This window comes from Mesorhizobium sp. L103C105A0 (genome assembly GCF_000502215.1).
GTDB lineage: Bacteria > Pseudomonadota > Alphaproteobacteria > Rhizobiales > Rhizobiaceae > Mesorhizobium.
This window is the reverse complement of record NZ_AYXF01000003.1, coordinates 115,344-228,103: the sequence shown is the minus strand read 5'-3', so window position 1 is coordinate 228,103 and position 112,760 is coordinate 115,344. Positions and strand designations below refer to the sequence as shown.

The window sequence follows — 112,760 nt, the reverse complement described above, 5'->3', positions numbered from 1 at the left end:
GGACAGCTTGCCGGCGGCATCGCCCACGACTTCAACAATGTGCTGACCGCCATCATCATGGCGTCGGATCTTTTGCTGACCAATCACCGTCCGTCGGACCCATCCTTCCCCGACATCATGAACATCAAGCAGAATGCCAACCGGGCGGCCTCGCTGGTGCGGCAGTTGCTCGCCTTCTCGCGCAAGCAGACTTTGCGGCCGGAAGTGCTGAACCTGACCGACGTGCTTGCCGATCTCCGGATGCTGCTTGCCCGCCTGGTCGGCAACGAGATCAAGCTGAAGGTCGACCACGGCCGCGATTTGTGGCCGGTCAAGGTCGATATCGGCCAGTTCGAGCAGGTGGTGGTCAACCTCGCCGTCAACGCGCGCGACGCCATGCCGGCCGGCGGCGACCTCACCGTGCGCACCCGCAACGTCACCGCCGAACAATGCAAGAGCTTCTCCTACCGCGAGCTCACGCCTGCCGACTATGTCGTGGTCGAGGTCGAGGATAGCGGCTCGGGCATTGCCCCGGACGTGCTGAAGAAGATTTTTGAGCCGTTCTTCACCACCAAGGAAGTCGGCAAAGGCACCGGCCTTGGCCTGTCGATGGTCTATGGCATCATCAAGCAGACCGGCGGTTTCATCTTCTGCGATTCCGAAGTCGGCAAGGGCTCGACCTTCCGCATCTTCTTGCCGCGCCATATCGTGGAGGCGAAGAAGCCCGGCGACGTCAGCGAGGCGCCGGCTGCGCCGGTGAAAGCCGCCGACAGCGCCAAGGACCTGTCGGGCTCGGCCACTGTGCTCCTCGTCGAGGACGAAGACGCCGTGCGCATGGGCGGCTCGCGGGCGCTGACCTCGCGCGGCTATACCGTCCATGAGGCCTCCTCGGGCGTCGAGGCGCTGGAAGTCTTCGAAGCGCTCGGCGGCAAGGTCGATATCGTCGTGTCCGACGTGGTGATGCCGGAAATGGACGGACCGACGCTGCTCGGCGAACTGCGCAAGCGCCAGCCCGACATCAAGTTCGTCTTCGTGTCCGGCTATGCCGAAGACGCTTTCGCCAGAAACCTGCCGCCGGACGCGCAATTCGGCTTCCTGCCGAAGCCGTTCTCCCTCAAGCAGCTGGCCACCGTGGTCAAGGATGTGTTGGAGTCTTAGGGCGCCCTAATTCAAAGCTTGCGCAATGACGTGACGCTGCCATGATTGCAGGCGAAACGGGCGGCGGGTATTGGGGAGCATGTCGTGACGCCGCACAACGAGGCTGCCAGGGGCGACTATGCCGCAACGGTGCTGTTACCGGGCGATCCGCAACGCGCCGAGTGGATGGCAAAGACATTTCTTGAGGCACCGCGCTGCGTCAACCGCCGCCGGGGCGCACTCGGCTTCACTGGTCTCTATCGCGGCCGTCCCATCAGCATCCAGGCCACCGGCATCGGTGTCCCGTCCTTCCTGGTCTATGTGCATGAACTCCTGGATGTTCACGGCGTCAAAACGCTGATCCGCACAGGTACCTGCGGCGGCCTGACACCCCGCGTGCCGCTGCGCTCCTTGGTGATCTCGCAGTCGGTGCGCGCCGAAAGCGACCAAAGCGGCCAGGTCTTCGGCCTCTACGATGCTGCCGCCGGGCCCGATCCCGGCCTGTTCGCCCACGCTTTGGCCTGCGCCGCCCAGCTCGGCATCGACCACCAGGCCGGGCTGACCATCTGCAGCGACGTCTTCTACCACCCTGTAGGGCGCGACCGCTTTGCCGAAGCGCAGGCGCTTGGCGCTCTCGCTGTCGATATGGAAACCAGCGCACTCTACCGAATCGCGGCGCATTTCGGCGCCCGCGCGCTGTCGCTGCTGACCGTCGTCGACAACATCGTGACCGGCGAACAGACTGCCTATTCCGAACGTCAGGCGCTGTTCACCGATATGGCGCGGCTCGGGCTCGACGTTGCGGCGGAAGGCTAGCTTCCTCAGGCCGCTTCGCGCTTCGGCGTCAGCTCATCCATGTCTGGCCGGTGACCGCGCAGATAGAGCGCGCAGGTGGTACGCAGCATCGACGCGAAGTTGGGAATGGCGCCGTTGATCTCGATCGCCTCGTCATAGAGTTTTGAGATGAACTTCGGCGTCGTCAGGCCCTGGCTGTCGGCAATTTCGTCAAGCAGCGCCCAGAACGTTCCTTCAAGCTGGATACTCGTAGAGTAACCATCGATGCGGATCGACCGGTTGATCTGTCGATAGCCTTCCGGATCCTGCCCGGCAAAAACCCTGCACATCCTTACCTCCCGATATTGTTGGTTTTGGGCGCAGCGTGTCGCGCCTTCAAGTTGTGGTTGTCCCTGCATGTTCGGCCTTGTGGGCCGAATCGGCAATCGGACTTTCGTCTTTAGGCGCAGGCATAGCAGCGATTGCAAATTTAGCCGTGGTAACCGGCTGCCACCACCTTTCGCGCGTGCCGCCCATAATCGCCTCCAACATGCAGCGGCGGAGACTGATTTGGCGAAGGCAATCCATTCCATGATCCGGGTTCTCCAAGAGGCCAGATCCGTCGATTTCTACAGAAACGCTTTCGGGCTCGACGTCGCCGACAGGCTGGATTTCGAGACATTCACGCTGATTTACCTTGCCAACGCCGAAACGGGGTTCGAGCTCGAACTCACCGTGAACAAGGGCCGCACCGAGCCTTATGGGCTTGGCGACGGTTACGGCCATCTGGCGGTCTCGGTGTCCGATCTCGACAGCGAACACGACCGGATCGGCGCGCTCGGCCTCAACCCCAAGAAGATCGTCGAATTCAACCGCGACGGATCGCTGATCGCCCGCTTTTTCTTCATCGAGGACCCCGACGGCTACAAGATCGAGGTTCTGCAGCGTGGAGGGCGCTTCCAGTAGGGGATTATCGGCCGCATTCAGCCGCGCGACGCCAGCAACGGCGCTGTTCAAGGGCGCAAACAGCAAGCAGGGAGGAACAAAATGGTCACGATCTATGACGCGAGGCTCTCACGTCGTGAACTTCTCAAACGCGGCGGCATCGGCGCGTTGCTCGTCATTTCCGGCAGCGCCGTCATCAGCCCTGAAAATGCCTGGGGGCTCGAGACATCGGCGCTCAAGCCCGAAACCATGGCGACGCTGATCCAGATGGCGCGCGACATCTATCCGCACGATCAGGTGCCCGACAAATACTACGCCATCGCGGTAAAAGGCCATGACGAGCAGGCCGGCAAGGACGCTGCCTACAAGATGATGATCGAAGACGGCATCGCCGACCTCGACAAGAAGTCGGGCGAGGGCGGCTATCGCGGCCTCGGCTGGGAGGAGCAGCGCGTCGCCGTGCTGCAGCAGATCGAGGCGACGCCGTTCTTCCAGTCCATCCGCGGCGGCCTCGTAGTCAGCCTCTACAACCAGCAGGAGGTGTGGCCGATCTTCGGCTACGAGGGCGAATCCTACTCCAAGGGCGGCTACATCGCGCGCGGTTTCGACGACATAGAGTGGCTCTGAGCCCTTCCGTCGTTCTGAAACCCGGCAAACAGGAATTCATGGGAGGAAACCATGGCAGCTTCATTTGATCTCAACAACGATGGCGTGGTCGTGATCATCGGCTCCGGCGCCGGCGGCGGCACGCTCGGCAACGAACTCGCCCAGAAAGGCGTCGATGTCGTCATCCTCGAGGCCGGCGCGCGCCACGAATACGAGGATTTCATCAATGATGAGTGGGGTTCCTTCAGCCAACTCGCCTGGACGGACAAGCGCACGACGTCCGGCGACTGGCGGGTGTCGAAGGATTTCCCCAATTTGCCGGCCTGGATAGTCAAATCGGTCGGCGGCTCGACCACGCACTGGGCCGGCGCCTCGCTGCGCTTCCAGGAGCATGAGTTCAAGACGCTCTCGACCTACGGCAAGCTGGAAGGCGCCAACCTGCTGGACTGGCCGGTCACATTGGCCGAGATGGAGCCGTACTACGCCAAGGCGGAAGCCAAGATGGGCGTCACCGGCACCAATGGCTGGCCGCGGCTGCCCGGCAACAACAACTTCAAGGTGCTCAAGGCCGGCGCCGACAAGCTCGGCTACAAGGAATGTCATACCGGCAACATGGCAATCAATTCGGTCGAGCGCGACGACCGCAACTCCTGCCAACAGACCGGCTTCTGCTTCCAGGGCTGCAAATGGGGCGCCAAATGGTCGACGCTCTATACCGAGATCCCCAAGGGCGAGGCCTCCGGCCATCTCGAAGTCCGGCCGAATGCCATGGCGATCAAGATCAACCACGACGCCTCAGGCAAGGTGACCGGCGTCGTCTATGCCGACAAGGACGGCAAGCTGCAGGAACAGAAGGCCCGCATTGTCGCCGTCGCCGGCAACTCGATCGAAAGCCCGCGCCTGCTGCTAAACTCCGAGTCAGCGAAGTTTCCGCAAGGGCTTGCCAATTCGTCGGGGCAGGTCGGCAAGAACTACATGCGCCACACCACCGGTTCGGTCTACGCCATCTTCGACCAACCGGTGCACATGTATCGCGGCACCACCATGGCCGGCATTATCCGCGACGAGGCGCGGCACGATCCCTCACGCGGCTTTGTCGGCGGCTATGAATTCGAGACGCTGTCGCTCGGCTTGCCCTTCATGGCCGCCTTCCTCAACCCTGGCGGCTGGGGCCGTTCATTCACCACCGCGCTCGACCACTATGATCACATGGCTGGCCTGTGGATCGTCGGCGAGGACATGCCGCGCGCGGAAAACCGCATCACGCTGCACAAGGACGAGAAGGACGCGCACGGTATGCCGATCGCCGACGTGCATTTCGATGATCATCCCAACGACACGGCGATGCGCAACCATGCCTACAAGCAGGCCACAGCGCTTTACGATGCGGTCGGCGCGACGCGCTCCTTCCCGACGCCGCCCTATCCCTCAACCCACAATCTCGGCACAAACCGGATGAGCGAAAAGGCGGAAGACGGCGTCGTCAACAAGCACGGCCAGGCGCACGACATCAAAAACCTGTTCGTGTCGGACGGCAGCCAGTTCACCACCGGTGCGGCTGAAAATCCGACGCTGACGATCGTGTCGCTGGCTATCCGCCAGGCCGAATACATCGCTTCGCAAATGTCGGCCAAGACGATCTGAGCCGTCCTCCCGGATCGCTACGCGGAACGCGCATGGCGCGTTCCGCCCTTTTCCCTAGGACACTATGCGCCGACCGGCTGTCCGTCCTTGCGGCGGATGGCGACGACGGACGGCCGCGGCAATTGGCCATCCCTGAAGTCGGGCCACAGCGTCTGCGCCTTGTCGAGCGTCTCTGCATCTTCCGCAGGGTGCTGCACCGACAGGAACAAAGTCGAGCCGTCCGGCGTGAAGCACGGGCCGGTCGCTTCGGCGCCGTGCGGGCAGGTGAACAGCAGCTTCGGCAGGCCGCGCGCCGCACCTTCGGTGTCGACGCCATAGACGCCGTCCGGCAGGTCGAAATCATTGGCGCCGTCCGTCGCCACCCACAGCCGCCCGGCCGGATCGAAGGTGATGTTGTCGGGGCAGACGAACCAGCCATTGTCCGACGTATCCGGATGGAAGGTGGCGCCGACCTTGGCATCCCTGGGATTGCCGCAGAGCACGAACAGGTCCCAGGCATAGTTTTCGGCCGTGTGGTCGGCGTCCGCGCCGCGGCCGCCGGGCGGGATCAGTTCGACAATATGGCCCCAGAGATTTTCCGGCCGCGTGTTGGCCGGATTGACCTTTGACTGGTCGCGCTTCTTGTTCTTGGTCATCACCGCATAGACGCGGCCGGTCACCGGATTGGTCTCGATGTCCTCGGGCCGGTCCATCGGCGTGGCGCCGAGCGCATCTGCCGCAAACCGCGTCTTCAACAGCACCTCGGCCTGGTCGGCAAAACCGTTCTCGACGGTAAGCTTGCCCTGGCCGTGCACCAACGGCAGCCACGTCATCGAGCCATCGGCATCGAAGCGGGCGACCGACAGCACGCCATCGTCGAGCAGATCGGCGCCGGAGGCCGGGTTGGCCTTGTCATAGGCCTTGGCCGAGACGAAGCGGTACATATATTCGAAATAGTCGTCGTCACCCATATAGACGACAACGCGGCCGTCCTTGTTGAGGACCACGGTCGAGGCCTCATGCGACATGCGGCCAAGTGCCGTGCGCTTCACCGGCCTGGACTGAGGATCGTAAGGGTCGATCTCGACCACCCAGTCGAAGCGGTTGGCCTCGTTCGGTTCCTTGTCGAGGTTGAAGCGGTCATGGAAGCGGCCGCGGCCATAGATGTCGGAGCCGTCGAAGCCGTAACGGTCGAGCAGGTCGGCAGTCGGCGCCTTTTTCGGGTCGCCGCCGAAAATGTCGGACACGCCTTCCTCGCAGGTCAGCACCGTACCCCAGGGGGTGAAACCGCCGCTGCAGTTGTAGCTGGTGCCGAGCACTTTGGTGCCAGTCGCGTCGGCCGAGGTCTTCATCAGCGCATGGCCGGCAACCGGTCCGGAAACGGTCATTTCGGTGTTGGCGGTGATGCGGCGGTTCAGCGGACTGTCGGCTACGGTTTCCCACTTGCCGTCCTTCAATTGCACCTCGACGATCGAATGGCCCATCGCGGCCATGCCGAGATCGACCTGTTCCTTGGTCATCGTCTTGCCGGCATCGCCCTCGGTCATCCCCGGAAACATCACATTGGGCGAGATGTATTCGTTGTTGACGCAGAGCAGGCCATGATCAGAATTCACCGTGCCCTTCGGCAGCGGCATGAAGGCGATGTAGTCGCAATTGTAGCCGAAGCGCTTTTCCTGTTCCTCCGCCGCGACCTTGTTGCCGTCGAATTCGGCGAGGCCAGCTGCAAGCGGATCGCCCCAGCGCGCGACGATGGTCGTCTCATAGCCTTCGGCGGCGGCATGGGTCTTGTCGTAGACCCGCTTCAGCTCGGGAAAGCCGAGCGTCGACTGCGCTGCGGCGGCATGCGTTTCGCCGGCAAACAAGGAGCCGACAAAGCTGCCGCCGGCAATCAGCGCGCCGGAGGCGAGGCTGCCTTTCAAAAGAGACCGGCGCGAGACGCGCTCGGCAATGATTTCGCGGATGACGGGGGAGGATGAAGACGGTGTATTGGCCATGGTGTCTGCCTCTCAGGGTGGATGTTACGGCGCACCGTTGCCCTAGTCTGCTTAGGCAACATTCACATGACATAGGAGGAAGGTTTTGCCGCAACTGGGCGCGGCACTACGCATCGCTCAGCCCTTGGTGCAGGTCGAGGCGGTGAAGGCGCCGTCGGGCTGCTTCAGAATGATGTCGAATGACGGGGCGGTCTCGCCGTCCAGTGTTGCCTGTGTCATGGAGACGGAGTTGCCACCGGTGGTATAGCCGCCCAGCGGCCCGAGCCAGGTTATCTCGCCATTGGCATTCATCTGATAGTTGTAGCCTTGCGTCCCGGTGCCGAATGTCACCGGGCCGGTATAGACATTGCCCTTGATGGTGATGTCGCCGAGGTTGAGGAAGGCGCCGAGCAGGTAGACCTCGCAATGATAGGTGCCGTCCGGAAGCTTGCCCTCGCTGAAATCGGCGCGCGCGGCGCCGCTCGTTGCCATCAGCAGCAGGATGCAGGAAATGCGTGAGATGCGAGATGTCATGACGTCTCTCTTTTGAAGGGCGAGCTTGCCCTATTTTTGCGCGGTGCCGCAACATTGTTCGCCCGGAAACCACGGCCGGAGATCAAAAACTAGGCATTTGTCTCAATTGGGCGAAAATTAGGCAAAAGTCGTGTGCGCTGCGCAAATTTGCCTCAATCAATTTTTACCGGCTGCCTTTGTTGTTTCTCCAGGCTAATATACCAACCGGCTGATAACGCTCGGCTATTCCATCTTTATGAGCGGCGCCTTCGCGTTTGGCACGGCAGTTGCTTTGCATTGTCGCGGTGCAATCAAACAGCTTGGGAGTCTTCGGTATGAGGGGTAATTTCTCCACAATAACAAAAATGTTTTCGGCGGGCGTGATCGCCGCCGGCCTGTCGATGTCGTCTCCGGCCAAGGCCGCCGAAGACACGATCAAGGTCGGCATTCTGCATTCGCTGTCGGGGACCATGGCGATTTCGGAGACGACGCTGAAAGACGCCATGCTGATGCTCATCGAAGAGCAGAATGCCAAGGGCGGTCTGCTCGGCAAGAAGCTCGAGGCGGTCGTTGTCGATCCGGCCTCCAACTGGCCGCTCTTCGCCGAAAAGGCGCGCGAGCTGATCTCGAAGGACAAGGTCGCCGCCGTGTTCGGCTGCTGGACCTCGGTGTCGCGCAAATCGGTGTTGCCGGTGTTCTCGGAACTCGACAACATCCTGTTCTACCCCGTCCAGTATGAGGGCGAGGAAAGCGAGCGCAACGTGTTCTACACCGGCGCCGCCCCGAACCAGCAGGCGATTCCTGCCGTCGATTATCTCATGAGCGAGGACGGTGGCTCGGTGAAGCGCTGGGTGCTGGAAGGCACCGACTACGTCTATCCCCGAACCACCAACAAAATCCTCGAGGCCTATCTGAAGGCCAAGGGCGTCGCCGCCGAAGACATCATGGTCAACTACACGCCGTTCGGCTTCTCCGACTGGCAGACCGAAGTCTCCGCAATCAAGAAATTCGGCTCGGCCGGCAAGAAGACCGCCGTCGTCTCGACCGTCAATGGCGACGCCAACGTTCCGTTCTACAAGGAACTCGGCAACCAGGGCATCAAGGCCGAGGACATCCCGGTCATGGCCTTTTCGGTCGGTGAGGAAGAACTGGCCGGTCTCGATACCGCGCCGCTGGTCGGCCATCTCGCTGCCTGGAACTATTTCGAGAGCGTCGACACACCCGAAAACAAGAAGTTCATCGCCGACTGGCACAAGTTCATCAAGAATGACAAGCGCACCACCAACGACCCGATGGAAGCTCACTATATCGGCTTCAACATGTGGGTGAAGGCGGTCGAAAAGGCTGGCACTACCGATCCCGACAAGGTCATCGACGCCATGGTCGGCGTGTCCGTGCCGAACCTCACCGGCGGCTATTCGACCATGATGCCGAACCATCACATCACCAAGCCGGTGCTGATCGGCGAGATCCAGGCCGACGGCCAGTTCGAGACCGTGTCGCAGACGCCCGGCCTCGTGATGGGCGACGAATGGTCCGACTATCTGCCCGATTCCAAGGACCTGATTTCGGATTGGCGCGCGCCTCTGTCCTGCGGCAACTTCAACGTTGCCACCGGCAAATGCGGCGGCAAGGGCACGAACTGATCCCTCCCGGGACTGACCGATCGTGGACGCGTCCACGATCGGTACCGCCAAGCGTCCGGGCGCTTCAGCCCGCCCGGACGCCAAATTCCACCCTCTCGGAAAGTATCTGAACGGATGATCCTGTCGCGCACTCTCGGCCTCATGCTGGTGTTCCTGGTGGCAAGTCTTTTGCCGTCGAACGCAGCCGAAGCCGATCTGCGCGCCATCGTCGCCAAATTCGCCACCGGCACCGGCTTTTCCGCCACGGAGGCCGTGGTGCGCGAGCTTGCCGCCACCGGCGATCCGCTGGTCGAACGACCGCTTGCCGCGCTTGCCGAGGGCAACCTCTACATCCGCAAAGCCGATTCCATGGTTTTCGTCGGCGCTGAGGCCGGCGACAGCGTCACCCTGCTCGACCCGCTGAGCGGCGAGAAAGCCGGCGATGCCGCCAAGGCCGACATCACGAAGATCAAGGTCAACAACACGCTGCGCCGCGTCATCCGCGATGCGCTGGGAACGCTGACGTTGCGCGCGAAAGATCCTTCTGTTCGCATCGCCGCCGCCGACACCATGTTCAAGACCCCCGATGCCGCCAATATCGAGCCGCTCGATGCAGCCATTGCCGCCGAGACCGACGCCAAGGTCAAGGCATTGTTCGAACAGGCGCGCGCGGCATCGGTGCTGGTCTCCGACAAGCCGGAGGCCGACAAGCTTGCCGCCATTGCCCTGATCGGCGCGCGCGGCGACCGCGACGCGGTCTCGCTGCTCACCGCGGTCGAGGCCAATGCGCAAGGCGCGGTCAAGGATGCCGCGACGGCGGCAATCGCCAGCATCAATTCGAGCCTGGCGCTGTGGGATGCCGGCCAGAACATATGGTACGGCATCTCGCTTGGCTCGGTGCTGCTGCTGGCCGCCATCGGCCTCGCCATCACCTTCGGCGTCATGGGCGTCATCAACATGGCGCATGGCGAGATGGTGATGCTCGGCGCCTACACCACCTTCGTCGTCCAGCAGGTGATCCGAACCTCATTCCCCGGCCTGTTCGACTGGTCGCTGGTGATCGCGCTGCCGCTCGCCTTCCTGGTTGCCGCTTCCGTCGGCCTGATCATCGAGCGCGGCGTCATCCGTTTCCTCTACGGCCGGCCGCTGGAAACGCTGCTCGCAACCTGGGGCGTCTCGCTTGTCATGCAGCAGGCGGTGCGCTCGATCTTCGGACCGACCAACCAGGAGGTCGGCAACCCCTCCTGGATGTCGGGATCGTTCGATGTCGGCCAACTCGCCGTCACCTGGAACCGCCTCTGGATCCTGGTCTTCGCGCTCACCGTCTTCGGCGTGCTGCTCTTTGTTATGAAGCGCACGCCCTGGGGCCTGCAGATGCGCGCCGTCACCGCCAACCGCCGCATGGCCGCCTCGATGGGCATCAGGACGCCTTGGGTCGATGCGCTGACCTTTGCGCTCGGCTCCGGCATTGCCGGCATTGCCGGCGTCGCGCTCAGCCAGATCGACAATGTCTCGCCCAATCTCGGCCGCGGCTACATCATCGACAGCTTCATGGTCGTGGTCTTCGGCGGCGTCGGCAATCTCTGGGGCACGCTGGTCGGCGCCTTCTCGCTCGGCATCGTCAACAAGGTTCTCGAACCCTATGCTGGCGCGGTGCTCGGCAAGATCGTCGTACTGGTGCTGATCATCCTGTTCATCCAGAAGCGCCCGCGCGGCCTGTTCGCGCTCAAGGGCAGGGCGGTGGAAACATGATCACGGGACGCTTCTTCGCCGCGGGTGCCGACCGTCGCATCGCCATCACTATTTTCATCCTGCTGACGGCCGCCATTATCGTGCCGCTGCTCAACCTCGCAGTGTCGCCGCAAAGCGCGTTCTATATTCCGTCCTACATCGTCGCGTTGACGGGCAAGTACCTCTGCTATGCATTGCTTGCCTTGGCGCTCGATCTCGTCTGGGGCTATTGCGGCATCCTCTCGCTCGGCCATGGCGCCTTCTTCGCCCTCGGCGGCTATGCGATGGGCATGTACCTCATGCGCCAGATCGGCTCGCGCGGCGTTTACGGCAATCCGATCCTGCCCGATTTCATGGTGTTCCTGAACTACAAGGAATTGCCCTGGTTCTGGACCGGTTTCGACCACTTCTGGTTCGCCGCCATCATGGTGCTGGCGGTGCCCGGCCTGCTCGCCTTCGTCTTCGGCTGGTTCGCCTTCCGCAGCCGCGTCACCGGCGTCTATCTCTCCATCATCACCCAGGCGATGACCTACGCGCTGCTGCTCGCCTTCTTCCGCAACGACATGGGTTTCGGCGGCAACAACGGCTTGACCGATTTCAAGGATATTCTGGGCTTCAACGTGCAGGCCGACGCCACCCGCTCGGCCCTGTTTGCCGCCAGCGCCATCATACTCGCGCTCGCCGTCTTCATCACCTGGGCGATCGTCGGCTCCAAATACGGCAAGCTGCTGATGGCGGTGCGCGACGCCGAGAGCCGCACCCGCTTCCTCGGCTGGCGGGCGGAGAACGTGAAGCTGTTTGCCTTCAGCGTCTCGGCTGTCATGGCCGGCATCGCCGGCGCGCTCTATGTGCCGCAGGTCGGTATCATCAATCCCGGCGAATTCGAGCCGTCCAATTCCATCGAAGTCGTGATCTGGGCAGCCGTCGGTGGGCGCGGCACCATTGTCGGCCCGATCGTCGGCGCGCTGCTGGTCAACGCCGGCAAATCCTGGTTCACCGGCCTGCTGCCGGAGTTCTGGCTGTTTGCGCTCGGCGGCCTGTTCGTCGCCGTAACCCTGTTCCTGCCCAAGGGCATCGTCGGCATGTGGGATTCCTGGCGCGGTAACGCTCGGGCGATGCGGGCTGCAGCGATTGCAGAGGAAGCGGGCACAGACCCTGATGCCCCGCCGCCATCGAAGATCGTGCGCAGCGCAGCAACAACGCCCGGTGCCTGGTCCGCGTCCGGGCCCGAACCGCAGCCGGCGGAATAGAGCGATGTCGAAGTCCAACACCATCCTCTATCTCGACGGCGTCTCGGTCTCCTTCGACGGTTTCCGCGCCATCAACAATCTGTCGCTGGTGCTCGACAAGGGCGAGATGCGCGCCGTCATCGGTCCCAACGGCGCCGGCAAGACGACGATGATGGACATCGTCACCGGCAAGACCCGGCCCGACGAGGGCGAAGTGTTCTTCGACGGCCAGGTCGATCTGACCCGGCACGACGAGGCGGAGATCGCCATGATGGGCATCGGCCGCAAATTCCAGAAGCCGACCGTCTTCGAAAGCCACAGCGTCGAAGACAATCTGATGCTGGCGCTGAAGGGCCCGCGCTCGATCTTTCCGGCGCTGTTCCATCGCCGCTCGGCCGGCGAAGCCAGACAGATCGACGACATCCTCGGCATCATCCGGCTGGGCGACAAGCGCCACGATCTGGCAGCCAATCTCAGCCATGGCCAGAAACAGTGGCTGGAGATCGGCATGCTGCTGGCGCAGGACCCGAAGCTGCTTTTGGTTGACGAGCCGGTCGCAGGGATGACCGATGCCGAGACCGAGGAAACCGCGCGGCTGCTCAAGGACATAGCGCGCGAGCATTCGGTCATCGTCGTCGAGCACGACATGCATTTCGTGCGCGAACTCGGCGTCAAGGTCACCTGCCTGCATGAGGGCTCGGTGCTGTCGGAAGGCTCGCTCGATTTCGTCTCGGCCGACGAGCGGGTCGTCGAAGTTTATCTCGGGAGATGAGCATGGTCTGGCGGGTGCAATTCCATCGCTTCGACTTTTCGTTCCTCCGCTTCTGGAGAAGGCGCTGACATGCTCGAAGTTTCCAACGCCACGCTCCATTACGGCGCTGCTCAGGCGTTGCGCGGTGTGTCGCTGACGGCGGGTGCCGGCAAGATCACCTGCGTGCTCGGCCGCAACGGCGTCGGCAAGACCAGTTTGATGAGATCGATCGTCGGCCACCACCGGCTGACGAGCGGAAGCGTTGCCTTCGAGGGGAAGGCGCTCGACCGGAGCGCGGCGTATGATCGCGCCCGGTCGGGCATCGCATTCGTACCGCAGGGCAGGGAGATCTTTCCGCTGCTGACGGTGCGCGAAAACCTGGAGTCCGGCTTTGCGCCCTTGAAGCGCGCCGACCGCAACGTGCCGGCGCATGTCTTCGAACTGTTTCCGGTGCTGAAGCAGATGGTGGGGCGCCGCGGCGGCGATCTCTCAGGCGGCCAGCAGCAGCAGCTCGCCATCGGCCGGGCGCTCGTCATGCGGCCGAAACTGCTGGTGCTCGACGAGCCGACCGAAGGCATCCAGCCCTCGATCATCAAGGACATCGGCCGCGCCATCCGCTATCTGCGCGACCAGGCCGGTATCGCCGTTCTGCTGGTCGAGCAATATCTGGATTTCTGCCGCGAGCTCGCTGACGAGGTCAACATCATGGACCGCGGCCAGATCGTCCACACCGGCCCGGCCGAAGATCTCGACCGGGCGGACGTCAGGAAGTTTCTGACGGTTTAACGCAGGTCGACGGCTGCACGGATCGTACACGTCGAAGATTGGCTGAAATGCCCACAATCACTTCGTCATTCTAGGGCGGAGCCAAGGAGCGGAGCGACGCGCGCAGACCCCAGAATCCATGCCGCGACATCAGCCAAAGAGTGCCGCGATGCAGAACAAGATCGCTTCTGCGGCACATTGGCCATTCCACATTCTGCACCGTTAATGACGCTTCTTCGTCCCGGCATGGATCCCTGGGTCTTCGCTCCGCTTCGCGTCGCTACGCCCAAGGATGATGAAGTCGCGAAGGTCCGCGCCCGTTGCGTCGGACTTTCGTCCGAGGTCGCCACCTCTGGCACGCCGAATACTGCATGCTAGTCTTTCCTAGGCCTCGGTGAGTCGGCCGCTTCCGTATCAGTCTGGTTCTGTAGCAGATCGAGGGAATATGCTGGCTCAGCCTGCAAGTTCCACGCAAGCAAGCCACCCTAGCTTCCCTCGCAGTTCTGATTGTCGGTCAATGCGTTCAGATAATCTTGCCAGGAGAATAGGGCTATGGAACGGTTCGTCGAGGACCACCAGAAACGACGGCTGACAGAGCGTGTCGACATCATCACCGCCATCAACATTCTGCGCTCGCAAGGCTACCAGCAGGATGAGCTGATCGGCGAAATCACCAAGGTTTTCTACGTCGACCTCGACACTTACAACGAGATCGTCATAGCGGCCTAAAAGCGCGTCGCGCCTGAACGGCCTCATGCGACGCGCTTTGGAGTGTTGTTTTACGTGTGGTGAGGTTCAGGCCGGCTGAATATCAGCCCAGCCTACCCGGCGCGCCGGAAGGCGAGCACACGGTTGCGGCCGCCGCGCTTGGCGCCGTAAAGCGCCTTGTCGGCGGCGCTGAGCACCTTGTCGAATTTGGTGCCGCCCTCGCTGCCGAAGGCGTAGCCGGCGCTGACCGTGCAGGAGAGCAGGCGGGTCTCGGTATCGATCCGGCGCATGGCAAAACTGGCCCGGATGCGCTCGGCTATGAATTCCACCTTTTCAGGCAAGGTGCGATCGAGCACCAATGCAAATTCCTCTCCGCCCATGCGCGCGGCGACATCGCCTGGCTGGAGATTGGCGGTCAAATCCTTGGCGAATAGTTTCAGCACCTCGTCGCCGGTGGCATGGCCGAACTCGTCATTTATGGCCTTGAAGCCGTCGAGATCGAACACGATCACGGCGGTGAAGGACCGGACCGGTGTTTTGCCGTGCAGGTCGAACAAAGCGCGCCGGTTGAGCAGTCCGGTCAGCGGATCGGTCAGCGCTTCGCGGCGATGATGCTGCGCCAGGCGTCCCTGGTTGAGCGCCAGCGAGAGCGCGCCGATGCCGGTCATGCAGGCGATGACGACGATGAGGCTGAAATCCTCGGCCCAGTTGCTCGGCGCATGGCCAAGCACCAGCCTGCCATCCCAGACAAGTGCACCGGAGCACAGCACGAAGGAAATTGCGGTGGCGGTGTAGAGCCCTGCAATGCCGAGGATCGGGGCCGGGAATTCCGTACGACCCTTCCAGTATTCATAGGCCGTCGCAAACAAAAGCAGCGCGGCGAAGGCATTCTCCAGCATGAAGCCCAGCCCGTCATAGCCAAGCGCCATCGGCGGCAAGGCGACTGCCAGCGAGACGCCGGCGCCGACAGCGATGCGCGGCAATGGCGAGCGGCCGGTCGTGAACTGATGGGCCGCGCCCAGCATGGTCGCGAAGCCGAGCAGCAGGAACGTGAAGCTGGCGAGGCCGAGCAGGCGTCCGGGCGCGTCGATATAGGCCTGGTAGGCGAAGACGTCGGCGACGATCAGAAGCACGCTGACCGCCCAGGTCAGCAGGAATTTTTCCGAGCGCGCGGTAAGCCAAATGCCGAACAGCGTCAGGCCGAGGCAAGCGGCGGAAAACCCGACAGCCAACAGAAGGGAACTGTAGTCGAGCGACATGCCCTCGTCCTTGCGCGCGGCGGCCGGCCTCTAGAAAGGACCCGCACCGGATTTATGCAGGATGGAGGTATCGATAAGGTTACGATGCGCATAAGCTATCACGCTTCGGTTCATCGTAGCAATTCTGGGTTGAAACCCTTTTCAAGGGAAAGCGCTGACCGCTTTCCCGGGAAAACCGTTCCACACTTTTCCTGGAATTGCTCCTAATGCATGTCGCCCAGAAGTGTGCCGCGGTTCTGGGACAACGGCATGCATCAAGACAAAGACTTAAATCGCGTCGTATGAATCCGTTTCAGCGCGACGCGCTTTAACCGATCAGCTCACCCGCTTCATCAGCGCCATGGCGCCGAACGGCGCGCGCACCTTGCCCTCGGTGATGAAGTAGACGAACACATCGCGCGGTTTCACCGGCGCGTCGAAAGTCGGATCGGCGCGCCGCAGATCGGCCGGCTGCTTGCCTTGCGCCCAGGTCTTCACCCGCGCTGCCCATTCGTCCAGGCCATTCGGCGTATAGCAATCCGGATTGTCGTCGCTGCCGGTCTGCAGCCGCGCATAGATAAAATCGCCGGTGATGTCGGCGATACCAGGATATTTGGCATGGTCGGCATAGACGATTGCCGCCTTGTATTTGCGCGCCAGGCCCACAAATTCCGGCACGCTGAAACTGTCGTTGCGCACTTCCAGCGCATGGCGCAGCGCCACGCCATCCTGCTTTTCCGGCAGCAGCTTCAGGAAGGCCTCGAAATCGTCGGCGTCGAACTTTTTCGTCGGCGCGAACTGCCACAGGATCGGGCCCAGCTTGTCGCCCAGCGCGGCAACGCCGGAGCCGAGGAAGCGCGTCATGGACTCGCCGGCTTCGCCAAGCACGCGGCGGTTGGTGACGAAGCGATTGCCCTTCAGCGAATAGACGAAACCGTCCGGCGCCTCGCTCGCCCATTTGACGAAGGTCGGCTCCTTGAAGCTGGAATAGTAGGTGCCGTTGACCTCGATGCTCGGTACCTGGCGGGTGGCGTAACTCAGCTGTTTGGCCTTGGAAAGCTTGTCCGGGTAGAAGGACGTATCCCAGGGTTCGAAAGTCCAGCCGCCCATCCCGGCGCGGATTGTTCCTTGGCTGATCATCGTCTTCCTCCCAGTTCTAAAAATGCGGTCAGGCTATTTTTCCAACCGGTTTGATCATGTCGACCACGATCCATCCGGGACGGTGGGGATTGGCTCGGCGGCCCGTTTCGTGGAAGCCATAGGCCGTATAGATCTCGATGTTCCGCTCCATGCGCGAATTGGTGTAGAGCCGCACCTCCGGCACACCCCATAGCCCCGCCTGTTCCTGGGCGAAGTCGAGCAGCGCGGTACCGAGTTTCCTCCCCTGAAAAGGGGGGGAGACCGCGACGCTGAAGATCATCGCATGATCGGGGTGGCGCTCAATAACGATCAGCCCGGCGAGTTCCGCGCCGCTCTCCAAGAGCCAGACCTCGCCACGCTCGATGCGTGGCGCATAGTCCTCGGTGACTGGGATCGGCGGCGCGCCGAACAAGGGCGTGTAGTGCTCATAGGCGGTCTGCGTCAGCGAGACGACTGCGTCGAGATCACCGGCAAGCGCCTGTCGGACTGTCATTCAAAGCTCTCCAGGCGCCCGACCGGTCTGTCAGTTACTCCGCCGCTTCGCGCTTGCCTCCGGGCCGCCGCTCCAAAAGCTCCTTCAGGAACTGGCCGGTGTAGCTGCGCTTTTCGCGCACGATGGCTTCCGGTGTGCCCTGTGCCACCAGTTCGCCACCGCCATCGCCGCCTTCGGGGCCGAGGTCGAGCACCCAGTCGGCGGTCTTGATGACTTCGAGATTGTGCTCGATGACCACCACCGTGTTGCCCTGGTCGACCAGTTCGTGAAGCACTTCCAGCAACTTGGCGACGTCGTGAAAGTGCAGGCCGGTGGTCGGCTCGTCGAGGATGTAGAGCGTCTTGCCGGTCGCCTTGCGCGACAATTCCTTGGCGAGCTTGATGCGCTGCGCCTCGCCGCCCGACAGCGTCGTCGCCTGCTGGCCGATATGGATGTAGCCGAGGCCGACCTGCTTCAGCGTCTCCAGCTTGTCGCGCACCCCGGGCACGGCGGCAAAGAAATCGACGCCTTCCTCGACCGTCATGTCCAGGACGTCGGCGATCGACTTGCCCTTGAACAGGACGTCGAGCGTCTCGCGGTTGTAGCGCTTGCCGTGGCAGACGTCGCACGTGACGTAGACGTCGGGCAGGAAGTGCATCTCGATCTTGATGACGCCGTCGCCCTGGCAGGCCTCGCAGCGGCCGCCCTTCACGTTGAAGGAGAAGCGGCCCGGCTGATAGCCGCGGGCCTTGGCCTCGGGCAACCCGGCAAACCAGTCGCGGATCGGTGTGAAGGCGCCGGTGTAGGTGGCCGGGTTCGAACGCGGTGTGCGGCCGATCGGCGACTGGTCGATGTCGATGACCTTGTCGAGGAATTCGAGGCCCTCGATGCGGTCGTGATCGGCCGGATGCTCGCGCGAGCCCATGATGCGGCGCGACGCCGCCTTGAACAGCGTCTCGATCAGGAAGGTCGATTTGCCGCCGCCAGACACGCCGGTGACGGCGGTGAAGGTGCCGAGCGGGATTTCGGCAGTGACGTTCTTGAGATTGTTGCCGCGCGCGCCGACGATCTTCAGCCGGCGGTTTTTCTTGGCCTCGCGCCTGACACCGGGCGTGGCGACTTCGAGCGCGCCCGACAGATATTTACCGGTGATCGAGTTGGGATTGGCCATCACCTGCTGCGGCGTGCCCTGGGCGATGATCTCGCCGCCATGAATGCCGGCGGCCGGACCCATGTCGACGACATAATCGGCATGCAGGATGGCGTCCTCGTCATGCTCGACGACGATCACCGTGTTGCCGATGTCGCGCAGATGCTTGAGCGTGTCGAGCAGGCGGGCATTGTCGCGCTGGTGCAGGCCGATCGACGGCTCGTCCAGCACATAGAGCACGCCGGTGAGGCCGGAGCCGATCTGCGACGCCAGCCTTATGCGCTGGCTCTCGCCGCCCGACAGCGTGCCGGAATTGCGCGACAGCGTCAGATAGTCGAGGCCGACATCGTTGAGGAAGCGCAGGCGGTCACGGATTTCCTTGAGAACGCGCACCGCGATCTCGTTCTGCTGGTCGTTGAGATGTGGCGGCAGTTCGGTGAACCACTGGTCGGCCTTGCGGATCGACAGCTCTGTGACTTCGCCGATATGCTTGCCGGCGATCTTCACCGCCAGCGCTTCCGGCTTCAGCCGGTAACCCTTGCAGACCGGGCAGGGCGTCGCCGACATGAAGCGCTCGATCTCCTCGCGCATCCAGGCGGATTCGGTTTCCTTCCAGCGCCGTTCGAGATTGGGAATGACGCCCTCGAACGTCTTGGTCGTCTTGTAGGAGCGCAGGCCGTCATCATACTGGAAGGTGACCTCGCGCTCGCCGGTGCCACGCAGGACGGCATCCTTTGCCTCTTCGGTCAGGTCTTTGAACTTGTCGCCGAGCTTGAAGCCATAGGCTTTGCCCAGCGCTTCCAGCGTCTGGGCGTAATAGGGTGAGGTCGACTTCGCCCACGGGCTGACGGCGCCGTCGCGCAGCGAGACGTTTTCGTCCGGCACGATCAGGCTGGCGTCGATGGCGCGCTGGTTGCCGAGGCCGTCGCAGGTCGGGCAGGCGCCGAACGGGTTGTTGAACGAGAACAGCCGGGGCTCGATCTCCGGAATGGTGAAGCCGGAAACCGGGCAGGCGAATTTTTCCGAGAACAGGATGCGCTCATGCGTCTCGTTCTTCGATTTGTTGACCGAGTCCTCGCCGGTCTGGCTGGCGTCGAGCGGCCGGTCGGCGAACTCGGCCACCGCCAGCCCTTCCGCCAGCTTGAGCGCCGTTTCGATGGAATCGGCAAGCCGTGTCGCCAGGTCGCCGCGCACGACGATGCGGTCGACGACGACATCGATGTCGTGCTTGTACTTCTTGTCCAACGCCGGCACATCGGCGATCTCATAGAAGACGCCGTCGACCTTGACGCGCTGAAAGCCCTTCTTCTGCAGCTCCAGCAGTTCCTTGCGATACTCACCCTTGCGGCCGCGCACGATCGGCGCCAGCAGGAAAAGGCGCGTGCCTTCCTCGACCGCCAGCACCCGGTCGACCATCTGTGAAACCGTCTGGCTCTCGATCGGCAGGCCGGTCGCCGGCGAATAGGGGATGCCGACGCGCGCGAACAGCAAGCGCATGTAGTCGTAGATCTCGGTGACGGTGCCGACCGTCGAACGCGGGTTCTTCGACGTGGTCTTCTGCTCGATCGAGATGGCCGGCGACAGGCCGTCGATCTGGTCGACATCCGGCTTCTGCATCATTTCGAGGAACTGGCGCGCATAAGCCGACAGGCTCTCGACGTAACGGCGCTGGCCCTCGGCATAGATGGTGTCGAAAGCAAGCGACGATTTGCCGGAGCCCGACAGGCCGGTCATGACGATCAGGCTGTCACGCGGCAGGTCGAGATCGACATTCTTTAGGTTGTGTTCGCGTGCCCCGCGAATGGAAAGGTATTTATGGTCGGCCATCGCCGGTCGCCGCCTCAGGTCTGGTGTCAGTGGGATCGGCGGGTTTTCCCGGCCATTCCCTATGTAGGTATTTTTGCCGCCACGTCGAGAGACGCCACACTTCTCGACCAAAGCCGTTTAACCGTCTTTCGCGCGAACGGGCAAGCGGAAAGAACAAAGACCGAACACGCTCCTGACAAAGCTGTGCAGAAACTGACAAGGGTGTTTCAGAAACTGACCCTGACGTAAGCTCCTGACGATCACATTTTCCGTAACCGGCTATTCAAGGTTGACGCCGTCGAATCAGGGGCGCACTCTGCCGGAGTCAACGGAGCCGGCCGTCTTTGATGGCCTCGCCGCCCATAGCGGCCTGCGAGACGCCGCAGGTTTCTGCGATTTGTGCTTCGGATTGACACCAGTCGCAACGGACATAGGAGCGGAGCATGACGCCACCGGATAGTCCCTTGAGGCTCCACCTGCTAGTGGAGCCGCGGCGGGCATAAGTGCCAGGTAGTTTCAAGGCATTGGAGTGTATGCGTCCAAACGAACGCATCGCGTCAGTCCAACAAACCACCAGACAAACCGTGACCTGCCGAATCCCACAAAAATCAGAGACGGCTAGTCGGATCGTCGGCTGAATGCCGCGAAGCATCCGAAATCAAAGTCGGTATAACACTACCGGCAGTTTGGATTTGGAATCCAAAAAAAGCCCCGACCGTTAGCGGAAGCAACGGCGGGGCTGTTCTTTTGCGAGGAAGTCGTCGGCGCAGGCTTTCTCTCCCGTATAGTAGCTGGGAGAAGGGGCTACCGGCGCGGCGGCTTGATCCCACCCGTGCCGACATCGACAGTGATGCTGCCGGAAATCCTGACATCGGTGTCGCCGATCTTGAACGTGCCGTTCTCGACGGCAGGCAGCGCGTCGTCCGGCTCCGGCTGCGGCGCGGGCTTGGCGATGCGGTAGTCGCCGGCCACGCCGGGCAGGGCGCCTTTCCGCGACGTGCTGGTGCTGCCCCCGGCAAAGGCCATGCTCGATGTCGCCGCCGTGATGGCAATGGCTATGGTCAGTCTGTTCAGGTGGTAGCGCATGGCAAGACTATAGTGCCGCGCTCAAGGCGAGGCCAGACCAGCGGCGTTGAAATTGAGGGAACACCGGCCTGCATTCAATCCGCCGATCAGGCCGCTGCCTGCTTGCGGGTGTCGAAGACGTGGTCGACGAGGCCCCAGTCCTTGGCCTCCTTCGCGGTCATGAAGAAATCGCGGTCGAGCGTGCGTTCGACCTCTTCGTGGGTGCGGCCGCAATGGTGAGCGTAGAGGTCGGCCATGTGCCGCTTGGTGCGCAAAATGCCTTCGGCATGGCGCTGGATGTCGGAGGCCTGGCCCTGGAAGCCGCCCAGAGGCTGGTGCAGCACGATGCTGGCATTGGGCAGCGCGATGCGCCGCCCCGGCGTTCCCGCCATCAGCAGGAAGGAGGCCATCGACGCGGCAAAGCCCATGCACACGGTCGACACCGGGCAGCTGACATATTGCATCGTGTCGTAGATGGCGAAGCCGCTGGTCACCACGCCGCCCGGCGAGTTGATGTAGAGCGAGATCTCCTTGTCGGGATTGTCCGATTCCAGCGACAGGAGCTGGGCGCAGACCAGCGCCGACATGCCGTCATTGATCTCGCCATTGACGAAGATGATGCGCTCGCGCAGCAGCCGCGAGAAAATGTCGAAGGCACGTTCGCCGCGGCTCGATTGCTCGATCACCATCGGCACCAGATTGGCAAAGCCGCTCATCTCATTGTCTCCGTTTTGATTTTTCCGGGTCAGGCAGCGCGCAGCAACAGGCGTGGCGCGTTGGCGGCGACAGGCGGTTTGGGCTTGTATGCGCGCAGCCAGAGCCGGCAGCCGGCGCCGGCCATCGCGACCGCAGGCGTCAGGACAAACCCGTCATGGACGATGCGCAGATGCGTGCCGCCGGAAACGGTGCGGGCGAGTGTGAAGGTGACGATGCTCTCCAGCTCCTCGCGGTTGGCGTCGCCGGAACGCTCGCGCCAGGAATAGCGCAGCAGGCGCCCCGGCTCGGCATCGAGCACTTCGCACTCGATCGGCTTCTCAGGCCCGGCAAAGGCAAAGCGGCTGCCGGTTTCCGGATTGATGTCGTTCGGCATCATCCATTCCGCCAAGAGGTCCGGCACGGTCAGTGCCCGCCACACTTTTTCCGGTGCGTCCGGCAGATCGCATTCGAAGGCGAGGGCATCCTTGGCGGTCTGCGTCTGCTTTTCGTCGGTCATTGGTCCATGTCCTTCAAAACGGCCTTCAGTCTTTCGATGCGCTCCGGCCAGAATGCGCGGTAGCGTTCGATCCAGCCGAGCAGCGGCTCGAGCCCTTGCGGATCGGCGCGGTAGTAGGCGTTGCGGCCGGCACGTCTTTCGCTGACCAGGCCTGCGCCGCGCAGCACGGCAAGGTGCTGCGACACCGCCGGCTGCGACACGCTCATGCCGGTGCGCAACTCCGAAACGCTCATCTCGCCGGAAGTCAGCCGCTCATAGACGGCGCGTCGCGTCGGGTCGGCCAGGGCGCGAAAAATCTCTGCTTCGATCATGGCAAAAGCATAAGTCGATACTTATCGATTTGGCAAGGGGTGTTTTGAATGCCCCGTATTGATTGGATCCTGCCGGGCCTCTAATCCATGGGGAACAAGATGGGCCGCTCATGGCGAGGCAGGAGTAGTATTTATGAATTCCAACGTCGATCTTTCGTCCGCCGAGAACCTCAACGAGGCTCTGAGGCTCTATCGCCGCCTCGTCCTCGGTATAGGCGCCATCGCCGTCATCGGTTTCGTGGCCGTGATCTTGTTGGCCAAGCTGGGTACGGCGCTATCGCCGCCATACGGGATTTACATCTTCGGCGAAGGATTGGGGACCTGGGGCCTGATCGCGGTGGTAGCGGCGCTCGTCGCTCAGGTGTGGTGGCACGGGCGCGCGATCGGGAAATTGCTGAATGACCCGGCTCTGAAATCTGAACCTGCAGTCGGGCTGATGTCGGCGCCAACCGTGATCGCACAGCGCGCCCATGCCATGGGCATGGAGTGGAGCGGCTTTTTCGGTCCGTTGCGACCAGCGAAAAATCGGCGCTGACGACACCGCTTCTCGCCGCTACGTGTCAGCTAAATCCACGCGCCCGCGTCGGCGATTGCTGCCATTCCTTGACAATCCGTGGTTAACAGTATAGGAACGAAAAGGGAACAAAAACCTTGTGGGAAAAGCCAGCCGCGGCAAGCCAGGATTGTGCGCGGCCTGTAAGGTGAACGACTTGAAATTTGTTTCGGATGAGCACGGAGAAGTGTCATGGCGGGTAGCGTCAACAAGGTCATTCTGGTCGGTAACCTCGGCGCGGACCCTGAAATCCGCCGCCTGAATTCCGGTGATCCGGTCGTCAACATCCGCATCGCCACGTCGGAAAGCTGGCGCGACAAGAACTCCGGCGAGCGCAAGGAAAAGACCGAATGGCACAACGTGGTCATTTTCAATGACCAGATCGCCAAGGTCGCCGAGCAGTACCTGAAGAAGGGCATGAAGGTTTACGTCGAAGGCCAGCTACAGACACGCAAATGGCAAGACCAGACCGGCGCCGACAAGTACACGACCGAAGTCGTGCTGCAGAAATTCCGCGGCGAGCTGCAGATGCTCGATTCTCGCGGCGAGGGCGGCGGTCAGGTCGGCAACTATGCCGGCGGCGGCGGCGCGAGCCGTGGCTCGGATTTCGGCCAGTCTGGCCCCAATGAGAGCTTCAACCGCGGCGGCAACAGCGGTGGCGGCGGTTCCAAGGGCGGCGGTGGCGGCGGCTCGTCGCGCGAACTGGACGACGAAATCCCGTTCTGAGCTGACGATAGTCGGCGATATCTGAGGAGAGGGTGCGGTGTCGCTCGGACCGCTTCTATCGGCGCGCCCTCCCATTCCATGGCACGCCTTCGCGGCCCTTGCCGCGCTGGCCGTTGGCGCTACGCAACTGGCGCTGCCGAAAGGCACGACGCGTCATCGTGTCGTCGGCTATGCCTGGGCGGCGCTGATGCTGGTCGTCGCCGTCTCCAGTTTCTGGATCCAGCAGATACGCCTCGTCGGTCCGTTCAGCCCGATCCATCTCTTGTCGATTTTAGTGTTGATCGCCGTGCCGCTTGCGGTCTGGCACGCGCATATGCATCGGGTCGCCAAACATCGCAGGGTCATGATATCGCTGTATGTTTTCGCCCTGATCGGCGCCGGCGTGTTCACGCTGCTGCCGGGGCGGATCATGCACACGGTCGTCTTCGGCCAGTGACGCTTTCTGAAAGGAAGATTGCCGTGAAAGCCCGGATCAAATGGGTCGAGGAGCGCACCTTCGTCGGCGAGTCCGGCAGCGGCCACAAGGTTGTGCTGGGAACCGCCTCCGGGCCGGAAGGCAAGACGCCGGGTCCGAGCCCGATGGAACTGGTGCTGATCGGCACCGGCGGCTGCTCGGCCTATGATGTCGTTCACATCCTCGAAAAAGGCCGCGAGGCGATCGAGGACTGTGTTGTCGAACTCGACGCCGACCGGGCCGAAACCGACCCGAAAGTCTTCACCCGCATCCACATGCATTTCATCGTCACGGGCCACGCGCTGTCGCACGACAAGGTCCAGCGCGCCATCAACCTGTCGATCGAGAAATACTGCTCGGCCTCGGCCATGCTGGCCAAGACGGCTGTCATCACCCACGATTTCGAGGTCGTCGATACGGCGGTGGAGTAGGGAGCAGGGAGCAGGGAGCAGGGAGCAGGGGCTGCCGTTTACCCCGCCATCAGCGCCTTGATGCCATCCGCGACGAACTGAACCGCAAGCGCGGCCAGGATGACGCCGAGCAGGCGGGTCAGGATCGAGCGGCCGGTCTGGCCGAGGATGCGGTCGATGCGCTCCGACAGCACGAACACCAGATAGGTGATGGCAAGGCAGACGAAGATGATGCCGACCAGCGCCGCTTGTGCTGCAAAACCCTGAAACGAGCCCGACAGTAGCACGGTCGCCGAAATCGCACCGGGGCCGGCGATCAGCGGGATCGCCAGCGGGAAGGCCGCGATGTTGTGGATCATGTCCTTGGTGATGGCGACGTCGCCGATCTTCTCCTTGCGGTCCTGGCGGCGCTCGAACACCATTTCGAACGCGATGAAGAACAGCAAAAACCCGCCGGCGACGCGGAAAGCCGGCAGCGTGATGCCGAACACCGACAGGATGGACGCCCCGGCCACCGCAAACAGCGCCATCACCAGGAAGCCGATGATCGAGGCGCGCACCGAAACCTGCTGACGTTCCTCGCGGTTCATGCCGCGTGTCACCGCGAGGAAGAGCGGCGCGAGACCTGGCGGGTCGATGGTCACCAGAATGGTGACGAAGGCGTTGAACAGGCTGTCGAAACTCGGCATCGCTGACCCCTCCCGCCGGGCCGGACCCCTGCGCCACGATAGTGGTAGAGCAAAGCCTGCCCGGTGGGAACCGTCTGAGATGCCGATACCGGAGACGCCGGCTATGTTAGGCGGCAGCGTTGCAATAGGCCTCCAGGCGATAGCCGTCGGGATCGACGATGAAGGCAGCGTAATAGTCCTCGCCATAGTCGGCGCGCAGGCCCGGCGCGCCATTGTCGCTGCCGCCTGCACGCAAGGCGGCGGCATGGAAGGCGACGACACTCTGCCTCGTCGGCGCGCTAAAGCAGAAATGCAGACCGAACTTCTCGTCCGATGGCACTGGCCGCTCCGCGTCGTTCACCCACAGCGCGACGGCTTGCGCACCATAACCCAGTGAGCCTGGCGACTGGCCGAGGCAGGAATAACCGAGCGGCTTTAGCGCGGCATCGTAGAAGGGCTTCGAAAAATTGGTGTCGCGGACGCCGATCGAGACATGGTCAAGCATGTTTTTTCACCTTTTTTGCAATATGTTGCGTCATCAGTCCTGGGCGACGCGGCGCGCCAGGAACTCGACTTCGAGACGCCATGTCTTGCCATCGTCGTGCGAACGCTCGCCGAGCCAGCGGAAGCTGTCCTTGGTGATGCGCGAAAAGCTCCAGCGGACCGAGGAACCAGTGCCGTCGGCGCCGACCTGCACAATCGTGTCGCCTTCGGCGCGACCAAGCTGGCGGCTGTAGTATTGGTTGCGCGGGTCGCTCCAGAAGATGTGCCAGGCATCCGAGCCGGGATCATAGGCCCGCAGCGTTGTGCCATAGAAAGTCCATTTGCCGAGCGAGGGCGAGGGGCCGGCATCCCGCGCGGGCAGGATCCATACGTCCTGGATCGCCCTGCCTTCCAGGACCCAGCCGAAATGCACCTCGCCGCGTCCGGTGAGAACCGTGCCGTCCTCGAGATGGCGCGTGGCATCGAACGTCCAGGCGCCGACGAAGCGGCCGTAGAGATCCAGCTTTTCAGCCAGGCCGGGGTTGGGGCCGTCGCTGTGGAGCGCTTCGGCAAAGGAGGATGTACCGATCATACTTGCTGCCTTCGTTGTGTCAGGAGGCTGCAAGCGATAGGCCCCGGCAGGGTGTCGCGCTTGGGAAAAATTGCTATCTTTCAAGCCATGACGACGAGCGAACAAAACCTGGCATCGGGGCAGGGTTGGTATGTCTGTGACGTGCTTTGCACGGCCGGCGCCGGCGACCGCCCGTTCGAGGAGGCGCACGACACCTTCTGCGTTGCCGCTGTCACCAGCGGCACCTTCCGCTACCGCACCAGGCAAGGCGCCGCCATGCTGGCGCCGGGCGCGATCCTGCTCGGCAATGTCGGCGCCTGCTATGAATGCGGGCATGAGCATGGCGCCGGCGACCGTTGCCTGTCCTTCCACTTCGCTCCGGCCTATCTCGACCGCATCGCCAGCGACGTGCCCGGCGCGAGCAAGCTCGCCTTCGGCGTGCCGCATATGCCGCCCTTGCCGGCCCTGGCATCGCTGCTGGCCGAGGCGGAAGCGGCGCGCGAGATGGTCGACATCGACGCCTTTGAAGAGCTTGGCCTGCGAATTGCGGGCGCAGCACTGGCAGTTGCCGGCGCAGCACTGCCTGTGGCCAGCGATGCGGTGCCTGGCGTTCGACCGCCGAGCCGCCGCGACCAGAAACGGGTTGCCGAGGCGGTGCGGCAGATCGAGCTCAATGCCGACAGGCCGGTCTCGCTTTCCGAGCTTGCCTGCGCGACGGCGACCAGCCCGTATCATTTCCTGCGCACCTTCCGGCAGGTCGCCGGCATGACGCCCTATCAGTTTCTGCTGAGAACCCGGCTGCACCGCGCGGCGGTGCGGCTGCGCATGTCAGGCGATGCCATCTCGGCAATCGCCTTCGAGGCCGGTTTCAACGATTTGTCGACGTTCAACCGCCGTTTCCGGCGCGTCATGGGCGAAACGCCTGGCGACTATCGCGCCCGGCGGGTGGCTACCCGCTGATGCGTCCGCCTGCCTCCTGATACGCTCTTTGCTTGGAAAACGGTCCATCGCAGGCTTTTGCCCTTGCGGCGGCGAAATGCGTTATGGCCAAATCGTCGCAATCAACGGTATCCATTTGAAATTACCGCCAAAATTGTCGTTGGAAAACCACCACGAATATTGGAGTTTCGGCCGTGCTTCCTATATAAGCGGTCAGTGATTCCTGATTAGATTGTGATCCGATTTGACCGACCAAAAACCCCCGCGCGGCGCCGACGGCGGCCCTACCGGCATCGAGCCCATCTCCATCATCGAGGAGATGCAGAGCTCCTACCTCTCTTATGCCATGAGCGTGATCGTCAGCCGTGCGCTGCCCGATGTGCGCGACGGCCTGAAGCCGGTGCACCGCCGCATTCTCTATGCGGCGCATGAGAGCGGCTATCACTGGAACCGCAAATATGTGAAGTCGGCCCGCCCGGTCGCCGACGTGATGGGTAAATACCATCCGCATGGCGACGCCTCGATCTACGACGCCTTGGTGCGCATGGCGCAGGACTGGTCGCTGCGCGTGCCGCTGATCGACGGGCAGGGTAATTTCGGCTCCATCGACGGCGATCCGCCGGCGGCGATGCGCTACACCGAATCCCGGCTGACCAAGGTCGCGCATGAACTCTTGGAGGACATCGACAAGGAAACCGTCGATTTCCAGGAGACTTATGACGCCTCCGACACCGAACCGAAGGTGCTGCCGGCCCGCTTCCCCAATCTTCTGGTCAACGGTTCCGGCGGCATCGCCGTCGGCATGGCCACCAACATCCCGCCGCACAATCTGGCCGAGATCTGCAACGGCGCCATCGCCATCATCGACAATCCGGCGATCGATTTGCCGGCGCTGATGGAGATCATTCCGGGTCCCGATTTCCCGACCGGCGGCATCGTGCTCGGCCGTTCCGGCATCTACAGCGCCTATGCGACTGGCCGTGGCTCGATCGTCATGCGCGGCAAGGTCAATGTCGAACAGCGCGGAAACGACCGTGAATCGATCATCATCACCGAGGTTCCCTACCAGGTGAACAAGGCCTCGATGATCGAGAAAATGGCCGAGCTGGTGCGCGACAAGCGCATCGAAGGCATTTCCGACATTCGCGACGAAAGCGACCGCCAGGGCTACCGCGTCGTCATCGAGCTGAAGCGCGACGCTGTCGCCGACGTCATTCTCAACCAGCTTTACCGCTTCACGCCGCTGCAGACCTCCTTCGGCGCCAATATGGTGGCGCTGAACGGCGGCAAGCCGGAAGTGATGAACCTGACCGACATGCTGAAGGCGTTTGTCGGCTTCCGCGAAGAGGTGATTAGCCGGCGCACGAAATTCCTGCTGCGCAAGGCGCGCGACCGCGCCCACGTGCTGGTCGGCCTTGCCATCGCCGTCGCCAACATCGACGAAGTGATCAAGCTGATCCGCACCGCGCCCGATCCGCAGACGGCGCGCGAGCAGTTGATGGAGCGGCGCTGGCCCTCCGGCGACGTGGAGTCATTGATTCTGCTTATCGACGATCCGCGCCATCGCATCAACGAGGATGGCACCTACAACCTCTCCGAGGAACAGGCGCGCGCAATCCTCGAACTGCGCCTGCAGCGCCTGACCGCGCTCGGCCGTGACGAAATCGCCGACGAGCTGAACACCATCGGCGACGAGATCAAGGATTACCTCGACATTCTGTCGTCCCGCGCCCGCATCCAACAGATCGTCAAGGACGAGCTTGCCGCCGTGCGCGACGAGTTCGGCACGCCGCGCCGCACCGAGCTCACCGACGGCGGCGCCGACATGGAAGACGAGGACCTGATCCAGCGCGAGGACATGGTCGTCACCGTCAGCCATTCCGGCTACATCAAGCGCGTGCCGCTGTCGCTCTACCGGGCGCAACGCCGCGGCGGCAAGGGCCGCTCCGGCATGTCGACCAAGGAAGAGGATTTCGTCACCCGGCTGTTTGTGGCCAACACGCATACGCCGGTGCTGTTCTTCTCCTCGCGCGGCATCGTCTACAAGGAAAAGGTCTGGCGGCTGCCAATCGGCAATCCGCAGTCGCGCGGCAAGGCGCTGATCAACATGCTGCCGCTGGAGCAGGGCGAGCGCATCACCACCATCATGCCGCTGCCCGAGGACGAGACCAGCTGGGGCGAACTCGACGTCATGTTCGCCACCACGCGCGGCACCGTGCGCCGCAACAAGCTGTCCGAATTCGTCCAGGTCAACCGCAACGGCAAGATCGCCATGAAGCTGGAGGAGGAGGGCGACGAGATCCTCGGCGTCGAGACCTGCACAGACAATGACGATGTGCTTTTGACCGCCAGCTCCGGCCAGTGCATCCGCTTCCGCGTTGGCGATGTGCGCGTCTTCCAGAGCCGCAATTCGGTCGGCGTGCGCGGCATAAGCATGGCCGAGACCGACCGCATCATCTCCATGTCGGTGATCGAGCATGTCGATGCTTCGCCGGCGGAACGCTCCGCCTACCTCAAGCGGGCAGCACTGGAGCGGCGGCTTGCCGCCGAGGTGACCGGCGAGGAAGAAGAGATTGCACTCACCAATGAGGAGATTGGCGAGGAGACCGAGCTTTCCGACAGCCGTTACGAAGAGCTCAAGGCGCATGAGCAATTTGTGCTGACGGTGACCGAATATGGCTACGGCAAGCGCTCGTCATCCTACGATTTCCGCCTGACCGGACGCGGCGGCAAGGGCATCCGCGCCACCGACGTGTCGAAGGTGGCCGAGATCGGCCAGCTGGTGGCGACTTTCCCGGTCGGCAATGACGACCAGATCATGCTGGTTTCGGACGGCGGCACGGTCATCCGGGTGCCGGTCAACGGTATCCGTTTCGCCAGCCGCGCCACCAAGGGCGTGACCATCTTCAACACCGCCGAAGGCGAAAAGGTGGTTTCGGTCGAACGGATCTCGGAGCCGCAGGCCGACGAGGATGTCGAAGAGAGTGTCATTGAGGCCGGCGCCGGAGATGCCGTACCGGACAGCGCCGAATAGGTTTTGACCAACAACGCCGGCCCGATGGGCCGGCGCAAACAAGAAACTAGCAATAAATCAGGGGCGACGGTGGGGCCAGCGAGCGCCGAAACCTTCGAACCGCTTTGTGCGGACACGGACGCGCTCTGCCTCGCTATGCAATCCGAATGCGGTGGCGATCAGCATGGCGACGGTCATTGAGGTGGCGAGCATGTAGATCAGCATGTGCGTGTTCTCCTGCGCCTATCCAACGGTTAGATCGGGTTTTGGTTTCATCTTCCGAAGTGCAAACTAGCGAACGCGGCGTGAAGTCTTCGTGATCAAGGCATTCATCTGTCGTTCATGTCTGCGAAAAGGTTCACGCAGATGTTCCCAATCGCATTTGCCTTCCGCCCAATGCCCCGCTAGAAGCACCTCCCATGACCGATCGCATCGCCCTTTATGCCGGCTCCTTCGACCCGCTGACCAACGGCCATCTCGATGTCCTGAAGGCATCGCTGGCTGTCGCCGACACGGTTTATGCGGCGATCGGCACCCACCCCGGCAAGACGCCGCTGTTTTCCTTCGACGAACGGGTGAAGCTGATCGAGGCCGCGACCAAGGCCGACTTTGGCCGCGACGGCGACCGGATCAAGGTCGTCGCCTTTGACGGGCTGGTCATCGACGCGGCCCGCAAGCATGGCGCCTCGATCATGATCCGCGGCCTGCGCGACGGCACCGATCTCGATTACGAGATGCAGATGGCCGGCATGAACGAGACCATGGCGCCGGAACTGCAGACGGTTTTTCTGCCCGCCAGCCCATCGGTACGCACCATTACCGCCACACTTGTGCGCCAGATAGCCTCGATGGGCGGAGACATCCGTCCCTTCGTACCGGCCGCCGTTGCCGGCGCGCTCACCGCCAAATTCGCGAAATAGTGCATGTCGCCCAAAAGTGGATGCCGGTTTTGGGGCAACGACATGCACCCTAACAAAGACCTTCGGAGATCCCTTATGCAGCTGAAAAAGCTCGCCTCGTTCCTCGTCGTGCTTGCCGGTCTCGTGACCGCATCCGTTTCGGCCTTCGCCGCCGAACCGGAAAACACCATGGTCATCACCTTGAAGAACGGCGACGTCACCATCGCGCTACGCCCCGACCTGGCACCCAAGCATGTCGCGCAGATCAAGAAGCTGGTGCGTGAAGGCGCTTATAACGATGTCGCATTCCACCGGGTCATCAACGGCTTTATGGCGCAGACCGGCGACGTCAAGTTCGGCAACATGAAGAAGGGGTTCAGCCCCGAGGCCGTCGGCACCGGCGGTTCAGACCTGCCCGATCTGCCGGCCGAATTCTCGCAGAGCGAACATTTCAAGCGCGGCACGCTCGGCATGGCCCGCTCGCAGGACCCGAACTCCGCCAATTCGCAGTTCTTCATCATGTTCGCGCCGGCGCCGAACCTCGATGGCCAGTACACCATCGTTGGCAGTGTCGTCAGCGGCATGGAGCTGGTGGACAAGATCAAGAAGGGCAACGAGGCCGACAACGGCACGGTCAGCGAGCCCGACCGCATGATCAAGGTACGCATCGCCGCCGACAAGTAAACCAATCAAATCAATCTGTTTTCTGAGATAAAGGATATACGACATGGCTGAGATCAAGGACCGCGAGAACGCGCTCATCCTGGAAACGACCAAGGGCAAGGTCGTCATCGAACTGTTCCCCGATTTGGCTCCCGGCCACGTTGCCCGCATCAAGGAACTGGCCCGCGAAGGCGCCTATGACGGCGTGGTCTTCCACCGCGTCATCGAAGGCTTCATGGCGCAGACCGGCGACGTGAAGTTCGGCAATTCGTCGAAGCCGACCTTCGCGCCGTCGCGTGCGGGCATGGGCGGCTCGGAAAAGCCGGACCTGAAGGCTGAGTTCTCCAACGCCAACCATGGCCGCGGCACCTGCTCGATGGCCCGTTCGCAGAACCCGAACTCGGCCAATTCGCAGTTCTTCATCTGCTTCGACGATGCCGCTTTCCTCAACCGCCAGTACACGGTCTGGGGCCAGGTCATCGAAGGCATGGACAATGTCGACAAGATCAAGCGCGGCGAGCCGGTGGTCGATCCCGACAAGATCGTGTCGCTGAAGGTCGCGGCCGACGTCAGGTAAGGACAAACGAAGATGATGGGCTTGGTCTGGTCGCTGCTCGGCATCCTGTCAGGCGCCTTCATCGCCGTCCAGGCGCCGATCAACTCGCAGCTGGCGCGCGGCCTGGGACTCCCGGTCGCGGCTGCTGCGTTTTCGTTCCTGTCGGGCGCGATCGTGCTTGGTATCATCTCCATTGCCGTTGTGCGGCTGCAGGACATCTCGCTCGACTGGAAGGCGCCGGCGCCTTGGCTGTTCATCGCCGGCGGCATGCTCGGCGGTTTCTATGTTACCCTGTCAACCATTCTTACGCCGCGCATTGGTGCAGCCGCGTTGATGGCGTTCCTGGTTGCCGGCCAGTTGCTGGCCGGCATGCTGATCGATCGCGTCGGCTTTCTCGGCGTGGCGGTGCGCGAGATTTCGCTCGGCCGCATCGCCGGCGCGGTGCTGCTGTTGGCCGGAGCGCTGCTCGTCCGGCTCTACTGATGCGCGTCGATCTCTTCGACTTCGACCTGCCGGAGGAGCGCATCGCGCTGCGCCCGGCCGAGCCGCGCGACAGCGCCAGAATGCTGGTGGTCAGGCCAGGCGAAGACTTTGCGGACCGCGCGGTGCGCGACCTTCCGTCCTTGCTCAGAACGGGCGACGTGCTGGTCTTCAACGACACCAAGGTCATTCCTGCCCAGTTGAGAGGCATCAGGCGGCGCGGCGAAGCGCAGGCGCAGGTCGACGCCACGCTGCATATGCGCATGGCGCCGGACCGCTGGCTGGCCTTCATGCGGCCGGGCAAGCGCATCGCCGCCGGCGACCGCATCCATTTCGGCCATGACGGCAATTCCTGTTTTCTCGGCCAACTCGACGCCACGGTGATCGAGAAGGGCGACGCCGGCGAGGCGTTGCTCGGCTTCGACCTCTCCGGCCCATTTCTCGACGAAGCGCTGCGCGCCGTCGGCCACATCCCGCTGCCCCCCTATATCGCCTCCAAGCGCGACGACGACGCACGCGACCTGACGGATTACCAGACAATCTATGCCAAGGAGGAGGGCGCAGTCGCTGCCCCCACCGCAGGCCTGCATTTTACGCCGGAGCTGTTTGCCGCGCTGGATGCAAAAGGCATCGAACGCCGCTTCGTCACCTTGCATGTCGGCGCCGGCACCTTCCTGCCGGTCAAGGCGGACGACACCGCTGACCACAAGATGCATGCCGAGACCGGCTCGGTCAGCGAAGCAACAGCCGACGCTCTGAATGGCGCCAAGGCGCGGGGCGGGCGCATCATCGCTGTCGGCACGACCTCGCTGCGCCTGCTGGAGAGCGCGGCACGGCCTGATGGCTCGCTGACCGCCTGGTCCGGCCCGACCGACATCTTCATCACGCCGGGCTATCGGTTCAAGACCGCCGACCTGCTGATGACCAATTTCCATCTGCCGCGTTCGACGCTGTTCATGCTGGTTTCGGCCTTCAGCGGCCTAGATACGATGCGTGCGGCCTATGCTCATGCCATCGGGAACGATTACAGGTTCTATTCCTACGGAGATGCAAGCCTGCTTTATCGAGCGGAGATGAGCGATGGACGATGACCTGCAGGCCTTTGATCGCGAAAGCCTGATCGCCGAAGTGAAGAAATTGCGTGCCGGCATTCGCCAGCACCGAGATTCTACCGGCCATGATTTATGCTGGCATCATCCCAACCTGTGGGACCTGCTGCCGGAAAAGACCGATCCATCGATTGCCGTGCCGCCATGGCCGAAATTCATGCGCGGCTGCATCCAATACCGCCAGTCGCTCGACAGGCAGGCGCCAGGCGCGCCTGTCCATGACAAGGAATTCAATGGCTGAGACATTCACCTTCAAGATCCTCGCCACCGACGGCAAGGCGCGGCGCGGTTCCATCACCATGCCGCGCGGCGAAATCCGCACGCCGGCCTTCATGCCGGTCGGCACCGGCGGCACGGTCAAGGCCATGTATATGGACCAGGTGCGCGGCGTCGGCGCCGACGTCATTCTGGGCAATACCTATCATCTTATGCTGCGGCCAGGCGCCGAGCGCGTGGCGCGGCTTGGCGGCCTGCATGAGTTCGCCCGCTGGCCACAGCCGATCCTGACCGACAGTGGGGGTTTTCAGGTCATGTCGCTGTCGAAGCTCAGAAAATTGACCGAGAAGGGCGTCACCTTTCGCTCGCACATTGACGGCGCTGCCTACGAGATGTCGCCGGAGCGCTCGATCGAGATCCAGGGCCTGCTCGATTCCGACATCCAGATGCAGCTCGACGAATGCACAGCGCTGCCGGCCGACCTCAAGCAGATCGAGCGCGCGATGGAGCTGTCGCTGCGCTGGGCCGAGCGCTGCAAGACAGCGTTCGGCGACCAGCCCGGCAAGGCCATGTTCGGCATCGTCCAGGGTGGCGACAACGCAGCTCTCAGGGTGCGTTCGGCGCAGGCGCTGAGCGCGATGGAGCTGAAGGGCTATGCGGTCGGCGGCCTGGCCGTCGGCGAACCGCAAGCGGTGATGCTGGATATGCTGGAGATCACCTGTCCGGAATTGCCTGACAACAAGCCTCGATATCTCATGGGCGTCGGCACGCCGGACGACATCGTGAAATCGGTGGCGCGCGGCATCGACATGTTCGACTGCGTGATGCCGACCCGCGCCGGCCGCCATGGCCTGGCCTATACCAGGCGCGGCAAGGTCAATCTAAGGAATGCCCGCCATGCGGACGATCCGCGGCCGCTGGACGAGGAGAGTGACTGCCCGGCGGCACGCGACTATTCACGCGCCTATCTGCATCATCTCGTGCGCTCGCAGGAGGCGCTGGGCGCGATGCTTCTGACCTGGAACAACCTGTCTTACTATCAGAAGCTGATGCAGGACGTTCGCGCCGCGATCGAGGCAAAGGCCTTCGAGGCGCGCACATCAGACATTTCAGAGGGATGGGCGAGGGGCGATATTCCGGTGCTATAAGCACATCTAGGTGCTGAGCGAATTCGCTGCGCGCAAGCTGCAGCCGGTGATTTGAAAGCTGCCGTCGGGCTGCTGTTCCAGCGTGTAGACCGCCTCATAGTCCTTGCCGTCGGGTCCGACGATCAGCACTTGCTGGATTAGCGAAGTTGGCCCCATCTGCTCGACCTTGCCGAAGGAATAGCTCTGCGGCTGGCGCACCGGCGGATAGCCGTTGGTCACCATGTTCATGAAGGTGTCGACGGTCGGAAAGATGCGCTTCACATTTGGAGCGGCGAAACTGTACGCCTTGGCGCCATCATTGGCGATGAGCGCCTTCAACTGACCATCGATGACGGCCTGGCCGGCCTTGACTTCGGCGTCGCCGGCAAGGGCTGCCGAGACGAACAACGCGAACAGCAATGAAACGACTGCGAATGCGATGCGGCGCATGGCCTGTCTCCATTGTCCTCAACAAAACCTGTCCCGGGACGCATCATACCATACGCTTGGCGGAGCCTCACGGTTTCAGCAACCGCAATATTTGCCACGCAAGTGCCACAAGATCATGCTTAAGCCTCCTTTAACGCGGGGCGCGCATCGTAGGGACGGGTGGGGACCCGTTCGCGCAACCAGGGGACGACCATGTTCAAGCAGCCGATCGACCGGCGCGTTTTGCTGAAGGGCGCGGCAAGCCTCGCAGTTTTGGCTCCCTTGCCCGCCTGGGCAAGCACTGGGCCGACCGTCACGGAAGTCGCCTTCGATCCCGCCATTCCAGCGCTCGGCAACCCCGATGGCGACGTCACCATCGCCGAATTCGTCGACTATCAGTGCCCGATCTGCAAGCTCGTCTTCGTCGAACTGAAGAAGTTGATGGAAGAGGACAGCGGCGTTCGGCTTGTGATGAAGGACTGGCCGATCTTCGGCGACGTGTCGCGCGACGCGGCGCGGGTGGCGCTGTTGAGCGGCGAACACTATGCCGCGGCGGTCGATGCGCTGATGACCAACCAGCGCGGCCTTTCGGAACGCCGCACCAACGACATCCTTTCTTCCGTCGGTGTCGATGTGGCCATGGTGCGTGCCGACCTCGCCATCCGTGAACCCGACATCGACGCTGCCCTTGTCCGCACTGAAACCCAGGCGACAGCGTTCAAGCTGCGCGGCACGCCAGCCCTGGTCATCGGCGGCAACTTGTATCGGCGCGGCATGCCGGTGTCCGAACTGAGACAAGCCGTCGCCAAGGCGCGCTCGGCCTGATGCTTGAAAGCCGGGCGGCAGTCTGCCACAAGGGCCGCTTGAGTGCTGAAGCTTGATCGGGACCGGCAATGAAGACGTTTTTCATGCAGATAAAGTGCGATCTGGGCAAGTCCTATGAGGTCGCCAGCGCGCTCGCCGATGCCGAAATCGCCTCGGAAATCTACTCGACCGCCGGCAATTACGACCTGCTTGCCAAATTCTACGTCGACGACGAGGAAGATGTCGGCCACTTCGTCAACGAGAAGGTGCAGATTATTCCCGGAATCAAGGACACCTTCACGGTCGTCACTTTCCGCGCTTTCTAAAGCAATTCCAGGAAAAATGTGAAGCGGTTTTCCGTCCGGAATTGCGTCAAAGCAAAAAGCCATGGCAGGTCGCCGTTTCCATGAAACGGTGAACTGCTATGGCCGCATCAGGCACTTGCCCGGCGACAAGGCAGAGCCTGATTAAGGTCCCGTTCCGACTGCCCGAATTTTGGGCAGTCGAAACATACTGATCGCCGATATCCTCCAAATCACCGATTGCGCTTGATTTTCTCCCGCGACGCCAGTGAAATGGCGTCACAGGGGAGTATGCGATTGGCAGCGTTCGATGAAATGCTTCCGGAAGTTTCCGGGCTTAGACAACCGTATACGGCTTACGACCGCTGGCTGAAGGAGCAGGACCCGGCCAGGCTTACCGAAAAGATGCAGGACGCCGAGCGCGTCTTCCGCAAGACCGGCATTACCTTCGCCGTCTATGGCGAGCAGGAAGCCTCCGAGCGGCTGATCCCCTTCGACATCGTGCCGCGCATCATCTCCGGCAATGAATGGCGAAGGCTGACGCAAGGCATCGAGCAGCGCGTGCAGGCGCTGAACGCTTTCCTCGACGACATTTACCACCGCCAGGAAATCCTGCGCGCCGGCCGCGTGCCGAGGGAGCTGATCGCCAGGAACGAGGCGTTCCTGCCGGAAATGATCGGAGTGCGGCCACCGGCCGGCGTCTACACCCACATTATCGGCGTCGATATCGTCCGGATCTCGGAGAACGAGTTCTACGTGCTGGAGGACAATGCGCGCACGCCGTCGGGGGTCTCCTACATGCTGGAGAACCGCGAGACGATGATGCAGCTCTTTCCCGAGCTGTTCCAGCAGATCAAGGTGCGGCCGGTGGAGAATTATCCGCAATTGCTGCGCCAGTCGCTGGCGGCAGTGCGGCCGCAAAGCACCAAGGGCGCACCGACCATTGCCGTGCTGACGCCGGGCAGCTTCAACTCCGCCTATTTCGAACATGCCTTCCTCGCCGACCAGATGGGCGTGCAACTGGTCGAAGGCCAGGATCTGCGCGTTGTAGACGGCCACGTCGCTATGCGCACGACCGAAGGCTACAAGCAGATCGACGTGCTTTACCGGCGCGTCGACGATTCCTTCCTCGATCCGCTGACCTTCCGGCCGGAATCGGCCCTTGGCGTGCCCGGCATCATGGACGTCTACCGCGCCGGCAACATCACCATCGCCAACGCGCCGGGAACCGGCATCGCCGACGACAAGGCGATTTATTCCTACATGCCCGACATCGTCGAGTTCTACACCGGCCGCAAAGCCATCCTCGGCAACATCCCGACCTGGCGCTGCTCGGAGCCCGACAGCCTGAAATACGTGCTCGAACACATCCATGAGCTGGTCATCAAGGAAGTGCACGGCTCCGGCGGCTACGGCATGCTGGTGGGGCCGGCTGCGACCAAGAAGGAATGCCAGGATTTCGCCAAGAAGCTGCAGGCGAAGCCTTCCAACTACATCGCCCAGCCGACGCTGGCGCTGTCGACCTGCCCGATCCTGACAGAAAAAGGCCTGTCGCCGCGCCATGTCGACTTGCGACCCTATGTTCTGGTCTCCGACCGAATCCAGATCGTTCCCGGCGGCTTGACGCGGGTGGCGCTGAAGGAGGGTTCTTTGGTCGTGAATTCCTCGCAAGGCGGCGGCACGAAGGATACGTGGGTGCTGGACGATTAGGTAGGGAATAGGGCAGTAGGCAGTAGGCAGTAGGCAGTAGGCAGTAGAGGGACAAGAAATGCCATATTCCACAGAGATTCAAATGCTTACTAATCCCTACTCACTATTCCCTACTCACTAGCCCGAAGGCCACTTCACATGCTTCTCGGCCGCACCGCCAACGGGCTCTACTGGATGAACCGCTATATCGAGCGGGCGGAAAACATGGCGCGTCTGGTCGATGCCGGCCTTCGCATGGCTCTGACCCGCACCCAGAGCGCGTCGGAAGAGTGGAATTCGGTGCTGCTCAGCGCCGGCTCCGACGTCACCTTCACGCAGAAATACAAGGACTATACCGCCGCCAACGTCGCCGACTTCCTGCTGCGCGACACCTCGAACCCGTCGAGCACGATGTCGGCGATCGAGACCGCTCGCAACAATGCCCGCATGGTGCGCACCGCGCTGACGCGCGAGACCTGGGAGAGCATCAACGAAGCCTGGATGGCCCTGAAGCGCATGCTGGCAAAGCCGATCGACGAGCGCGACCTGCCGAGTGTGCTCGACGCCATCAAACGCGAGACGGCGCTGATCCGCGGCTCGTTCTACGGCACGATGCTGCGCAACGAGATCTTCGACTTCTCGCAGCTCGGCACCTATGTCGAGCGGGCCGACAACACGGCACGCATCCTCGACGTGAAATACTACGTGCTGCTGCCGTCGATCTCCTGGGTCGGCTCGAGCCTCGACAACTACCAATGGGAATCGATCCTGCGCTCGGTGTCGGCGCACCGTTCCTATCGCTGGGTCTATGAGGCCGACTACAAACCGACCAACATTGCCGACTATCTGATCCTCAATGTGCGCATGCCGCGCTCGCTGACCTTCTGTTATCGTTTTCTCGCCGAGCATCTGAAGTTCCTCGGCGACGATTATGGCGACCGTCATGCCTGCCACGCCACCGTCGACAGGACACAGGCGATGCTGCAGGCAGGGTCGATCAAGGACATATTCGACGCCGGCCTGCACGAATTCCTGGCCAGGTTCATTCAAGACAACACCAAGCTTGGCGAAGAGATCGCACAAGATTACCGGTTCAATTGAGCATGATCGCGAACCGGAGGGCCGCGCTAGCGACAAGTGGGACCCGGTTTTCGGACAAGATCATGCTTACAAACGGAAAATAGGCATGCGGCTCAAGATCACCCACCGTACCGAATACCGCTACGACGCGCCGGTGCACTATCTGTTGCAGCGGCTGCGCCTGTTACCGGTCAGTGGCCCGACGCAGACCGTGCTGTCCTGGGCGCTGAAGATCGAGGGCGCGCGCGAGGAAGTCCGCTTTAACGACCATTTCGGCAACGATAACAGGCTGTTGAGCGTCGAGGGCGAGCGCGACTTCATCACCGTCGAGGCCTCCGGCGAGGTTGTCACCCGCGACACAGCGGGCGTCTCGGGTCCGCATCACGGCTTTGCGCCACTGTGGCTGTTCAGCCAGGAGACAGCTTTGACCATCCCCGGCGAGGGCATAAGCGAGCTTGCCGCGGCGGTCGGCAAAGGTACCGACACCGAAAGGCTGCATCGGCTGATGGCCCTGATCGTCGAGCGCGTCGCCTACACGCCGGGCACCACCAGCGTGACGACCCCGGCGGAAGAGGCATTGGCGCTGAAGACCGGCGTTTGCCAGGATCACAGCCACATCTTTGTCACCGCAGCCCGCGTCATGGGTTTTCCGGCCCGCTATGTCAGTGGCTATCTGATGATGGATGCGGCCATCGAGCAGGCGGCAAGCCATGCCTGGGCCGAAGCCCATGTTCAGGGTCTCGGCTGGGTCGCCTTCGACGCCGCCAACGGCATTTCCCCCGATGAACGCTATGTCAGGGTAGCCACCGGCCGTGATTATCGCGACGCCTCGCCGGTGTCGGGAATTCGACTGGGACAGGCGGAGGAACAGCTTGCAGTCACCGTCACGGTAGAGCAGTAGTCTCCGGCAAGATTGCTGCCTGAAGAGATTCCATGACTTATTGCGTCGGCCTCAAGATCGATCGTGGGCTTGTGTTCATGTCGGACACGCGCACCAATGCAGGGATGGATTCGATCTCCACTTTCAAGAAGATGCATGTCTGGGAAGAGCCAGGCGAGCGCGTCATCGTACTGATGTCGGCCGGCAATCTGGCTACGACGCAGGCCGTGGTCAGCCTGCTCGACGAGCGCACCAAGGCGGTGGCGGAACGCCACGCGACGCTGCTCGAGACCCCATCCATGTACCAGACGGTGCGGCTGGTCGGCGACACCGTCAAGGAAGTCATCGCCAGCTCGTCGCCTGCCGGCGAAAAGGCGGATTCCTATTTCAACGCCTCCTTCATCCTCGGCGGCCAGATCAAGGGCAGCCCGCCACGGCTGTTCATGATCTATCCCGAGGGCAATTTCATCGAATCGACCGACGACACGCCGTTCTTCCAGATCGGCGAGACCAAATACGGCAAGCCGATCATCATCCGTGCCTATGAAAGGACGATGAGCCTGGCTGAAACGGTCAAGCTCTTGCTGGTATCGTTCGATTCGACGCTGAAATCGAACCTGTCCGTCGGCCTGCCTCTCGACCTGCTGTTCCTGGAGGAGGACACGTTCACGGTGGGTTTGAAAAAGCGCATCGGCCAGGACGATCGATATTATCGTGCTATTTCCGAGGGCTGGTCGAACGCGTTGAAGACGGCCTTTGCCAGCCTGCCGGATTTTCCGGGGTAGCGCGGGAACCTTCGTCGCGGTTGCCTGTCTCTATTTAACATGTTAATCAAAATTCAAACGGCTGGCTGATCGGCGCGTCGGGAGGATCCATGGACAACGAGCAATTCCGCGACTGGTCGAGGCGCGCCGCCGACTGGGGCGCTGATTACCGCGCCGGCCTTCGCGATCGGCCCGTGCGACCTGCCATAGCGCCGGGCGAGATCTTCAGGAGCATCGAAGCTTCTCCGCCGGAGGCCGCGGAATCGATGGAGACGATCTTCGCCGATTTCGAAGCCAAGATCGTGCCCGGCATGACGCATTGGCAGCATCCGCGTTTCTTTGCTTATTTCCCGGCCAATGCAGCACCCGTCTCGGTGGTTGCCGAATATCTGGTCTCTGCGATGGCCGCGCAGTGCATGCTGTGGCAGACTTCGCCGGCGGCGACAGAGCTTGAGACGCGCATCGTCGACTGGATGCGCCAGGCGCTCGGCCTGCCCGAAGGCTTTTCCGGCGTGATCCAGGACTCCGCATCATCGGCGACGCTGGCCGCCGTGTTGACCATGCGCGAGCGCACGCTCGACTGGCAGGGCAACAAGAAGGGTCTTTCCGGGCAGGGCAGGCTGCGCGTCTATTCCTCCGACCAGGTGCACACCTCGATCGACCGCGCCATCTGGGTCGCCGGCATTGGCGAGGAAAACCTCGTCCGCATTCCCGTCGCCGGCACCTACCGCGCCATGGATACCGCGGCTTTGGAAGCGGCGATTGTTGCCGACCGCGCCGCCGGCCTATTGCCGGCCGGCATCATCGCGTGCGTCGGCGGCACCAGCACCGGCGGCACCGACGACATCGCTGAAGTGGCCGCGGTGGCCAAACGCCAGGGGCTCTATCTGCATATCGACGCCGCCTGGGCCGGATCGGCGATGATCTGTCCGGAATACCGGCATTTCTGGACCGGTGTCGAGGGCGCGGACTCGATCGTCTTCAACCCGCACAAATGGCTGGGCGCGCAATTCGACTGCTCGATCCAGTTCGTCCGCCAGCCGGAGGATCTCGTGCGCACGCTGGCGATCAAGCCGGACTATCTGAAAACTCGCGGCCATGACGGCATCATCAACTACTCCGAATGGTCGGTGCCTCTCGGCCGTCGCTTCCGGGCGCTGAAGCTGTGGTTCCTGCTGCGCGCCCATGGCCTCGAGGCGCTGCGCACCATGATCCGCAATCACGTCGCCTGGAGCGAAGGCATAGCAGCGCGCCTGGCCGAGGAGGAGGATTTCGAGCTCGCCAGCCAGCCGATGCTGTCGCTGTTCTCGTTCCGGCATCGCGCCACATCCGGCGCTGACTGCGACGAGCACAATCTGCGTCTGGTCGACGCCATCAACGATGACGGCCGTATCTACCTGACGCAGACGCGTGTCGATGGGCGGGTCGCCATCCGCTTCCAGGCAGGCCAGTTCGAGACAACCGCGGCCGATGTCGATACCGCCTTCACTGTCATCTGCGAGTGTGCAAGATCCCCGAAGGACTGACAGGGATTGCCCGGGTGGTTGCCGCCGCCGGGGCAAGCCAGCAAGGACTTGCGAGCAAGCATATGGCCGGAAGGGCTGAAGGGGTTAGCCAGAATCTGACGGGCGTCTGGAGCGGGCGCTATTTCTATCCGCGCGAACTGCCGCCGGTTTCCTTCGTTGCAACGCTGATCGAGACGGCAACCAGCTTGACGGGGATGACCCACGAACCGGCGGCGACCAGCACGGCAAGATACGCAAGCCTGCAGGGGCAGCGAGAGGGCAACGCCGTCTCCTTTACCAAGACATACGACAAGGCCGAATTGAAGGCGCACCCGATTCACTACAGCGGCATCATCAACGGTGATGCAACCGAGATCAAAGGCACTTGGCGGATCCCGGGATACTGGTCCGGCAATTTCCTGATGATCCGCTCGCCAGGTAAAGTCGCGGCTGTCACCCGCAAGGTGGCGGAGCGGGTCTGAGCCGTATCTGCCCGGTTCGCCTTTGCAATCATCGATATTTCATTAGCCGGCGTCTCCCTTTTCATTGCTTTCGTTTTCAGCTACAAACAAGAAAAACGAAAACGGGAGGTTCTCAGTGTATTTGTCGCCGCGCCATGCCGAGATCATCCAGATGGCGAAGGACCATGGCCGTGTGCTGGTCGATGACCTCGCCACGCATTTCAACGTGACGCCACAGACCATCCGCAAGGACCTCAACGATCTCTGCGACCAGCGGCTGCTGACGCGCATCCATGGCGGGGCCCTGTTCCCGTCCGGCATCGAGAACATGGAGTATGAGGCGCGCCGCAAGATTGCCGCCGACGAGAAGGAGGCCATCGGCCGCGCGGCGGCCAGGCTGATACCCGACAACGCCTCCCTGTTCATCAACATCGGCACCACGACCGAGTCGGTCAGCAAGGCGCTGCTCGACCATACCGGGCTGATGGTCATCACCAATAATATCAATGTTGCCAACAGGATGCGCATCTATCCTTCGATCGAGGTGGTAATCGCCGGCGGCGTCGTGCGTGGCTCCGACGGCGGCGTTGTCGGCGAGGCCGCGGTCGATTTCATCAGGCAGTTCAAGGTCGACTATGCGGTGATCGGCGCCTCGGCCATCGACCATGACGGCGCGTTGCTCGATTTCGACTTTCGCGAAGTGAAAGTGGCGCAAGCCATTATCGCCAATGCCAGGCATGTCATCCTGGTCTCCGACCAGACCAAGTTCGAACGCACCGCGCCGGTTCGCATCGGCCATCTCTCGCAAGTCAACACCTTCATCACCGACCGTTGCGACATCCCGTCGGTGCGCAAGATCTGCGAGGAAGCGGAGGTTCAATTGATCGAAACGTCGCTCGGCTAAGCTATCGATCACGGTCCCGTTACATTTCGTTTGACATTCGTTCTTATTTCGAAATAATCCCGCTACGGTTTCGTAAAAACCTAAAAATGCTGCAATGCGAAATCGCGGGAGGGCTTTGTGGACGCAGTCCGTGACATCTTCGTCATCGGTGGCGGCATCAATGGCTGCGGCATCGCCCGCGACGCCGTTGGGCGGGGCTTTTCGGTATTTCTGGCCGAGATGAACGATCTTGCCAGCGGAACCTCCTCCGGCTCGACCAAGCTGATCCACGGCGGTCTGCGCTACCTCGAATTCTACGAGTTCCGGCTGGTGCGCGAGGCGCTGATGGAGCGCGAGGTTCTGTGGAAGAACGCGCCGCACATCATCTGGCCGATGCGCTTCGTGCTGCCCTACGCCAAGGGCCTGCGCCCGGCCTGGCTGATCCGGCTCGGCCTGTTCCTCTACGATCATATTGGTGGCCGCAAATTGCTGCCGGCGACCCGGACACTGGACATGTCCAAGGATCCGGCGGGCAAGCCGCTGAAGCCGCTGTTTCACAAGGCTTTCGAGTACTCGGACGGCTGGGTCAACGATGCCCGGCTGGTGGCATTGAACGCGCGTGACGCCGCCGACCGCGGCGCCACCATCCGCACCCGCACGAAAGTCGTCGGGGCGCGGCGCGAAGGCGATCTGTGGGCGATCCGCGTGGAAGACGTGCAGACGGGAGAGGCAGAGGAGGTCAAGGCCCGGCTGCTGGTCAATGCCGCCGGTCCGTGGGTCGACCACGTCCTGTCGACCACCGTGGGCCAGAACGACGTGCACAATGTGCGCCTGGTGCAGGGCAGTCATATCGTCATCAAAAAGAAGTTCGATGATCCGCGCGCCTACTTCTTCCAGAACAAGGACGGGCGCATCATCTTCGCCATCCCTTACGAGGAAGAATTTACGCTGATCGGCACCACCGATCGCGACTATCCCGGCGATCCGCATGACGTGAAGATCAGCGACACCGAGATCGACTATCTCTGCGCGGCGGCGAGCGAATATTTTGCTGAAGCCGTGACGCGTCCCGATATCGTCTGGACCTATTCTGCCGTGCGCCCGCTCTATGACGACGGCGCTTCGAAGGCGCAGGAAGCGACCCGCGACTATGTGCTGAAAGCCGATGGCGGCGGGGGCAAGGCGCCGATCGTCAACGCTTTCGGCGGCAAGATCACCACCTACCGCCGGTTGTCGGAATCGATGCTGGAAAAGGTCGAAGGTTTTCTCGGCAAGCGCGGCAAGCCGTGGACGGCGAACGCGCCCTTGCCGGGCGGCGATTTCCCGGCCACCGGTTTCGACGTCCAGGTGGCGAAGCTGAAGAGCGCCTATCCTTTCCTCGACCAGCGCCTGGCGCGTCGGTTGACCAGGCTTTACGGCACGCGCGCGCAAGTGCTGCTCGGCCTTGCCAAGTCGAACGCCGATCTCGGCCGCAATTTCGGCGCCGATCTCTATGAGGCCGAGGTACGCTACCTCAGCGAAAACGAATGGGCGCTGACCGCCGAAGATGTATTGTGGCGTCGCACCAAGCGGGGTCTGCATCTCAGCCGCGAACAGGCCTCGGCGCTTGACGAATTCATGCGCGGCATCAGCCGGCGCCATGTCGCGGCAGCGGAATAGGGAAGGCGATTGATGCACAAAGCCTGGGAGGAGGCATCATGCTGGAACTGAGAAACGTGACGAAGATGGTCGGCGCGGTGGAGCATATCCGCGACGTGTCGCTGACGCTTCAGCACGGCTCGCTCAACGTTTTGCTCGGGCCGACACTGTCGGGCAAGACCAGTCTGATGCGGCTGATGGCCGGACTCGACGTGCCGACCACCGGTTCAGTCTGGTTCGACGGCCAGAATGTCACCGGCATGCCGGTGCAGCAGCGCAAGATCGCCATGGTCTATCAGCAGTTCATCAACTACCCCGCGATGACCGTCTACGAGAACATCGCCTCGCCGTTGCGCGTCGCCGGCAACGACCAGGCCAAGATCGACAAGGAAGTCCGCAACGCGGCAGGGCTTTTGAAGCTCACACCCTATCTCGACCGCACGCCGCTCAGCCTGTCCGGCGGCCAGCAGCAGCGTACGGCGCTGGCCCGCGCCATCGTCAAGAATGCCAGCCTGGTGCTGCTCGACGAGCCGCTCGCCAACCTCGACTACAAATTGCGCGAGGAGCTGCGCGCCGAACTGCCCAAGATATTTGCCGCCGCCGGCACTATTTTCGTCTACGCCACGACCGAGCCGCATGAAGCCTTGCTGCTCGGCGGCAATACGGCGACGCTGTCCGAGGGGCGGATCACCCAATTCGGGCCGACCATCGACGTCTTCCGCAAGCCGATCGACCTGGTGACGGCGAAAACCTTTGCCGATCCGCCGCTCAACACCATCGTGCTGGCCAAGAAAGGTCCCGATTTCCTTCTCGAGGGCGGCGTCAAGCTGCCGGTACCGGCCGAACTCGCCGGCATTTCCGACGCCAACTACACGATCGGCTTCCAGCCGCATCATCTGTCGCTCGAGCGGCCCAACGCTGCCGCGGTGCCTGTGCGCGCCAAGGTGACGATCACCGAGATCACCGGCTCGGAAAGCTTCATCCATCTCGATTTTGCCGATGCGCGCTGGGTCATGCTGACCCACGGCATCCGCGATTTCGAGCCCGACGCCGAGATCGAGGTGTTTATCGATCCGCGCCACATCATGGTCTTCGACAGCAACGGCAGCGCCGTCGCCGCGCCGAAGCTTGCGGCCTGAGGGGGAAGAGATGGCGCGCATCGACGTCAACCATGTCAGGCACTCCTACCTGCCCAATCCGCAGAAGGATGCCGATTTTGCGCTGCGGGAAGTGCACCACACATTCGAGGATGGCGGCGCCTATGCGCTGCTTGGGCCTTCGGGTTGCGGCAAGACCACGCTGCTCAACATCATTTCGGGACTTCTGCACCCCTCGCACGGTGAGTTGCTGTTCAACGGCAAGGACGTCACCAATCTGTCGACGCAGGAGCGCAACATCGCGCAGGTGTTCCAGTTCCCGGTCATCTACGACACCATGACCGTCTACGACAATCTGGCCTTCCCGCTGCGCAACCGCGGCGTGCCGGAGGCCGATGTCGACCGCAAGGTGCGGGAGACGCTGGAGATGATCGACCTGGAGTCGTGGGCGAAGAAGAAGGCGAGGGGCCTGACCGCCGACCAGAAGCAGAAGATCTCGCTCGGCCGCGGCCTGGTGCGCTCGGATGTCAATGCCATCCTGTTCGACGAACCGCTGACGGTTATCGATCCGCACATGAAGTGGGTGCTGCGCTCGCAGTTGAAGCAACTGCACCGCCGCTTCGGCTACACCATGGTCTATGTCACCCATGACCAGACCGAGGCGCTGACCTTCGCCGACCAGGTCGTCGTCATGTATGATGGCGGCATCGTCCAGATCGGCACGCCGGCCGAATTGTTCGAGCGCCCGCGCCACACATTCGTCGGTTACTTCATCGGCTCGCCCGGCATGAACGTCATGCCGGTGGCGATCGACGGCAAGACCGCGACCATTGGCAGCCAGCGGATCGAGCTGCCCGGCGCGCCAAAGACCGCCGCTGGGAGCTCCGGCGCCATCGAACTCGGCATCCGCCCCGAATATGTCAGGCTCGGCCGTGACGGCATGGCGGTTAAAATCAGCAAGGTCGAGGATCTCGGCCGCCACAAGGTGGTGCGCGCCAGCCTCGAAGGCCGCGAGATCGCTGCCGTCATCGGCGAGGACGAGAGCGTGCCGGCCGACCCAAAGGTTCGTTTCGATCCGGCCGGCATCAACATCTATGCCGATTCCTGGCTGGTTGAGATGGGGCGTGTCGAGATGGGGGCATAGATGGAAAAGACCTGGAACAACAAGGCCTGGTTCCTGGTGCTTCCGGTGCTGGTGCTGGTGGCGTTCTCGGCCGTCATTCCGCTGATGACGGTCGTCAACTATTCGGTGCAGGACACCTTCGGCAACAACGTCTTCTTCTGGGCAGGCACCCAGTGGTTCGAGGAACTGCTGTCGTCCAGCCGCTTCTGGGAAGCGATGGTGCGCAACCTGATCTTCTCCTTCATCATCCTGGCCATCGAAGTGCCGCTCGGCATCTTCATCGCGCTCAACATGCCGAAGAAGGGCTGGGGCGTGCCGGTCTGCCTAGTGCTTATGTCGTTGCCGCTGCTCATTCCGTGGAACGTCGTCGGCACCATCTGGCAGGTCTTCGGCCGCAACGACATCGGCCTGCTCGGCTACTACGTCAACGCGCTCGGCATCGACTACAATTACGTGCAGGATTCGTTCGACGCCTGGGTCACCATCATCATCATGGACGTCTGGCACTGGACCAGCCTTGTCGTGCTGCTCTGCTATGCCGGCCTGGTTTCGATCCCGGATGCCTTCTACCAGGCGGCCAAGATCGACGGCGCCTCGCGCTGGGCGGTGTTCCGTTATATCCAGCTGCCGAAGATGCAGCGTGTGCTTTTGATCGCCGTGCTGTTGCGCTTCATGGATAGCTTCATGATCTACACCGAGCCCTTCGTCGTCACCGGCGGCGGCCCCGGCAACTCGACCACGTTCCTGTCGATCGACCTCGTCAAGACCGCGCTCGGCCAGTTCGACCTCGGTCCGGCGGCCGCCATGTCGCTGGTCTACTTCCTGATCATCCTGTTGTTGTCGTGGGTGTTCTACACCGTGATGACCAACTACGACGCGGAGCGCTGAGATGAGCGGCGCCAACGAAAGAGCCGACAGAGTGAGCGAAACCACCGCTTCGGGAAAATTGGCGAGCACGCTTTCGCAGGATCAGGTCGCCCGGCTGATGCGCAAGCGCGGCGAGGAATCGCGCTGGTGGTGGATCGTGCCGACGATCTACATCATCGTGCTTCTGCTGCCGATCTACTGGCTCATCAACATGAGCTTCAAGACCAATGCCGAGATCGTCTCCTCGCTGACGCTCTATCCGCATCAGCCTACGATCGCCAACTACGTCACTATCTTCACCGATGCGTCCTGGTATTCGGGCTACATCAACTCGATCACCTATGTTGTCATGAACATGGTGATTTCCGTGGCTGCGGCGCTGCCGGCGGCCTACGCCTTTTCGCGCTACCGCTTCCTCGGCGACAAGCATCTGTTCTTCTGGCTGCTGACCAACCGCATGGCGCCGCCGGCGGTGTTCGCGCTGCCGTTCTTCCAGCTCTATTCGGCCTTCGGCCTGATCGACACCCACATCGCGGTGGCGCTGGCGCACTGCCTGTTCAACGTGCCGCTGGCGGTGTGGATCCTCGAAGGCTTCATGTCGGGCGTGCCCAAAGAGATCGACGAAACAGCCTATATTGACGGCTACTCCTTCCCGCGCTTCTTCGTCAGGATATTCATGCCGCTGATCGCCAGTGGCATCGGTGTCGCCTGCTTCTTCTGCTTCATGTTCTCATGGGTCGAGCTTTTGATCGCTCGCACGCTGACGACCACCGATGCCAAGCCCATCGCCGCCACCATGACCCGCACCGTTTCGGCCGCCGGCATGGATTGGGGCCTGCTCGCTGCCGCCGGCGTGCTGACGCTGATCCCCGGCGCGCTCGTCATCTGGTTTGTCCGCAACTACATCGCCAAGGGCTTCGCCCTGGGGAGGGTGTGATGAAACAAAAGCACGGGTTCATCCTCACCACCACCGCCAAGGGCTTTGCCCTGGGGAGGGTGTCACCATGAATCTCGACCTCACCTGGATGGCGTGGACGTGGCCGACGGCGGCGTTCTTCGGCACCATTCTTCTGCTGCTGTGCGGCATGGCGTTTTGGGAATTTGCCTCGCCGGGCGGCAATCCGCGCGTCGGCATCCTGCGCTTCGAGACGACGCGCGGCGACCGTCTTTTTCTGTCGCTGCTTGGCAGCGCCTTTATCCATCTCGCTTGGCTGGGTCTTGTCGGATCCAACCTGTGGTGGGCTCTCGCTCTCTCCGTGGTCTACGCCGTCGGCGTGTTCCGCTACGTATAGAGGGGGAAACTGTTGGATCGACCGCGTGCCGGTGGCCGTTCCAGATCGCACTTGAAACCTAAATGTGGAGGAAACCTATGCGACGGCAATTTTTAACATCAACAACTGCCCTTGTCCTGTTGCTCGGGGTAGGCAACGCCTACGCCGGAATGGATGAGGCCAAGGCGTTTCTGGACAAGGAAATCGGCCCGCTGTCGACGCTCGACCGGGCCGGCCAGGAAGCAGAAATGCAGTGGTTCATCGATGCCGCGAAGCCTTTCGCCGGCATGGACATCAAGGTCGTGTCCGAAACCATCGCCACCCACCAGTATGAATCGCAGGTGCTGGCGCCGGCCTTTACCGCCATCACTGGCATCAAGATCACGCATGACGTCATCCAGGAAGGCGACGTCGTCGAGAAGATCCAGACCCAGATGCAGACCGGCCAGAACCTTTATGACGGCTGGGTCAACGATTCCGACCTGATCGGCACCCACTGGCGCTACCAGCAGGTCCGCAACCTGACCGACTGGATGGCGGGCGAGGGCAAGGACGTTACCAATCCGAACCTCGACCTGAAGGATTTTATCGGCACCTCCTTCACCACCGCGCCGGACAAGAAGCTCTATCAGCTGCCCGACCAGCAGTTCGCCAACCTCTACTGGTTCCGTTACGACTGGTTCAACGACGAGAAGAACAAGGCCGACTTCAAGGCGAAATACGGCTACGACCTCGGCGTTCCCGTCAACTGGTCGGCCTATGAGGACATCGCGGAGTTCTTCACCGGCCGCGAGATCGACGGCAAGAAGGTCTATGGCCACATGGACTACGGCAAGAAGGACCCGTCGCTCGGCTGGCGGTTCACTGATGCCTGGCTGTCGATGGCCGGCAACGGCGACAAGGGCCTGCCGAACGGCCTGCCGGTCGACGAATGGGGCATCAAGGTCAACGAGAAATCACAGCCGGTCGGCTCCTGCACGGCGCGCGGCGGCGACACCAACGGCCCGGCTGCCGTCTACTCGATCCAGAAATACCTCGACTGGCTGAAGGCCTACGCTCCGGCCGAAGCCCAGGGCATGACCTTCTCCGAATCCGGCCCGGTGCCGGCACAGGGTGCGGTCGCGCAGCAGATATTCTGGTACACCGCCTTCACCGCTTCGATGGTCGACGCCGGCGCCAAGGCGGTGCTGAACGACGACGGAACGCCGAAGTGGCGCATGGCCCCGTCGCCGCATGGCGTCTACTGGAAGGACGGCATGAAGCTCGGCTATCAGGACGTGGGTTCCTGGACGCTGATGAAGTCGACGCCGACCGACCGCGCCAAGGCCGCCTGGCTCTACGCGCAGTTCGTGACCTCGAAGACGGTCGACGTGAAGAAGAGCCATGTCGGCTTGACCTTCATCCGCGAAAGCACGATCCACGACAAGAGCTTCACCGAACGTGCGCCGAAGCTCGGTGGTCTGATCGAGTTCTACCGCTCGCCGGCCCGCGTTCAGTGGTCGCCGACCGGCACCAACGTGCCCGATTATCCGAAGCTGGCACAGCTCTGGTGGCAGGCGATCGGCGATGCCTCGTCCGGCGCCAAGACGGCGCAGGAAGCCATGGACTCGCTCTGCGCCGAGCAGGAAAAAGTCATGACCCGCATCGAGAAGTCGGGCGTCCAGGGCGATATCGGCCCGAAGATGGCCGAAGAGCATGACCTCGCCTACTGGAACGCCGACGCGGTCAAGAACGGCAATCTCGCGCCTCAGCTGAAGATCGAGAACGAGAAGGAAAAGCCGATCACCATCAACTACGACGAACTGGTGAAGAGCTGGCAGAAGTAATCTTGGCGTACGCGCCAGGATCATAGTGAACGGGGAGGCGGCATCTTGCCGTCTCCCCTGTTTGTATAGGCGAGCTACCGGGAGGACTAATGACCGGATACATCCTTGCAATCGACCAGGGTACGACATCGACCAGGGCGATCCTGTTCGACGGCGCGATGAAGGTCGCCGGCAGCAAGCAGCAGGAATTCACGCAGCATTATCCTGCCTCCGGCTGGGTCGAGCATGATCCGGAAGAGATCTGGGCAAGCGTCGTCGCGACGGTCAAAGGCGCGCTGAAGGCCGCCGGCCGCGAGGCCTCGGATGTGGCGGCGATCGGCATCACCAACCAGCGCGAAACCGTCGTCATCTGGGACAAGGCGACCGGCAAGCCGATCCACAATGCCATCGTCTGGCAGGACCGCCGCACCGCGCCGCTGTGCCAGAAGCTGAAAAAACACGGCCTGGAGAAAAAGTTCACCAAAAAGACCGGCCTGCTGCTCGATCCCTATTTCTCCGGCACCAAGATCGCCTGGATGCTGGACAAGGTAAACGGTGCGAGAAAGCGCGCCGAAAAGGGCGAACTGCTCGCCGGCACTATCGACAGTTTTTTGATCTGGCGGCTGACCGGCGGCAAGGTGCATGCGACGGATGCCACCAACGCCTCGCGCACGCTGGTCTATAACATCGAGAAAAATGTCTGGGACGACGAGCTGCTCTCCATCCTGCGCATCCCGGTGGCGATGCTGCCTGAGGTCAAGGATTGCGCCGACGACTACGGCGTGACGGAAAAAAGCCTGTTTGGCGCCGAAATCAAAATCCTTGGCGTGGCCGGCGATCAGCACGCAGCGACCATAGGCCAGGCCTGTTTCGAGCCAGGCATGATGAAATCGACCTATGGCACCGGCTGCTTTGCGCTGCTCAACACCGGCGCCGATCTAGTGCGCTCGAAGAACCGGCTGTTGACCACCATCGCCTATCGGCTGAACGGCAAGACTACCTATGCCTTGGAAGGCTCGATCTTCATCGCGGGTGCCGCCGTGCAATGGCTGCGCGACGGCATCAAGGTGATCGGCAAGGCCGAGCATAGCGGCGTTTTGGCGGCAACCGCCGACCCCACGCAGAACGTCTATCTGGTGCCGGCTTTCGTCGGTCTCGGCGCGCCGCATTGGGACGCCGAGGCGCGTGGCGCGATCTTCGGGCTGACCCGCAACTCTGGCCCGGCGGAGTTCGCCCGCGCGGCGCTGGAATCCGTCGCCTACCAGACGCGCGATCTCCTCGACGCCATGCGCAAGGACTGGAAGGGGGCGTCGGCCAAAACCGTGCTTCGCGTCGACGGCGGCATGGTGGCCTCCGACTGGACCATGCAGCGGCTGGCCGATATCCTCGATGCGCCGGTCGATCGCCCGACCATTCTGGAGACGACGGCGCTGGGTGCGGCGTGGCTTGCCGGCTCGAAAGCAGGCGTGTGGCCGAAGGCGAAGGATTTTGCCAAGAGCTGGGCGCTCGAGCGCCGCTTCAAGCCGGACATGGATGCCACGGTGCGCTCGGCAAAGCTCGCGGGCTGGCGCAATGCGGTGCGCCGGACGCTGAGCGCGCGGTAGTAAATCATGGCGGGGGAAGGGGATGAATCCACACTGGTATGGGGCCTGGCGCGACGAGGCTGTCGAACAATTGGATGCAAAGAATGCACGCTTGCAGCAGGAGTTCCGACTCGGCAGTTGGCCTCGCTATGACTATGATCTGACAGAAGGAAAGCTTCTGTTCTCGGACAACGGCATCACCAAGGTCGTCGCCGAAATCCAAATCGCCGGATCGACGAGTGCCAAGGCCAGCAACTGGCTCTGGGCTTGGGCAAATTCAAACCTGCCTGGCGACCTGCTTGCCGACGCAGAGCTGGTTCGGTCTTTCGGACAGGAGCATTCCATTGATGAGCTGGCTCAACCCTATGCGATAGATTTGAACAACGACTTGGAAGTGCTCGGCTGGAAAATGACCGCAGCTGCGGTTCGAATCTGCAACGGCCTCGGCGCATACCGTTCTCCGCGTGGTGAAGGCGGAGCCCTGTATCTGATCTTCAAGAGCGTCAATTGGGCCAGCTAATCCGCCGCGCCCGTACCCAAGCAACCTACGGAAAAGCCCGCGCCGTTGCCGGCGCAGGCTTTTCTACTCAACACTTGGTACCAACTCAGCTCAATAGGGCGAATTGCACTGTTGACGCGGGCCGTAATTGGGCTGGAATGTGTTGTCCGAAGCGCGGTACGACCGATAGCGGTCGTAGCACCACTGCACATGGGCATCGCCGCGGTTGTTCTCGCTGTTGACGATCGCACCGGTGATCAAGGCGCCGGTGGCGAAGGCAGCCAGCGGGAACCAGTAGTCGCCGTGACGGCGATAGCCGCGGTGATATTCGCGATAGCCGCGATGGCCATTCCAATAGCTGCCGCCATCATTGTTGCGCGAGAACTGGCGGCCTACGCGGAAATCGCGATTGCCGGAATTGCGGTTGCCATGGCGCATCCACCGCCAGTTGTCATGACGAGAATCGCTCACATTCACGATGTCGGACGAAGTTGCTGATGACTGGGGCACGAACATCTGGGCGGCATTGGCCGGCATAGCGGCGGCCGCGGCAAACGAAATTGACAGGGTGGTCGCCAGTAGACCCGTTGCGATCTTGTTCATGATCTTCTCCTTGAAGGGTGGTTGACGTCCCTTGTGAGACGAAAACGGCCCGCTCGTGCGATGGTTCCCACCAAAACAGTAAGTTGCTGATTTGTAATGTTTCTCGAATTCGGCGCGTGAGAAAAGGCGCGTCTCGCGCGCCAACAGATCGAAGCGGCGACCACGTTGCGGGAGCGGCTCACCGGGCTGGTGACGACGCAATTTGCGGCGCGTCTGGCGATGGCTGAAACCCCGGTCGAAGGGCCATCTTTTTCCGGTTGACCGGTCGCGGCACTCTCCCTATGTTCCGCGCAATTTCGAGGGCGGCCTTTAGAGCCCGCGGGAGCGCGTAGCTCAGCCGGTAGAGCAACTGACTTTTAATCAGTAGGTCTCGGGTTCGAACCCCGACGCGCTCACCAGAAATATTTCGTGCGGAAGTTGCCCTGTCAGCAGCCCCCATCGCCCCCTACAATCGCCGCCCGGTCTTGACGTCGAACAGATGAGCGCAGGCGCGGTCGATCTCGATGCGCATCTGCTCGCCCTGTTTCAGTGCCAGCCGCTCGCGGAAAAGGCAGGAGATTTCTTCTCCGGCGCAGTCGACCCGGGCAAAGATTTCCGAACCCGTTGCTTCCAGAAGCACGATCGTGCCGGGGATTCCTTTGGCGGTCGTCGCTCGGATGTGTTCGGGGCGGATGCCGTAGATGAGGTCGCGGCCGGGTATGTTGGTCAGGTCGATGCCTTCTGGCAGCGGCAAGATCAGTCCACCGGCGCTGCGGAAAACACCTTCCTCGACATGGCCTCGAATGAAATTCATCGCCGGCGAGCCGATGAACCCGGCAACGAAGAGGTTGGCCGGGCGATCGTAGAGATCGAGCGGCGCGCCGATCTGCTCGACAAGGCCGTCATGCAGCACGACGATCTTGTCGGCCATGGTCATGGCCTCGATCTGGTCGTGGGTAACGTAGATGGTGGTGGTTCCCAGCCGCTGGTGCAGCGCCTTGATCTCGCCGCGCATCTGCACGCGCAATTTGGCGTCGAGATTGGACAGCGGCTCGTCGAACAGGAACACCTGCGGGTCGCGCACGATGGCGCGGCCCATGGCGACGCGCTGGCGCTGGCCGCCGGAAAGCTGACGCGGATAGCGGTCGAGCAGCTTGTCCAGGCCGAGAATGCTGGCGGCCCTGCCGACGCGGCCGGCGGTGTCGGCCGGATCGGCTTTCTTGATCTTCAGGGCAAAGCCCATATTGTCGGCCACCGTCATATGCGGATAGAGCGCGTAGTTCTGGAACACCATGGCGATGTTTCGGTCGCGCGCCCTGAGATTGTTGACGAGGCGATCGCCAATGGCGATCCTGCCGCCCGAGATCGTTTCCAGTCCGGCAATCATGCGCAGCAGCGTCGACTTTCCGCAGCCCGACGGCCCGACCAGGATGACGAATTCGCCATCGGCGATGTCGACGCTGACATCGTGGATGATCTTGGCGGCTCCGAAAGCCTTCTGAACGTTCTTGATTGTTACCGATGCCATCGGATTTCTCCCGGAAATGAGTGATGTCGGGGCCGTGCCTCAGCCGCCCTTGACGGCGCCTGCGGTCAGCCCGGCGACGATCTGCCTTTGCGCGAACAGGGTCAGCACCAGCACCGGCAGCGTCACCACAAGTGCTGCGGCGGCGAGCGGACCCCAGCTCACCTGCTCGTAGGAAAGCATGTTGTAGACGGCGACCGGCAGCGTGCGGGTCTCGCGGCTGGCGAGCACAATGCCGAAGACGAAATTGTTCCATGAGAAGATGATCGACAGGATGAAGGCGACGACAATGCCCGGCTTGGCGATGGGCAAGGCGACCAGCCGGAACACCTGCCAGGAACTGGCGCCATCGATGTTGGCCGCTTCTTCCAGCTCCATCGGCGTGGTCTCGAAATAGCCGATCATCACCCAGACCACGATCGGCACCGTCACCACCAGATGGATGATGATCTGCGGCCACAGCGTGCCGAGAATGCCGACCCACTGGAACAGCAGGAACAGCGGAATGAGATAGGAAAGCCCCGGCGTCATGCGGGCGATCATGATGACCACCGCCGAGCGTTCGGCCTTGAGCCGCGCGATGCCATAGCCGGCCGGCACGCCGATGAGCAGCGCGAGCAACGTTGCCGTGCCCGTCACCAGAACCGAATTCCAGAAATAGAGCAGGAAATTGTTCTCCTCGAATACCTTCACATAGTTCGACCAGGCGAGATGTTCCGGGATCAGGATCGGCGGGTATGCACCGTTGTCGATCTCGAACTTCAGCGACAGCGAGATCATCCAGAGGAAGAACAGGATCGCCGGCGAGACGAAGACCAGAGCCGCGAAAAACAGCCCGATCCGGTTGAGCAGCCGTGAACTCATCTATTTGCCCTCCACCCCGATCCATTGGGAGCGCTGGCGCAGCATCAGCAGGATGAAGGACAGCGCGACGATGACGATGAAGAACACCACGGCCATGGCCGAGCCATAGCCGATGTCGTAGTAGGAGAAGGCGGTGTTGTAGAGATAGATGTTGATGGTTTCCGAGGCCGTGCCCGGTCCGCCCTGGGTCATGGCATAGATGATGTCAAAACTCTTCAGCGCATCGATGGTGCGGATGATCATCGCGATCATCAGGAACGGCGCGATCATCGGCAAGGTGAGATAGCGGAATTGCTGCCAGGCGTTGGCGCCATCGATCTCGGCGCTCTCGAAGGGCTCGCGCGGCACGGAGGCCAAGCCGCCCAGCACGATCAGCATCACCAGCGGCGTCCACTGCCATGTCTCGACCGCAACCAGGGACGGGATGACCGTCCTGGCATTAAAGATCCATTCCTGCGCCGGGATGCCGACCAGCGACAACAGATAGTTGAGCACGCCGAGCTGGGGATGGAACATCATCGTCCAGACCAGCGCCACGGCGACTGGCGTTGCCATCATCGGCATGACGAAGACGCCGCGCAACAGGCCGCGCAGCGGAAATTTGGCGTCGAAGATCAGCGCCGCGACAGTGCCGAGGAACATCGGCGCCGCAACCGAAAGCGCCGTGTAGGTCAGCGTATGGAAAAGCGATTCCCAGAAGCGTTGGTCGACGGCCAGCCGCAGGTAATTTTCCATCCCGGCAAAGCTTCGCGCCTGGCCGAGGGTCCAGCGGTTGACGCTCATCCACAGTGTGAAGGCCCAGGGAAAGACGATCACGGCGCCGACGACGACGAGCGCCGGGACGACGAAAGGCCAGTAGTTGGGAGCCAGCCGGATGGTCTGGCTCCCTTCGATGGCTTGCGTCGTCACCCCGGTGCGTTCTGGGGTGATGGCGGACATCAGCCTTGCTCGCTCCGGTCGAGCACCGGCTGGAACTGCTCGGTGGCCTTCTTCAGTTCCTCTGCCGGATCGGCGCCGGCGATCAGATTGGTCAGCGCCACGCCATAGATGTCGCGGAACTCGGTGACCGGAATGATGACCGGCAGCGACAGCCGGCTGACATTGCCCGAGCCGACCACGGCATCGAGCCAACTCGCCGGCATGGTGACGCCTTCGCGCACCTTGGGGTCTTCCAGCACCGACTTGCGGAACGGCACGCCGGCGCCAGCCTGCAGCAGGCGCGCACCCATCGCAGGCGAAATCGCCCACTGGCAGAACAGATAGGCAGCTTCCTTCTTCTCGCTGGTGGCCGTCACGCCGAGGCCGTCACCAAAGGTGCCCGCGGCATGCGCCTTGGGGCCCTTGGGCATGACGCCGTAGCCGACCTTGCCGACCACACGCGACTTTTCCGGATTTTCCATCGGCGGGGCAAAGCCGACGCCATCGAACCACATGCCGATCTTGCCTTGCAGGAAGGCGGACTGGGCTTCGGCCCAGTTGAATCCGGTGACGCCTGGAGGCGCCGACTTGGTCATCAGCCGCTGGTAGAGGCTGGCGGCCTCGATCGCCTCGGGCGAGGTCGTGCGCAGCTTGCCCTTGTCATCGAGCGGCGTCATGTCGTAGCCGAGCATCAGCGACGTCCATACCGGCGTGTTGGCGTTTTTCAGGCCGCGGGCGACAAAGCCGTAGGTGTTGGTCGACGGGTCGGTCAGCGCTTCGGCGGCCGCCACCAGTTGCTCGAAGGTTTCAGGGTATTTGAGGCCCTTGGCCTCGAACAATTCCTTGTTCCAGTAGACGATCCAGTAATCCACCGAGAACGGCAGCGAGCGCAGCACGCCCTGGCCGTCCTTGGCAAACAGCATGCCGGCATCGGCGAAATCGGTTTCCACCAGCGCAGGATCGGTCAGGGTCGGGTCAGCGAGATAGCCTGATATGTCGGCCAGCCAGTCGCCCTTTTCGAACTGGCGCTTCTGCACGTGGTAGCTCAGATGCACGACGTCGAAGCTCGGTTTGCCGGAGCTCAGTTCGATCACCGTCTTCTGGCGCTGCTGCTGTTCCGGCGTCGCTTCGGCATTGACCTTGATCACGGTCAGTTCCTCGAACTCGGCGATGTATTTTATCAGCGTGTCGCTGCGCGGGCTTTTCACCAGATTGACGTCAAGCGTCGTTCCCGCAAAGCGCTTCCAGTCGACGCCGGCGGCAAAGCTTGGGCGAACGCCCGCAAAGCCGGCGGCGGCAAGCGCCGCGGTTCCCTGAAGCAGTTGCCTCCTGGTTGGGTTGAACAGATTGCACGACATTTCTTCCTCCCGGTTGTTGTCGTTATCGATTGCATCGCGGACCGCGGTGCGGCTCAGGTTTCCTCAGATCTGCAGCGCCAGCCGGCGCGCCTTGTCGATATGCAGACTGATCGCCTCGACCGCCTTCCCTGGATCGCGGCTCTCCATGGCTTCGATCACCGCCAGGTGCTCGCGCATCACCGGCACGACGCGCCCGTCGATACGGAACCGCTCCTGGTGGATCAGGCGGATCTTCACCGAATTGACCAGATAGGCCTTGGCGATGATCTCGTTGCCCAGCGCATCGATGAACGTGTCGTGCATGGCCCAGTCGATGGTCTGCGCCTTGGCCTCCATCTCCGGCGTCGGGGTCTGCGCAAGCGCCTGGGCATGCATGTCCTCATGCTCGCGCCGCAAGCGGGCAAGCTCGGCATCGGAGGCGCTGACCGTAAACAGCGCCACCGCTTCACGCTCCATGAACAGGCGGAACTGAAAGGCCTCGCGGATCAGGCTGATATCTATATGGGCGATCTGCATGCCGCGCTGCGGAATGGTCGTCAGCAGTCCTTCCGCCTCGAGACGCGGCACGATCTCGCGAATGGCGCCGAGCGGCAGTCCGGTGAAGGCAACCAGCTCACGTTGCGACACGAACTGGCCTGGCTTGAAGTCGCGCGCCAGCAAATGCCGCGTGAAGCTGGCATAGGCCTTCTCCCTGAGGGTGGTCGGTTCGTTGCCGTCTTCCATTTCGGCGCGCTTCCTTTTGCCGGTCAGGCCGGTTCCCTGGCAAACAAGCTGTCATAGGCTGAGGCAAGCTGCTGCTGCCCTTGCAACGCGATCGGCTCCAGCGGCGGACGGACCGCCAGCCAGCGCTCGTCGCCGGTCTTACGCGCCACCATCACCTTTACCGCCGGGGTGACCGGATATTTGAGCAATTCGAGCACAAAACTCTCGACGCGAGGATCGTCGCGCCCGTCCTCGGCCATGGCGCGGATTTCGCCCGGGACGAAATTGGCCATGCCCGAGATTGCGCCTTGAGCACCCAGTCGCACCGCACGCGCCAGATGCCTTTCATCGCCGATCAGGATCACCAGATCGCCATGGGCGGCAAGCAGCGCCTCGCTGTAGCTCCAATTTCCACCGGAATCCTTGACCCCGGCGACCACGTCGGGAAAAGCAGTGCGCAACCGGCCGATCAGGCCAAGCGAAAGCTGCACCATGGTAACCGAAGGGATGTTGTAGAGCAGCACGTCACGGGCGAGGGGGCCGAGCGCGGCAAAGACGGCGGAGAACCAGCCGAAAAGGCCGTCCTCGCCGACATTCTTGAAGTAGCTCGGCGGGGCCAGCAGAATGTTTCGGGCGCCTCGCTGCAAGGCATGCTGTGCCTGTTCGGCGGCGTCTTCGGCGGCGTCGACCAGCACGCCGGCAACGAGTTGATGCGGCAGGATTCCAGCAGCCAGCATGGCCTCGGTCACCGACCGCCGCTCCGTCGTGCCCACCGATGCGCCTTCCCCTGTGGTGCCGAAAAGCGTCACGCTGCCGCAACCCTGCGCCAGGCAACTTTCGGCCTGAGCGATCATGGGGGCGGTGGCGATCTGCCCGCGGGCATCGAAAGGCGTGGCGAGAGCGGCCGAAAGGCCAAAGCGTGATGTCACCGGAAGGTCTCCGAAGCAGGTATGTATGCTGTGCTAGCACACTAACATGTTAGTCGTAAATTGGGGTGGTGCGCTTTTTTTAACAGCGGAGGCCCCCCACCTTTTTTATCGAGAGGTTCACGGGTTCAAGCCATGGCGGATCGAGACCATTGGCGAAACAGCAGGATGGCCCAGTGTTCGGGCGCGGAGCGGCAGCTCCAACCTTGTCCCCATCCCAGTCGATGGCTAAACTCAGCCTTTCCCAGGGGAGGTTCTGACATGACACTTCAGCTTTCGGCGGATGCTGTCGCTCCTAAGGCGGCGGCGCCTCAAAAGTACCTCTTCGGCCCGGTCGCCGATTTCCTCATGCTGGGCGGCAGCGCGTTTCTCATCCTGCCGGTGCTGTTTCTCGTTCCGCTCGAATATGAGGGTCCGGTGGCCGCAACGATGGTGATCGTTGCCTATCTCGTGAACTATCCCCACTTCGCCCACTCCTACCAGCTTTTCTACCGCAATTTCGGGCGCAAGGTGACGGGCGACGGCTACGACAGGAGCCTGCAGCTTCGCTACATCTTCGCGGGCATTGTCGTGCCCCTCGCCATGGCCGGGTTCTTCGCCTATGGCGCGGCGGCGGCGAACACGCGCCTGCTCGGCTATGCCACCAACGCCATGTTCTTTTTTGTCGGTTGGCACTACGTCAAGCAGGGCTACGGCATGCTGATGGTGGATGCGGTGCTGAAGCGCAAATTCTTCAACGACCGCGACAAGAAGGTGCTGCTGGTCAACTCCTATGCCGTGTGGATCCTGGCATGGCTGCAGACGAATACGGCGGTCACCCAGGGCAAATATTATGGCCTGGACTATTACACATTCGCGGCCCCTTCCTGGATTACCGACATCGGCGTGCTGGCGGCCGTTGCGTCGACGACGGCCACGCTCTTGATGCTGGTCAATCGTTGGCGGAAGAACGGCGGCGGCCTGCCCTATAACGGTTTGGTGGCCTATGTGGCGTCGCTCTATCTCTGGATCTTGATTGCGCGCGTAAACCCGCTTTGGCTGCTGATCGTGCCCGCGCTCCACTCGCTGCAGTATCTCGCCGTGGTCTGGCGCTACCAGACGAACGTCGAGCGCGACAGTTCCGATGCCGAAAGCGATCCGCAGCCGAAAATCCTGTCCTTTCTCGGCCCCCTCTACAGGTTTCGGCTCGTCGGCTTTATCGTCGGCGGCACGGCCCTTGGCTATCTCGGCTTCTGGCTGATCCCATCCGCGCTGACGGCCTTGATTCCCTATGACAGGCAAGTGCTGGGGTCATCGCTGTTCTTCTTCATCGTGCTGATCTTCATCAATGTGCATCATTATTTTCTGGACAATGTGATGTGGCGCCGAGGCAATCCGGAGGTATCGAAGTATCTGTTCCGCTGACTGATGCGCAGACTGTCGAGCCCGGTTTTCGTCAGCTGTCGAGTATGCCATTGCGAGCGTGATCGTCAGTGCAACGGAGAGCCCTGGAATGGCGGAGTGCTTTTCCGAGAGCCGCCTGGAAAAATACCCTGCGGTGGCATCTGTACCGGCGTTGGCGCCGCCGGCGTGACCCTCGACGCGTGAGTTGCGGCCGACGTGCGGCGGGATCGGCTGGAACGTCACGAAACCAGTGAGACATTGCCGCCGGCATGGCGCTCGATGCGGCCGGCAAGGTCGAGTTCCAGCAGCACCATGGAGACTTGCGCGGCGTTGAGGCCGGTGTGGCGGATGATCTCGTCCACGCCCACCGGCGTTGGGCCTAGCACTTCGAGCACGCCGCTGCGTTCGTCCTCACCGGGCGGGGGAGTTGCCGAAAAATCGGGTGCCTTTTCTGGCGGCGCAATGCTTCGCGTTCGCGTGCCCGCCAAGGGTGCGATCGCACCGGAAACATCGGCCGCCTCGGTGACCAGGGTGGCGCCGTCCTTGAGCAGGCCGTTGGAACCGGCGCAGCGCGGATCGAGCGGCGAACCCGGCACGGCAAAGACCAGCCGGCCCATCTCGCCGGCCAGGCGCGCGCTGATCAGCGAGCCGGAGCGTTGCGCCGCTTCGATCACCACCAGTCCGAGGGCGGCGCCCGCGACAAGCCGGTTGCGGCGCGGAAAATCCTGCGCCCGCGGCTGCCAGCCGAACGGCATTTCCGAAATAACGGCGCCGCCACGCTCGGCAATGTCGTCGCACAAGCCGATATTTTCGGGCGGGTAGGGGACATCGAGCCCACCGGCCAGCACACCCACTGTACCAGTCGAGAGACTGCCCTGGTGTGCTGCCGTGTCGATGCCGCGCGCCAGGCCGGAAACGATGACGTAGCCGTCGCGGCCAAGATCCGCTGCCAGCATGCGCGCCATCTTGATGCCGGCGAGCGACGCGTTGCGGGCGCCGACGATGGCCACCGCCGGCAGGCGAAAGACGGCTGCCTCGCCCTTCACGGCAATCAGCGGCGGCGGATTGTCCATGTTTTTCAGCATCGGCGGGTAGTCGGCCTCGCCGATGCCGACGAAGCGGGCGCCGTTTTCACTGGCTGCGTCGAGTTCCGCTTCGGCTTCCTCCACGGAAGGAATGCGCATGATCCTTTTGGCTCCGCCCGAAATCATCAGCTCGGGCAGCATCTCCAACGCCGCCTCCGCCGAACCAAAGCGGTTGATCAATTCGCGAAACGAGGCCGGGCCGACATTTTGTGTGCGGATCAGCCGCAGCCAGCTCAGCCGCTGCCGGTCGCTGAGGCGCGGCCCGGCGGCGGGCTTGCTCAACCCTTGGCTCCGATCTTGCCTTCGGTGCCGGCAAGAAGGCGCGAAATGTTGGCGCGATGTTTGAAGATGACGATCAGGCTCATCACCAGGAACAGCCCGGCGGTCTCAGGTGTGCTCCAGAAATAAAGCGCGATCGGCACGATGACCGCCGCCGTCAGCGCTGCCAGCGAGGAATAGCGAAACAGAAAAGCCATCGCCAGCCAGACGACGATAAAGATCAGCGCCACATGCCAGCCGAGCGCGATCAGCACGCCGAGATAGGTCGCCACGCCCTTGCCGCCCTTGAAACCGAGCCAGACCGGAAACAGATGGCCAAGGAAGGCGCCAAGGCCCGCCCAGAGTCCAAGGCCGGCCCACAGTCCGTAGTCGTGTCCAAAATGGCGCGCGATCATCACCGCCGCCGTACCCTTCAACGCGTCGAGCACCAGCGTCGCGGCGGCGAGGCCCTTGTTGCCGGTGCGCAGAACGTTGGTGGCGCCGATATTGCCGGAGCCGATTTTGCGCACATCGCCGAGGCCGGCCGCGCGGGTGATCAAGAGGCCGAAGGGAATCGAGCCGAGGAGATAGCCGAACAGCAATGCCAGGATAACGTTATAACTCATTGTTTGCCCCCGCATTTCCCCAGCAACATATCGGTCTGCGACGTGGCGCGATCGCTCTAGCTCGAAAACACTGTGCGGCCCGCCACCAGCGTTTGCAAGACCATGCCTTGCAGCCGCGCACCTTCGAAGCAGGTGTTTTTCGAGCGCGAGCGGATGCCGCTTTCACTCACGATCCAGGGTTCTTCAAGGTCGATCAGCGCAAGATCGGCCGGCGCTCCCGGCTTCAGCGTGCCGCCCGGCAGGCCGAACAGCCTTGCTGGTGCGGTGGACAGTGTTTCGACCAGCCGAAGTAGCGGCACGTCGCCATTGTGGTAGAGCCGAAGCGCTGCTCCAAGCAGCGTCTCCAACCCGATCGCGCCGGCAGCTGCATCGGCGAAGGGAAGGCGCTTGGTGTCGACATCCTGCGGGTCGTGCGAGGAGACGATGATGTCGATCGTGCCGTCCTTGACCGCCTCGATCATGGCCAGCCGGTCTTCCTCTGCGCGCAAAGGCGGCGTCAGCCGGAAGAAGGTGCGGTATTCCCCGACATCGTTCTCGTTCAGCGACAGATTGTGGATCGCCACGCCCGCCGTGACATTGGCCTTGTCGGCTTTCGCGCGCGTCATCGCTTGCGCTGCCATCGCCGTCGAGATCTTGGCCGCGTGGTAGGCGCCGCGCGTCAGCCGTGCCAGCGCCAGGTCGCGCTCCAGCGGGATAGACTCGGCCTCGCGCGGAATGCCGGCAAGGCCGAGCCAGCTGGCATACAGGCCTTCATTCATCACGCCCGCCGAAGCGAGGTCGCCATCCTGTGTCTCATGTGCGATGACGCCGCCGAAATCGCGGGCATAGGTCAGCGCCCGGCGCATCACCAGTGCGCTGGATATTGTGTGCCGCCCATCGGTGAAGGCGACCGCACCGGCCTCGCGCAACAGGCCGAATTCGGTCATCTCGCGACCGGCGAGGCCTTTGGTGATCGCCGCCGCCGGAAAGATGTTGACGCTTGCCGTGTCCCGGGCGGTGCGCAGCACGAATTCGACCAGCGCGACATTGTCGATCACCGGGTCGGTGTCGGGCATCATGACGACGGAGGTGACGCCGCCGGCCGCCGCCGCAACGCTGGCCGAAGCGATGGTCTCGCGATGTTCGCCGCCCGGTTCGCCGATGAAGACGCGCGCGTCGATCAGGCCGGGAATGATCGCCTTGCCGGCGCAGTCGACCACGGTGGCTCCCGCCGGCAGGCCCTGGTTCAGGGCAGCCTTGCCGGCGGCAACGATCTTTTTCCCTTCGACGATGACGGTGCCGACCTCGTCGATGCCGCGTGACGGGTCGACGATGCGGGCGCGCTCAAAGACCGTCGTGCTCATGCGCCGCGGCCCTCTGCATTGCGGCGGGGATCGAGCAGCGCTTCCATGACCGCCATGCGCACGGCCACCCCCATCTCGACCTGTTCCTGGATGACGCTTTGCGGACCGTCGGCGATTTCGGACGCAATCTCGACGCCGCGGTTCATCGGACCGGGATGCAACACCAGCGCGCCGTCCTTGGCGGCCTTCAGCTTTTCGGCATCGAGGCCGAAATAGCGGAAATATTCGCGTACCGAAGGCACGAAGGCGCCTTCCATCCGCTCGCGCTGCAGGCGCAGCATCATCACCACGTCCGCGCCCTTGAGGCCCTCTGCCATCGAGCGCGAGACGATGACGCCCATTTTCTCGATGCCGGACGGTAGCAGGGTCGACGGCGCCACCACACGCACCTGCGCACCAAGCGCGTTCAACAGCATGATGTTGGAACGCGCCACGCGAGAATGCAGGATGTCGCCGCAGATCGCTACGATCAGTTTCGACAGCGGCCCCTTGGCGCGGCGGATAGTCAGCGCGTCGAGCAGCGCCTGCGTTGGGTGTTCATGCGCGCCGTCGCCGGCATTGACCACCGAGCAGCCGACCTTCTGCGCCAAAAGGGCGGCGGCGCCCGCAGACTGGTGGCGGATGATCAGGATGTCGGGGCGCATGGCGTTCAGCGTCATCGCCGTGTCGATCAGCGTCTCGCCCTTCTTCACCGAAGAGCTCGCCACCGACATGTTCATGACGTCGGCGCCGAGCCGTTTCCCGGCCAGTTCGAACGACGACTGCGTGCGCGTCGAGGCTTCGTAGAAGAGGTTGATCTGGGTGCGGCCGCGCAGCGTCGAGGTCTTCTTTTCGGACTGCCGCGAAATGGCGACGGCGCGATCTGCCCGGTCGAGCAGAAGCTCGATGTCACCGGGGGAAAGATCGCGGATGCCCAGAAGATGGCGGTGAGGATAAAGCGGCAGGGACGAAGCGTCGGTCATCTCAAGGCGCTGCTATAGGGGGGAGAATTCCTTGCCGCAAGCGCCAGCTTGGGATTGCGGCCTTTCTCCCCGGTATTTTCGTCGCGCGCGCCGCCTGCCTTGGGCTATATCTAGCCGATTGCTTCGGATTCGAAGCCTTGTGATGTGAGGCCTTTCTTGCGTTAGAAGGCCCTTCTACTTTCAGAAGGATTGGGCGTGACCGACGACGTGACCAACCAGCCTCCGCCGCTGACGGGCGGCAACGCCTGGCGGGGCGATCCGTTGCTGATCCAGCTTGCCGAGCGTTTTTCCGATCCGGTGCGCAAGGACCTCGACGGGCTTGGCCGGTTCGTCCTGACGCAGGAGGCGCAGGAGCTGGCGCGCCTCGCCAATGTTGAGACGCCGAAGCTCCGCACGCATGACCGTCAGGGCCGGCGCATCGACCTCGTCGAATTCCATCCGGCCTATCATGCGCTGATGCGCCGCTCGGTTGCCGGCGGCCTGCATTCCTCGATCTGGGAAAACGGCGATAGCGAGATCGGCCGTCGCCATCAGGTGCGCGCCGCGCGTTTCTACCTGACCGCCGAACTCGAGACCGGGCATCTCTGCCCCATCACCATGACCAGCGCTTCGCTGGCCGCCCTGATGGCCAGCCCAAAGCTGTTTCGCGAATGGGCGCCGCGCGTGACGACGCGCAAATACGACCAGAGCCAAAAGCCGCCGGTCGACAAGGCCGGGCTGACGCTCGGCATGGGCATGACCGAAAAGCAGGGCGGCACCGACGTGCGCGCCAACACCACACGGGCCGAACGCGCCGGCAGCGGCTTTTATCGCCTCACCGGCCACAAATGGTTCATGTCGGCGCCGATGTCGGACGCTTTTCTCGTGCTTGGACAGGCGCCGGAAGGGCTTTCCTGTTTTCTCGTCCCGCGCATCCTCGGCGACGGTTCCGGAAACGGCTTCCGCTTTCAGCGGCTGAAGGACAAGCTCGGCAACCGCTCCAACGCCTCATCGGAGGTAGAGTTCGTCAACGCCATCGGCGAGATGGTCGGCGAGCCCGGCGCCGGCATAAAGACAATCATGGACATGGTCACGCTGACCCGGCTCGACTGCGCCGTCGCCTCGTCGGCAATCATGCGAGCGGGGCTGGCTGAGGCCGTGCATCACGCCCGTCACCGCCAGGTGGCCGGCTCGACGCTGATCGAACAGCCGCTGATGCAGCGCGTGCTGGCGGACATGGCGCTCGATGTCGCCGCCGCCACGGCACTCTCGTTCCGACTGGCGCGCTCCTTCGACGAGGCTGCCGGCGACCGCGGCGAGGCTGCTTTTGCCCGCGCCATGACCCCGGTGGTCAAATACTGGGTCTGCAAGATCGCGCCGCCACTGCTCTATGAGGCGATGGAGTGCCTCGGCGGCAATGGCTATGTCGAGGAAGCGCCGCTCGCCCGCTACTACCGCGAAGCCCCGGTCAATGCGATCTGGGAGGGCTCAGGCAATGTCATGGCGCTCGACGTGCTGCGCGTGCTCGGCCGCGCGCCCGGCCTGTTCGAGGAGGTGCTGGCCGGCATCGACCGCGATCTCGGCGCCGGCGGACGCGGAACCATTGGCGTGCTCAAGGCGGCCATGCAGGTCGCCGGCACCGATGAGGGGTCGGCCCGCCTGCTGACCGAACAGCTGGCGCTGTCGGCGGCAGCTGCGGAATTGCGCCGGCTGGGGGCAGGGCGGATTGCGGACGCCTTCGTCGAGACGCGGCTCGCCGGCCAGTGGCGCAACACCTATGGCATGCTCGATTCGCGCCACGATGCGCGCATGATCATCGACACGCTCTATCCGCCGGTGAATTGAGGGCCTTCCGCCAGGCCGTGAACGAATTTGCCTGCCTGTGGACAGCCGTTAACCTTAACGAATGGTTTCCGTTGCAGCCGCAGGCCGCAGACCCCACTGTCTTTGTCACCAAAGCAGGAATGCCATGCGGCACATTTTGACGTCCTTTCTGGCCTTGCACTGGGCGCTGGTTTTCGCCCTGCTGGCGTTCATCTGTGTCGATGGAAACCGCGGCGTTGCGGGCGCTCTGGGCGTGCTCGGCGTCGTCGTGGAAAACACTCGTCTGGCCGATCTCGACAATGCTGCCGTCGTGGCGCAGCTGGCCATCGCCTTGCTGGTCGTGGCGGTGCTGTTTTGCTGGGTCTTCGTCGAGAGCCTGGTTAACGCCGCGGCGAGCCCGGACGGAGCCGACAGTGTGGCGCGGACCGCCTTCATTTCGGCATCCGCGGTGTTGTCGCTCATCCTGATCGGCGGCGCAGCGCGAGGCATCAACGGCCTGTTTTTGGTTGTCGCCGTGCAATTGGCGGCACTTCTGGCCTCCTATGTCGCCATGCTGGCCGAGCGGAGGTCGGTCTTCGCTGTCATGGTTTCTCGGGAGGCAGAGAGCCGCGCCACCGCCCATGCCATGGCCAAGGGTGCCGCGCACGGCTCCTTGCTGTCGCGCATTTCCGGCCGTCCGGACATTGGTCCCAGCGGTCGCAGAGGCGGCTCCAGCCGCAGGGACGGTCACTGATGCGCACGCTGTTCGCATTGTGGGCGACGCCACTCGCTCTGTTCTGGGGCTGGTTCTTCCTGTCGCTCAACGACATCAATTTCGGCTACGTCATGCTCAGCCGGCAGCTGCATGATTTCGTGTTCCAGCTCTACGGGCAGATGCTGGGCATCGATCCGGCGATCATTCCGGGCATGGTGGCAAGGGCCTGCGTCTTTGACGGCTTCCTGCTGATGGCATTGTGGGCGTTTCGCCGCCGCCGCAACATCACGGCCTGGGTCAGGCGGCAGGCGGGGAATCCGGTTCCGTCCGATCGCGTGGGTCAAGCGACTGGAGCCGGTCCAGAACTCCCTGCAGAATAAAGGCCGCAGCCGCCGAATCGATCTTGCCGGCGCGCTTTCGGCGCGAGAAATCCATCTCGATCAGCGTCCGCTCCGCCGCCACCGTCGACAGCCGCTCGTCCCACAGCACGAAGGGCAGGTCGGTTATGCCTGCCATGTTGCGCACGAAGGCGCGCGACTTCTGGGCGCGGGGACCTTCCGAGCCGTCCATGTTGATGGGGAGACCGAGTACAAACGCGCCGACATTGTCCTTCTGCAGCTGGGCGAGCAGCGCTGCCGCATCCAGCGAAAACTTTTTACGCAGGATGACAGGGCGCGGATGGGCAAAGGACAGGCCGCGGTCGGAAACGGCGACACCGATCGTCTTGTCGCCGAGGTCGAGTCCGGCCAGCGTCCTGCCGCCCTCCAGCCGTGCCGGCAGATCCTCGATTGCTATGATGCCCAACGGCTTTCCCCAACCAGCTTTACCGTGACCCAGTCTTAACCGTGACCCAGACTTACCGTGACCCAGACTTGCCGTCACAAAGAGCGCGACACGTTCTTTTGAACCGCGAGCACACTATGTCACTTTAATTTTGCTGCCGGCGTTCTATCTTCCGGCGCAACCAAAATCGAGGAACACGATCGATGAAATTGACCTGGTACGGACATTCCGCCTTCCGCGTCGAGACATCAGGCGCGACCATCCTGATCGACCCCTATCTCGTCGGCAACCCATCATGGACGAGCGGCTGGGAGGGGCCGGCGGAAGGCGTCACCCATGTGCTTCTGACCCACGGCCACAGTGATCATGTCAGCGGCGCGGTGGAGGTGCTGAAGAAGAGCGGCGCCCAGCTGGTCGCCAATTACGAGATCTGCATGTACCTGGTCGGCAAGGGCGTCGACGGCAAGAAGATCAATCCCGGCAATCATGGCGGCACCGTCGATTGCGGTGCCTTCACCACCACATTCGTGCAGGCACTGCATTCCTCGTCGTTTGGGCTCGATGGCGGCCAGAACGTCTACCTCGGCAATCCCAACGGGCTGGTCCTGCATTTCCCGGAGGACAAGACGCTCTACCATATGGGCGACACCGACATCTTCTCCGATATGGCGCTGATCGAGGAATTGCATGAGCCGAAGATCGGCGTCGTGCCGGTCGGCGACCGCTTCACCATGGGCGGCGCGGTGGCGGCCCTGGCCTGCCGGCGCTTCTTCCACTTCGACACCGTCGTGCCATGCCACTTCGGCACCTTCCCGATCATCGACGCGACGGCGGAGAAGTTCGTGGCCGGCCTCGAAGGATCAGGTGTCGACGTAGCCTTGCCAGCCATCGGCCAAACGATCACACTATAGAGCGATCGTTGAAACGATCCCTTGTCGCAAAGGGGAATTAAACCATGGGTTTGAGAGAGACTCTTTGCGTTTCGATGCTGGTCGCTGCGTCGCCCGCATCCGCCGCCGAGGACTTCATCAAGGGCGTTTACCTCCAGACCCAGGAGCTTTGCGCGCAAGCCAAAAAGGACACGCTGCAGACGCTGATTGACACCGGCAATGTCATCTTGTCGGCGGACGGCCTGCAAAGCGTCGAGTATAATTGCGAGTTCGTCCAGGTCACCAAGGCGACGCGCTCGCCGAGCTGGGCGGTCACTGCCATCTGCCAGGAGCCGGGCTTTCTCTTTCCCGATATACTGTCGATCACGCAGATGAACGCGACCCAAATCGACATCGTCTCGGTGCGCCCGACCGCCGACGAAGGCGAGCAGGCCGGCAATGGCGGCAGCTATTATCTGTGCGAGGGTGTATCGCTGCCCTAGGCTGAAATGCCGCCCTGGCATGAACGGGCTCTATCCCCAAGCACGATCGATGTTGCGCGGCACGCGCCACGCCGCTATAGCGCCATCTGGTTTTCCCAAAGGCTAAAGACATGTCCGTTGATCTGCAAACTGTGAAGCGCGTCGCGCGTCTCGCCCGCATTGCGGTGAGCGAGGAGGATGCCGAGCGCATGACCGGCGAGCTGAACGCCATTCTGGGCTTTGTCGAGCAGCTGAACGAGGTCGATGTCTCCGGCGTCGAACCGATGACATCGGTGACCCCGATGGAGATGAAGAAGCGCCAAGACATCGTCACCGACGGCAACAAGGCTGCCGATATCGTCGCCAACGCGCCGGCCACTGACGAGAATTTCTTCCTCGTGCCGAAGGTCGTGGAGTAGCTGGCCGATGGCAATCGAGATCGCCGTCGAAACGCCGCTGCAGGACGATGTCCGCGCTTTGGTCGAGGAGCTCAACGCGACGCTGCTCGAACTGACGCCGCCGGAGCATTGCTACCATCTGACGGTCGAGCAGATGGCTGGCGACGACACCACCGTGTTCATCGCCCGCGACGACGGGCAAGCCATCGGTTGCGGCGCGCTGAAGCGCCATGACGCCCGCGTCGGTGAGGTCAAGCGCATGTACACGCGGCCCTCGCATCGCCGCAGGAAGATCGGCGCCAAGATCGTCGAGCATGTCGAAACGCTGGCGCGCAGCGAAGGGCTGAAGCGCCTGGTGCTTGAAACCGGCGACCGCCATCCCGCCGCCTGGACCGTCTACGAACGCGCCGGCTTCTCGCGCTGCGGGCCGGTGCTGGATTATCCCGATTCCGAGTGGTCGGTGTTTTACGAAAAGAGCCTTTGATGAGCGGATTGACCCATCTGACAATTTCGCAGGCGCGCGCCAAGCTGCGCGCCAAGGAGATTTCTGCCGTCGAAATCACCGAGGCCTATCTCGGTGCCATCGAGCGCGCCAATCCGGTGCTCAATGCCTACATCGTCGTCACCGGCGACAAGGCGCGCGATATGGCCAAAGCTTCCGACGCCAGGCTCGCCAAGGGCCAGGGCGGTGCGCTGGAGGGCATCCCGCTCGGCATCAAGGATCTGTTCGGGACCGAAGGTGTCCACACCCAGGCCTGCAGCCATGTGCTCGACGGCTTCAAGCCGCGCTACGAATCGACCGTCACCGCCAATTTGTGGGCAGACGGCGCCGTCATGCTGGGCAAGCTTAACATGGACGAGTTCGCCATGGGCTCGTCCAACGAGACCTCCTATTACGGCCCTGTCGTCAATCCGTGGCGGCGTTCGCGCCTCGACACGGTGGTGATGCCGACCACGCATCAGGGCGATGGCGGTTTCGTTTCGGCCGGCGGCACGAAGACCGCGCGCAGGCTGGACAATGCCCAACTGGTGCCGGGGGGCTCGTCGGGGGGCTCGGCTTCCGCCGTCTCAGCTTTCCTGTGCGCCGGCGCCACCGCCACCGACACCGGCGGCTCGATCCGCCAGCCAGCCGCCTTCACCGGCACCGTCGGCATCAAGCCGACCTATGGCCGCTGCTCGCGCTGGGGCATCGTCGCCTTCGCTTCGTCGCTCGATCAGGCCGGCCCGATCGCCCGGGACGTGCGCGATGCCGCGATCATGCTGAAGTCCATGGCCTCGGTCGACCCCAAGGACACCACTTCCGTCGACCGGCCGGTGCCGGATTACGAGGCGGCGATCGGCAAACCGATCAGGGGCATGAAGGTCGGCATTCCCCGGGAATACCGCGTCGACGGCATGCCGGAAGAGATCGAGGCGCTGTGGCAGAAGGGCATTGCCTGGCTCAGGGATGCCGGCGCCGAGATCGTCGACATCTCGCTGCCGCACACCAAATACGCTTTGCCGGCTTATTATATCGTTGCGCCCGCCGAAGCGTCATCCAATCTGGCGCGCTATGACGGCGTCCGCTACGGCCTGCGCGTGCCGGGCCAGGACATTGTCGACATGTACGAAAAGACCCGAGCCGCCGGGTTCGGTCGGGAGGTCAAGCGTCGCATCATGATCGGCACCTATGTGCTGTCGGCAGGCTATTACGATGCCTACTATCTGCAGGCGCAGAAGGTGCGCAATTTGATCAAGCGCGACTTCGAGACGGTTTTTGCCGACGGCGTCGACGTCATCCTGACGCCGGCGACGCCGTCGGCCGCCTTCGGCATCGCTGACGAGGACATGGCCGCCGATCCGGTGAAAATGTACCTCAACGACATTTTCACGGTGACCGTGAACATGGCCGGACTGCCGGGCATTGCCGTGCCTGCCGGCCTCGATGCCAAGGGCCTGCCGCTCGGCCTGCAGCTGATTGGCCGTCCCTTCGACGAGGAAACCCTGTTCCAGACAGCCGCCGTCATCGAGCAGGCGGCGGGAACCTTCCAGCCGGAGAAGTGGTGGTAGCATGCCGCCTCCGTCTCGCATTTCCATCGTCGAGACGGGAAACGAACTGCTGATCACGAACCCGCCACGCACCTCGGATTTCAGGACAGTCTTTGTCCTGATCGGGGCCGCGATCGTCGCCTACACCGGCTACATGGGATTGACGGATATGTCGTCCGCAACGCTCACCAGCGGCACGCTCGGCCTGCTGTCCTTCGTGGCGGTCATTGCCCTCTTCACCTATTTCCTGGGCAAGGATTTCATCTGGCGGGTGTTCGGCAGGGAAACCCTGCGGCTGACCGACACCGCAGCCGTGCGCTCGGTGAGGGGTTCTTTGCGAAATCGGTGGTCACTGCCTTTGAAAGGGCATCTTAGGGTCGAAATCCTCGACCATACCTATCCCACGGACGAAGTGGGACTGTCGGAAGTCATCAGCTTGACCAACGCGAACGGCGTCCTTGTTTTCGGCAGGGAGTTAAGCCGCCTCGAAGCGGAAGCGGTAGCGAGTGCGGTCGAGCACTTCACCGGCCGTCACAATTTGAGCTGGAGATAGGCAGGCAATGTTCTTCTATCTCTCCAAGGTATTCTGGTTCTTCGTCCAACCACTCAACCTGGCGATCTTCCTGCTGCTTGCCGGCTTGCTCGCGGCGCTGATCGGCCGCCGGCGATTGGCGGCGACGGGCAGTGTGTTCGCCTTCCTGATTCTGGCGCTGTCGGCCTGGACGTCGCTTGGCGCCATGATGCTCAATCCGCTCGAAGAGCGCTTCCCAAAGCCGCCGCTGCCGCGGAAGGTCGACGGCATTGTCGTGCTCGGCGGCGGCTTCGAGGGCGCCATCAACTTGGCGCGCGGCGGCTATGAGCTGAATTCCGGCGGCGACCGCATGGTCGAGGCGGCGATCCTTGCCCGGCGCTTTCCCGAGGCGAAAGTGGTTATCTCGGGCGGCACCGGTGAACTGTTCATCGATGGCGAGGGGGATGCGGCCACCGCGCCGCGGCTGCTCGGTGCGCTTGGCGTCGACGCCGATCGCCTGATGCTCGAGAGCAAATCCCGCAACACCTATGAGAATGCCGTCTTAACCAAGGAACTGGTAACGCCGAAATCGGGCGAAACCTGGCTGCTGGTGACCTCCGCCTTCCACATGCCGCGCGCCAAGGCGCTGTTCGACAAGGCCGGCTTTCACACGGTCCCGTGGCCGGTCGACTATCGCACCTCGGGCAAGGAAGGCTTTGGCCTGTTTCGCGACAACGCACCCGATTCGCTGCAGACCACGACCATGGCGATCCGCGAATGGATCGGGCTCGCCGCCTATTGGCTATCGGGCCGGATCGACCAGCTTTTCCCCGGCCCGGGCGGCTGACCGATCACCGCTTGTCGCGCCGCTGAAAAGAACTGGCGCCGCACCAGCACCGCCAGAAGCAGCAGCGTCGACAGCACGAACACGATCGGGTCGACGAACCAGCCGAGATAGCCGATCGAGAAGAACACCGCGCGCAGGCCTGAATTGAAATGCTTGCCGGCCAGCATGTTCATGCGCGCCGCGCGCCACACCGCCGTTTCGCTGACCGGGTTGCGTGACGCCTCGCCATAGGGGATCGGCACCGCGCCGATCAGGATCGTGCAGTAGTTGAACAGACGGTAGGCCCAGCCGAACTTGAAGAAGGCGAAGGCCAGGATCAGCACCAGGCCAAAGACCTTGATCTGAAAGGCGGAGCGCGATGAGGTCGCGTTCAACGGCAGATCGTTCAGCACGGCAAGGACCTGATCCGAGGCGCCAAGCAGCGCGAAACAGCCACCGAGCGCAATCAGCGAACTGGAGGCGAAAAAGGCGGTGCCTTGCTGCAGGCCGCTCATGATGGCGGTGTCGACGATGCGGATTTCGCGCTCGGCCATGGTGCGCATCCAGGCCTCGCGCTGCACGTTCATGGCCATCGTCAACGACACCCGGCTGACCAGTCTGCCGTCGGACGCCAGCGTATGCAGCAACCATGCGAGCAGGAAGAAAGCCAGCGCCGCCAGATCAGCCGTCGACAGATGGAAGGAATCGCCCATGCCCCCTTTTACCACAGGCAAAGCGGTCAGTTCGATGCTCCAATGCATGCCGCCCAGAGGTGAGCTGCGGTTCTGGGACAACGACATGCATTGAAACAAGAACTTAAAGCGCGTCGCATGAATCCGTTTCAGCGCGACGCGCTTTCAGCCGGTGATGTCGCTGCCGGAGCAAACAAGGTCGGCAGGTGCAGCGCCGCAATCCGCAAAACAGCACAAACATCATGGAAAGTCCTATATGTAGGTCTTGATCCCATTCCCGGAGACGGCGCAGCGTGTTTCTTTCGGTTTTCGACCTGTTCAAGATCGGCATCGGACCGTCGAGTTCGCACACGATGGGACCGATGACAGCGGCGCGGCGGTTTCTCGACGAGATCGCCGGCGATGACTGGCCGCGCCCGGCCGGCGTCAAGGTCGATCGCATTGGCGCCAGCCTGCACGGCTCGCTCGCCTATACCGGTATCGGCCATGGCTCGGATCGCGCCGTTGTCCTCGGACTTGCTGGCCTGACACCGCAGACGGTCGATCCCGATCAGGCCGAGGGAATCGCCACGCGCATCGCCGCCGAGAAGCGGATATCGCCACGCGGCCATCCCTCCTATCGCTTCGATCCGGCGACGGATCTGGTGCTCGACCGCAAGACGCCGCTCACCGGCCACGCCAACGGCATGGCCTTCTACGCTTACGATGCCGGCGACCGGCTGCTGCTCAAGCGCATCTACTATTCCATCGGCGGCGGCTTCGTGGTGTCCGAGGAAGAGCTGCAGCGGATGAAGGTGAAGGGCTCGGTGACCACAGAAGGCAAGAAGGTGCCCTATCCCTTCAAGAATGCCGTCGAGATGCTGAAGATGGCAGGCAAAAGCGGCCTGTCTATCGCCGACATGAAGCGCGTCAATGAAGAGACACATATGTCGCGCGAGGAGCTCGACAACGGCCTTGATGCGATCTGGGGCGCCATGAAGGGCTGCATCGACCGCGGCCTGTCGCAGGACGGCATCATGCCGGGCGGGCTGAAAGTGCGCCGTCGTGCCCGCATGCTGCACGACAAGCTGCAGGAGCAATGGCAGCAGAACAAGCCCAACCCTTTGCTGGCCAATGACTGGCTGTCGATCTACGCCATGGCGGTGAACGAAGAGAACGCCGCCGGTGGACGCGTCGTCACCGCGCCGACCAATGGCGCGGCCGGCACATTGCCGGCGGTGCTGCGTTACTGGCTGCATTTCCACCCCGAGGCCGACCAGCCGAGCATCCGCGACTTCCTGCTCACGGCCGCCGCCGTCGGCGGCATCATCAAGACCAATGCCTCGATCTCCGGCGCCGAGGTCGGCTGCCAGGGCGAGGTCGGTTCGGCCTCGGCGATGGCTGCCGCGGGTCTCTGCGCCGTCATGGGCGGCACGCCCGAGCAGGTCGAGAACGCCGCCGAAATCGCGCTCGAACATCATCTCGGCATGACTTGCGATCCGGTCGGCGGTCTGGTCCAGGTGCCTTGCATCGAGCGCAACGCGCTCGGCGCCGTCAAGGCGGTCACCGCCGCCTCTCTGGCGATCAAAGGCGACGGCGTCCATTTCGTGCCGCTCGACGCCGCGATCGAAACAATGCGCCAGACGGGCCTCGACATGAACGAGAAGTACAAGGAAACCAGCCTTGGTGGGCTCGCCGTCAATGTCGTGGAATGCTGACCGCGCAACGCCACTGGCACTGTGGAGAAGTCGGGCAGGGCCGTTGACGCAATCGCGCGCCGGACTAAACCTTAAGCGATGGCACTCAATCTCCTAAAACTGTGCGTCGGTTGCGACAGCGTCGAGGACCTCGAAGAATGGATCGCCTTCCGCCTCGATGAGCGCCGCCGCGCCGGCGAACCCGCCGAGCACTGGCACACCACCCGCATGGTGCCGGCGCGCGGCGCCGAGGTCACCGATGGCGGTTCGCTTTATTGGGTGATCAAGGGCAGCGTGCAATGCCGCCAGCTGATCACTGATATCAGGCCCTTCACCGACGACGAAGGCATCGGCCGTTGCCGCCTGATGCTCGACCTCGACGTCGTGCGCACCGACTGGCAGCCGCGCCGCGCCTTCCAGGGCTGGCGTTATCTCAAACCGTCGGATGCGCCCGCAGATATCGGCAAGGGCAAGGCCGGAATGGTCGAGATGCCGCCGAAACTGAAGCGCGAGCTCGCCGATCTGGGCTTGCTGTAGAGCCAAGGGCGCGGCCGCTTCTCCCAGAGCGTCGAGCGCTGGCCCTTCATCTTGTCCAAGGCTGGACTTGCAAGGGGGCCGACAACGCCACATCTTGCTTCTTATGAGCGACAAGAAGCAGCGTGTGCCCGCAAGGGCCGATCCTGCGCCGGTCAAGCCTCAATCCAATGCCGGCGAGATCGACGCCTTTATCCGTCAGGCCCGGACGCTTGTCGCGACCGGCACGGGCCGGCTGATCCTTGCCCTCGACGCAACGATGAGCCGCCAGCCGACCTGGGATCTCGCCATCAAGCTGCAGGGCGAAATGTTCGACGCCGTTGGCAAGGCCGGCACCCTCAGTGTCCAATTGGCCTATTTTCGCGGGTTGGGCGAGTGCCGCTCGTCGGCTTTTGTCGCCGACACCAATGCCCTGAAGCAGCTGATGACGCGGATCGACTGCCGTGCCGGCCACACCCAGATCGGCAAGGTGCTGGCGCATGCGCTGAAGGAAACGGCGGCGGCCAAGGTCAATGCTCTGGTCTATATCGGCGACGCCATGGAAGAGGATATCGACGACCTGGCGCAGAAGGCCGGCAGCCTCGGTCTGCACGGCGTTCCCGTCTTCGTCTTCCAGGAAGGCCATGATCCCGGCGCAGAAAAGGCGTTCCAGGAGATTGCGCGGCTGTCCAAAGGGGCTTGGTTCCGATTTGATCGGCGGGCTGCCGCGACCTTGGCCGGGCTGCTTTCGGCGGTTGCCGTCTATGCGACGGGTGGATTGAAGGCGCTCGAGGCAAGGGACAGGCCGGGAGATCGGCTGCTGATCGAGCATCTCAGGGGCGGCAGGAATTGATGGGCGCTATCATTGCACTTGTTGCACTGTTTCTGGTGCTGCTCGGCGCGGCGACGATCTTTGTCCGTGCCGATGCGCAAAAACTGGCAAGCGGCATGCGCACGCTCGGGCCGGTGCTTCTGGCGCTGGTTGGCCTTGCCGTGCTGGTGGTCGGGCGCGAAGGCATTGCCGGCCTCATTCTGGCCGCGGCCCTTGCCTGGTACGGTTCGATGCGGATGAAGCGGCCGTCGGTCGGGCCGGCGCCCGGCAAGCGCTCGACGGTGCGGACCGCCGCACTGGAAATGGAGCTTGATCACGATACGGGCGGGCTTGAAGGCCTGGTTCTGGCCGGCCGCCATGAAGGCAAGATGCTGGGCGCGATGGGCCTGGCCGAGCTGCAGCAGCTTTACCGCGAACTCCCTGGCGACCCGGAGAGCCGCCAGCTCCTAGAGACGTATCTTGACGGCCGTTTTCCCGTTTGGCGCAAAGACGCTGAGGCGAACGGTGGCGAAGGGCTGGGTGTTGCGCCAGGTGCGGGCGCCATGACTAAGGAGGAGGCCTACAAGATCCTTGGTCTTGAAGCGGGGGCCGCCGCGGCGGATGTCCGCAAGGCGCACCGCCGCCTGATGCAGCGCCTGCACCCCGACATCGGCGGCACGTCTTTCCTGGCGGCGCGGATCAACGAAGCCAAGGACGTCTTGCTCTCCAATCACAACTAGTCTCCTTCGACGCAGTAAATTTCCGGGAGATGGTTCCGACGCCGCCCTACTGTTGGACGGCGTAGCAGGCGATTTTCTTTTTCTTCAGGGCATTGCAGGCATTCCAGGCCGCATCCTTCGAGCGGAAGCCGCCGAACCGGGCACGGTAATAGGTCTCGCCATCCTTTTCGAAGGCGACGGTGAAACCGGAAGCAGCCCCAAGAACTTTGGGCGCCAGCTTGGCGGTCTTGTCGAGGAAAGCCTGGGCTTCGGACTGCTTGGGCGACGACGCCACCTGCACCGCCCAACCAGCCGGCACCGAGGCCGTGTTGACCGGGTCGACCGCCTGTGGGGATACAGGCGTGGGTTCGGCATAGGCAGCCACAATCTGCGCAGTTTCGACCTTCGGCGCCGTCACGATGACGGTCTTGACCTTCCTGGTCTTGACGACGGGGGCGGGCTCTTCGACCGCGGCCACCGTCTGTTCGTCGGCAGACTGGCCTTCAGCAGACTGCTCGTCAGCGGATGTCGGATCGTCATTGGACGCCACGGCATCGTCTTCAACGATCGGCTTGCCATCCGGCGTCGGCGCGTCATGCTTGGGCAGGAAGACCTTGGCCAGCGCCTTGACCGGATTGTCGCCGCCGGCGTTGGCGACCAGGGCGCCGCCGCCGCGGGTCGATGCGCGCGGCATGTAGGCGTTGATCAGGCCGGCCATCTGGTTGTCGCGGCTGCGCCCCGAAGTGCCGCCCATGACGACGGCGACGAGGCGGCGGTTGCCATCCGAAACCGACGAGACGAGGTTGAAGCCGGAGGCGCGGGTATAGCCGGTCTTGATGCCGTCGACGCCCTTGATGCGGCCGAGCAGACGGTTGTGGCCATTGATGCGCTGGCGGCCGTAAAGGAAGGAGCGCTGCGAGAAATAGCCGTAATACTGCGGATAATGTTCCCTGAGCGCTATGCCAAGCATCGCCATGTCGTGGGCGGTTGTGAACTGGCCGGGATCGGGCAGGCCGTTGGCATTGCGAAACACGGTGCCGTCCATGCCGAGCGCGCGCGCCTTAGCGGTCATCATGCGGGCGAAATTGCTTTCGCTGCCGCCGAGCAGTTCGCCGAGCGCGGTCGCCGAATCATTGGCCGACTTGGTCACCATCGACAGGATGGCGGTCTCGACCGAAACCGCTCCGCCCGCCTTGACGCCGAGCTTGGTCGGCGGTTCGGCCGCCGCTTTGGCCGAGAACGGCACGGGCGTGTTCCTGCTGATCCGGCCCTTCGCCATGGCCTCGAAGGTCAGATAGAGCGTCATCATCTTGGTCAGCGACGCCGGGTAGCGCCGGCCGTTGGCATCGGACGAATAAAGCACCTTGCCGGTCTTGGCGTCGACGACGATCGCCGAAGACCTGGCGGCCATCGAGGACGCGGCATCCGCAACGACAAATGACATCGCCAAAGCGAGGATCATGATCGTTTTGAGGGAAGATGCGGATTTTGAACCGAAGACCGACAACGCCTGACGCACTGATAGTTCCTTTGAAACTCATTGCCCTGGAGGCGGCAAAGGGATCCGACCTCACTTGTTGTCAAACTATCGCAGCCAGCGTTACCAATCCGTTTATGGTAACCGGCGCGTTCACCATTTTCCTCGGGCTTGAGCCTTTCTTTATTCGAATTTTAGCTGATGCCGGCGCAGCGCGGCCTGATGCCGCTGAAATCTTGACTTTTGTGCAGCGCACAATATGTTCTCGTGCATTGCACAACCGCGCTCAGGCAAGGGCGCTTCAAAACGCCAAGGGAAACGTCAAATGACCCAGACCTACGAGGACTTCTCGAAATACGGCAAGGAGTTTGCCGATACCGGATTGAAGAGCTTCACCTCGCTCTCCAAGGGCGCGCAGGCGATCGCCACTGAAGCTGGCGAATACACCAAGAAGAGCTTCGAAGCCGGCAGCGCCGCGGTCGAAAAGCTGTTCTCCGCCAAGTCGCTGGAAAAGGCGGTCGAGATCCAGTCCGACTTCGCCAAGCAGAGCTATGAGAGCTTCGTTGCCGAGGCGACCAAGTTCGGCGATCTCTATGCCGATCTCGCCAAGGAGGCTTACAAGCCCTTCGAATCGATTGTCGCCAAGGCGAAGTAATTTCGCTCGAGAATACCAGGCACGGCCTTTCGGGCTTGCAAAACAGACCCGGTCGCGGATGCGCGGCCGGGTTTTTTCATGCCGGTTTCAATTCCGGGGCTTTGGCGGTTCACGATTTTGAAAATCGCCTCGGTTTGCCCACCTAGCCATATTGTCAGCTAACAAGAAGGGCTTAAAATCGTCCATCGAACACCTACATATCGAACTCGCCATGGGGATTCGAAAGAGGCAGGATTACGTGACTTCAGGTTTGACTGCCACGACAAGCGTGGTGCGGATGCAAAGTGACGGCGACGGCAATGAGGCTGGTCGCGGCACAGCCGTCATTACGCGCACGAAGACCAAGACCAAGAAGCCCAGCCTTTACAGGGTCCTCATCCTCAACGACGACTATACGCCCATGGAGTTCGTGGTTCACGTCCTGGAGCGTTTTTTTCAAAAGGACCGCGAAGCCGCCACACGCATCATGCTTCATGTTCACAATCATGGGGTGGGCGAGTGCGGGGTCTATACATTCGAGGTGGCCGAGACCAAAGTGTCTCAGGTCATGGATTTCGCCCGACAGAATCAGCATCCGCTGCAATGCGTGATGGAGAAGAAGTGAGGTAACATGCCGGCTTTCTCCCAAGGCCTGGAAAAGGCGCTTCACCAGGCGCTGACGCTCGCCAATGAGCGGCACCATGAATATGCAACCCTAGAACATCTGCTGCTCGCCCTCATCGACGACACCGAGGCGGCCGCCGTTATGCGCGCCTGCAACGTCGATCTGGACGAGCTGAAGCACACCGTTCTGACCTATATCGACACCGAACTCGACAATCTGGTCACCGGTTACGATGAGGATTCCAAGCCGACCGCCGGCTTCCAGCGCGTCATCCAGCGCGCCGTGATCCATGTACAGTCATCCGGCCGCGAGGAAGTGTCCGGCGCCAACGTGCTCGTCGCCATCTTTGCCGAGCGCGAGAGCCATGCCGCTTATTTCCTGCAGGAACAGCAGATGACCCGCTACGACGCGGTCAACTACATCTCGCACGGCATCGCCAAGCGCCCCGGCGCATCGGAGACGCGCTCGCCGCGCGGCGCCGATGACGAGCAGGGCGGCCAGAACGGCGCCGAGCCGCAGGAGGAAGGCGGCAAGAAGAAGCAGCAGCAGGATGCGCTGACGGCTTATTGCGTCAACCTCAACAACAAGGCCAAGGCCGGCAAGATCGATCCGCTGATCGGCCGCGAGAGCGAAATCAACCGCACCATCCAGGTGCTGTGCCGCCGCTCCAAGAACAACCCGCTCTATGTCGGCGATCCCGGCGTCGGCAAGACGGCGATTGCCGAAGGCCTGGCCAAGCGCATCGTCGAGGGCGATGTGCCCGAAGTGCTGCAGGACGCCACCATCTTCGCGCTCGACATGGGCACGCTGTTGGCCGGCACGCGCTATCGCGGCGATTTCGAAGAGCGGCTGAAGCAGGTCGTCAAGGAGCTCGAGGATTATCCGGGCGCCGTGCTGTTCATCGACGAGATCCACACCGTGATCGGGGCCGGCGCCACGTCAGGCGGCGCGATGGATGCGTCGAACCTGTTGAAGCCGGCGCTGTCTTCGGGAGCCATCCGCTGCATCGGCTCGACCACTTACAAGGAGTTCCGCCAGTTCTTCGAGAAGGACCGCGCTCTGGTGCGGCGCTTCCAGAAGATCGACGTCAACGAGCCGACCATCGAGGACGCCATCGAGATCATGAAGGGCCTCAAGCCCTATTATGAGGAATTCCACAAGGTGAAGTTCACCAACGAGGCGATCAAGGCTTCGGTGGAACTGTCGGCCCGCTACATCAACGACCGCAAGCTGCCGGACAAGGCGATCGACGTGATCGACGAGACCGGCGCCTCGCAGATGCTGGTGCCGGAAGCCAAGCGCAAGAAGACGATCGGCATCAAGGAGATCGAAGCCACGATCGCCACGATGGCCCGCATCCCGCCGAAGACGGTTTCGGCAGACGACGAGAAGGTGCTGCAAGGCCTCGACATCGAGCTGAAGCGCGTCGTCTATGGCCAGGACACCGCCATCACCGCGCTGACCTCGGCGATCAAGCTGGCGCGTGCCGGCCTGCGCGAACCGGAAAAGCCGATCGGCTCCTACCTGTTCTCAGGCCCGACCGGCGTCGGCAAGACCGAAGTCGCCAAGCAGTTGGCTGCCTCGCTCGGCGTCGAGCTGATCCGCTTCGACATGTCGGAATATATGGAACGCCACACCGTCTCGCGGTTGATCGGCGCGCCTCCCGGCTATGTCGGCTTCGACCAGGGCGGTCTGCTTACCGACGGGGTCGACCAGCATCCGCACTGCGTGCTCTTGCTGGATGAAGTCGAGAAGGCGCATCCAGACCTGTTCAACATCCTGTTGCAGGTCATGGACCACGGCAAGCTGACCGACCACAACGGCAAGCAGATCGACTTCCGCAATGTCATCCTTATCATGACCACCAATGCGGGCGCATCCGATGCGCAGCGCGCGGCGATCGGTTTCGGATCGACCAAGCGCGAAGGCGACGATGTCGAGGCCATCAACCGGTTGTTCACGCCGGAGTTCCGCAACCGTCTCGATGCGATCATCCCGTTCGGCTCGCTGCCGGTGCCGGTCATCCATCAGGTGGTGCAGAAGTTCGTCATGCAACTCGAGGCCCAGCTCTCCGAGCGGGGCGTCACCTTCGACCTGTCGTCCGACGCGATCGCCTGGCTGGCCGACAAGGGCTATGATGAGCGCATGGGTGCGCGGCCGCTCGGCCGGGTCATCCAGGAGCACATCAAGAAGCCGTTGGCCGACGAGGTGCTGTTCGGCAAGCTCAAGAAGGGCGGCACGGTGCGCGTCACAGTCGAGAAGAAGGAAACCGGCGAAACCGGCCTGAAGCTCGAATCACTGGCCGACGAAGCCCCGGTGCAGCCGAAGCAGGAGCCGGAAGAGGCGCCGAAAGCCCGCAAGGCGGTGGCCAAGAAGCCCGTCGCCAAGAAGGCGGTGGCGCAGAAGCCTCAGCCCAAGGGCAAGGACGAGCCCGAGCCGAAGGGCAAGGATGGCGGCAAGCGCAGCCTGGTGCCGCAACTGCCGCGCAAGAGCTAAAAAGTTCGCCAATGAAAAAGGCCCCGGTGACGGGCCCTTTTTTCATTGGCTGGCCGGTTTGCCGACACAGCGCCCCTGCTTTTCAGGTCAGATGTTGTTAGGTCAGGCGGCGACGCCCTCGGGTGCAAACTTGCCCAGGAAGAACCCGCACGCCTTCCAGATGGCGATCGAAATCAGAACGCTCGCATAGCCATCCACGGCATAATGCCAGCCAAGGACGACCGAGCCGACCATGATGATTGCGGCGAATGCCCACATCAAAAGGCCGGCCAACCGTGAGCGGCGTGTTGCATAAAGCGCGAAAAGCACCGCCATCGCTACATGCATGGACGGGAAGGCGGATATGCCGAGACTGCCTGGCGTCGCCCCGATATAGCCGCTCCACACAATGTCCTGCGTGCTGAGCGCCCAGATCGGATAGATGCGATCGGCGGCGGCGAGTGCTTGCATCAGGGAATGATAGTCGCTGCCCAGCCCCAGTCGCTCGTAAAAGCACGGCCCTGCCGAAGACAGGCCCATCGCCAGGAAAAAACCCGCCAGTATCCACACGAGCATGAAGCTCATCAGGAACTGGTGACGCAGCTTCGTGTCCCTGCGCGTGATGCAAGCGATGAAGACCGAGGCGATAAGGACGACGAACCAGGAATTGTAAGCCAGGTTGAACGATCTTACGGCGAGCGGCGACTGGACGATAAACCATAGCCATTCATGGGGCGCTCGGCCGAAATGCAGCACCCGGTCGGCCTGAGCCAATGCGTGATCCCATGCGAATGGCGAAAGGATCGCGACCGCGCCTTTCAACACACCGAAAGCGGATATGAGCGCAATGCACGCGGCCAGACCATTCAGGCTGTTGGCGTTGCGCTCGGCGTCGCCGAAGACGCCGCCGATCGATCGCAGAAAAGTGCCGAGCGGCTCAGGATCCCGCTTGATGAGTGCAAGGTGAAAAAAGCTGCCGAGTGCGAAGGCGCAGCCACCGATCCAGAAAGCGAAAAGAAGGTATTGGGAATAGTCTTCCAGCACGCCGAAATCCGGCATGTTTCCGGTGCGCAGGCCGACCGCGGCTGCCAAAAGCAGGGCAGCGATGGCCATCGCGTGCAGCAGGCGGTGTCGCCGGTACGCGTCCGCCAAGGTGCGCAGAAAGGCCCGCCCGGCAGCTGCTTTTACCAACGGCTCTGATGTCGCAACCGAATGTTCCACGATTTTGAAAACCCAAACGCATCCCGGTACGGAGCACGTTATCACGGCGTGGTTTGATATTTTCCTAACCGACGTGGTGGATTGTGGCTGAGCGCATCTCCCTGAGGCGCGCGCCACCTCAACCGTTCAGCGCTGCTCGGATCCTGGCCGCGTTCTCCGTCAGCACTTCGGGCTTCTCCATCTGCCCCGTATGCGGCTTGAGCGCGATGCCTTCGAACCGCGGGATGACATGGACATGTAGGTGGTAGACGGTCTGGCCGGACGCCGGTTCGTTGAACTGCAGGATGGTGACCCCGTCAGCGCCGAAAGCCTTTTTGACCGCCAGCGCGACCGTTTGGACCGTGGTGAACAGCCGGCCGAGCGTCGCGGGATCGGCATCGAGCAGATTGCGCGACGGTGCTTTGGGCACCACCAGCGTGTGACCGGGGCCTTGCGGCATCACATCCATGAAGGCGACCACGGCATCATCCTCGTAGATGCGGTGCGAGGGGATTTCGCCGCGCAGGATCTTTGCGAAGATATTGCTGGGGTCGTAGGCCTCGGTCATGGCGGCGCTCCGGGAGTATGCTCCCGGTGTAGCGAAGCTGTCCCGGACCGGCAAGATGGTCAGGTAAGATGGTCAGGCGAGGGCAGGCGCGGATCGCTATTCCTCAAGATCCTTGCGGAACGGCGTATGCTCTTCCAGAATTTCGCCCATCCGCTCGACCTCGCGCCGCTCACGCCGGAGATAATCGGCCACAGCATTGCGCAGGCCGGGATGTGCGATGTAGTGCGCCGAATGCATGGTCACGGGACGATAGCCGCGCGCCAGTTTGTGCTCACCCTGCGCGCCGGCCTCGATCACCTTCAGCTTGCGCTCGATGGCGAAGTCGATGGCCTGATGGTAGCAGACTTCGAAATGCAGGAACGGGTGGTCCTCGATGCAGCCCCAATTGCGGCCGTAGAGCGCATCGGAGCCGATGAAGTTGATGGCGCCGGCGACATAGCGGCCATTGCGCTTGGCCATGATCAACAGGATGTCCTGGGACATGCGCTCGCCGATCAGCGAGAAGAACTTGCGGTTGAGATAGGGCCGGCCCCATTTGCGGCTGCCGGTATCCATATAGAAGGCGAAGAAATCGTCCCACGCCTTTTCGGTCAGGTCCTTGCCGGTCAGCCGGTCGATCGAGATACCGTTGGCGAGCGCCTCGCGGCGCTCCTTCTTCATCGCCTTGCGCTTGCGCGATGCCAGCGTGGCGAGAAAGTCGTCATAGGTCGAAAAGCCTTCGTTGAAGAAATGGAACTGCTGGTCGGTGCGGTGCAGGAAGCCGGCTGCTTCCAGCGTTGCAACGTCGCTTTCATTGGCGAAGGTGACATGCGCGGAGGACACGCCGAGCTTTTCCGTCACCGCCTTCAGGCCCGCTGCGAGACCGGCCTTCACAATGGCGCTGTCCTCGCCCTTGCTGACCAGCAGGCGAGGGCCGGTGACCGGAGAGAACGGCACGGCGCATTGCAGTTTCGGATAGTAGTTGCCGCCGGCGCGTTCGAACGCATCGGACCAGCCGTGGTCGAAGACATATTCGCCCTGGCTGTGCGATTTGAGATAGCAGGGCACGGCGCCCAGCAATCTGCCTTGGGCATTTTCCAGTCTGAGATGATGACCTTGCCAGCCGGTGCGCCGCACGGCGCAGCCGGAATCTTCAAGCGCGCTCAGAAAAGCATATGAAACGAGAGGGTTATAGCCGTTTTCTGTGTCGCTGCGGGTTGTGCCGGTAAAGCCGTTCCACTCGTCGCATGTGAAGGCATTGATGCCGGCGGCGACGCGGATGGAGAACTCCGCATTCGCCGTTTGCCCATCGCCTTCGTCACCCTGATCCATGAGGCTTATTTAAGCTCTGTCGGGGCCGCTACAAGTCACGTTTCAGGCACTCCCATCAGGCGACTTTGACCAGATCGGGTTCGAACCCTTCGAACGTCATCTGGTCGGCGTATTTGAAGGTGAGATCCACCGCCGGCTGGTCATGCACCGTCCAGGTGATGACAGGCATTTTAAGCCTTTCGCGCACGAAGCTGACGAACGGGTTCGGCAGATCGCCCGCGGCATAGGAGGTGAAGGCGAGGTCATGCGCCAGCATGGCGAAATGCGCCTCGATCAACTGGTTGTCCTTGCCATAGGCCGTGAGCCCGCCCGGAATTCCTGGCGCATCCCTGGGGAAATCGCGGACCAGCCAGTGGTCGAACGACATGATCGCCGCCTTGCCCTTGTAGCGCTCCAGCATCTTGCCGACGCTCGCCACCAGGCCCTCGTCGTAGCCGGGCACGCCCTTCAATTCGACCACCAGAGGCACGCGGCCGTCGACCAGGTCGAGCACCTCCTGAAGTGTCGGCACATGGTCCTTGGTGCCGCCGATGCTGAGCGCCGCCAGTTCCGCTGCCGTGCGCTGCCAGACGAAGCCGTCCTGGCCGGTCAACCGCCTGAGATCGCCGTCATGAATGATGACGGGGACGCGGTCGGACGACAAATGCACGTCGCATTCGATCGCATAGCCGCGCTCGGCGGCAGCAGCGAAGGCCGACAGCGTGTTTTCCCAGCGCGTCTTGTTCATGTCGTGAAAGCCGCGATGCGCCACCGGGCGGGCGGTCAGCCAGGAAAGGTCGGTCATTGTCTTGGTCCTGCTCATGCGACCTCGAAGACGGCTTCGATTTCCACTGCGGCATTAAGCGGCAGACAGGCGGTGCCGACGGCGGAGCGGGCATGCTTGCCGCGCTCGCCAAGGGCCGCGACCAGGAAATCGGAGGCGCCATTGGCGACCAGATGCTGCTCGACGAAGTCCGGCACTGATGCAACAAACACGGTAATCTTGACCAAACGCTGGATTTTTTCGAGATCGCCAAGTGCTGCTTTTGCCTGGGCCAAGATGTTGATTGCACAGTACTTTGCGCCTTCCTTGCCGGTTGCCGTGTCGACGTCGCGGCCGAGCAGGCCGCTTGCCTGCAGCTTGCCGTCCTTGAGCGGCAACTGCCCGGCGGTGAACAAAAGATTGCCGGACCTGCAATAGGGCACATAGTTCGCGGCGGGCGCTGCGGCGGCAGGTATCGTCACGCCGAGATCGCTTAGCCGCTTTTCGATTGTTTCACTCATCGTATTTCCCTATTGCTTGGAGACGCCGCGCTGGCCGGGCCGAAATTGCTATTTTTGCCTCGCTTCCGCCACGACTTTTTTTAAGCTGGACCATCTTTACCTGCTGCCTGCCATCAGCTGCGACGATCGGAGCCCCTTATGCGCGCAACGCGCCTTGCCTTCCACGCCGTTCTCTTTCCGGTGCTGTTCTCGATGGCTCCAGCCTTTGCCGTGCCGGCGCTGCAGGCGCATCGCGCCGTCTACGATCTTACCCTCGACAAGGCGTCGGACCGCTCGGGCATCACCGGGATTTCCGGCCGCATGGTCTATGAGTTCAACGGCTCGCCCTGCGAGGGCTATACGGTAAAATTCCGTTTCGTCACCCAGATCGCCACCGGCGACAACACCAGGCTGACCGACCAGCAGACGACCACGTTCGAGGACGCCGAAGGCAAGACCTTCTCGTTCGTGACCAAATCCTTCGTCGACCAGAACCTAGACAAGGAGGTCAAAGGCACCGCCACAAAAGAGACCAAGGGCCTCAAGGTCGATATCGACAAGCCCGAGAAGAACAGCCTCGAACTCGCCGCCACCCAGTTCCCGACCCAGCATCTGGTCGAACTGATCGGCAAGGCCGAGAAGGGCGAGAATTTCTACGAAACCAGCCTGTTCGACGGTTCGGAGGATGCCAACAAGGTGATGACCACCACCGTCATCGTCGGCAAGAAGGCCGAGGGCGACAAGGCCGACCCCGAAGCGCCGGCGCTGGCCAGACTTGCCGGCGACAAATACTGGCCGGTCGACATCGCCTATTTCGACGAGACCGACAAATCGGGCGAAGAGGTGCCGGAATACCGCATCAGCTTCAAGCTGCACGAGAACGGCATCACCCGCGACCTCACAATGGACTATGGCGAGTTCTCGATGACCGGAAAGCTGGTCAACCTGTCGCTGTTCGATCAGACCAAGCCTTGCCCGGTCTCGAGATAGCAACAATGCGGCGCTGGCCACGGCAGGCTTGATGGCAGTTCCCGATGGCGGTCTATGTCGATGCGGCGATCTGGAAATGGGCCGGCCATCGCTGGTGCCACCTGATGGCCGACGATACGGACGAACTGCATCGTTTCGCCGCCGAGCTTGGCGTCAAGCGTTCGTCCTACCAGGGGCCGCCCAGGACATCGGCGCCGCACTATGACATAACCGGCTTCGAGCGCGACCGGGCGGTGCGGCTCGGCGCCATCGAATGCAGCCGCGAGGAGATCGTTGCGATCTTCAGGCGCGTACGGGTACCCAACGGAAAGGGCCGATCGTGACGCTAACGGCATTCCTGGCTTATTGCCTTGCCATCACACTTGCCGCCGCCACGCCGGGACCGGCGATGTTCACGGTGATCACCAACGGCGTGGCACGCGGCTTCCTGCGTGCGTTCGTCGCCGGAATGGGCATTGCCGCCGGCGATGCCGTGCTGGTCACCCTGGCACTGCTCGGGCTGGTGGCGCTGGCCCAGACCTTCGAATGGGTGTTTCTCCTGTTGAAATACGCCGGTGCGGCCTACCTGATTTTCCTCGGCATCAAGATGTGGCGGGCCGCGGCCGCGCAATCGGCCGCGCAAGGAATCCCCCAAACCGGATTGTCGCGTTCGTTCCTGCTTGGCGCCTCCGTGGCGCTCGGCAACCCGAAGGCGATCCTGTTCCACGCCTCGATCATGCCGCTGATCCTCAACCTCGACACCATGACGTTTGCCGACGGCCTGCTGGTGGTGGCAGTCGTCGTCGGCGCCAATATTCTCACCATGGGCATCTACGCCGCGCTGGCGGGCAGGGCATCCGGCTGGTTCAGGACGCCCGAACGCATGCGGCTGATTAACCGGTTCGCCGGCAGCGCCATGATCGGCACCGGAGCGCTGATTGCCGCACGCTGAGCGATGAAGCACCTCACCGCTTGCGTTTGCAGCGCTTCCCCTCTATATGCGCGCTCATTCCACACACGGACTTTGGTGTCTGCCCGGGAGAAATCCGGCTGAAACCTCCGGTGGCGTTCGAGGACAAAGTCCAAAAATGCCTGTGTCCGTGGAGGCTAACCGGAAAAGGAACTAAGAATGGCACTGCCTGATTTCAGCATGCGCCAGCTTTTGGAAGCTGGCATTCACTTCGGCCACCAGACCCACCGCTGGAACCCGAAGATGGCGCCTTACATCTACGGCGCCCGCAACAACATCCACATCATCGACCTGTCGCAGACGGTGCCTTTGCTGCACCAGGCTCTGAAGCAGGTTTCCGACACCGTTGCCAAGGGCGGCCGCGTGCTGTTCGTCGGCACCAAGCGCCAGGCGTCCGACATCGTCGCCGACGCCGCACAGCGTTCGGCCCAATACTATGTCAACTCGCGTTGGCTCGGCGGCATGCTGACCAACTGGAAGACGATCTCGAATTCGATCCAGCGCCTGCGCAAGCTCGACGAGATGCTGGCCGGTGAGGCCCAGGGCCTGACCAAGAAGGAACGCCTGAACCTCGACCGCGAGCGCGAGAAGCTCGACAAGGCGCTCGGCGGTATCAAGGACATGGGCTCGACCCCCGACCTGATGTTCGTCATCGACACCAACAAGGAAGCGATCGCCATTCTCGAGGCCAAGCGCCTCGGCATTCCGGTCGTTGCCATCATCGATTCGAACTGCGATCCGGACAAGATCGACTTCCCGATCCCCGGTAATGACGACGCGGCGCGCGCCATCCAGCTCTATTGCGACCTGATCGCCAAGGCTGCCATCGACGGCATCGCCCGCCAGCAGGGCGCGCTCGGCGTCGACATCGGCGCCTCGGTCGAAGCTCCGGTCGAACCGGCGCTTGATCCGGCTCCGGCCCCGGCTGCGGACGCTCCGGAAGCTTGACAATCGAAGGCCGGTTGCGGCCTTCATCATTCTCATATTTGGCACGCTAGACGGACGCATCATCGAGTACCGGTGGTGCGTCGGTGCATTTAAAACAAAGAGGCGACAATGAGCATTTCGGCTGCACAGGTCAAAGAACTCCGCGACTTGACCGGCGCGGGCATGATGGACTGCAAGGCGGCGTTGACGGAGACCAACGGCAACATCGAAGAGGCCGTCGACTGGCTGCGCAAGAAGGGCATTTCCAAGGCCGACAAGAAGGCTGGCCGTACTGCCGCCGAAGGCCTGATCGGCGTCGACTCCGGCGTCCGCGAGGCCGCCATCGTCGAGGTTAACTCCGAGACCGATTTCGTGGCCCGCAACGAGCAGTTCCAGGAGATCGTTCGCAATGTCGCCAAGGTCGCGCTTGCTTATGGCACGACGGAGGCTGTCTCTGCCGCAAAGTATCCGGGTTCGGACAAGTCGGTCACTGACACCATCAAGGACGCCGTTGGCACCATTGGCGAGAACATGAGCTTCCGCCGTTCGGCCAAGCTCACCGTCCCGCACGGTGCTGTCGCAACCTACGTCCACAATGCGGTTGCCGATGGTCTTGGCAAGCTCGGCGTTCTGGTCGCGATCGAGACCACGGGCAATGAGCATGCCGCCAACGCCTTTGGCCGCCAGGTCGCCATGCATGTCGCCGCCACCAACCCGCTGGCGTTGACCGCCGAGCAGATCGATCCGGCAGCGGTCGAGCGCGAGAAGGCGATCTTCGCCGACCAGGCGCGCCAGTCCGGCAAGCCGGAAGCGATCATCGAAAAGATGGTCGAAGGCCGCCTGCGCAAGTTCTACGAGGAAGTCGTGCTCCTCAAGCAGGCCTTCGTGCTCAATCCCGACATCACTGTCGAGCAGGCGCTGAAGGATGCCGAGAAGGACATCGGCGCTCCGGCCAAGATCTCCGCCTATCTGCGCTTTGCGCTGGGCGAAGGCATCGAAAAGGAAGAGACCGATTTCGCGGCGGAAGTCGCGGCGGCGGTGAAGAAGTAGTTTTAAAAATAGCCCCGAAAAGGGCTTCTCAGCTCAGGCAACTCGGCCGGGTGTCCGCAAGGATGCTCGGCCAATTTCTTGTGCGGTGTCGATGAAGGCCCTGAGCTTTGGCGCCATCGACGCCCTGCGCGGGAAGTAGAGGAAGAGGCCGGGCTCCTCGATCGCCGTTTGCGGCAGGATCTGAACGAGGCGGCCGGCGGCCAATTCCGCGCGCACCAGCGGCTCGAACACATAGGTCAGCCCGACGCCGGCAAGCGCAAGGTCGATCGCGGCCAGCGAATCGGTGACGATGACCGTACCCTTCGTCTCGGCCACGACATCCTTGCCGTCCTCAGTCAGGTCCCAGCGATAGAGTGCGCCGGAGCGCACAAGCCGGTAGCCGATGCAATTGTGGTCCGAAAGATCCGCCACACCGCGCGGACGGCCATGCCGGCCGACATAGGCGGGGGAGGCGACGATCACGGCGTTGAATGGCGGCGTCAGCCGGACCGTGACCATGTCCTGTGCGATCATCTCGCCCAGCCGGATGCCGGCATCAAAACCCTCGCCGACAATGTCCACCAGCCCCTGGTCGGTGAGCAATTCGATGGTCACATCAGGATAGCGTTCAGCCATCGCGGCGGCCACGGGAGTGACGGCAAGTGGAACGGCGATGTTGGGAACGTTCAACCTGAGCAAGCCGGAGGGCCGGCCCTTGATGGCTCGGATGCGGTCCATCCGGTCGGCGATATCCTGGAGGGCAGGGGCTGCCGTGTCCACCAGCGCCTTGCCGGCTTCCGTCAGCGAGACGCTGCGCGTGGTGCGCGCAAACAGCGGCTGGCCGATCCGCTCCTCCACGAGGCGCACCGCATGGCTGACGGCGGATGGGGACATGCCCAGTTCTGCCGCAGCTAGCGCAAAGCCGCCGCGTCGGGCAACGGCGACGATGACAGGCAAATGACTGAGCAGATCCCGATCCATTCATGCATGATATCGCATAGTCCTTGCGAACACTTCAATCTTCTCGATGCCGACAGGCTGACCCATATTGCCATCACCGATGCACAAAGGAGAAGAGAGATGGATGCCTTGAAACACGCTACCTTCGCCGCAGGCCTTGCCCTAGCGCCGGTCGATGCCGGCGGCGCCGAGCCGTCCGGTTGGCGCGCGCTCGCCGACGAACGCGCCGTCATCCGCATCGCCGATGCCATCGACCGTGCCGTCGATGCGCAGGACTGGAAGCTTGCCCGCTCCTATTTCGCCGACCGTGTCACCGTCGACTTCAGCAGCCTGTCAGTACAGCCTGCCGCCACCATCCCCTCCGACAATCTGATCGGTACCTGGGCCGGCAACCTCAGGGGCAGCAAGACCAGCCTGCATCTGCGCACCAATCACCAGGTGATCTTTGAGGCGGACGCGGCGACCGTCTCTTCGAACGGCTATGCCTGGAACCGGATGGAAGGCAATGGCGACCCGCTGTGGGAAGTCTGGGGCACCTACGAGCACCATCTGGTTCGCTCCGGGACCGGCTGGAAAGTCGACGGCTTCGTTTTCCGCGCCACGCATGAGCGCGGCAATCCCTGGGTCAAGATGACGCCTGGCCAGTGAGCCGGCGTCAAGAAATCAGGATAGGAAAAACACCATGACCATGAGCTATTACACACTGGGCAACAGCGGCCTGCGCGTCAGCCGGCTGGCACTGGGCACCATGACCTTTGGCACCGAATGGGGCTGGGGCGCGGACAGGGAAACCGCGCGCGCCATGGCCGACGCCTATGTCGAGGCCGGCGGCAATTTCTTCGACACCGCCGACCTCTACACCGGCGGCACAGCCGAAACCTGGCTCGGCGAATTCATCGCCGAGCGAGGCTTGCGCGACAGAGCGGTGATCGCCACGAAATTCACCTTCAACGCGGAGCCCGGCAATCCGAACGCCGGTGGCAATGGCCGCAAGAACATCTTGCGCGCCGTGGATGCCTCGCTGAAGCGGTTGGGCACTGACTATATCGACCTCTACCTCCTCCATGTCTGGGACGGGCTGACGCCGGCCGAGGAGGTCATGCGCACGATGGATGATCTCGTGCGTGCGGGCAAAATTCGCCATGTCGGCCTGTCCGATGTGCCGGCCTGGTATGCTGCCCGCGCGCAGACGATCGCCGAGTGGCGCGGCTACGAGCCGGTGTCGGCCCTGCAGCTTGAATATTCGCTGGCGGAGCGTTCGATCGAAAATGAGTTCGTGCCCTTCGGCACCCGCCATGGCGCAGGAATCATGGTGTGGAGCCCGCTGGCCAGCGGGCTGCTCAGCGGCAAGTACCGGCCGACGCAGGAAGGCCATGCCGGCCGGCTCGACGGCTTTCGCAACACCACTCATCCGGGGTTCCAGAAGTTCACCGAGCGCAACTGGGCGATCGTGGCGGAGCTCGAAAAAGTTGCCGCCGAACTCGGACGCAGCATGGCGCAGGTCGCGCTCAACTGGGTGGCAACGCAACCGGGCATCGCCACCGTGATTCTTGGCGCCACCAAGCTGGCGCAGTTGCAGGACAATCTGGCGGCGTTGGATTTCACTTTACCCGCCGAGCTTCGCGCGCGGCTGGATACGGTCAGCAAGACACCGCCGCCATTCCCGTACGCCTATTTCGGTTCCGACATACAAGCCCGGGTTACCGGCGGCGCCGTGACCGGCGACAAGCCGTTGGGTTATGCGCCGCCGCTGCTGGTCGAGGGCGACGCCGTCAGCATCACCAGCAACTGACGGGCCGCGACGGAAGGCGGAATTGGGCGAGGGGCGCCGCGTGACATCGCGGCGCCCTTCGTGTATCGGAACTCGGCATCGCGCCAGCGGCGGCGCCCGCGCGAGGGCGGCCTGCCCAGGCTGCCACACGCAACAATGACGAGGTCCAGATGACGGCAAAGCCCCTCTATCGACGTGTCCTGCTGAAAGCGTCGGGCGAAGCGTTGATGGGCGAGCAGCATTTCGGCATCGATGTCTCGGTGGTCGACCGAATCGCCGCCGACATCGCCGAAGCCCGCGCACTTGGCATCGAGGTCGGCGTCGTCATTGGCGGCGGCAATATCTTTCGCGGCGTGGCGGTGGCATCCAAGGGCGGCGACCGCGTCACCGGCGACCACATGGGCATGCTGGCCACCGTCATCAACTCGCTGGCGCTGCGCACCTCGCTGAACAAAATCGGCGTCGATGCCGTCGTGCTGTCGGCCATCGCCATGCCCGAACTTTGCGAGAGTTTTTCCCAGCGCCAGGCCACCGCCTATATGAACCAGGGCAAGGTCGTCATTTTCGCCGGCGGCACCGGCAATCCGTTCTTCACCACCGATTCGGCCGCGGCCTTGCGCGCCGCCGAGATCGGCGCCGACGCGTTGTTCAAGGGCACCCAGGTCGACGGCGTCTATTCGGCCGATCCCAAGAAGGATCCGAATGCGACCCGCTTCGAGCGCATCAGCCATGCCGAAGTCATCAACAAGGGCCTTTCGATCATGGATACCGCCGCAATTGCACTTGCGCGCGAAAACAACATCCCGATAATCGTCTATTCGATCCACGAAAAAGGTGGTTTCGGCGATATTCTGCGGGGCGGCGGCCGTTGCACGATCGTCGCCGACGAGTGACCCGGAGTATACTCTCCTAAAAAGGGGATCAGTTTTCGAAAGCGGGTCCGAATATAGGCCCTAAGCAGTGAACCCGGATCAAACGGGTCGAGGAGACTAAGATGAGTGGTGAGTTCGACGACCTCAAGCGGCGCATGGATGGCGCGATCGCCGCCTTCAAGCACGATCTGGCTTCGCTGCGCACCGGCCGTGCCTCCAGCAATCTGCTCGACGCCATCCAGGTCCAGGCCTACGGCACCACCATGCCCATCAACCAGGTGGCGAACGTGTCGGTGCCGGAGCCGCGCATGATCTCGGTTTCGGTATGGGACAAGTCGATGGTCGGCGCGGTCGACCGTGCCATCAGAGAATCCAATCTCGGCTTCAATCCGATCGTCGACGGCACCAATCTCAGAATTCCGCTGCCCGAGCTCAACGAGCAGCGCCGCAAGGAACTGGTCAAGATTTCGCATGGCTACGCCGAGAACGCCCGCGTTGCGGTGCGCCATGTCCGTCGCGACGGCATGGACTTCTTGAAGAAGGCGGAAAAGGACGGCGACATCAGCGAGGACGATCAGCGCAAGCGCTCCGATCAGGTCCAGAAGCTGACCGACGAAACGATCAGCACCATCGATCACCTGCTTTCCGATAAGGAAGCTGAAATCATGCAGGTCTAGGGTCGGCCCACACCGGCCCGAAAGCGAGACAATGGCAACGCCCGCGCATGTCGCGATCATCATGGATGGAAACGGACGCTGGGCCAAGGCGCGCGGCATGCCGCGGCTTGCCGGCCATCGCGCCGGCGTCGAAGCGCTGCGCAAGACGGTGCGCGCCGCGCCCGGTCTCGGCATTTCCTTCCTGACCGTCTACGCCTTTTCGTCGGAAAACTGGTCGCGGCCCAAGGCCGAAGTCAGCGACCTGATGGGGCTTTTGAAGCTGTTCATCCGCCGCGATCTGGCCGAACTGCACCAGAACGGCGTGCGCGTCAGGATCATCGGTGACAGGGCGGGGCTGCAGCCGGACATCAGGGGCCTGCTCGAAGAGGCCGAATCGCTGACTGCGCGCAATGAATCGCTGACCTTGGTCATCGCCTTCAACTATGGCGGGCGCGACGAGATCGTGCGCACGGCACGCAAGCTCGCAGCCGCAGTGGCGCGCGGCGAGATCGACGCAGAGGCGATCACGGCAGACACTTTTGCCGGCGCCCTCGACACCGCAGGCATTCCCGATCCGGAGCTGGTCATCCGCACCAGTGGCGAGCTTCGGCTGTCGAACTTCCTTCTGTGGCAGGCAGCCTACAGCGAACTGGTTTTTCTGCCTTGCTACTGGCCTGACTTCAGCCGCGAACACCTGGCCGACGCATTGCGCGATTTTGCTGGCCGCGAGCGCCGTTTTGGCGGGCTTGCCGCTCAAGATGTCGCTGCCTCGTGATCGGCGGCGGGATGAACAATCTTCAGCTTCGCATCGTCTCGGCGCTGGTGCTGGCCGCAATAGCGCTTGGCCTGACCTGGTTGGGAGGGCTGTGGTTCCGCCTGCTTTGCGCCGGGATATCGGCGGTCATCTTCTATGAATGGGCGCGCATGTCGCGCCCCTTGGCCGGTGCGACCCTCGGCTTCATTCCCGAAGCGCTGCTTCTGGTTTTCGTCGTCGCCCTGGTTGCAGGCGTGCCGGCATCGTGGCTTCTGTCTCTTGTCCTGGCCATGGTTGTGGTCGCTGCTGTCGGCGCCCGTATGCGTGGAGCGGCGCAATGGGATGCAGCCGGTCTTGCCTACGCGGCTTTGTCCGGCTTATCGCTGGCGCTGCTGCGCGGCGGCGACCATCCCGGCCTGGTCGCAATCCTGTTTCTGTTCGCCGTGGTCTGGGCGACCGACATCTTCGCCTATTTCGTCGGCCGCTCCGTCGGTGGGCCCAAGCTCGCGCCATCTATATCCCCCGGCAAGACGCAGAGCGGCGCGCTTGGCGGCGCTGTCGGCGGCGTGGCCGCCGGCGTGCTTCTGGCTGCCGCCGCCGGGGCCGGCAATCTTGGCGTCCTCGCCTTGGTTGCGCTGGTGCTGTCGATTGTTGCCCAGGCTGGCGATCTCTTCGAATCCTGGGTCAAGCGCCGCCACGGCCGCAAGGATTCAAGCGCGTTGATACCCGGGCATGGCGGTGTCATGGACAGGGTGGACGGGCTTGTCGCGGCGGCTTTTGCCCTATACGTGATCGGCTGGATTTCGGCGGGCGCCGATCATCCGGCGCAGGGGCTGTTTCCGGCTTGAGTGATATTTCACGGCGAAGAAATGGCGCACGCCACGGATTCGCCTGGATTGATGTCACAGTCGCGGCGACACCTTTCGCCGCGGGTGAATTTGAGGGCATGACTTGAACGAAATTCTTCACGCGTTTTTCAGCACGGAAGGCTTTGTCCTCGGCACGCTGGTGCCGTTTCTGTTCGTGCTGACCGTGGTCGTCTTCATTCACGAAATGGGCCATTACCTGGTCGGCCGCTGGTGCGGCATTGGCGTGAAGGCCTTTTCGATCGGCTTCGGCCCCGAACTTCTCGGCTTCAACGACAGCCACGGCACGCGCTGGAAGCTCTGCGCCATACCGCTCGGCGGTTATGTCAAATTCGTCGGCGACATGAGCGCCACGTCGAGCCAGCCGAGTTCGGAAGATCTGGAAACGCTGACTGACGCTGAACGCAAGGTCGCCTTCCACACGCAACCCATCTGGAAACGCGCCGCCACGGTGGTGGCCGGACCGCTGTTCAACTTCCTTTTGACCATTGCCGTCTTTGCCGTGCTGTTTTCCCTCTATGGCCGCCCTGTGTTTGAGCCGATGGTGGCGGCGGTCACCGCCGGCAGTCCAGCCGCAAGGGCCGGCATTTTGCCAGGCGACCGATTCGTCGCCGTCGACGGCAGCAAGGTTGAGACCTTCGCCGACGTCCAGCGCCTAGTTTCGGGCCGCGGCGGCGACGCCATCACCTTCACCATGTTGCGCGACGGCAAGGAGGTCACGGTCGTCGCGACGCCGGAGCCAATGGAGCAGCTGGACGCACTGGGCAACAAGGTCAAGGTGGCCGTCATCGGCGTCGTCAACAACAAGGATGTCGGCCAGCCCAGGCTGATCACCTACAGCCCTGTCGGAGCAGTCGGCGCCGCGGTCGAGGAGACGGGGCACGTCATTCAGCGCACCGGCCAGTTCCTGCAGCGATTCGTTGTCGGCCGCGAAGACAAATGCCAGCTGGGCGGCCCGATCAAGATCGCCAAGATGTCGGGGCAGGCGGCAAAGCTGGGCTTCCTATGGCTGGTGCAACTCGTCGCCGGCCTGTCGGTCGGGATCGGAATTCTGAACCTTTTGCCGATTCCCCCCCTCGACGGCGGCCATCTCCTGTTCTACGCACTCGAAGCCGTTTTCCGGCGTCCGGTATCGGAGCGGATGATGGAAATGGGATACCGGGCCGGCCTCTTTCTGGTGCTGGGATTTATGGGCTTCGTCTTCTGGAACGATCTGTTTGGGTGCTGAAATCATGAAGAAATTTGGCTTCAGCACCGGCAATGTTGAGACGCCGTTTACCATGCACGGGGGTATGCGTGACGCGAAAGCCACGCATCAGGGTTAAGTAATTACAAATTAACCAGAAGCCTTGCGTGTAGGGAAAATCCGGTTAATACGGTAGGAGAAATTACCGCACGTCCGGTTTTCTCGCCGTGGGGACTTCGAGAAAAGGTACAAAAGCCCGATGAAGGCAGCATCCAAATTTTTGAGCGCCGCGTCCGCGGTGGCTATGTCCGCCGCTCTGGTTGTACCAGGTGCGCTCGCCGTGCAGTTCGTTGCCACATCTGCGGCGCAGGCAGCCGTTGTCTCGAGAGTCGAGGTCAGCGGCAACCAGCGTGTCGACGCCGACACCATCCGCAACTACATCACGATCAAGCCGGGCAAGGCGTTTTCCAGCGCCGATATCGACGATGCGGTCAAGGCGCTGTTCGGCACCGGGCTGTTCTCGGACGTGCAGATCAATCAGGTCGGTTCGACGCTGGTAGTCAAGGTTGCCGAATACCAGGTCGTCAACCAGGTTCTGTTCCAGGGCAACAAGAAGCTCAAGGACAACGCGCTGGCAGTCGCCGTGCAGTTGAAGCCGCGCGGGACGTTCTCGCAGGCAACGCTGGACTCCGATGTCGAGGCGGTAAAGGCTGCCTACAGGCGAATTGGCCGGGATGACGCCGCTGTCACGACGCAGATCATGGATCTCGGCGACAACCGCGTGAACGTGGTCTTCAACATCAACGAAGGCGGCCGCACCAAGATCGCCGCTGTCAATTTCGTCGGCAACAGCGCCTATTCGAGCCGCCGCCTGTCCGACGTCATCGCAACCAAGCGCTCGAGCTTCTTGTCCTTCGTGCTGCGTGACGACGTCTATGACGAGGACAAGCTCCGCGCCGACCAGGAATCGCTGCGCCGCTTCTATTACAATCACGGCTATGCCGACTTCCAGGTGGTCTCAGCCGTCGGCGAGCTCGACGACACGACCAACCAGTACACCGTTACCATCACCGTCCAGGAAGGCGACCGCTATACGTTCGGCGACGTCAGCGTCGAGAGCACCATTCCCGAAGTCGACTCGAAGGCGCTGGAATCGGTGGTTCAGACCCACAAGGGCGACGTCTACAACGCCAAGAATGTCGAGGACACCATCATCGCGCTGACCGAAAAGGTCGCGGGTTCGGGCTATGCCTTCGCCCAGGTGACGCCGCGCGGCGATCGCAACTTCGAGAACCACACCATTTCGGTCGTGTATACGATCGACCAGGGCACCAAGGCGTATATCGAGCGCATCGAAATCCGCGGCAACGACCGCACACGCGACTATGTCATTCGTCGTGAGTTCGATGTCAGCGAAGGCGACGCCTTCAACCAGGTACTCATCCAGCGCGCGAAGAAGCGGCTGGAAAAGCTAGATTACTTTGAGAAAGTCGACGTTTCGACTGTCCCGGGTTCTGAGCCAGACCAGGTCGTGCTCGTGGTCGACGTGGTCGAGAAATCGACCGGCGAGTTCTCGGTTGGCGCAGGTTATTCGACAGGTGGCGACACTGCCGGTCCGTCTGTCGAAGGTTCGGTCGCAGAGCGCAACTTCCTCGGTCGCGGCCAGTACATCAAGGTTTCGGCGGGTGGCGGCAAGAATTCGCGGGACTACAGCCTGTCCTTCACCGAACCCTATTTCCTGGGGCGCCGTATCGCCGCCGGCTTCGATATCTTCCAGCAGACCCGCAACTACGACCACTATGACAGCGAGACGCTGGGTGCGACGGTGCGCTTCGGCCTGCCGATCACCGACAACATCTCGACGCAGTTGGCGTACAATATCGCCCAGGAGAAGTACAAGCTCGACGACGGTTGCTTGACTGCCGGCGTTTATGACCCGGCAAAATGTGACGTCTCCAATGCGATCCTGGAGGGGATTGAGGATAGCCCGTGGATCAAGTCTTCGGTCAGCTTGGGACTGGTCTACAACACCATCGACGATATGAAGAGCCCGCATGAAGGCATCTACGCCACCACGACTGTGGAAGTGGCGGGCCTTGGTGGCGATGCCAAGTTCGTCAAGGTTACCGGTCGTGGCACTGTCTACCAGACGCTGTCAGAACAGCTGGATCTGGTCGGCCTGATTTCGGGCGGTGCTGGTCATATTGCGAGCTACGGCAATGACGGCTTGCGAATCTTCGATCAGTTCCAGAGCAGCGACCGCATGATCCGCGGCTTCGAGTATGGTGGCATTGGCCCTGTGGACCTCAACACAGGTGACCACCTCGGCGGAACCACCTATTTCAATGCGTCGGCGGAAGCTCAGTTCCCGATACCGGTCATTCCGGAAAGCTTTGGTGTGCGCGGCGCCGTGTTTGCCGATGCCGCAACGCTGTATGGCAGCAAGATTAACACTCCTTTGGTCAATCAGGGGTCAGTCGACTTGGAACTGCGCGCCTCGGTTGGTGTCGGCTTGTTGTGGTCATCGCCTTTCGGCCCGATCCGCATTGACTACGCGATGCCCGTCAAGAAGGAAAAGACCGACGACGTGCAGGAATTCAACTTCGGCATGTCGAGCCGCTTCTGATCTTGCGGTAACGATGCTTCCGGGCCGTTGGGGTCCGGAAGAGAATTGATCCGACCTAGCTGGATATTGCTTCTGGAATGACCGATCCGGTGTTCTTCGCGCCATCACGCCGGTATACGGCCGGCGAAGTCGCGAATCTGACCGGCGCATCGCTTGTCGATTCCGATCTTGCCCACATATCGATCGATGCGTTGGCGCCAGCCAACGAAGGCGGCGAGGGTGCGCTCGTCTTCGTCGACGGCAAGCGCAATTTCGCGCTGATGCAGTCGCTGAAGGCGGCGGCCGTGTTTTGTCCCGCCGAGTTCGCGGGCAAGGCGCCGGCCGGCATCGCGGTTCTGGTGCATCCGCGCCCGCAGCAGGCCTTCGCCATGATCGGCCGGCTGCTGTTCCCGACAGCGGCTACGCCGGGGCCGATGACCAGCGAAACCGGGGTCTCGCCGCAAGCTCATGTCGATGCCACGGCGCGTATCGAGGCAGGCGCGATCATCGAAGCCGGAGCGGTCATCGGCCCCCGTGCTTCCATAGGCAGCGGAACAGTCATTGCCCCCCACGCCGTAATCGGTCCCTCCTGCCAGATCGGCCGTGACGGCTACATTGGGCCGGGTGTCAGTGTTCAGTATGCGCTGATCGGCAACCGCGTCATCATTCATGGCGGCGCCAGGATAGGCCAGGACGGCTTCGGCTTTGTCGGCGGCGCCAAAGGCCCTGAGCGTGTGCCGCAGGTCGGCCGCGTCATCATCCAGGACGATGTCGAAATCGGCTCGAACACGACCGTCGATCGCGGCGCCATGTCGGATACGGTCATCGGTCAGGGCACCAAGATCGACAATCTGGTGCAGATCGCCCATAACGTTCGCATCGGCCGCAATTGCATTATTGCCGGGCTCTCTGGTATTTCCGGCTCCGTCACCGTCGGTGATGGTGTCACCATGGGCGGCGGCGTTGGCCTTGCCGATCATTTGACCATCGGATCAGGGGCCAAGCTTGCTGCAAGAAGCGGGTTCATGAGCAACGTGCCGGCGGGCGAGATCTGGGGAGGCTATCCGGCGCAGCCGATGGCGGAAGCCATGCGCGAGATCGCCATGCTGAGGAAGCTCGCCAGGACGCGCAAGCAGGGCGAAGGGGGAAGTAGCTGAGATGGTGCCGGCGACGCTCGAAGCGGTCGATATATTGGGGTTGATGAAGCTTTTACCGCATCGCTATCCCTTCCTGATGATCGATCGCATCATCGAAATCGACGGCAATGATTCTGCCATCGGTATCAAGAACGTGACCATCAATGAGCCGCATTTTCAGGGCCATTTCCCGGATCAGCCGGTGATGCCGGGCGTGCTCATCGTCGAGGCCATGGCGCAGACGGCCGGCGCGATCTGCATCCGTAACCTCAACACGGAAAAGCCGTCGCTGGTCTATTTCCTGACCATCGATAATGCGAAATTCCGCAAACCGGTCGTCCCGGGCGACCAGTTGAAAATCCACGTCAAGAAAATCAAGATGCGCGGCAACCTGCTCAAATTCGCCTGCGAGGCCATGGTGGAGGGCACAAAGGCCGCCGAAGCCGAGATCTCGGCAATGATGGTTACCGGCTGACGGTTCGAAATGCTCATGAAAATACAGACTTCAATCCACCCCTCGGCCGTCATCGAGGCCGGCGCGCAGATCGGCGAAGGCGCCGCAATAGGACCTTTCTGCTATGTCGGCGCTGACGCCGTGATCGGTGACCGCGTCGAACTGGTCAGCCATGTCTCGGTGCTGGGCGCGACAACCATTGGCGCCGCGACCAAAGTCTATCCAATGGCGACACTGGGCGGACCGCCGCAGAACACCAAGCACAAGGGCGGCCGCACCACTTTGGTCATCGGCCAGAACTGCACGATCCGCGAAGGCGTGACCATGCATCTCGGCACCGATTCCAGCCGCGGCGAGACGACCGTCGGCGACAACGGCAATTTCCTTGCCTATGCCCACATTGCCCATGATTGCGTCGTCGGTAAATACGCCACCTTCGCCAATGGCGCGACCCTGGGCGGCCATTGCGAGGTCGGTGACAGCGTCTATATTGGCGGCCTCAGCGCCGTTCATCAGTTCGTGCGTGTTGGTGACAACGCCTTTCTCGGCGGCTGCTCGGCTTTTGTCGGCGATGTCATTCCCTACGCCATTGCGGTGGGCAATCGCGCCAGCCTGCGTGGACTCAACATCATCGGCCTGAAGCGCGCCGGGTTGCCGCGCGCCGAAATCTACCTGCTGCGCAAGGCTTACAAGACCATCTTCGACCGCTCCCGCACTGTCGGCGAGAACATCGAATTCGCCAAGGCCGAGTTTGCGTCGTCGCCGACGGCCATGAAAATCATCGATTTCATCACCAGTCGCGGCAAGCGGCATTTTGCCGTCCCGTCGCTTAAGGGTGGCGACGGCGACGATGCCGATGACGAAGGCTGAGGCCACTTCAACGGGCCTCGATCTTGCGCCGGACGCCAGGGTCGGCATCATTGCCGGCGGCGGTAGCTTGCCGGTCGAAGTTGCCGCCGGCCTGGCGGAGGCCGGACATCCGCCCGTCATCATCCTGGTCGAAGGTCAGGCCGACCGTCAGTCCGACCTCACAATCTATGAGCATGAAAGGCTTGCGCTGGAAGACATCGGCTCGCTGGTTGCGTTGCTGAGGCGCCGGCGGATCACCCATCTTGTGCTTGCCGGCGAGATCAGGCGCAGGCCGCGGTTGGTCGACATGCGTCCGAACCTTGGGCTACTGGCACTTATACCCTCGCTCGCCATGGCGCTTGCCCGCGGCGATGACGGGCTGTTGAAGATATTGACCCGCGGCCTGGAGGCACGGGGCGTCAAGGTTGTCGGTGCGCATGAAGTCGTGCCCCGGCTCGTCGCGGCCGAAGGGCCGCTGACCAAAGCAGTGCCGCGAAAGTCCGACTGGCGCGATATCGAGGCGGCACACGCGGCGGCAAAGGCCATCGGCGCGCTCGACATTGGTCAGGCGGCAATTGCCATCGGTGGCCGCACTGTTGCCCTGGAAGGCGTCGAGGGCACCCACGGACTGCTCGAGCGGACGCAGCAGTTGCGCGGCCATGGCAGGCTGGCCGGCAAGACGCGCGGTGTCCTGGTCAAATGCGCCAAGCCTGGCCAGGAATTGCGTGCCGATCTGCCATCTATTGGCCCCCGGACCGTCGAGGCGGCGCATGCCGCGGGGCTCGCCGGCATTGCCGTCGAAGCCGGCCGTTCGCTCATCCTCGAAGGCCCCGCCGTTGTCGCGCGCGCCAATGCGCTCGGCCTGTTCGTGTTCGGCCTGCCGGCTGCGGAGTCTGTCCATGGCAGCTGAGAAGCCGCTGAAGATTGCCATCGTCGCCGGCGAAGAATCCGGCGACCTGCTGGGCGCCGACATCGTGCAGGCGCTGAAGCGCATGACCGGGCGCGAGGTGCAACTCGTCGGCACTGGCGGGCGGCACCTGCAGGCGCTCGGACTGGCGCCGCTGTTCGACGGCGCCGAGATCGCGCTGATGGGGCTCAGCGCCATCCTGCGTGACTTGCCGCGCCTGATGCGGCGGATCAGCCAGACGGCAAGTGCTGTCGCCGCCGAAAAACCCGACTGTCTGATCACCATCGACAGCCCCGATTTCTCGCTGCGCGTCGCCAAAAAGATCCGCGCCGCCGATCCGTCGATCCCGATCGTCCACTATGTCTGCCCGAGCGTCTGGGCGTGGCGGCCGGGTAGGGCGGCCGCGATGAAGCCCTATGTCGACCACATACTGTGCATCCTGCCTTTCGAGGTAAAGGAGCTCAGCCGTCTCGGCGGCCCGCCCGGCACTTACGTCGGACATCGCCTCACGCATGATCCAGGCGTGCTGGGCGCGGCCAGGGCGCAAGCCCAGCCGCGCGATCTCTCTGCCGATCACATCAAGACGCTGCTCGTCCTGCCAGGGTCGCGGCGCGGCGAGGTGAGCCGGCTTATCGGTCCGTTCGGCGAGACGGTGTCGGCGCTGCGCGCGCGTGGCCACCGGCTGCGGCTGTTGCTGCCGACGGTGCCGCATGTCGCCGAACTGGTCAAAACATCGGTGGCGCGCTGGGATCAGGAGCCGGAAGTCATCCTCGATCCCGAGCGCAAGTGGCAGGCCTTCGGCAAGGCCGATGCGGCGCTGATCGCGTCTGGAACGGTGTCACTGGAACTGGCGATGTCGGGTGTCCCGATGATCTCTTGCTACAAGTTCGATCCGATCATGCTGATGGCGCAGAGCCTGATCACGGTGTGGAGCGCTGCTTTGCCCAACCTTATTGCCGACCGGCCGGTCGTGCCGGAAAGCTACAACCAGTACGTGCGGCCGCACTATCTGGCGCGGCAGCTCGAGGCACTGTTCTCAGACACCGCCTACCGCGCCTGGCAAAAGGACGGCTTTGGCGAGGTTGCCAGACGCATGGCCACCGACAGGCCCTCCGGCGACATCGCCGCCGATGTCGTTCTTCGCCACATCGGGAGAGCGAATAGGGCTTAGCGAGTGAATAGTGAATAGTGAATAGGATTAACGCACTCTCGACTATAATCAAGCTGCTACTTACTACCTGCTACTTACTACCTGCTATTCACTACTTACCATTCACCATTCACTCTCTTTCACCTTTTCGCAATCGGCACGTAGTCGCGTTCCGGGGCGCCGGTATAGAGCTGGCGCGGGCGGCCGATCTTCTGGTGCGGGTCCTCGATCATTTCCTTCCACTGCGCGATCCAGCCGACGGTGCGCGCGACCGCGAACAGCACGGTGAACATGGTGGTGGGGAAGCCCAGCGCCTTCAGCGTGATGCCGGAATAGAAATCGACGTTCGGATAGAGCTTCTTTTCGATGAAGTAGGAATCGGTCAGCGCGATCTTTTCCAGCTCCATGGCGATGTCGAGCAGCGGATCGTCCTTGATGCCGAGTTCGCCGAGCACCTCATGCGCCGTCTTCTGCATGATTTTCGCACGAGGATCGTAGTTCTTGTAGACGCGATGGCCGAAGCCCATCAGCCGGAACGGATCGTTCTTGTCCTTGGCGCGGGCGATGAATTCCGGGATGTGGTCGACATGGCCGATTTCTCCCAGCATGTTGAGCGCCGCCTCATTGGCGCCGCCATGCGCCGGGCCCCACAGGCAGGCGATGCCGGCGGCGATGCAGGCGAACGGATTGGCGCCCGACGAGCCTGCAAGCCGCACCGTCGAGGTCGAGGCGTTCTGCTCGTGGTCGGCATGCAGGATGAAGATGCGCTCCATGGCGCGCGCCAGCACCGGATTGATCTTGTATTCCTCGCACGGAACCGCAAAGCACATATGCAGGAAGTTGGCGGCGAAGTTCAGCTCGTTCTTCGGGTAAATGAAGGGCTGGCCGATATGGTATTTGTAGGCCATGGCCGCAATCGTCGGCATCTTGGCAATCAGCCGCATCGAGGCGACCATGCGCTGATACGGGTCCGAAATGTCGGTGGAGTCGTGATAGAAGGCCGACAGCGCGCCGACCACGCCGCACATCACAGCCATCGGATGCGCGTCGCGGCGGAAGCCGGTGAAGAAGCGCGACATCTGCTCGTGCACCATGGTGTGGCGCGTCACCCGGTAGTCGAAATCGTCCTTCTGTGCCTTGGTCGGCAGTTCGCCGTAGAGCAGGAGGTAGCAGACTTCGAGGAAGTCGCCATGCTCGGCCAGCTGGTCGATGGGATAGCCGCGGTGAAGCAGGATGCCGGCATCGCCGTCGATGAAGGTTATCGCCGACTCGCAGCTCGCCGTCGAAGTGAAGCCGGGATCGTAGGTGAAGGCGCCGGTGGTGTTGTAGAGCGCACCGATGTCGATGACGTCGGGCCCGACCGACCCGCTTCGCACCTTGAATTCATGCGTCTTGCCGGCCAGTTCGAGCGTGGCAGTCGACGGGTGCGTCGTCTTGCTGCCGGTTTCCAGTCTTGTCGCAGCTTCGCTCATTCTCAAACTCCTTCATGTTCCTCATGCCGGCAAGGCAATTCCTGCAAACGACACGTCGAAATCACCGGAATGCGCGAACTCGCCACCGCATTTTGGGAGGTGCGTGCCTGATTGGGCCAAGGTCTAATGTTGCACTGCGAAACCCGCCTTTCAATGCCAATCTTTTTGGGCCAGCTCGCTCCTAATCGATTTGATCCGCAATCCGCGCCAGGCTTTCCTCGCGGCCAAGCACGGCAAGCACGTCGAACACGCCGGGCGAGGTGCTACGGCCGGTAAGGGCCGCCCGGAGCGGTTGGGCCACGGCGCCGAGCTTGTGGCCGCCGGCCGCTGCGAACTCGCGCACCGCGGCTTCAGCCGCGGCAGCCGACCAATCGCCCGAAACAGTCTGCAAAGCGGCATGTGCGCCGCGCAGGATCGCGCGCGCGTCGGCACTGAGCAGTGCTGCCGCCTTCTCGTCGATCGGCAGCGGCCGCTCGACTAACAGGAAGGCCGCGCCATCGGCCAGTTCCACCAGCGTCTTGGCGCGCTCTTTCAGGCCCGGCAAGGCGGCCAGCAGCTGCGCCTTCCTGGCGTCGTCGAGACGGGCGGCGATAGCAGATCCGCCTTCGAGGTATGGCAGAGTGGCGACGAAAATATCGAACAGCTCGGTATCGGCCATCTTGCGCATATGCGCGCCGTTGATTGACTCGAGCTTGGCGAAGTCGAAGCGCGCCGCACCCTTGTTGACATCGCCGATGTCGAACCACGAAATCATGTCCTTGATCGACATGATCTCGTCGTCGCCATGGCTCCAGCCGAGCCTTGCCAGATAGTTGAGCAGTGCCTCGGGCAGATAGCCCATGGCGCGATAAGCCTCGACACCAAGTGCGCCGTGCCGCTTCGACAGCTTGGCGCCGTCGGCGCCGTGGATCAGCGGGATATGCGACATCGACGGCACGTCCCAGCCCATCGCGTTGTAGATCACCGTCTGGCGCGCGGCGTTGGTCAGATGGTCGTCGCCACGGATGATGTGGGTGACGCCCATGTCATGGTCGTCGACGACGACGGCATGCATGTAGGTCGGGTTGCCGTCCGAGCGCAGGATGATGAAATCGTCGAGGTCCTTGTTGGGGAAGCGCACCTCGCCCTGCACACGGTCGTGCACCACGGTTTCGCCCTCGGTCGGCGCCTTGATGCGGATGGCGCCCTTGACGCCGGGAGGCGCCTCTGAGGGGGCACGGTCCCGCCACGCGCCATTGTAGCGAGGCGGCAGGCCCTTGGCGCGTGCGGCCTCGCGCATCGCCTCGAGCTCGGCAGGCGTCTCGTAGCTGTAATAGGCCTTGCCCAGGCGCACCAGCTCCTCGGCCACCTCACGGTGGCGCGGCGCGCGCTCGAACTGCGATATGGCCTCACCGTCCCAGGAAAGGCCCAGCCAGGTCAGCCCATCCAGAATGGCCTGTGTCGCCGCCTCGTTGAAGCGTTCGCGGTCGGTGTCCTCGATGCGCAGCACCATCGTGCCGCCGGTGTGCTTGGCGTACAGCCAGTTGAACAGCGCCGTGCGCGCGCCGCCGATATGCAGATAGCCGGTGGGCGAGGGGGCAAAACGGGTGACGACCGTGTCGGACATGGAATTCTCGGGAACCTTGGAAAGCGGGGCGTGATCGCGCGGACTTTCGCGCTTTGCGCGTTCATGTAGCATAGGGGGTCTGGGGCGCAAGGGGCAGACCCGATGGCTGGACGTGGCCGGGGCACGTCGGCAATTATCGGTTGCGTCAACTGGCGCTGGAGCCTTGTAGCACAAAATCTGTTCGCACCCTCCGCGCAACCTCGTTTGGCAGCAGCGTCAATGTCTGGGTTTCATTCGGCTGCAGCGTCCGTCACAGTGCCTGGAACATCGCTGCGACGGTGATAGCCCCCTCTGACGAGCGGACATTTCTTCACGGATGCGGCACTGCCCGACTACAACGCCGCCGTGACAGCGTTGGCTTGGTCACTCATATTGACCTTTCTGCAATCATTATCGTGAACACCGCAACTGTGTGCAGTCCGGTCTCGCCACTAAGGAAGCATGATTGAAAGAAGGACTACCGATGACCAGAAACGCTGACCATACGGAGGGTGATCCGTTCTACCATGGCACCCGGGCGGATTTGAAACCCGGGGATCTGCTGAGCGTCGGCCACCCTTCCAATTTCAGAGGTAAACCACTGTCATGGATCTATTTCACCCAGACACTGGAAGCCGCCATCTGGGGAGCAGAGCTTGCAACGGGTGACGGTCGTCAAAGGATTTACATCGTAAAGCCGACGGGGTTTTTCATGGATGACCCTAACCTGACCGATAAAAAATTTCCCGGTAATCCGACGAAATCCTACCGCTCCCGTGATCCGTTACTCATCCTGGGGGAGCTCGCTGAATGGCAGGGTCATACACCCGAACAATTGAAGGCAATGCACGATGGGCTTGCTCGCCTGAGGGCGGAGGGCCGGGATATGATTGAGGATTGAGCGTCCTTGGCGAGTGATGGTCAATTCCGGCGCGGTGGACGCGACCGCACGGACTTTCGCGCTTTGCGCGTTCATGTAGCATAGGAGGTCTGGGGCGCAAGGGGCAGACCCGATGGCTGGACGTGGCCGGGGCACGAAGGNTTCATGTAGCATAGGAGGTCTGGGGCGCAAGGGGCAGACCCGATGGCTGGACGTGGCCGGGGCACGAAGGCACCGTGAATTCAGCTAAAGCCTGTAGCTCCGTGCAACGGCATTTGGCAGAGACCACAGCAAGGGAATTGGTCATTGGGGGTGAGATGAGTGAAGTGTCAGAAACGCCAAGGAAGGCAAAAGGCTCGCGCTGGGTGGCCGGCGGTTGGATCGTGACGGGAATCTACGTTCTGCTTGTCGCTTGGGCGCTGGCGTCGGGAGGCTATGTTGAGTTCAAGACGCCACTTAGCCTGAATGATTTCGCGGCTGTGCTGACCGGCGTTTTCGCCCCTCCTGCGTTTCTATGGCTGGCCGTGGCCACCATGGTGCAATCGGGAGAACTCGCCCTACAGCGTGAGGAGCTACAACTTACCCGGCAGGAATTTGTCCAAAGCAGAGAGGTCGCTAAGGAGCAAGCTCTGGAGGCCAAAAATCAGGCGCACTTCATTGAAGTTCAAACTGGCATCTTTGCGAGTGACGCAGCGGATCGTCATCTCGATGCAATGCTGCAAAGCTTAGTCGAACTTTTGCTCCAGAAATTCCAAAACCCTATGGTGGTGCGAGCGTCCAACGGCGACACTCAGCAAATCAGGGGCCTCGCCTCTGGAGATGTCCACACTCTCGGCGGTATGGTCGATAGCGTGCGCGGATCGACGTCTGATCTCCGCAAGATGCTCATGGTCTACCCGGATGCCAAAGTCTACATACTTCCTGGCCCGTTGAAAGCGCTTAAAAGCACAATTGGCGAGCTAAGGGCACATATCCCGGGCGTCTCTGCTGCTAGAAGGGCGGTCCTCGCCGCCTCCAATTTTCGCGGCTTCCTTCACGACGCGGACTACATTCTCAGTGTTTCGTTCACAGGAACGTGACAACTGAGCGCCGGGTTGTCGGTGTGTTCATGCTTGAGGAGGACTTACGGCGCGCCTTGCTGCAGGACTTTCGAGAGGAGTGAAAGCGCGGTGGGTTTGATTCTAACGCAAGACGCACGGACTTTCGCGCTTTGCGCGTTCATGTAGCATAGGAGGTCTGGGGCGCAAGGGGCAGACCCGATGGCTGGACGTGGCCGGGGCACGAAGGCACNGGGCGTGATCGCGCGGACTTTCGCGCTTTGCGCGTTCATGTAGCATAGGAGGTCTGGGGCGCAAGGGGCAGACCCGATGGCTGGACGTGGCCGGGGCACGAAGGAAGGCGAAGGCGCCGAGGCAAGCGTCAGCGAACGCTCGCTGTTTGCCGATAGTCCCTATGCCGAGCCGCTGCCCCTCGCGCTGCCTGAGCCTCATCCCGGCGTCGCGCCTGCGCTACCCGGTCACCCGTTGCCGGCGCAAGTCACAGCGCCCGGATCTATCGCCCGTCTGCGCAGACGGCTTCGCCGTCCGTCA

120 protein-coding genes and 1 tRNA gene (2 of these 121 cut by a window edge) are annotated in these 112,760 nt (G+C 62.5%); 83 read left to right on the top strand and 38 right to left on the bottom strand.

What is annotated here, in order from left to right; all coding sequences use genetic code 11:
• Positions 1-1,137 carry the 3' portion of a PAS domain-containing sensor histidine kinase gene (locus tag X727_RS153010; RefSeq protein ID WP_023707485.1) on the top strand. It extends 1,434 nt beyond the left edge of the window, so the window shows 1,137 of its 2,571 coding nt (coding positions 1,435-2,571); its start codon lies beyond the left edge, outside the window; the stop codon is at positions 1,135-1,137.
• Between the two features lie 84 nt (positions 1,138-1,221).
• A complete protein-coding gene (locus tag X727_RS153015) occupies positions 1,222-1,932 on the top strand; it encodes a DeoD-type purine-nucleoside phosphorylase (RefSeq protein WP_023712397.1) in 711 nt (236 codons plus the stop codon).
• 5 nt (positions 1,933-1,937) lie between these two features.
• Here X727_RS153015 and X727_RS153020 read toward each other — a convergent pair whose 3' ends face one another.
• Complete coding sequence (locus tag X727_RS153020) at positions 1,938-2,240, bottom strand: ribbon-helix-helix domain-containing protein (protein ID WP_023746147.1); 303 nt, start codon at positions 2,238-2,240, stop codon at positions 1,938-1,940.
• A 220-nt stretch (positions 2,241-2,460) separates the two neighbouring features.
• On the opposite strand from X727_RS153020, the gene X727_RS153025 reads away from it, so the two are divergent.
• The 3 genes from X727_RS153025 (at position 2,461) to X727_RS153035 (ending at position 5,085) form a co-directional block, all read left to right on the top strand.
• Positions 2,461-2,856: a VOC family protein gene (locus X727_RS153025; RefSeq protein ID WP_023684616.1), complete on the top strand. Its 396-nt coding sequence runs from the start codon at positions 2,461-2,463 to the stop codon at positions 2,854-2,856.
• An 81-nt stretch (positions 2,857-2,937) separates the two neighbouring features.
• On the top strand, positions 2,938-3,462 hold the full coding sequence (locus tag X727_RS153030; protein ID WP_023696497.1) for a twin-arginine translocation pathway signal: 525 nt from the start codon (positions 2,938-2,940) through the stop codon (positions 3,460-3,462).
• A 51-nt stretch (positions 3,463-3,513) separates the two neighbouring features.
• Positions 3,514-5,085 (top strand): GMC family oxidoreductase, encoded by a 1,572-nt coding sequence (locus tag X727_RS153035; protein WP_023670928.1) that lies wholly within the window; start codon positions 3,514-3,516, stop codon positions 5,083-5,085.
• 62 nt (positions 5,086-5,147) lie between these two features.
• Here X727_RS153035 and X727_RS153040 read toward each other — a convergent pair whose 3' ends face one another.
• Entirely contained in the window at positions 5,148-7,061 is a 1,914-nt protein-coding gene (locus X727_RS153040) for a PhoX family phosphatase (RefSeq protein WP_023746148.1), read from the bottom strand.
• Positions 7,062-7,178: 117 nt separating this feature from the next.
• Positions 7,179-7,574, bottom strand: coding sequence for a hypothetical protein (locus X727_RS153045; RefSeq protein WP_023746149.1), 396 nt, complete (start codon positions 7,572-7,574; stop codon positions 7,179-7,181).
• A gap of 314 nt (positions 7,575-7,888) precedes the next feature.
• Here X727_RS153045 and urtA point away from each other — a divergent pair, with 314 nt between their 5' ends.
• The 6 genes from urtA to X727_RS1000000166340 all read left to right on the top strand — a co-directional run bounded on the left by urtA (position 7,889) and on the right by X727_RS1000000166340 (position 14,383).
• Positions 7,889-9,199, top strand: a complete 1,311-nt coding sequence (gene urtA / locus X727_RS153050; RefSeq protein WP_023684621.1) for an urea ABC transporter substrate-binding protein — start codon at positions 7,889-7,891, stop codon at positions 9,197-9,199.
• Between the two features lie 114 nt (positions 9,200-9,313).
• Positions 9,314-10,930, top strand: a complete 1,617-nt coding sequence (gene urtB / locus X727_RS153055) for an urea ABC transporter permease subunit UrtB (RefSeq protein WP_023746151.1) — start codon at positions 9,314-9,316, stop codon at positions 10,928-10,930.
• The gene (urtC, locus tag X727_RS153060; protein WP_023746152.1) at positions 10,927-12,159 is read left to right on the top strand and encodes an urea ABC transporter permease subunit UrtC; all 1,233 of its coding nucleotides are present in this window, start codon (positions 10,927-10,929) and stop codon (positions 12,157-12,159) included. The genes urtB and urtC overlap by 4 nt, the downstream gene beginning before the upstream one ends.
• A gap of 4 nt (positions 12,160-12,163) precedes the next feature.
• On the top strand, positions 12,164-12,910 hold the full coding sequence (gene urtD / locus X727_RS153065; RefSeq protein WP_023684623.1) for an urea ABC transporter ATP-binding protein UrtD: 747 nt from the start codon (positions 12,164-12,166) through the stop codon (positions 12,908-12,910).
• 69 nt (positions 12,911-12,979) lie between these two features.
• A complete protein-coding gene (urtE, locus tag X727_RS153070) occupies positions 12,980-13,675 on the top strand; it encodes an urea ABC transporter ATP-binding subunit UrtE (RefSeq protein WP_023670935.1) in 696 nt (231 codons plus the stop codon).
• A 531-nt stretch (positions 13,676-14,206) separates the two neighbouring features.
• Positions 14,207-14,383 carry a hypothetical protein gene (locus X727_RS1000000166340; RefSeq protein WP_023670936.1) on the top strand — a complete coding sequence of 59 codons (177 nt, stop codon included), beginning with the start codon at positions 14,207-14,209 and terminating at the stop codon, positions 14,381-14,383.
• 92 nt (positions 14,384-14,475) lie between these two features.
• Here X727_RS1000000166340 and X727_RS153075 read toward each other — a convergent pair whose 3' ends face one another.
• The 8 genes from X727_RS153075 to X727_RS153110 all read right to left on the bottom strand — a co-directional run bounded on the left by X727_RS153075 (position 14,476) and on the right by X727_RS153110 (position 22,757).
• Positions 14,476-15,621 carry a GGDEF domain-containing protein gene (locus X727_RS153075; protein ID WP_023670937.1) on the bottom strand — a complete coding sequence of 382 codons (1,146 nt, stop codon included), beginning with the start codon at positions 15,619-15,621 and terminating at the stop codon, positions 14,476-14,478.
• A 315-nt stretch (positions 15,622-15,936) separates the two neighbouring features.
• The gene (locus X727_RS153080) at positions 15,937-16,740 is read right to left on the bottom strand and encodes a DUF72 domain-containing protein (RefSeq protein ID WP_023834139.1); all 804 of its coding nucleotides are present in this window, start codon (positions 16,738-16,740) and stop codon (positions 15,937-15,939) included.
• A 28-nt stretch (positions 16,741-16,768) separates the two neighbouring features.
• Positions 16,769-17,233, bottom strand: a complete 465-nt coding sequence (locus X727_RS153085; RefSeq protein ID WP_023834138.1) for an N-acetyltransferase — start codon at positions 17,231-17,233, stop codon at positions 16,769-16,771.
• A 34-nt stretch (positions 17,234-17,267) separates the two neighbouring features.
• Positions 17,268-20,189 (bottom strand): excinuclease ABC subunit UvrA, encoded by a 2,922-nt coding sequence (uvrA, locus tag X727_RS153090; RefSeq protein WP_023693385.1) that lies wholly within the window; start codon positions 20,187-20,189, stop codon positions 17,268-17,270.
• Positions 20,190-20,972: 783 nt separating this feature from the next.
• Positions 20,973-21,194 (bottom strand): hypothetical protein, encoded by a 222-nt coding sequence (locus tag X727_RS153095; protein WP_245261915.1) that lies wholly within the window; start codon positions 21,192-21,194, stop codon positions 20,973-20,975.
• A 146-nt stretch (positions 21,195-21,340) separates the two neighbouring features.
• Positions 21,341-21,949: an ATP-dependent Clp protease proteolytic subunit gene (locus X727_RS153100; protein WP_023684630.1), complete on the bottom strand. Its 609-nt coding sequence runs from the start codon at positions 21,947-21,949 to the stop codon at positions 21,341-21,343.
• A gap of 29 nt (positions 21,950-21,978) precedes the next feature.
• Positions 21,979-22,446 carry an SRPBCC domain-containing protein gene (locus tag X727_RS153105; protein ID WP_023696505.1) on the bottom strand — a complete coding sequence of 156 codons (468 nt, stop codon included), beginning with the start codon at positions 22,444-22,446 and terminating at the stop codon, positions 21,979-21,981.
• Positions 22,443-22,757 (bottom strand): metalloregulator ArsR/SmtB family transcription factor, encoded by a 315-nt coding sequence (locus X727_RS153110; RefSeq protein ID WP_023670944.1) that lies wholly within the window; start codon positions 22,755-22,757, stop codon positions 22,443-22,445. Before X727_RS153110 ends, X727_RS153105 begins: the two co-directional genes overlap by 4 nt.
• Before the next feature lie 133 nt (positions 22,758-22,890).
• Between X727_RS153110 and X727_RS153115 the strand changes: the two genes are divergently transcribed.
• The 4 genes from X727_RS153115 (at position 22,891) to X727_RS153130 (ending at position 24,921) form a co-directional block, all read left to right on the top strand.
• The gene (locus X727_RS153115; RefSeq protein ID WP_023834137.1) at positions 22,891-23,292 is read left to right on the top strand and encodes a hypothetical protein; all 402 of its coding nucleotides are present in this window, start codon (positions 22,891-22,893) and stop codon (positions 23,290-23,292) included.
• Between the two features lie 210 nt (positions 23,293-23,502).
• Positions 23,503-24,036, top strand: a complete 534-nt coding sequence (gene ssb, locus X727_RS153120) for a single-stranded DNA-binding protein (RefSeq protein ID WP_023670946.1) — start codon at positions 23,503-23,505, stop codon at positions 24,034-24,036.
• A 37-nt stretch (positions 24,037-24,073) separates the two neighbouring features.
• Positions 24,074-24,472, top strand: a complete 399-nt coding sequence (locus X727_RS153125) for a DUF2306 domain-containing protein (protein ID WP_023834136.1) — start codon at positions 24,074-24,076, stop codon at positions 24,470-24,472.
• Positions 24,473-24,495: 23 nt separating this feature from the next.
• Entirely contained in the window at positions 24,496-24,921 is a 426-nt protein-coding gene (locus tag X727_RS153130) for an OsmC family protein (protein WP_023748736.1), read from the top strand.
• A 38-nt stretch (positions 24,922-24,959) separates the two neighbouring features.
• Here the strand turns inward: X727_RS153130 and X727_RS153135 are convergent, their stop codons facing one another.
• The 3 genes from X727_RS153135 to X727_RS153145 form a co-directional block, all read right to left on the bottom strand.
• Complete coding sequence (locus tag X727_RS153135) at positions 24,960-25,589, bottom strand: MarC family protein (protein WP_023670949.1); 630 nt, start codon at positions 25,587-25,589, stop codon at positions 24,960-24,962.
• Between the two features lie 106 nt (positions 25,590-25,695).
• On the bottom strand, positions 25,696-26,073 hold the full coding sequence (locus X727_RS153140) for a VOC family protein (protein ID WP_023834135.1): 378 nt from the start codon (positions 26,071-26,073) through the stop codon (positions 25,696-25,698).
• Between the two features lie 33 nt (positions 26,074-26,106).
• Positions 26,107-26,643: a hypothetical protein gene (locus X727_RS153145; protein ID WP_023806039.1), complete on the bottom strand. Its 537-nt coding sequence runs from the start codon at positions 26,641-26,643 to the stop codon at positions 26,107-26,109.
• A gap of 87 nt (positions 26,644-26,730) precedes the next feature.
• On the opposite strand from X727_RS153145, the gene X727_RS153150 reads away from it, so the two are divergent.
• Both X727_RS153150 and gyrA read left to right on the top strand, forming a co-directional pair.
• Positions 26,731-27,582 carry an AraC family transcriptional regulator gene (locus tag X727_RS153150; protein ID WP_023834134.1) on the top strand — a complete coding sequence of 284 codons (852 nt, stop codon included), beginning with the start codon at positions 26,731-26,733 and terminating at the stop codon, positions 27,580-27,582.
• 223 nt (positions 27,583-27,805) lie between these two features.
• Positions 27,806-30,595: a DNA gyrase subunit A gene (gene gyrA / locus X727_RS153155; protein WP_023834133.1), complete on the top strand. Its 2,790-nt coding sequence runs from the start codon at positions 27,806-27,808 to the stop codon at positions 30,593-30,595.
• A 57-nt stretch (positions 30,596-30,652) separates the two neighbouring features.
• On the opposite strand, the gene X727_RS1000000166335 is transcribed toward gyrA, so the two are convergent.
• Positions 30,653-30,799 carry a hypothetical protein gene (locus X727_RS1000000166335; RefSeq protein ID WP_023834132.1) on the bottom strand — a complete coding sequence of 49 codons (147 nt, stop codon included), beginning with the start codon at positions 30,797-30,799 and terminating at the stop codon, positions 30,653-30,655.
• A 194-nt stretch (positions 30,800-30,993) separates the two neighbouring features.
• On the opposite strand from X727_RS1000000166335, the gene coaD reads away from it, so the two are divergent.
• From coaD to tgt, 7 genes are all read left to right on the top strand, one after another.
• A complete protein-coding gene (gene coaD, locus X727_RS153160) occupies positions 30,994-31,494 on the top strand; it encodes a pantetheine-phosphate adenylyltransferase (RefSeq protein WP_023834131.1) in 501 nt (166 codons plus the stop codon).
• 168 nt (positions 31,495-31,662) lie between these two features.
• Positions 31,663-32,157: a peptidylprolyl isomerase gene (locus X727_RS153165; protein ID WP_245274165.1), complete on the top strand. Its 495-nt coding sequence runs from the start codon at positions 31,663-31,665 to the stop codon at positions 32,155-32,157.
• Positions 32,158-32,200: 43 nt separating this feature from the next.
• Positions 32,201-32,713: a peptidylprolyl isomerase gene (locus X727_RS153170; protein ID WP_023693397.1), complete on the top strand. Its 513-nt coding sequence runs from the start codon at positions 32,201-32,203 to the stop codon at positions 32,711-32,713.
• 12 nt (positions 32,714-32,725) lie between these two features.
• On the top strand, positions 32,726-33,175 hold the full coding sequence (locus tag X727_RS153175; RefSeq protein ID WP_023684639.1) for a DMT family transporter: 450 nt from the start codon (positions 32,726-32,728) through the stop codon (positions 33,173-33,175).
• Positions 33,175-34,263 carry a tRNA preQ1(34) S-adenosylmethionine ribosyltransferase-isomerase QueA gene (gene queA / locus X727_RS153180; protein WP_023834129.1) on the top strand — a complete coding sequence of 363 codons (1,089 nt, stop codon included), beginning with the start codon at positions 33,175-33,177 and terminating at the stop codon, positions 34,261-34,263. Before X727_RS153175 ends, queA begins: the two co-directional genes overlap by 1 nt.
• Positions 34,253-34,522 carry a hypothetical protein gene (locus tag X727_RS153185; RefSeq protein WP_023684641.1) on the top strand — a complete coding sequence of 90 codons (270 nt, stop codon included), beginning with the start codon at positions 34,253-34,255 and terminating at the stop codon, positions 34,520-34,522. The genes queA and X727_RS153185 overlap by 11 nt, the downstream gene beginning before the upstream one ends.
• The gene (gene tgt / locus X727_RS153190; RefSeq protein WP_023834128.1) at positions 34,515-35,645 is read left to right on the top strand and encodes a tRNA guanosine(34) transglycosylase Tgt; all 1,131 of its coding nucleotides are present in this window, start codon (positions 34,515-34,517) and stop codon (positions 35,643-35,645) included. The genes X727_RS153185 and tgt overlap by 8 nt, the downstream gene beginning before the upstream one ends.
• 6 nt (positions 35,646-35,651) lie before the next feature.
• On the opposite strand, the gene X727_RS153195 is transcribed toward tgt, so the two are convergent.
• Positions 35,652-36,074 carry a DUF4864 domain-containing protein gene (locus X727_RS153195; RefSeq protein WP_023670961.1) on the bottom strand — a complete coding sequence of 141 codons (423 nt, stop codon included), beginning with the start codon at positions 36,072-36,074 and terminating at the stop codon, positions 35,652-35,654.
• A gap of 192 nt (positions 36,075-36,266) precedes the next feature.
• Between X727_RS153195 and X727_RS153200 the strand changes: the two genes are divergently transcribed.
• The 18 genes from X727_RS153200 (at position 36,267) to X727_RS153285 (ending at position 54,325) form a co-directional block, all read left to right on the top strand.
• Positions 36,267-36,878: a DsbA family protein gene (locus X727_RS153200; protein WP_023834127.1), complete on the top strand. Its 612-nt coding sequence runs from the start codon at positions 36,267-36,269 to the stop codon at positions 36,876-36,878.
• 68 nt (positions 36,879-36,946) lie between these two features.
• The gene (locus X727_RS153205; protein WP_023670963.1) at positions 36,947-37,183 is read left to right on the top strand and encodes an Lrp/AsnC family transcriptional regulator; all 237 of its coding nucleotides are present in this window, start codon (positions 36,947-36,949) and stop codon (positions 37,181-37,183) included.
• A gap of 273 nt (positions 37,184-37,456) precedes the next feature.
• The gene (locus X727_RS153210; protein ID WP_023688618.1) at positions 37,457-38,869 is read left to right on the top strand and encodes a circularly permuted type 2 ATP-grasp protein; all 1,413 of its coding nucleotides are present in this window, start codon (positions 37,457-37,459) and stop codon (positions 38,867-38,869) included.
• A 138-nt stretch (positions 38,870-39,007) separates the two neighbouring features.
• Positions 39,008-39,949, top strand: coding sequence for an alpha-E domain-containing protein (locus tag X727_RS153215; RefSeq protein WP_023693403.1), 942 nt, complete (start codon positions 39,008-39,010; stop codon positions 39,947-39,949).
• Between the two features lie 85 nt (positions 39,950-40,034).
• Positions 40,035-40,829, top strand: coding sequence for a transglutaminase family protein (locus tag X727_RS153220; RefSeq protein ID WP_023834126.1), 795 nt, complete (start codon positions 40,035-40,037; stop codon positions 40,827-40,829).
• Positions 40,830-40,861: 32 nt separating this feature from the next.
• Positions 40,862-41,593, top strand: coding sequence for a peptidase (locus X727_RS153225; RefSeq protein WP_023684646.1), 732 nt, complete (start codon positions 40,862-40,864; stop codon positions 41,591-41,593).
• Positions 41,594-41,682: 89 nt separating this feature from the next.
• Positions 41,683-43,098: a pyridoxal-dependent decarboxylase gene (locus X727_RS153230; RefSeq protein ID WP_023834125.1), complete on the top strand. Its 1,416-nt coding sequence runs from the start codon at positions 41,683-41,685 to the stop codon at positions 43,096-43,098.
• A gap of 14 nt (positions 43,099-43,112) precedes the next feature.
• Complete coding sequence (locus X727_RS153235) at positions 43,113-43,559, top strand: hypothetical protein (RefSeq protein ID WP_023693406.1); 447 nt, start codon at positions 43,113-43,115, stop codon at positions 43,557-43,559.
• 115 nt (positions 43,560-43,674) lie between these two features.
• Positions 43,675-44,442, top strand: coding sequence for a DeoR/GlpR family DNA-binding transcription regulator (locus tag X727_RS153240; RefSeq protein ID WP_023670971.1), 768 nt, complete (start codon positions 43,675-43,677; stop codon positions 44,440-44,442).
• A gap of 117 nt (positions 44,443-44,559) precedes the next feature.
• Positions 44,560-46,080, top strand: a complete 1,521-nt coding sequence (gene glpD, locus X727_RS153245; RefSeq protein ID WP_023712375.1) for a glycerol-3-phosphate dehydrogenase — start codon at positions 44,560-44,562, stop codon at positions 46,078-46,080.
• A 38-nt stretch (positions 46,081-46,118) separates the two neighbouring features.
• The gene (locus X727_RS153250; protein ID WP_023670973.1) at positions 46,119-47,198 is read left to right on the top strand and encodes an ABC transporter ATP-binding protein; all 1,080 of its coding nucleotides are present in this window, start codon (positions 46,119-46,121) and stop codon (positions 47,196-47,198) included.
• 10 nt (positions 47,199-47,208) lie between these two features.
• Positions 47,209-48,300 (top strand): ABC transporter ATP-binding protein, encoded by a 1,092-nt coding sequence (locus X727_RS153255; protein WP_023684651.1) that lies wholly within the window; start codon positions 47,209-47,211, stop codon positions 48,298-48,300.
• Complete coding sequence (locus tag X727_RS153260; protein WP_023712374.1) at positions 48,301-49,167, top strand: sugar ABC transporter permease; 867 nt, start codon at positions 48,301-48,303, stop codon at positions 49,165-49,167.
• 1 nt (position 49,168) lies between these two features.
• Entirely contained in the window at positions 49,169-50,083 is a 915-nt protein-coding gene (locus X727_RS153265; RefSeq protein ID WP_023670976.1) for a carbohydrate ABC transporter permease, read from the top strand.
• Between the two features lie 67 nt (positions 50,084-50,150).
• Positions 50,151-50,438, top strand: coding sequence for a DUF2160 domain-containing protein (locus X727_RS153270; protein WP_023670977.1), 288 nt, complete (start codon positions 50,151-50,153; stop codon positions 50,436-50,438).
• Between the two features lie 77 nt (positions 50,439-50,515).
• Positions 50,516-52,243 carry an ABC transporter substrate-binding protein gene (locus X727_RS153275; RefSeq protein WP_023670978.1) on the top strand — a complete coding sequence of 576 codons (1,728 nt, stop codon included), beginning with the start codon at positions 50,516-50,518 and terminating at the stop codon, positions 52,241-52,243.
• 89 nt (positions 52,244-52,332) lie between these two features.
• Positions 52,333-53,826: a glycerol kinase GlpK gene (gene glpK, locus X727_RS153280; RefSeq protein ID WP_023706204.1), complete on the top strand. Its 1,494-nt coding sequence runs from the start codon at positions 52,333-52,335 to the stop codon at positions 53,824-53,826.
• 22 nt (positions 53,827-53,848) lie between these two features.
• Positions 53,849-54,325 (top strand): DUF6882 domain-containing protein, encoded by a 477-nt coding sequence (locus X727_RS153285; protein ID WP_023684656.1) that lies wholly within the window; start codon positions 53,849-53,851, stop codon positions 54,323-54,325.
• Between the two features lie 90 nt (positions 54,326-54,415).
• Here X727_RS153285 and X727_RS153290 read toward each other — a convergent pair whose 3' ends face one another.
• Positions 54,416-54,907 (bottom strand): BA14K family protein, encoded by a 492-nt coding sequence (locus X727_RS153290; protein ID WP_023706205.1) that lies wholly within the window; start codon positions 54,905-54,907, stop codon positions 54,416-54,418.
• A gap of 322 nt (positions 54,908-55,229) precedes the next feature.
• On the opposite strand from X727_RS153290, the gene X727_RS153295 reads away from it, so the two are divergent.
• A tRNA-Lys gene (locus X727_RS153295) sits at positions 55,230-55,305 on the top strand.
• A gap of 47 nt (positions 55,306-55,352) precedes the next feature.
• Here X727_RS153295 and ugpC read toward each other — a convergent pair.
• The 6 genes from ugpC to X727_RS153325 form a co-directional block, all read right to left on the bottom strand.
• Positions 55,353-56,414, bottom strand: a complete 1,062-nt coding sequence (ugpC, locus tag X727_RS153300; protein ID WP_023834124.1) for a sn-glycerol-3-phosphate ABC transporter ATP-binding protein UgpC — start codon at positions 56,412-56,414, stop codon at positions 55,353-55,355.
• A gap of 39 nt (positions 56,415-56,453) precedes the next feature.
• On the bottom strand, positions 56,454-57,275 hold the full coding sequence (locus X727_RS153305) for a carbohydrate ABC transporter permease (RefSeq protein WP_023700756.1): 822 nt from the start codon (positions 57,273-57,275) through the stop codon (positions 56,454-56,456).
• The gene (locus X727_RS153310; protein ID WP_023693414.1) at positions 57,276-58,214 is read right to left on the bottom strand and encodes a sugar ABC transporter permease; all 939 of its coding nucleotides are present in this window, start codon (positions 58,212-58,214) and stop codon (positions 57,276-57,278) included.
• Positions 58,214-59,551 carry a sugar ABC transporter substrate-binding protein gene (locus X727_RS153315; protein ID WP_023834123.1) on the bottom strand — a complete coding sequence of 446 codons (1,338 nt, stop codon included), beginning with the start codon at positions 59,549-59,551 and terminating at the stop codon, positions 58,214-58,216. Before X727_RS153315 ends, X727_RS153310 begins: the two co-directional genes overlap by 1 nt.
• Before the next feature lie 63 nt (positions 59,552-59,614).
• Positions 59,615-60,274: a GntR family transcriptional regulator gene (locus X727_RS153320; RefSeq protein ID WP_023706209.1), complete on the bottom strand. Its 660-nt coding sequence runs from the start codon at positions 60,272-60,274 to the stop codon at positions 59,615-59,617.
• 23 nt (positions 60,275-60,297) lie between these two features.
• Positions 60,298-61,182: a dihydrodipicolinate synthase family protein gene (locus tag X727_RS153325; protein WP_023745126.1), complete on the bottom strand. Its 885-nt coding sequence runs from the start codon at positions 61,180-61,182 to the stop codon at positions 60,298-60,300.
• A 258-nt stretch (positions 61,183-61,440) separates the two neighbouring features.
• Between X727_RS153325 and X727_RS153330 the strand changes: the two genes are divergently transcribed.
• The gene (locus X727_RS153330; protein WP_023745125.1) at positions 61,441-62,583 is read left to right on the top strand and encodes a hypothetical protein; all 1,143 of its coding nucleotides are present in this window, start codon (positions 61,441-61,443) and stop codon (positions 62,581-62,583) included.
• A gap of 218 nt (positions 62,584-62,801) precedes the next feature.
• Here X727_RS153330 and dprA read toward each other — a convergent pair whose 3' ends face one another.
• Genes dprA through X727_RS153350 form a run of 4 tightly spaced genes read right to left on the bottom strand, consistent with a single transcriptional unit; the run spans position 62,802 to position 66,836 of the window.
• The gene (gene dprA / locus X727_RS153335) at positions 62,802-63,929 is read right to left on the bottom strand and encodes a DNA-processing protein DprA (protein WP_023730138.1); all 1,128 of its coding nucleotides are present in this window, start codon (positions 63,927-63,929) and stop codon (positions 62,802-62,804) included.
• Positions 63,926-64,531: a glycerol-3-phosphate 1-O-acyltransferase PlsY gene (plsY, locus tag X727_RS153340; protein ID WP_023696534.1), complete on the bottom strand. Its 606-nt coding sequence runs from the start codon at positions 64,529-64,531 to the stop codon at positions 63,926-63,928. Before plsY ends, dprA begins: the two co-directional genes overlap by 4 nt.
• 56 nt (positions 64,532-64,587) lie before the next feature.
• Positions 64,588-65,874, bottom strand: a complete 1,287-nt coding sequence (locus X727_RS153345) for a dihydroorotase (RefSeq protein WP_023706213.1) — start codon at positions 65,872-65,874, stop codon at positions 64,588-64,590.
• Complete coding sequence (locus tag X727_RS153350) at positions 65,871-66,836, bottom strand: aspartate carbamoyltransferase catalytic subunit (RefSeq protein WP_023834122.1); 966 nt, start codon at positions 66,834-66,836, stop codon at positions 65,871-65,873. The genes X727_RS153345 and X727_RS153350 overlap by 4 nt, the downstream gene beginning before the upstream one ends.
• Positions 66,837-67,031: 195 nt before the next feature.
• Here X727_RS153350 and X727_RS153355 point away from each other — a divergent pair, with 195 nt between their 5' ends.
• The 3 genes from X727_RS153355 (at position 67,032) to X727_RS1000000166325 (ending at position 69,713) form a co-directional block, all read left to right on the top strand.
• Positions 67,032-68,660 (top strand): DNA alkylation response protein, encoded by a 1,629-nt coding sequence (locus X727_RS153355; protein ID WP_023670993.1) that lies wholly within the window; start codon positions 67,032-67,034, stop codon positions 68,658-68,660.
• A 124-nt stretch (positions 68,661-68,784) separates the two neighbouring features.
• Positions 68,785-69,372 carry a hypothetical protein gene (locus X727_RS153360; RefSeq protein WP_023834121.1) on the top strand — a complete coding sequence of 196 codons (588 nt, stop codon included), beginning with the start codon at positions 68,785-68,787 and terminating at the stop codon, positions 69,370-69,372.
• Positions 69,372-69,713, top strand: coding sequence for a DUF6105 family protein (locus X727_RS1000000166325; protein ID WP_023752219.1), 342 nt, complete (start codon positions 69,372-69,374; stop codon positions 69,711-69,713). The genes X727_RS153360 and X727_RS1000000166325 overlap by 1 nt, the downstream gene beginning before the upstream one ends.
• Here the strand turns inward: X727_RS1000000166325 and ruvX are convergent.
• Entirely contained in the window at positions 69,631-70,137 is a 507-nt protein-coding gene (gene ruvX / locus X727_RS153365) for a Holliday junction resolvase RuvX (protein ID WP_023724364.1), read from the bottom strand. The genes X727_RS1000000166325 and ruvX overlap by 83 nt on opposite strands.
• A gap of 182 nt (positions 70,138-70,319) precedes the next feature.
• On the opposite strand from ruvX, the gene X727_RS153370 reads away from it, so the two are divergent.
• The 7 genes from X727_RS153370 to X727_RS153400 all read left to right on the top strand — a co-directional run bounded on the left by X727_RS153370 (position 70,320) and on the right by X727_RS153400 (position 75,251).
• Positions 70,320-71,027 (top strand): metal-dependent hydrolase, encoded by a 708-nt coding sequence (locus X727_RS153370; RefSeq protein ID WP_023834120.1) that lies wholly within the window; start codon positions 70,320-70,322, stop codon positions 71,025-71,027.
• A 44-nt stretch (positions 71,028-71,071) separates the two neighbouring features.
• On the top strand, positions 71,072-71,488 hold the full coding sequence (locus X727_RS153375) for a hypothetical protein (protein ID WP_023670998.1): 417 nt from the start codon (positions 71,072-71,074) through the stop codon (positions 71,486-71,488).
• A gap of 110 nt (positions 71,489-71,598) precedes the next feature.
• On the top strand, positions 71,599-71,886 hold the full coding sequence (gene gatC / locus X727_RS153380; RefSeq protein WP_023670999.1) for an Asp-tRNA(Asn)/Glu-tRNA(Gln) amidotransferase subunit GatC: 288 nt from the start codon (positions 71,599-71,601) through the stop codon (positions 71,884-71,886).
• A 7-nt stretch (positions 71,887-71,893) separates the two neighbouring features.
• Positions 71,894-72,349 carry a GNAT family N-acetyltransferase gene (locus tag X727_RS153385; RefSeq protein WP_023834119.1) on the top strand — a complete coding sequence of 152 codons (456 nt, stop codon included), beginning with the start codon at positions 71,894-71,896 and terminating at the stop codon, positions 72,347-72,349.
• Complete coding sequence (locus X727_RS153390) at positions 72,349-73,914, top strand: amidase family protein (protein ID WP_023834118.1); 1,566 nt, start codon at positions 72,349-72,351, stop codon at positions 73,912-73,914. Before X727_RS153385 ends, X727_RS153390 begins: the two co-directional genes overlap by 1 nt.
• Position 73,915: 1 nt before the next feature.
• Positions 73,916-74,446: a hypothetical protein gene (locus tag X727_RS153395; protein WP_023671002.1), complete on the top strand. Its 531-nt coding sequence runs from the start codon at positions 73,916-73,918 to the stop codon at positions 74,444-74,446.
• Positions 74,447-74,453: 7 nt separating this feature from the next.
• A complete protein-coding gene (locus X727_RS153400) occupies positions 74,454-75,251 on the top strand; it encodes a YdcF family protein (protein ID WP_023734347.1) in 798 nt (265 codons plus the stop codon).
• On the opposite strand, the gene X727_RS153405 is transcribed toward X727_RS153400, so the two are convergent.
• The gene (locus X727_RS153405) at positions 75,200-75,943 is read right to left on the bottom strand and encodes a DUF599 domain-containing protein (protein WP_023671004.1); all 744 of its coding nucleotides are present in this window, start codon (positions 75,941-75,943) and stop codon (positions 75,200-75,202) included. The two genes, X727_RS153400 and X727_RS153405, sit on opposite strands and share 52 nt — an antisense overlap.
• Positions 75,944-76,215: 272 nt before the next feature.
• On the opposite strand from X727_RS153405, the gene X727_RS153410 reads away from it, so the two are divergent.
• The 4 genes from X727_RS153410 to X727_RS153425 all read left to right on the top strand — a co-directional run bounded on the left by X727_RS153410 (position 76,216) and on the right by X727_RS153425 (position 79,662).
• Positions 76,216-77,619 carry an L-serine ammonia-lyase gene (locus tag X727_RS153410; protein WP_023726659.1) on the top strand — a complete coding sequence of 468 codons (1,404 nt, stop codon included), beginning with the start codon at positions 76,216-76,218 and terminating at the stop codon, positions 77,617-77,619.
• 78 nt (positions 77,620-77,697) lie between these two features.
• The gene (locus tag X727_RS153415; RefSeq protein WP_023824861.1) at positions 77,698-78,135 is read left to right on the top strand and encodes a DUF1489 family protein; all 438 of its coding nucleotides are present in this window, start codon (positions 77,698-77,700) and stop codon (positions 78,133-78,135) included.
• A gap of 103 nt (positions 78,136-78,238) precedes the next feature.
• On the top strand, positions 78,239-78,964 hold the full coding sequence (locus X727_RS153420; protein WP_023834117.1) for a hypothetical protein: 726 nt from the start codon (positions 78,239-78,241) through the stop codon (positions 78,962-78,964).
• Complete coding sequence (locus tag X727_RS153425; protein WP_023700739.1) at positions 78,964-79,662, top strand: DnaJ domain-containing protein; 699 nt, start codon at positions 78,964-78,966, stop codon at positions 79,660-79,662. Before X727_RS153420 ends, X727_RS153425 begins: the two co-directional genes overlap by 1 nt.
• 46 nt (positions 79,663-79,708) lie before the next feature.
• Here X727_RS153425 and X727_RS153430 read toward each other — a convergent pair whose 3' ends face one another.
• Entirely contained in the window at positions 79,709-81,160 is a 1,452-nt protein-coding gene (locus tag X727_RS153430) for a D-alanyl-D-alanine carboxypeptidase (protein WP_023834116.1), read from the bottom strand.
• A gap of 11 nt (positions 81,161-81,171) precedes the next feature.
• On the opposite strand from X727_RS153430, the gene X727_RS1000000167900 reads away from it, so the two are divergent.
• The 4 genes from X727_RS1000000167900 (at position 81,172) to clpA (ending at position 84,873) form a co-directional block, all read left to right on the top strand.
• The gene (locus X727_RS1000000167900) at positions 81,172-81,447 is read left to right on the top strand and encodes a hypothetical protein (protein ID WP_155923559.1); all 276 of its coding nucleotides are present in this window, start codon (positions 81,172-81,174) and stop codon (positions 81,445-81,447) included.
• Positions 81,444-81,773: a phasin family protein gene (locus tag X727_RS153435; protein WP_023671011.1), complete on the top strand. Its 330-nt coding sequence runs from the start codon at positions 81,444-81,446 to the stop codon at positions 81,771-81,773. The genes X727_RS1000000167900 and X727_RS153435 overlap by 4 nt, the downstream gene beginning before the upstream one ends.
• A 277-nt stretch (positions 81,774-82,050) precedes the next feature.
• Positions 82,051-82,377, top strand: a complete 327-nt coding sequence (gene clpS, locus X727_RS153440) for an ATP-dependent Clp protease adapter ClpS (protein WP_023671012.1) — start codon at positions 82,051-82,053, stop codon at positions 82,375-82,377.
• Positions 82,378-82,383: 6 nt separating this feature from the next.
• A complete protein-coding gene (clpA, locus tag X727_RS153445) occupies positions 82,384-84,873 on the top strand; it encodes an ATP-dependent Clp protease ATP-binding subunit ClpA (protein ID WP_023671013.1) in 2,490 nt (829 codons plus the stop codon).
• 102 nt (positions 84,874-84,975) lie between these two features.
• On the opposite strand, the gene X727_RS18345 is transcribed toward clpA, so the two are convergent.
• The 5 genes from X727_RS18345 to X727_RS153465 form a co-directional block, all read right to left on the bottom strand.
• Positions 84,976-86,190 (bottom strand): phosphatase PAP2 family protein, encoded by a 1,215-nt coding sequence (locus X727_RS18345; protein ID WP_245274155.1) that lies wholly within the window; start codon positions 86,188-86,190, stop codon positions 84,976-84,978.
• Between the two features lies 1 nt (position 86,191).
• The gene (locus X727_RS153450; RefSeq protein WP_023745118.1) at positions 86,192-86,620 is read right to left on the bottom strand and encodes an HIT family protein; all 429 of its coding nucleotides are present in this window, start codon (positions 86,618-86,620) and stop codon (positions 86,192-86,194) included.
• 96 nt (positions 86,621-86,716) lie between these two features.
• The gene (locus X727_RS153455; protein ID WP_023745117.1) at positions 86,717-87,931 is read right to left on the bottom strand and encodes a GNAT family N-acetyltransferase; all 1,215 of its coding nucleotides are present in this window, start codon (positions 87,929-87,931) and stop codon (positions 86,717-86,719) included.
• A gap of 55 nt (positions 87,932-87,986) precedes the next feature.
• Positions 87,987-88,715: a glycerophosphodiester phosphodiesterase gene (locus X727_RS153460; protein ID WP_023745116.1), complete on the bottom strand. Its 729-nt coding sequence runs from the start codon at positions 88,713-88,715 to the stop codon at positions 87,987-87,989.
• A 14-nt stretch (positions 88,716-88,729) separates the two neighbouring features.
• Positions 88,730-89,194: a RidA family protein gene (locus X727_RS153465; RefSeq protein ID WP_023693441.1), complete on the bottom strand. Its 465-nt coding sequence runs from the start codon at positions 89,192-89,194 to the stop codon at positions 88,730-88,732.
• Between the two features lie 138 nt (positions 89,195-89,332).
• Between X727_RS153465 and X727_RS153470 the strand changes: the two genes are divergently transcribed.
• From X727_RS153470 to tsf, 5 genes are all read left to right on the top strand, one after another.
• A complete protein-coding gene (locus X727_RS153470; RefSeq protein ID WP_023745115.1) occupies positions 89,333-90,163 on the top strand; it encodes a cell envelope integrity EipB family protein in 831 nt (276 codons plus the stop codon).
• Between the two features lie 44 nt (positions 90,164-90,207).
• The gene (locus X727_RS153475) at positions 90,208-90,486 is read left to right on the top strand and encodes a DUF4031 domain-containing protein (protein WP_023671020.1); all 279 of its coding nucleotides are present in this window, start codon (positions 90,208-90,210) and stop codon (positions 90,484-90,486) included.
• A complete protein-coding gene (locus X727_RS153480; RefSeq protein ID WP_023688582.1) occupies positions 90,483-91,094 on the top strand; it encodes a LysE family translocator in 612 nt (203 codons plus the stop codon). Before X727_RS153475 ends, X727_RS153480 begins: the two co-directional genes overlap by 4 nt.
• A gap of 177 nt (positions 91,095-91,271) precedes the next feature.
• Entirely contained in the window at positions 91,272-92,060 is a 789-nt protein-coding gene (gene rpsB / locus X727_RS153485; protein WP_023671022.1) for a 30S ribosomal protein S2, read from the top strand.
• A gap of 108 nt (positions 92,061-92,168) precedes the next feature.
• Positions 92,169-93,089, top strand: coding sequence for a translation elongation factor Ts (gene tsf, locus X727_RS153490; RefSeq protein ID WP_023684688.1), 921 nt, complete (start codon positions 92,169-92,171; stop codon positions 93,087-93,089).
• A gap of 33 nt (positions 93,090-93,122) precedes the next feature.
• Here the strand turns inward: tsf and X727_RS153495 are convergent, their stop codons facing one another.
• Positions 93,123-94,049 (bottom strand): LysR family transcriptional regulator, encoded by a 927-nt coding sequence (locus tag X727_RS153495; RefSeq protein ID WP_023671024.1) that lies wholly within the window; start codon positions 94,047-94,049, stop codon positions 93,123-93,125.
• Positions 94,050-94,148: 99 nt separating this feature from the next.
• Between X727_RS153495 and X727_RS153500 the strand changes: the two genes are divergently transcribed.
• From X727_RS153500 to lpxB, 13 genes are all read left to right on the top strand, one after another.
• Complete coding sequence (locus X727_RS153500) at positions 94,149-94,676, top strand: nuclear transport factor 2 family protein (protein WP_023745114.1); 528 nt, start codon at positions 94,149-94,151, stop codon at positions 94,674-94,676.
• Between the two features lie 34 nt (positions 94,677-94,710).
• On the top strand, positions 94,711-95,820 hold the full coding sequence (locus tag X727_RS153505) for an aldo/keto reductase (protein WP_023745113.1): 1,110 nt from the start codon (positions 94,711-94,713) through the stop codon (positions 95,818-95,820).
• A 149-nt stretch (positions 95,821-95,969) separates the two neighbouring features.
• Complete coding sequence (gene pyrH / locus X727_RS153510) at positions 95,970-96,692, top strand: UMP kinase (RefSeq protein ID WP_023671026.1); 723 nt, start codon at positions 95,970-95,972, stop codon at positions 96,690-96,692.
• Positions 96,693-96,793: 101 nt separating this feature from the next.
• The gene (frr, locus tag X727_RS153515) at positions 96,794-97,348 is read left to right on the top strand and encodes a ribosome recycling factor (RefSeq protein ID WP_023671027.1); all 555 of its coding nucleotides are present in this window, start codon (positions 96,794-96,796) and stop codon (positions 97,346-97,348) included.
• Positions 97,329-98,102, top strand: a complete 774-nt coding sequence (locus X727_RS0133810; protein ID WP_280790565.1) for an isoprenyl transferase — start codon at positions 97,329-97,331, stop codon at positions 98,100-98,102. Before frr ends, X727_RS0133810 begins: the two co-directional genes overlap by 20 nt.
• A gap of 11 nt (positions 98,103-98,113) precedes the next feature.
• Entirely contained in the window at positions 98,114-98,929 is an 816-nt protein-coding gene (locus X727_RS153520; protein WP_023696555.1) for a phosphatidate cytidylyltransferase, read from the top strand.
• A gap of 103 nt (positions 98,930-99,032) precedes the next feature.
• Positions 99,033-100,175: an RIP metalloprotease RseP gene (rseP, locus tag X727_RS153525; RefSeq protein WP_023693444.1), complete on the top strand. Its 1,143-nt coding sequence runs from the start codon at positions 99,033-99,035 to the stop codon at positions 100,173-100,175.
• 217 nt (positions 100,176-100,392) lie between these two features.
• Positions 100,393-102,759, top strand: a complete 2,367-nt coding sequence (gene bamA / locus X727_RS153530; RefSeq protein ID WP_023745112.1) for an outer membrane protein assembly factor BamA — start codon at positions 100,393-100,395, stop codon at positions 102,757-102,759.
• Between the two features lie 77 nt (positions 102,760-102,836).
• Positions 102,837-103,895: a UDP-3-O-(3-hydroxymyristoyl)glucosamine N-acyltransferase gene (gene lpxD / locus X727_RS153535; RefSeq protein WP_023745111.1), complete on the top strand. Its 1,059-nt coding sequence runs from the start codon at positions 102,837-102,839 to the stop codon at positions 103,893-103,895.
• Position 103,896: 1 nt separating this feature from the next.
• The gene (gene fabZ / locus X727_RS153540) at positions 103,897-104,349 is read left to right on the top strand and encodes a 3-hydroxyacyl-ACP dehydratase FabZ (RefSeq protein ID WP_023684696.1); all 453 of its coding nucleotides are present in this window, start codon (positions 103,897-103,899) and stop codon (positions 104,347-104,349) included.
• 15 nt (positions 104,350-104,364) lie between these two features.
• Positions 104,365-105,198, top strand: a complete 834-nt coding sequence (gene lpxA / locus X727_RS153545; protein WP_023834114.1) for an acyl-ACP--UDP-N-acetylglucosamine O-acyltransferase — start codon at positions 104,365-104,367, stop codon at positions 105,196-105,198.
• On the top strand, positions 105,185-106,087 hold the full coding sequence (gene lpxI, locus X727_RS153550; RefSeq protein ID WP_023834113.1) for a UDP-2,3-diacylglucosamine diphosphatase LpxI: 903 nt from the start codon (positions 105,185-105,187) through the stop codon (positions 106,085-106,087). Before lpxA ends, lpxI begins: the two co-directional genes overlap by 14 nt.
• Positions 106,077-107,255, top strand: coding sequence for a lipid-A-disaccharide synthase (lpxB, locus tag X727_RS153555; RefSeq protein WP_023834112.1), 1,179 nt, complete (start codon positions 106,077-106,079; stop codon positions 107,253-107,255). The genes lpxI and lpxB overlap by 11 nt, the downstream gene beginning before the upstream one ends.
• A 119-nt stretch (positions 107,256-107,374) precedes the next feature.
• Here the strand turns inward: lpxB and gltA are convergent, their stop codons facing one another.
• Positions 107,375-108,706 carry a citrate synthase gene (gene gltA, locus X727_RS153560; protein ID WP_023671037.1) on the bottom strand — a complete coding sequence of 444 codons (1,332 nt, stop codon included), beginning with the start codon at positions 108,704-108,706 and terminating at the stop codon, positions 107,375-107,377.
• A 181-nt stretch (positions 108,707-108,887) separates the two neighbouring features.
• Complete coding sequence (gltX, locus tag X727_RS153565) at positions 108,888-110,312, bottom strand: glutamate--tRNA ligase (protein ID WP_023834111.1); 1,425 nt, start codon at positions 110,310-110,312, stop codon at positions 108,888-108,890.
• A 463-nt stretch (positions 110,313-110,775) separates the two neighbouring features.
• Between gltX and arr the strand changes: the two genes are divergently transcribed.
• From arr to X727_RS153580, 3 genes are all read left to right on the top strand, one after another.
• Positions 110,776-111,192 (top strand): NAD(+)--rifampin ADP-ribosyltransferase, encoded by a 417-nt coding sequence (arr, locus tag X727_RS153570; RefSeq protein WP_023696562.1) that lies wholly within the window; start codon positions 110,776-110,778, stop codon positions 111,190-111,192.
• Between the two features lie 296 nt (positions 111,193-111,488).
• Positions 111,489-112,250 (top strand): hypothetical protein, encoded by a 762-nt coding sequence (locus X727_RS153575; protein ID WP_155923558.1) that lies wholly within the window; start codon positions 111,489-111,491, stop codon positions 112,248-112,250.
• A 288-nt stretch (positions 112,251-112,538) separates the two neighbouring features.
• Positions 112,539-112,760, top strand: partial view of a ComEC/Rec2 family competence protein gene (locus X727_RS153580; RefSeq protein ID WP_023834109.1) — the beginning only. It continues 2,235 nt past the right edge of the window; the window shows 222 of its 2,457 coding nt (coding positions 1-222); the start codon lies at positions 112,539-112,541; its stop codon lies beyond the right edge, outside the window.

Coding starts and splice junctions, on each gene's coding strand:
- X727_RS153135 (WP_023670949.1), bottom strand. CDS start 25,589: ATGCCGAGTTTCGACAGCCTGTTCAACGCCTTCGTCACCATTCTGGTG.
- X727_RS153290 (WP_023706205.1), bottom strand. CDS start 54,907: ATGAACAAGATCGCAACGGGTCTACTGGCGACCACCCTGTCAATTTCG.
- X727_RS153305 (WP_023700756.1), bottom strand. CDS start 57,275: ATGAGTTCACGGCTGCTCAACCGGATCGGGCTGTTTTTCGCGGCTCTG.
- X727_RS153265 (WP_023670976.1), top strand. CDS start 49,169: ATGAGCGGCGCCAACGAAAGAGCCGACAGAGTGAGCGAAACCACCGCT.
- gatC (WP_023670999.1), top strand. CDS start 71,599: ATGTCCGTTGATCTGCAAACTGTGAAGCGCGTCGCGCGTCTCGCCCGC.
- X727_RS153045 (WP_023746149.1), bottom strand. CDS start 7,574: ATGACATCTCGCATCTCACGCATTTCCTGCATCCTGCTGCTGATGGCA.
- urtD (WP_023684623.1), top strand. CDS start 12,164: ATGTCGAAGTCCAACACCATCCTCTATCTCGACGGCGTCTCGGTCTCC.
- X727_RS153465 (WP_023693441.1), bottom strand. CDS start 89,194: ATGAGTGAAACAATCGAAAAGCGGCTAAGCGATCTCGGCGTGACGATA.
- X727_RS153450 (WP_023745118.1), bottom strand. CDS start 86,620: ATGACCGAGGCCTACGACCCCAGCAATATCTTCGCAAAGATCCTGCGC.
- ssb (WP_023670946.1), top strand. CDS start 23,503: ATGGCGGGTAGCGTCAACAAGGTCATTCTGGTCGGTAACCTCGGCGCG.
- bamA (WP_023745112.1), top strand. CDS start 100,393: ATGAAGGCAGCATCCAAATTTTTGAGCGCCGCGTCCGCGGTGGCTATG.
- urtE (WP_023670935.1), top strand. CDS start 12,980: ATGCTCGAAGTTTCCAACGCCACGCTCCATTACGGCGCTGCTCAGGCG.
- X727_RS153320 (WP_023706209.1), bottom strand. CDS start 60,274: ATGGAAGACGGCAACGAACCGACCACCCTCAGGGAGAAGGCCTATGCC.
- X727_RS153495 (WP_023671024.1), bottom strand. CDS start 94,049: ATGGATCGGGATCTGCTCAGTCATTTGCCTGTCATCGTCGCCGTTGCC.
- urtA (WP_023684621.1), top strand. CDS start 7,889: ATGAGGGGTAATTTCTCCACAATAACAAAAATGTTTTCGGCGGGCGTG.
- X727_RS153140 (WP_023834135.1), bottom strand. CDS start 26,073: ATGCTTGACCATGTCTCGATCGGCGTCCGCGACACCAATTTTTCGAAG.
- plsY (WP_023696534.1), bottom strand. CDS start 64,531: ATGAGTTATAACGTTATCCTGGCATTGCTGTTCGGCTATCTCCTCGGC.
- X727_RS153205 (WP_023670963.1), top strand. CDS start 36,947: ATGAAGACGTTTTTCATGCAGATAAAGTGCGATCTGGGCAAGTCCTAT.
- queA (WP_023834129.1), top strand. CDS start 33,175: ATGCGCGTCGATCTCTTCGACTTCGACCTGCCGGAGGAGCGCATCGCG.
- X727_RS153350 (WP_023834122.1), bottom strand. CDS start 66,836: ATGACCGACGCTTCGTCCCTGCCGCTTTATCCTCACCGCCATCTTCTG.
- X727_RS153395 (WP_023671002.1), top strand. CDS start 73,916: ATGCCGCCTCCGTCTCGCATTTCCATCGTCGAGACGGGAAACGAACTG.
- X727_RS1000000166335 (WP_023834132.1), bottom strand. CDS start 30,799: ATGCTGATCTACATGCTCGCCACCTCAATGACCGTCGCCATGCTGATC.
- X727_RS153315 (WP_023834123.1), bottom strand. CDS start 59,551: ATGTCGTGCAATCTGTTCAACCCAACCAGGAGGCAACTGCTTCAGGGA.
- arr (WP_023696562.1), top strand. CDS start 110,776: ATGACCAGAAACGCTGACCATACGGAGGGTGATCCGTTCTACCATGGC.
- lpxA (WP_023834114.1), top strand. CDS start 104,365: ATGAAAATACAGACTTCAATCCACCCCTCGGCCGTCATCGAGGCCGGC.
- X727_RS153085 (WP_023834138.1), bottom strand. CDS start 17,233: ATGACAGTCCGACAGGCGCTTGCCGGTGATCTCGACGCAGTCGTCTCG.
- fabZ (WP_023684696.1), top strand. CDS start 103,897: ATGGTGCCGGCGACGCTCGAAGCGGTCGATATATTGGGGTTGATGAAG.
- X727_RS153360 (WP_023834121.1), top strand. CDS start 68,785: ATGCGGCACATTTTGACGTCCTTTCTGGCCTTGCACTGGGCGCTGGTT.
- urtB (WP_023746151.1), top strand. CDS start 9,314: ATGATCCTGTCGCGCACTCTCGGCCTCATGCTGGTGTTCCTGGTGGCA.
- frr (WP_023671027.1), top strand. CDS start 96,794: ATGAGTGGTGAGTTCGACGACCTCAAGCGGCGCATGGATGGCGCGATC.
- X727_RS153100 (WP_023684630.1), bottom strand. CDS start 21,949: ATGAGCGGCTTTGCCAATCTGGTGCCGATGGTGATCGAGCAATCGAGC.
- tgt (WP_023834128.1), top strand. CDS start 34,515: ATGGCTGAGACATTCACCTTCAAGATCCTCGCCACCGACGGCAAGGCG.
- X727_RS153260 (WP_023712374.1), top strand. CDS start 48,301: ATGGAAAAGACCTGGAACAACAAGGCCTGGTTCCTGGTGCTTCCGGTG.
- X727_RS153375 (WP_023670998.1), top strand. CDS start 71,072: ATGGGTTTGAGAGAGACTCTTTGCGTTTCGATGCTGGTCGCTGCGTCG.
- X727_RS153455 (WP_023745117.1), bottom strand. CDS start 87,931: ATGGATCAGGGTGACGAAGGCGATGGGCAAACGGCGAATGCGGAGTTC.
- clpS (WP_023671012.1), top strand. CDS start 82,051: ATGCAAAGTGACGGCGACGGCAATGAGGCTGGTCGCGGCACAGCCGTC.
- X727_RS153435 (WP_023671011.1), top strand. CDS start 81,444: ATGACCCAGACCTACGAGGACTTCTCGAAATACGGCAAGGAGTTTGCC.
- X727_RS153345 (WP_023706213.1), bottom strand. CDS start 65,874: ATGAGCACGACGGTCTTTGAGCGCGCCCGCATCGTCGACCCGTCACGC.
- X727_RS153370 (WP_023834120.1), top strand. CDS start 70,320: ATGAAATTGACCTGGTACGGACATTCCGCCTTCCGCGTCGAGACATCA.
- X727_RS153385 (WP_023834119.1), top strand. CDS start 71,894: ATGGCAATCGAGATCGCCGTCGAAACGCCGCTGCAGGACGATGTCCGC.
- X727_RS153110 (WP_023670944.1), bottom strand. CDS start 22,757: ATGATCGAAGCAGAGATTTTTCGCGCCCTGGCCGACCCGACGCGACGC.
- X727_RS153195 (WP_023670961.1), bottom strand. CDS start 36,074: ATGCGCCGCATCGCATTCGCAGTCGTTTCATTGCTGTTCGCGTTGTTC.
- X727_RS153035 (WP_023670928.1), top strand. CDS start 3,514: ATGGCAGCTTCATTTGATCTCAACAACGATGGCGTGGTCGTGATCATC.
- X727_RS153170 (WP_023693397.1), top strand. CDS start 32,201: ATGGCTGAGATCAAGGACCGCGAGAACGCGCTCATCCTGGAAACGACC.
- X727_RS153505 (WP_023745113.1), top strand. CDS start 94,711: ATGACCATGAGCTATTACACACTGGGCAACAGCGGCCTGCGCGTCAGC.
- X727_RS153460 (WP_023745116.1), bottom strand. CDS start 88,715: ATGACCGACCTTTCCTGGCTGACCGCCCGCCCGGTGGCGCATCGCGGC.
- X727_RS153225 (WP_023684646.1), top strand. CDS start 40,862: ATGACTTATTGCGTCGGCCTCAAGATCGATCGTGGGCTTGTGTTCATG.
- X727_RS153405 (WP_023671004.1), bottom strand. CDS start 75,943: ATGGGCGATTCCTTCCATCTGTCGACGGCTGATCTGGCGGCGCTGGCT.
- glpK (WP_023706204.1), top strand. CDS start 52,333: ATGACCGGATACATCCTTGCAATCGACCAGGGTACGACATCGACCAGG.
- lpxD (WP_023745111.1), top strand. CDS start 102,837: ATGACCGATCCGGTGTTCTTCGCGCCATCACGCCGGTATACGGCCGGC.
- X727_RS1000000166340 (WP_023670936.1), top strand. CDS start 14,207: ATGGAACGGTTCGTCGAGGACCACCAGAAACGACGGCTGACAGAGCGT.
- X727_RS153020 (WP_023746147.1), bottom strand. CDS start 2,240: ATGTGCAGGGTTTTTGCCGGGCAGGATCCGGAAGGCTATCGACAGATC.
- X727_RS153420 (WP_023834117.1), top strand. CDS start 78,239: ATGAGCGACAAGAAGCAGCGTGTGCCCGCAAGGGCCGATCCTGCGCCG.
- X727_RS153475 (WP_023671020.1), top strand. CDS start 90,208: ATGGCGGTCTATGTCGATGCGGCGATCTGGAAATGGGCCGGCCATCGC.
- pyrH (WP_023671026.1), top strand. CDS start 95,970: ATGACGGCAAAGCCCCTCTATCGACGTGTCCTGCTGAAAGCGTCGGGC.
- X727_RS153255 (WP_023684651.1), top strand. CDS start 47,209: ATGGCGCGCATCGACGTCAACCATGTCAGGCACTCCTACCTGCCCAAT.
- X727_RS153575 (WP_155923558.1), top strand. CDS start 111,489: ATGAGTGAAGTGTCAGAAACGCCAAGGAAGGCAAAAGGCTCGCGCTGG.
- X727_RS153425 (WP_023700739.1), top strand. CDS start 78,964: ATGGGCGCTATCATTGCACTTGTTGCACTGTTTCTGGTGCTGCTCGGC.
- X727_RS153030 (WP_023696497.1), top strand. CDS start 2,938: ATGGTCACGATCTATGACGCGAGGCTCTCACGTCGTGAACTTCTCAAA.
- X727_RS153520 (WP_023696555.1), top strand. CDS start 98,114: ATGAACAATCTTCAGCTTCGCATCGTCTCGGCGCTGGTGCTGGCCGCA.
- tsf (WP_023684688.1), top strand. CDS start 92,169: ATGAGCATTTCGGCTGCACAGGTCAAAGAACTCCGCGACTTGACCGGC.
- X727_RS153415 (WP_023824861.1), top strand. CDS start 77,698: ATGGCACTCAATCTCCTAAAACTGTGCGTCGGTTGCGACAGCGTCGAG.
- X727_RS153310 (WP_023693414.1), bottom strand. CDS start 58,214: ATGTCCGCCATCACCCCAGAACGCACCGGGGTGACGACGCAAGCCATC.
- X727_RS153095 (WP_245261915.1), bottom strand. CDS start 21,194: ATGGCCTTTGCCGGGGGCAGCACCAGCACGTCGCGGAAAGGCGCCCTG.
- X727_RS153330 (WP_023745125.1), top strand. CDS start 61,441: ATGACACTTCAGCTTTCGGCGGATGCTGTCGCTCCTAAGGCGGCGGCG.
- ugpC (WP_023834124.1), bottom strand. CDS start 56,414: ATGGCATCGGTAACAATCAAGAACGTTCAGAAGGCTTTCGGAGCCGCC.
- urtC (WP_023746152.1), top strand. CDS start 10,927: ATGATCACGGGACGCTTCTTCGCCGCGGGTGCCGACCGTCGCATCGCC.
- X727_RS1000000166325 (WP_023752219.1), top strand. CDS start 69,372: ATGCGCACGCTGTTCGCATTGTGGGCGACGCCACTCGCTCTGTTCTGG.
- X727_RS153390 (WP_023834118.1), top strand. CDS start 72,349: ATGAGCGGATTGACCCATCTGACAATTTCGCAGGCGCGCGCCAAGCTG.
- X727_RS153165 (WP_245274165.1), top strand. CDS start 31,663: ATGGTCATCACCTTGAAGAACGGCGACGTCACCATCGCGCTACGCCCC.
- uvrA (WP_023693385.1), bottom strand. CDS start 20,189: ATGGCCGACCATAAATACCTTTCCATTCGCGGGGCACGCGAACACAAC.
- lpxI (WP_023834113.1), top strand. CDS start 105,185: ATGACGAAGGCTGAGGCCACTTCAACGGGCCTCGATCTTGCGCCGGAC.
- X727_RS153400 (WP_023734347.1), top strand. CDS start 74,454: ATGTTCTTCTATCTCTCCAAGGTATTCTGGTTCTTCGTCCAACCACTC.
- X727_RS153470 (WP_023745115.1), top strand. CDS start 89,333: ATGCGCGCAACGCGCCTTGCCTTCCACGCCGTTCTCTTTCCGGTGCTG.
- X727_RS153075 (WP_023670937.1), bottom strand. CDS start 15,621: ATGTCGCTCGACTACAGTTCCCTTCTGTTGGCTGTCGGGTTTTCCGCC.
- X727_RS153115 (WP_023834137.1), top strand. CDS start 22,891: ATGAATTCCAACGTCGATCTTTCGTCCGCCGAGAACCTCAACGAGGCT.
- X727_RS153285 (WP_023684656.1), top strand. CDS start 53,849: ATGAATCCACACTGGTATGGGGCCTGGCGCGACGAGGCTGTCGAACAA.
- X727_RS153105 (WP_023696505.1), bottom strand. CDS start 22,446: ATGACCGACGAAAAGCAGACGCAGACCGCCAAGGATGCCCTCGCCTTC.
- X727_RS153150 (WP_023834134.1), top strand. CDS start 26,731: ATGACGACGAGCGAACAAAACCTGGCATCGGGGCAGGGTTGGTATGTC.
- X727_RS153275 (WP_023670978.1), top strand. CDS start 50,516: ATGCGACGGCAATTTTTAACATCAACAACTGCCCTTGTCCTGTTGCTC.
- coaD (WP_023834131.1), top strand. CDS start 30,994: ATGACCGATCGCATCGCCCTTTATGCCGGCTCCTTCGACCCGCTGACC.
- X727_RS153220 (WP_023834126.1), top strand. CDS start 40,035: ATGCGGCTCAAGATCACCCACCGTACCGAATACCGCTACGACGCGCCG.
- gltX (WP_023834111.1), bottom strand. CDS start 110,312: ATGTCCGACACGGTCGTCACCCGTTTTGCCCCCTCGCCCACCGGCTAT.
- clpA (WP_023671013.1), top strand. CDS start 82,384: ATGCCGGCTTTCTCCCAAGGCCTGGAAAAGGCGCTTCACCAGGCGCTG.
- X727_RS153080 (WP_023834139.1), bottom strand. CDS start 16,740: ATGATCAGCCAAGGAACAATCCGCGCCGGGATGGGCGGCTGGACTTTC.
- X727_RS153270 (WP_023670977.1), top strand. CDS start 50,151: ATGAATCTCGACCTCACCTGGATGGCGTGGACGTGGCCGACGGCGGCG.
- X727_RS153040 (WP_023746148.1), bottom strand. CDS start 7,061: ATGGCCAATACACCGTCTTCATCCTCCCCCGTCATCCGCGAAATCATT.
- rpsB (WP_023671022.1), top strand. CDS start 91,272: ATGGCACTGCCTGATTTCAGCATGCGCCAGCTTTTGGAAGCTGGCATT.
- X727_RS153185 (WP_023684641.1), top strand. CDS start 34,253: ATGGACGATGACCTGCAGGCCTTTGATCGCGAAAGCCTGATCGCCGAA.
- lpxB (WP_023834112.1), top strand. CDS start 106,077: ATGGCAGCTGAGAAGCCGCTGAAGATTGCCATCGTCGCCGGCGAAGAA.
- X727_RS153230 (WP_023834125.1), top strand. CDS start 41,683: ATGGACAACGAGCAATTCCGCGACTGGTCGAGGCGCGCCGCCGACTGG.
- X727_RS153145 (WP_023806039.1), bottom strand. CDS start 26,643: ATGATCGGTACATCCTCCTTTGCCGAAGCGCTCCACAGCGACGGCCCC.
- X727_RS153250 (WP_023670973.1), top strand. CDS start 46,119: ATGCTGGAACTGAGAAACGTGACGAAGATGGTCGGCGCGGTGGAGCAT.
- gltA (WP_023671037.1), bottom strand. CDS start 108,706: ATGAGCGAAGCTGCGACAAGACTGGAAACCGGCAGCAAGACGACGCAC.
- X727_RS153215 (WP_023693403.1), top strand. CDS start 39,008: ATGCTTCTCGGCCGCACCGCCAACGGGCTCTACTGGATGAACCGCTAT.
- X727_RS153200 (WP_023834127.1), top strand. CDS start 36,267: ATGTTCAAGCAGCCGATCGACCGGCGCGTTTTGCTGAAGGGCGCGGCA.
- X727_RS153175 (WP_023684639.1), top strand. CDS start 32,726: ATGATGGGCTTGGTCTGGTCGCTGCTCGGCATCCTGTCAGGCGCCTTC.
- X727_RS153500 (WP_023745114.1), top strand. CDS start 94,149: ATGGATGCCTTGAAACACGCTACCTTCGCCGCAGGCCTTGCCCTAGCG.